Raw genomic sequence first — 113259 nt, 5'->3', positions numbered from 1 at the left:
ACGCCGCCGGCCACCTGGGCGCTGTGGCCCTGCTTCGCCAGCACCCGCTTGAGCTGCTCCGGGTAGCCGGCATAGGGCTGGTGCGCCGACAGCATGTCGTTGTAGGCGCTGACGATGGCGACGTTGGCGCTGGTCAGGTCGAGGATGCGCTGTTTCTGCTCCGGGCCGCAGGCGGCCACCGCGTGGGCCAGATTGCCGCAACTGAGGCTGGCCCTGTGTTTGCCCTGTTCGGCCTGGGCCTGCATCCGGGCCAGGTAGTCTTCGCGTACCGCCCGGCTGCGCTCGAGGATGCGGTTGGTGACCCGGCGGACGACGGAGTGGAGTTCAGTTGACATGGGCTTCTCCCTTGATGGCGGCGAGGGCGCGGTTGACCACGTCGTCGAAGTCGCCGTCGATGCTGATGAAGGTGACGTCGGGCTCGTCGGCGCCGGGGCGTTCCAGCACCTCGAACTGGTTCTGCAGCAGGGACTCGGGCATAAAGTGGCCGTTGCGCCGGCGCAGCCGGGCCAGGATCAGCGAAAAGTCGCCGTCGAGAAAGAGAAAGCGCACCCGATCGTTGCCGGCGCGGATGCTGTCGCGATAGTCGCGCTTGAGTGCGGAGCAGACGATGATCCCGGTTTCGCCTTTCTGGCGGATACTGAACACGGCGTCGCGGATCCGCTCCAGCCAGGGCGCCCTGTCCTCGTCGCCGAGCGGTATGCCCTCGGCCATCTTGAGGATATTGGCCCTGGGGTGCAGGTCGTCACCGTCGATAAACTTGGCGCCCAGCGCCCGGGCCAGGGCGGCCCCCACGCTCGACTTGCCGCAGGCGGTGACGCCCATCACTATGATGCTTTCTCCAGTCATGTTGACCTCTGTCCCTACTGATAATCTTGCCCTGGGGTGAATGAGATACACTCTATCAGGTTACGGGTAACATGTTACCAGTAACTTTTAAAAATGTGAGCTGACACACAATGACAACAACAGGTGAACCGGTCGACAATGCCGGTAAAACAAGAGAGATTTTAATGTAATTTGTTTTTAATCAGTATCTTGTGTTTTATTTTCGGCTGTCGGCACAGCGTTTATGATTTGCGTTTTTTTGAGCCCTGTCCCATTTTTTAACTTTATCGTCACCTGGGGGTTGGTGCTTTTTTGTGGTTACGCGTAACATGTTACTGGTAACTTCCCACTAGGCAATGGAATGGAGTAGAAGCCATGGCGGAGATGTCCCCTAAACCCGTGTCCCTGCTGCGCCGCGCGGCGGAGGCCATGCTGGCCGTCAGCATGTTCGGCATGGTGTGTGCCGTGTTCCTGAACGTGGTGCTGCGTTATCTGTTCAACACCGGCCTGGCCGGCTACGAGGAGTTGTCCCGCCTGCTGTTTGTCTGGCTGGTGTGCATCGGCGCCGTGCTGGCCACGGTCGACAACCAGCACCTGCGCTTCGATCTGGTGGTGGACCGGCTGCCGGCGCCGGCCAGGTTACTGTGCCGCTGGTTGAGCCGGCTCCTTATCGGATGGGCCCTCTACCACCTGCTGGTGGGCGCCTGGGCCCAGATCCTGGTGGGCATCGACAGCCGCAGCCCGGTGCTGGGCTACCCCCTGGGGCTGGCCGCCGCCGCCGTCTTCACCATGGCCGCCTGCATGGCGGTGCTGCTGCTGCGCGAGATGGCGCGGGAGCTGTTCTGCCGTCGCGCCGCCGGTTGCGAGCCGGCCTCAACCCAGTCCGCCAAGTAAGGAGTACCCCATGTCCATCGCAATCTTCCTGGCGGTTCTGTTCAGCTCCATGAGCATCGGCGTGCCCATCGCCTTCGCCCTGATGCTGACCGCCCTGGCGCTGATGATCCAGCTCGACTTCTTCGACGCCCAGCTGCTGGCGCAGAACGTGCAGGCGGGCTTCGACAACTTCCCCCTGCTGGCGGTGCCCTTCTTCGTGCTGGCCGGCGAGCTGATGACCGCCGGCGGCCTGTCGCGCCGCATCGTGGACCTGGCCCGGGTCTATTTCGGTCATGTGCGCGGCGGCCTGGGCTACGTGGCCATCGGCGCCTCGGTGCTGCTGGCCTCCATGAGCGGTTCGGCCATCGCCGACACCGCCGCCCTGGCCACCCTGCTGCTGCCGATGATGCGCCGCCAGGGCTACCCGCTCGGCAGCAGCGGCGGCCTGATCGCCTCCGGCGGCATCATCGGCCCCATCATTCCGCCGTCCATGCCCTTTATCATCTACGGGGTGACCACCAACACCTCCATCAGCCAGCTGTTCCTGGCGGGTATCGCGCCCGGCATCATGATGGCGGTGGCCATCGCCGTCGCCTGGGGCTGGATAGTGCGCGGCAAGGAGCTGCCGGTGGAGGAAAAGGCCAGCTGGAAGGAGCGCGGCCGGGTGATGCGCCGCAGCATCTGGGCCCTGTTGCTGCCGGTGATCATCGTCGGCGGCCTGCGCGGCGGCATCTTCACCCCCACCGAGGCGGCGGTGGTGGCGGCGGTCTACGCCCTGATCATCACCACCCTGGTGTACCGGGAGCTGGATCTGAAAGGGGTATACAAGGTGCTGATCGACGCCTCCAAGACCACGTCCGTGGTGATGTTCCTGGCCGGTGCCGCCATGGCGTCCTCCTACATGATCACCCTGGCGGATCTGCCGCGCCAGCTGATCGACCTGTTCGAGCCGGTACTGGGCAGCCCCATGCTGTTTATGGCGTTGGTGGTGCTGTTCCTGCTGGTGATCGGCATGGTGATGGATCTCACCCCCGCCATCCTGATCCTGGCGCCGGTGCTGGCGCCCATGGCCGCCGCCGCCGGGGTGCACCCGGTGTACTTCGGTCTCATCTTCATCATGTCCGGCTGTATCGGACTGATCACCCCGCCGGTGGGCACTGTGCTCAACGTGGTCTCCGGCGTGGGCAACATGAAAATGGAAGCGGTGGTACGGGGCGTCATGCCTTTCATCGTCGCCTATTTCACGCTGCTGGCACTGCTTATCCTGTTCCCGCAGCTGGTACTCTGGCCACTGAGCTGGCTGTCCTGACCTCACCAACCAATAGGGATTTGTGTTATGAAACTGAAAGCACTTGTACTGTCCGGCCTGATCGGCCTGGTGTCCGCCAACGCCATGGCGGCCGACATTCAGTCACGGATGATCCGTTTCGGCTATGGTCTGAACGAAGACTCCAACCAGGGTCGGGCGGTGCAGAAATTCGCCGCCGAGGTGGGCAAGCTGTCCGGTGACAAGATGAAGGTGCGCGCCTTCGGTGCCGCCACCCTGGGCTCGGATCTGCAGATGCAGCAGGCCCTGCTGGGCGGCGCCCAGGAGATGATGGTGGGCTCCACCGCCACCCTGGTCGGCATAGTGCCGGAAATGGCCATCTGGGATACCCCCTTCCTGTTCAACAATGCCGAGGAAGCCGACGCCGTGCTCGACGGCCCCGTGGGTGAGAAGGTGATGGCAAAACTGGAAGAGAAGGGGCTGGTCGGCCTGGTTTACTGGGAAAACGGCTTTCGCAACCTGACCAACAGCCGTCGTCCGGTGACCAGCCTGGAAGACATGGACGGCATCCGCCTGCGGGTGATGCAGAACAACGTCTTCCTCGACAGCTTCAAGGCGCTGGGCGCCAACGCCGTGCCCATGGCGTTTTCCGAGCTGTTTACCGCGCTCGAAACCCGCACCGTGGACGGCCAGGAAAACCCCTACAACACCATCCTCTCCAGCAAGTTCTACGAGGTGCAGAAGTACCTGACCGTGACCAACCACGTCTACAGCCCCTGGATAGTGCTGGTGAGCAAGAAGTTCTGGGACAAGCTGTCCGACGACGAGCGCCGGGTGCTCGAGCAGGCCGCCGCGGCCTCCCGCGATTTCGAGCGTCGCGATACCCGGGAAGAGGCCGCCTGGGCCCTGGCCGAGCTGAAGGAAAAGGGCATGGAAGTGAACGAACTGGACGCGGCCCAGGTGGATCGCATGCGCGAGCGCCTGACCGAGGTCAACCAGGGCATCGCCAAGGAAGTGGGCCAGCAGCTGTGGGACGACGTACAGGCCGAACTGCAGAAGATCCGCGGCTGATACTGCCTTGATCCTGTACCTTGAAGGCGCCCGCGGGCGCCTTTTTAAATAACTGATCCTAATAGTGCTACATCGACTGGGCCCCGCACGCAGACACGCCGTGAACCCATCCCTGGGGGCTCCGCCGCGCCATCCCTGGCGCGGAGGGTCTGCTTAGCGGAACCCAGTCGCCGCCGACAGTGATTTACTATTCGGAACAGCTATTTAAGTGCTTTATGCTCCTGATGGCGTCGGCCCAGTATCCTCCCCATAGTCCCTCTGCTGCTTGACGGCTCCATCCCCAGACGGCGTCGGGGCTTGAAAGAGACAACAGGGATGGCCTCCGCCGACCGTCACATGCCAAGGATGGCATGTGCGAGCGTACAGGGAGGTATTCACAGCGTGTCGTCGGAGGTCGCCCTGTTGTCTCTTTGCTACGGTTACCGCAAACAACAGCCAGATTAACCATTCATGGCCCGGCCCACCTTGGAGCCGTTTTCCCGCCCCAGTTGCTGGCTTATCCAGTGGCCCGTTTCCACCAGCCTGGCCAGATCCACCCCCGTTTTGAAGCCCAGCCCGTGCAGCAGGTAGACCAGGTCCTCACTGGCCAGGTTGCCGGAGGCGCCTTTGGCATAGGGGCAGCCGCCCAGGCCCGCCACCGAGCAGTCGACGATGCGTACCCCCTCTTCCAGCACGGCGTAGAGGTTGGCCAGGGCCTGGCCGTAGGTGTCGTGGAAGTGGGCGGCGAGGCGCTCTATCGGCACCTCCCGGCGCACCGCCGCCAGCATGGCCCTGGCCTTGCCCGGGGTACCGGTGCCGATGGTGTCGCCGAGGGAAATCTCGGCACAGCCCATTCGGTACAGGGCCCCCGCCACCCGGGCCACGGCATCGGGGCTGATGTCGCCCTCGTAGGGGCAACCGAGCACGGTGGACACATAGCCCCGCACCCGGACCCGCCGGGCCCAGGCCTCGGCCAGCACGGGCGTGAAGCGCGCCAGGCTCTGCTCGATGGAGCAGTTGATGTTCTTCTGGCAGAACGACTCGGAGGCGGCGGTGAACACCGCCACCTCGTCGGCGCCGGCGGCCAGGGCCGCCTCCAGCCCCCTGAGATTGGGGGTGAGCGCCGAGTAGACCACCCCGGCCTTGCGGCGGATCCCGGCCAGCACGGCGGCGCCGTCGGCCATTTGCGGCACCCACTTGGGCGAGACGAAACTGGCCGCCTCTATATGCCGCAGGCCGCAGTCGGCCAGCCGCTCGACCAGGGCTATCTTGATCTCGGTGGGGACCAGGACGGCCTCGTTCTGCAGCCCGTCCCGCGGGCCCACCTCCACCAGCTTGACCCTATCCATCCGCTCCCTCCAGCCGCAGCAGTTCGTCCCCTTCGCTTACCTGGTCGCCTTCCCGGCAGAAAATGTCCGCCACCCTTCCGGCGGCGGGGGCGCGCAGGGGGTGCTCCATCTTCATCGCCTCCAGCACCAGCAGGGTCTGGCCGGCGACGACGGTGTCGCCCACCGCCACCCGCAACTGGCCGATGATCCCGGGCATGGGCGCCCGGAGGCCGGCCTGATGCCCGGCCTGGTGCCGGGCGACCTCGAGCGGGGCCAGGCGCAGGTCGTGGCGCTCGCCCCGGTGGAACAGCCACAACTGGTCGGCGTGACGGGCGCAGTGGCAGGCCAGGGCCTCGCCATCCAGTTCCGCCTGCAGCCGGTCGCCGTCGAGGCGGGTACGGAGGCGGTGACAATGGGCACCGATCTCCACCCGCCAGCCATCGGCGTCGGCCTCCAGCGCCACCCGGTGCCGCTCCCCGCCGTATTCCAGCTCCAGTTGGCGCCTGGTTGGCAGGTTAAGCCACCAGCCTGAGTGGCCGGCGAAGGGAGCGCTCTCGTCGTTCGGCTCCAGCGCCAGCCAGCCGGCGGCGGCCAGGGCCAGCACCCGGGAGGGGGACAGGGCGGGCGGGGCAAAGAGCAGCGCCCGGTGCTGCTCGATAAAGCCGGTGTGCAGCTCGGCGGCGAGCAGCGGCGCCGAGCCTGCCAGGGCGTGCAGAAAGCGCAGGTTGGTCCTGACCCCGCCGATGCGGTACTGGGCCAGGGCCCGGGCCAGCCGGTGCAGGGCCAGCTCGCGGCTGTGATCCCAGACGATCAGCTTGGCGACCAGGGGATCGTAGTGGATGCCTACCTCGTCGCCCTCGCGCACCCCGGTATCCAGCCGCACCTGGGGACCGGTGGCCGGCTCGCGCAGGTAGTGCAGGGGACCGGCGGCGGGCAGGAAGCCCTGGTCGGCGTCTTCGGCGTAGACCCGCGCCTCGACGGCGTGGCCGCGGACGATCACCTGCTCCTGGGTCAGCGGCAGCGGCTCGCCCGCCGCCACCCGCAGCTGCCATTCCACCAGATCCAGGCCGGTGACCAGCTCGGTCACCGGGTGCTCCACCTGCAGCCGGGTGTTCATCTCCATAAAGTAGAAGCGGCCGTCCTCCTGGTAGAGGAACTCGACGGTGCCGGCGCCCTGGTAGTCGATGGCCTGGGCGGCGCGCACCGCCGCCTCGCCCATGGCCACCCGGGTGGCGGGGGCAAGGCCGGGGGCGGGGGCCTCCTCCAGCACCTTCTGGTGGCGGCGCTGCACCGAGCAGTCCCGCTCGGCCAGATAGAGGCCCTGGCCGAATTGGTCGCAGAACACCTGCACCTCCACGTGGCGGCTCCTTGGCAGGTAGCGTTCCAGCAGCATGGCGTCGTCGCCGAAGGCGGCCCTGGCCTCGCGCCGGGCGGCGGCCAGGGCCTCGTCGAATTCAGCGAGATGGTTGACTATCCGCATGCCCTTGCCGCCGCCGCCGGCCACCGCCTTCAGCAGCAGCGGAAAGCCACAGCGCCCGGCCTCCTGCCGCAGCCGTTCCGGGGATTGTTCGGGGCCGTGGTAGCCGGGTACCACCGGCACCCCGGCCGTTTCCATCAGCGCCTTGGCGGCGGACTTGGAGCCCATGGCGGCGATGGCCTCGGCGGGCGGGCCGACGAAGACCAGGCCGGCGGCGGCGCAGGCGCGGGCAAAGTCGGCGTTTTCCGACAGGAAGCCGTAGCCCGGGTGCACCGCCTGGGCGCCAGAAGCCCGGGCGATGGCCAGCAGCCGGTGCTGGTTCAGGTAGCTCTGGGTGGCCGGCGCCGGGCCCAGGTGCCAGGCTTCGTCGGCCAGGGCCAGATGGCGGGCGTTCCGGTCGGCGTCGGAGTAGACCGCCACGCAGGCGATGCCGAGCCGGTGGGCGGTGCGGATGATGCGGCAGGCGATTTCGCCCCGGTTGGCGACCAAGAGCTTAGTGAACATCCTCGTCCTCCCAGGCCGGCGGCCGCTTTTGCAGGAAGGCGCTGATGCCCTCTTGCGCCTCGGCGCCGGCCCGCAACTCGGCGATGCGGCGGGCGCTGTCTTCGATCAGCGGCCCGTTGATGGGGCGGTAGGCGAATTCCCGGATCAGCTGTTTGGCGGCGGCCAGCGCCACCGGGCCATTGCGCAGCAGCGCCCGGATCAGGGGCGCCGCCGCCTCGTCCAGGCTCTGGCCGGGCTCGGCCAGCAGGTGCACCAGGCCCAGCCGTTCGGCCTCCCGGGCGGGAATGAGCTCGGCGGTCAGCATATAGCGCCGGGCCTGGCGCGGCCCCAGGGCGCGCAGCACATAGGGGGCTATGGTGGCGGGGATCAGCCCCAGGCGCACCTCGCTCAGGCAGAAGCGGGCATCGGCGGCGGCGACCACCAGGTCACAGCAGGCCGCCAGGCCCAGGGCGCCGCCGTAGGCCGCCCCCTGCACCAGGGCTAGGGTGGGGCCGGGGAACTGATCCAGCCGCCGCAGCAACAGGGCCAGCTGTTCGGCGTCGGCCAGATTCTGCCGCCGGCTGTAGCCGGCCGCGCGCTGCATCCAGGCCAGATCCGCGCCGGCACTGAAGTGCCGGCCCATGCTGCGCAGCACCAGCAGCCGCAGATCGAGCAGATGGGCGGCGTTATCAAGCTGCTGGATCATGGCGGCAATCAGCGCGTCGTCGAAGGCGTTGTGGCAGCCGGGCCGGTTCAGCACCAGCTCCCAGACGCCGGGCGCCGCAGGCCGCAGCAACAGGGGCTCGCTCATGGCTTCTCCTTACATGCGGAACACCCCGAAGCGGGGTTCATCCATGGGCCGGTTCAGGGCCAGGGCCAGGCTCATGGCCAGCACGGCGCGGCTGTCCCTGGGGTCGATGACGCCGTCGTCCCACAGCCGGGCGCTGGCGTACCAGGGATGGCCCTGGCGCTCGTAGCGCTCGACGATGGGCGCCCGGAAGGCGGCCTCGTCCTCGGCGCTCCAGGGTTCGCCGGCCTTTTCCCTGGCGTCCCGCCGCACCGTGGCGAGCACGCCGGCGGCCTGCTCGCCCCCCATCACCGAGATGCGGGCGTTGGGCCAGATCCACAGAAAGTCGGGATCATAGGCCCGGCCGCACATGCCGTAGTTGCCGGCGCCGAAACTGCCGCCGATGATCAGGGTCACCTTGGGCACATTGGCGCAGGCCACCGCCATCACCAGCTTGGCGCCGTGCTTGGCGATGCCCTCGGCCTCGTATTTCCGGCCCACCATAAAGCCGGTGATGTTCTGCAGGAACAGCAGGGGCAGGCGGCGCTGGCAGCACAGCTCGATAAAGTGGGCGCCCTTCTGGGCCGATTCGCTGAACAGCACGCCGTTGTTGGCCAGTATGCCCACCGGGTAGCCGTGCAGCCGGGCGAAGCCGGTGACCAGGGTGGGGCCGAAGTCGCGCTTGAACTCGTCGAAGGCCGAGTCGTCCACCAGCCGGGCGATCACCTCGCGCACCTCGAAGGCCTTGCGCAGATCGGTGCCGACGATGCCGTACAGCTCCTCGGCCGGGTAGCGGGGCGGCAGTGGCGGCTGGGGCGGGGCCGGCAGCGGCGGCCGGTTGAGGTTGGCCACCAGCCGGCGGGCCAGGTACAGGGCGTGGGCGTCGTCCTCGGCGACATGATCCGCCACCCCGGAGACGCGGGTGTGCACCTCGGCGCCGCCCAGCTCCTCGGCGCTGACCACCTCGCCGGTGGCGGCCCGCACCAGGGGTGGGCCGCCGAGGAAGATGGTGCCCTGGCCGCGCACTATGATGGACTCGTCCGCCATGGCCGGCACATAGGCGCCGCCGGCGGTGCACAGCCCCATTACCACCGCCAACTGGGGGATGCCGGCGGCGGACATCCGCGCCTGGTTGAAGAAGATGCGGCCGAAGTGATCCCGGTCCGGGAACACCTCGTCCTGGCTGGGCAGGTGGGCGCCGCCGGAATCCACCAGGTAGAGGCAGGGCAGCCGGCAGCGTTCGGCGATGGCCTGGGCGCGCAGGTGCTTCTTGACCGTGAGCGGGTAGTAGGTGCCGCCCTTGACGGTGGCGTCGTTGGCCACCAGCATGCACTCCACCCCGCACACCCGGCCGATGCCGGCCACCAGCCCCGCCGCCGGTACCGCCTCGTCGTAAACCTGGTGGGCGGCGAGCTGGGACAGCTCGAGGAAGGGGGCGCCCGGATCCAGCAAGCGGCGGATGCGTTCCCGCGCCAGCAGCTTGCCCCGCTGTTGGTGGCGCTGGCGGCTGGCCTGGTCGCCGCCCGCTTCGATGCCGGCCACCAGCTCGCGCAGCGCCGCCACCTCGGCGGCCATGGCATTATGATTGGCCCTGAACTCCTCCGACTCGGGCCTGATCTGGCTGGTCAGTATGGTCATGGCTGGCTCCTGAGCAGACGATACGAAAGCTGGAGCTGCGAGTGCCATATCTTCAGAACCGGTTCACGATCTTGGCGAGGCTGCCTGTTACGGCCCAGCAAAGAAGCAACAGGGCTACCTCCACCGACACGCTGTGAATACATCCATGTACGCTCGCACATGCCATCCCTGGCATATGACGGTCGGTGGAGGCAATCCCTGTTGCTTCTTTCAAGCCTCGCTGTTGTCTGAGGGGCTCGCCAACAGGCGGCGCCGAGTACACCAGATTTCACGGTGAGTTGGCCCTTTTGCCGACCTGCACCCTTCCTGTTCAATGCGGTGATACCTGTCTGTCTGGTCTGCACTTTGTCACCTCACCGGTTCTGCACCAGTTCCCGGCCGATCAGCATGCGGCGGATCTCCGAGGTGCCGGCGCCGATTTCGTACAGTTTGGCGTCCCGCAGCAGGCGGCCGGCGGGAAACTCGTTGATATAGCCGTTGCCGCCCAACAGCTGGATGGCATCCAGCGCCAGCCGGGTGGCGGTTTCCGCCGCCAGCAGTATCACCCCGGCGGCGTCCTTGCGGCCGAGCGCCCCCCGGTCCGCGGCCATGGCCACCATATAGGTGTAGCTGCGGGCGGCGTTCATGCGGGTGTACATGTCGGCGAGCTTGCCCTGCACCAGCTGGAAGTCGCCGATGGCCTGGCCGAACTGTTTACGCTCCCGCACATAGGGCACCACCAGATCCATGGCCGCCTGCATGATGCCGAGCGGCCCGCCGGCCAGCACCAGCCGCTCGTAGTCGAGCCCGCTCATCAGCACCCCGACCCCGCCGTTCAGGGCGCCGAGCACATTGTCCGCCGGCACCCGGCAGTCCTGGAACACCAGCTCGCAGGTGTTGGAGCCGCGCATGCCGAGCTTGTCGAGCTTCTGGGCCTGGCCGAAGCCGGGGGTGTCGCGTTCGACGATAAAGGCGGTGATGCCCCGGGCGCCGGCGTCGGGCTCCGTCTTGGCGTACACCACGAACACCTGGGCGTCGGGGCCGTTGGTGATCCACATCTTGGTGCCGTTCAGCACGAAGTGGTCGCCGTCGGCCCGGGCGGACAGGCGCATGGACACCACGTCGGAACCGGCATTGGGCTCGGACATGGCCAGGGCGCCGATGTGTTCGCCACTGAGCAGTTTGGGCAGGTAGCGGGCTTTCTGCGCCTCGCTGCCGTGGCGGTGGATCTGGTTGACGCAGAGGTTGGCATGGGCGCCGTAGGACAGGCCCACCGCCGCCGAGGCCCGGCTGATTTCCTCCATCGCCAGCACCTGGGCCAGGTAGCCCATGTCCACGCCGCCGTGGCGTTCGGCCACGGTGATGCCGAACAGCCCCATGTCGCCGAGTTTGGGCCAGAGTTCGGCGGGAAAGCGGTTGTCCCGGTCGATGGCCTCGGCCAGGGGGGCGATCTCCCGGCTGGCGAAAGCGGCGACCTGGTCGCGCAGCAGGTCCAGGGTTTCGCCCAGGCCGAAGTCCAGTTGCGGATAGGGGGCCATGAGAACCTCCTTGCTGATGATGGGGTTGGGCTCGTTTGCTACCAATGTTGCTGAATTAACTATAGTTGTTATGGGACTGTTAGGGTTGGCTAAGCTTGAATAGATAAAGGATTTTTAGGTTGCCACTGATGATTGGGTGCAGGGCGATAAAAGGAACGACACGCCGACACGCCACAAGTACGTCCATGTAGGCTCGGACATGCCATCCATGGCATGTCACGGTCGGCTTAGTCGCTTCCTTTTATCGCCTTTGCCTCATCACTGGCCTGCGGCAGATGGAGCCACCATGGCAAAGAGCGAGATAGTGATAGTGGGTGCGGCCCGGACCCCCATGGGGGCCCTGCTGGGCGATTTCGGCGCCGTGCCGGCGCCCGGGCTGGGGGCCGTGGCCATCAAGGCCGCCCTGGGTCGGGCCGGGGTGGCGGCTGAGCGGGTGGATGAGGTGGTGATGGGGTGCGTGCTGGCCGCCGGCCAGGGCCAGGCACCGGCCCGGCAGGCGGCGCTGGGGGCCGGGTTGCCGGTGTCCGTCGGCTGCACCACGGTCAACAAGATGTGCGGCTCGGGCATGAAGGCGCTGATGCTGGCCCACGATCAACTGCTGGCGGGCTCTGCCCGGCTGATGGTGGCGGGCGGCATGGAGAGCATGAGCCTGGCGCCCTACCTGTTGCCCAAGGCGCGGGCGGGGCTGCGCATGGGCCATGGCCAGTTGCTGGATCACATGTTTTTCGACGGCCTGGAGGACGCCTACGAGGGCGGACTGATGGGCAGTTTCGCCCAGCGGACGGCGGACAAATTCGGCATCGGTCGGGAGGCGATGGACGACTTCGCGATCAGGTCCCTGACCCGGGCCCAACTGGCCATCGCCGAAGGGGACTTTGCCGAGGAAATCGTGCCGGTCGAGGTGGCGGAGCGCCAGGGCAGCCGGCGGGTGGATACCGACGAACAGCCGGGCAAGGCCAGGCCCGACAAAATCCGTACCCTCAAGCCCGCCTTCGCCCAGGACGGCACCATCACCGCCGCCAATTCCAGCTCCATCTCCGACGGCGCGGCCGCCCTGGTGGTGACCACCGCCGAGCAGGTGGCGGCGCTTGGTCTCAGGCCCCTGGCCCGGGTGCTGGGCCACGCCACCCATGCCCAGTTGCCCGCCGAGTTTACCCTGGCGCCCATCGGCGCCATCGACAAGCTGCTGGACCGGCTCGGCTGGCAGGCGAGCGAGGTGGATCTGTTTGAGATCAACGAGGCCTTCGCGGTGGTCGCCCTGCTGGCCATCCGCGAGCTGGGGCTGGATCCGGCGCGGGTCAACGTCAACGGCGGCGCCTGCGCCCTGGGCCACCCCATCGGTGCCAGCGGCGCCCGCATCGTGGTTACCCTGCTGCATGCCCTGCGCCGGCGCGGGCGCAGGCGGGGGGTGGCGGCCCTGTGCATCGGCGGCGGCGAGGCCACGGCGGTGGCGGTGGAATTGCTCTAGGAGGACAGGAAAATGACATACCAGGTACCACTGCTGATCGGCGGCAATATGGTGCAAAGCCGCACTCACGAGTGGCTGGAGGTGAACAACCCGGCCACCCAGGAGATCATTGCCCGCCTGCCCTGCGCCACGGCCGAGGAGGTGGAGGCGGCGGTGGCGGCGGCAAGCCGGGCCTTCGTCGAATGGCGGGAAGTGCCGGTGCCGGAGCGGGCCCGCTTGATGCTGCGCTACCAGGCGCTGCTGAAGGAATACCACGACGACATCGCCCGCCTGCTCTGCAAGGACACCGGCAAGACCTTCGAGGACGCCAGGGGCGACCTGTGGCGGGGCATAGAGGTAGTGGAGCAGGCCGCCAACATCGCCTCCCTCAGCATGGGCGAGACCCAGGAAAACGTGGCCCGGGGCGTGGACTGCTACAGCTTCACCCAGCCGCTGGGGGTCTGCGTCGGCATCACCCCGTTCAACTTTCCGGCCATGATCCCGCTGTGGATGTTTCCGCTCGCCATCGCCTGCGGCAATACCTTCGTGCTCAAGCCGTCGGAGCAGGATCCCCTGGCGTCGATGCGGCTGGCCGAGCTGTTCAAACAGGCCGGCGCCCCCGACGGCCTGCTGCAGGTGGTGCACGGCGGCAAGGAGGTGGTGGACCGGTTGCTGGTGCACCCTGAGGTGTGCGCCATCTCCTTCGTCGGCTCGGTGGCCGCCGGCCAGCATATCTACCAGACCGGCACCGCCCACCTGAAACGGGTGCAGGCCTTCGCCGGCGCCAAGAACCACATGGTGGTGCTGCCCGACGCCAACAAGCAGCAGGTGATCAACAACCTGGTGGGCTCCTCGGTGGGCGCCGCCGGCCAGCGCTGCATGGCGATATCGGTGGCGGTGCTGGTGGGCGAGGCCAGGGAATGGATCCCGGAGCTGAAAGACGCCATGGCCCGGGTGCGACCCGGTGCCTGGGATGACCCCGACGCCGGCTACGGCCCGCTGATCAGCAAAGCGGCCCGGGAGCGGGTGCTGCGGCTGATCGCCGGGGGCAGGGCCGAGGGCGCCGAGTGCCTGCTCGACGGCAGCCACTGCGCGGTGGACGGCTACCCCCACGGCAACTGGGTGGGGCCCACCCTGTTCCGCGGCGTGACTCCTGATATGGCCCTCTACCGGGAGGAGATCTTCGGCCCGGTGCTGTTGCTGATGGAAGCGGACAGCCTGGACCAGGCCATCAATCTGGTCAACGCCAACCCCTACGGCAACGGCACCTCCATCTTCACCGCCTCGGGCGCGGCGGCACGCAAATACCAGCACGAGATCAGGGTGGGGCAGGTGGGCATCAACGTGCCCATACCGGTGCCGCTGCCCTTTTTCTCCTTCACCGGCTGGCGCCGCTCCTTCTACGGCGACCTGCATGCCTACGGCAAGCAGGCGGTGCGCTTCTACACCGAAACCAAGACCATCACCGCCCGCTGGTTCGAGGACGAAGCGGTGGCCGGGCCCAATATGTCGATTCATCTGAAATAAAGGCTGTCAGCTATCAGCTATCAGCTATCAGGGCAGTGGGAGAACTGGTTGGTAAGTGAGGGGAAGTGGAGACTGAGCGAAAACCGTTAATCTCTGGCAGCTTCCAGCTTCCAGCTTCCAGCTTCCAGCTTCCAGCTTCCAGCTTTTAGCCGCGACCGGAGGGAGCTTGCATGAACTTTGAACTGAGCGACGAACAGCGGGCCTTTGCGGCCCTGGCCGACGACTTCGCCCGCAACGATCTGGAGCCCCATGCCGCCGACTGGGACCGGGACCACCACTTCCCGGTCGAGACACTGCACAAGGCGGGCGGGCTGGGCCTCTGCGCCCTCTATACCCCCGAGTCCGCCGGCGGCCTGGGGCTGAGCCGGCTCGACGCCAGCATCATCTTCGAGCGCCTGGCCATGGGCTGCACCTCCACCACCGCCTTCCTCACCATCCACAACATGGTGACCTGGATGGTGGCGAGCGCCGGCAGTGAAGAGACCTGGGCGCGCTGGGGCGAGGGGCTGGTCAGTGGCCGCCAGCTCGGCTCCTACTGCCTGACCGAGCCCAACGCCGGCTCCGACGCCGCCGCCCTCAGGACCAGCGCCCGCCGCGACGGCGACCAGTATGAGCTGAACGGTAGCAAGATGTTTATCTCCGGCGCCGGCAGCACCCAGGTGCTGGTGGTGATGGCCCGCACCGGCGGCGAGGGCGCGGGCGGCATCTCCGCCTTCGCCCTGGACGCCGACAGCCCCGGCATCGTCTACGGCCGGCCCGAGGACAAGATGGGCTGGAACAGCCAGCCCACCCGCACCGTCACCTTCGAGCGGGTGCGGGTACCCGCCGGCCAGCGGCTGGGGGCGGAGGGCGAGGGCTTCAAGCTGGCGATGAAGGGGCTGGACGGAGGCCGTATCAACATCGCCAGTTGCTCGGTGGGCACCGCCCAGCAGGCCCTCAACAAGGCGCGCCAGTACCTGCAGGAGCGCAGCCAGTTCGGCCGCAAACTGGCCGAGTTCCAGGCGCTGCAGTTCAGCATCGCCGACATGGCCACCGAACTGGTGGCGGCGCGCCAGCTGGTGCGGCTGGCGGCGAGCCGACTGGATGTGGGCCATCCGGACGCCACCACCTACTGCGCCATGGCCAAGCGCTTTGCCACCGATGCCGGCTTCAGGGTGTGCGATCAGGCGCTGCAGCTGTACGGCGGCTACGGCTATATCCGCGAATACCCGCTCGAGCGTTACCTGAGGGATACCCGGGTGCACCGCATCCTGGAGGGCACCAACGAGATCATGCGGCTGCTGATCGCCCGTCGGGTACTGGCGGAAGGCAGCGGGGAGCTGTGATGGGTTCGCAGAGGGCTCTTGAGTTGAGGTCAGTACCTGTGTGCCAGTTCGGTGATGCCGTCCGTGAGATGGGCGGAGGAGACCAAAGGGGGCCGCTCGCCGACACGCTACAAGCACGTCCATGTGGGCTCGGACATGCCATCCCTGGCATGTCACGGTCGGCTCCTCGGCCCCCTTTGGTCTCCTTTTGAGCATGAGCGGCGTCTGCGTCATAGCTGTTCCCGGCGTTCTATCGCCACTGGCCATAGTCATAGAGAGGTGCACCCATGACCACCGCTATTCGTTTTGAACAACAAGGCCATACCGCCATCCTGACCATGGACAACCCGCCCGCCAATACCTGGACGGCGGCAAGCCTCTCGGCCCTGGCCGAGCGGGTGGCGCAACTGAACGCCGACCGGGAGATCTGGAGCCTGGTGCTGACCGGGGCGGGGGACAGGTTTTTTTCCGCCGGGGCCGATCTCAAGCTGTTCGCCGACGGCGACCGGGCGGTGGCGCGGGAGATGGCGCGGCGCTTCGGCGAGGCCTTCGAGGCCCTGAGCCGGTTTCGCGGCCTGTCCATCGCCGCCATCGACGGCTATGCCATGGGCGGCGGCCTGGAGGCGGCCCTGGCCTGCGATCTGCGCGTGGCCGGCCGGCAGGCGGTGATGGCCCTGCCCGAGGCCAAGGTGGGGTTGCTGCCCTGCGCCGGCGGCACCCAGAACCTGACCTGGCTGGTGGGCGAGGGCTGGGCCAAGCGCCTTATCCTCTGCGGCGAGCGGCTGGATGCCGAGCGGGCCCTGGCCATCGGCCTGGTGGAGGAGGTGGTGCCACAGGGGCAGGCCCTCGATCGGGCCCTGGCGCTGGCCCGCCAGGCGGAGCAGCAGAGTCCTTCCTCGCTGGCCGCCTGCAAGCGGCTGATCCAGTCGGCCCGCAGCCGGCCCCTGGCGCAGGGCTATATCCGGGAGCGGGAGGAGTTTGTGGATTTGTTCGACACCGAGGATCAGCGGGAAGGGGTCAACGCCTTCCTGGAGAAACGCCCGCCCCAATGGCGCAACCGCTAAGGAGAGCCCATGAGCCTGATAGTCGAAGAGCATGCCACGGGCGGCGGCCGGCGTATCGGCCGGCTGGTGCTCGACAACGAGCGCAGCCTCAACGCCCTGAGCCTGGAGATGATCGAACGGATGCTGCCCCAACTGGCCGCCTGGCGGCAGGATGAGGGGCTGGTGGCGGTGCTGCTCGAAGGCGCCGGTGACCGGGCCTTCTGCGCCGGCGGCGACGTGGTGGGGCTGTACCGGGCCATCACCTCGGCCCGGGAGACTGGCCCCCTGGATGACCTGGGCCTGGGGCCCATCCCTGAGCCGGCGGTGTGCTTTTTCGAGCGGGAATACCGGCTGGATTACCTGCTGCACCGCTACCCCAAGCCGGTGATCTGCTGGGGCGGTGGCATCGTCATGGGTGGCGGCCTGGGGCTGTTCAGCGCCAGCCGGCAGCGCATCGTCACCGAGCACAGCCGGCTGGCGATGCCGGAGGTGACCATCGCCCTCTACCCGGACGTGGGCGGCAGCTGGTTCCTCAACCGCCTGCCGCCGGGACTGGGGGAGTTTATCGCCCTCACCGGCTGCCAGCTCAATGCCAGCGACAGCCTCTGGTTGGGGCTCGCCAACAGGGCCATCGCCGCAAGCCAGCGGGCCGAGTTGCTGCCCCGCCTGCAGGACGTGGCCGAGTGGCGGGATCCCGCCGTGGCGGTGGGGCTGGTGCTGCGGCAATTGGAAGCGGCGTCGCTTGATGTTTTCGCCGACCAGCCCTCGCCCCTGCGGGAGCACCAGGACGGCATCCGCCGGCTGATGGACCGGGATCGCCTGGCAGACCAGGTGGCGGCCATCCTCGGCGCCGACCTCGATTCCCCCTGGTTCGAGCGGGCCCGGCAGGGCCTGGCGGCGGGCAGCCCGCTGGCTATCCGGGTGATCGACGAACAACTGCGGCGCTGCCGGCACTGCTCCCTGGCCGAGGTGTTCCGCCGGGAGCTGGCGTTGTCGGTGCAGCTGTGCCGGTATCGGGAGTTCGCCGAAGGAGTGCGGGCCCGGCTTATCGACAAGGACAACCACCCCGACTGGAGCTTCGGGACCCTGGAGCAGGTGGACGAGGCGCTGCTGGCGGCCCTGTTCACCCCGCCCTGGCCCCGAAGCCCATTGCAGGATCTGTAACGGAGGCAAGCACCATGGCAACCATCGCATTTATCGGTTTAGGCAATATGGGCGGCCCCATGGCCGCCAACCTGGTCAAGGCCGGGCACAGGGTGCAGGTGTTCGATCTGCAGCCCGAGGCGGTCAGCCGGGCCGCCGGCACCGGCTGCATCCCGGAAACCAGCGCCACCGAGGTGGTCAAGCACGCCCAGGTGGTGATCTCCATGCTGCAGAGCGGCCGCCAGGTGGAGGGGCTCTATATGACGGGCCCGGATCCCCTGTTCGAGCGGATGGCGCCGGGTACCCTGGTGATCGACTGTTCCACCATAGATGCGGCCACCGCCAAGGCCACGGCCCAGCGGGCCACGGCCCATGGCCTGGACTTTATCGATGCTCCCGTGTCCGGCGGCGTGGCCGGGGCCCAGGCCGGCACCCTCACCTTTATCGTCGGCGGCAGCGAGGATCAGTTCGCCCGGGCCGAGCCGGTGCTGCACCAGATGGGCAAGAATGTGTTCCATGCCGGCTCCCACGGCGCCGGGCAGATGGCCAAGGCCTGCAACAACATGCTGCTGGCGGTGTTGATGGCGGGCACCTGCGAGGCGCTCAACATGGGCATCAACAGCGGCCTGGATCCCAAGGTGTTGTCGGAGATCATCAAGCAGAGTTCGGGCAACAACTGGGCGCTGCAGCTCTACAACCCGGTGCCGGGGGTGATGGAGCATGTGCCCGCCGCCCGGGGCTACCGGGGCGGCTTTCAGGTCAACCTGATGTGCAAGGATCTGAACATCGCCATGGAGCTCAGCCGGGACAGCGGCTCGCCGGTGCCCATGGGCGCCGCCGCCAAGGCCCTGTTCAACCTGCACCAGGTGGCGGGCCATGGCGAGTTCGACTTTTCCAGCCTGTTTAGGATGTTCCGGCAAGGAGGCGAATAGCCATGGAGATCAGGGGCAAGGTGGTGGTGATCACCGGTGCCGGCCGGGGCCTGGGACAGGCCATGGCCCGGCAACTGGCGCGCCAGGGTGCCAGTCTGGCGCTTGTCGACAACAACGAGCAGGATCTGGCCAAAAGCGGCGAGATGGTGGCCGCCACCGGGGCCCGGGTGGCGGTGCACCTGTGTGACATTGCCGACGAGCAGCAGGTGGCGGACAGCTTCGGCCACATAGTACGGGAGCTGGGCGGGCTGGACGTGTTGGTCAACAACGCCGGCCTGATGCGCGACGCCCTGCTGATCAAGCTGGAGGAGGGCAAGCCGGCCGGCAGGATGAGCCTGCAGCAGTGGCAGCAGGTGGTGGACGTCAACCTCACCGGCACCTTCCTGTGCGGCCGGGAGGCGGCGGCCATCATGGCCGAGCGGGGCCAGGGCGGCCTTATCGTCAACATCTCCTCGGTGGCCCGGGCCGGCAACCGGGGCCAGAGCAACTACTCGGCCACCAAGGCCGGGGTAGCGGCCCTGGTGGTGTGCTGGGCCGGCGAGCTCAGCCGCTACGGCATCCGGGTGGCGGGCATCGCCCCCGGGGTGATCGCCACCGCCATGACCGCCCAGATGAAGCCCGAGGCGATGGAGCGCATCACCCGCAACATTCCCCTGGGACGCCTGGCCACCGTGGAGGAGCTGGTGCACAGCCTGCAGTACATCATCGAGAACGACTACTTCCATGGCCGCATCCTGGAAATGGACGGCGGCCTGCGGCTGTAGGACTAAAGTCTAGCTTGTCTGAATGCCCGCCCGGGGGTAATGTTTTTTGCAACGCACAGCAACGGACGTGCCTCCCTGCGTTGACAGAGCTAACAATAAGACAATAACAACCACAGCCATATCCCTGAACGCAATGATTCCCTTCGGTCATGGAATCACTGCCTTCAGGGTTTTTTTATGGCTACATATTGGGGTAGTTGGGACCACTTCCCCCTTCCGGCGGCACCCAGCGGATATTCTGGGCCGGATCCTTGATGTCGCAGGTTTTGCAGTGCACACAATTGGCGGCGTTGATCTGGAAGCGGGGTTGTCCTTCCTGCTCCACCACCTCGTAGACCCCCGCCGGGCAATAGCGCTGGGCCGGTTCGTCATAGCGGGGCAGGTTGTCCCGCAGCGGGACCTCCGGATCCAGCAGCTGCAGGTGGCAGGGCTGGTCTTCGTCGTGGCCGGTGTTGGCCAGGTAGACCGACGACAGCCTGTCGAAGGCCAGCTGGCCGTCCGGCCTGGGATAGTCCGGCTTGCGGCTCTTCGCCGCCGGGGCCAGGGTGGCGTGATCCGGCGTTCTGTCGTGCAGGGTGAAAGGCAGCCAGCCCCCCAGCAAGTTGTGGCTGAGGGCATTGAGGGCGCCGCCCAGCCAGGGCCCCAGTTTGTGCAGGGCGGGCACGAAGTTGCGGCTTTGATGCAATTCCTGGTGCAGCCAGGACGAGCGCAGGGCGCTGGGGTAGGCGGCCAGGCTGTTGCCGCCGGTATCCCCCGCCGCCAGGGCCTGCACCACCGTCTCGGCGGCCAGCATGCCGGATTTCATGGCGGTGTGAATGCCCTTGACCTTGGCGCCGTTGAGGGTGCCGGCGTCGCAGCCCAGCAGCAGGGCGCCGGGCATTGTCATGCGCGGCAAGGAATTCAGGCCGCCCTTGGTGATGGCCCGGGCACCGTAGGCCAGCCGCTTGCCATCGTACAGATGGCGGGCCAGCAGCGGATGGTGCTTGAGGCGCTGGAACTCGTCGAAGGGGCTGAGGTGGGGGTTGCGGTAGTTGAGATCCACGATAAGCCCTACCGCCGCCTGGCCCTCGTCGCCGTGGTAGAGAAAGAAGCCGCCGCCGCTGTCTTCCTCGAGTGGCCAGCCGGCCCCGTGCAGCACCAGGCCCGGCCGGTGGCGCGCCGGATCGAGCTGCCACAGCTCCTTGATGCCGATGGCGTAATGCTGGGGATCCCGGCCCTGGTCCAGGCCGAAGCGGGCGATCAGCTCCTTGCCGATATGGCCGCGGCAGCCCTCGGCGAACAGGGTGTAGCGGGCGCGCAGTTCCAGGCCCGGCACGTGATTGGCCTTGGGGCTGCCGTCCGCCGCCAGGCCCATATCGCCGGTAAGCACCCCGGTCACCCGGCCCTGCTCGTCGTAGAGGGGCGCCTGGGCGGCGAAACCGGGAAAGACGGCCACCCCCAGTTGCTCGGCCTGAACGGCCAGCCAGCGGCACAGGTTGCCGAGGCTCACGATAAAGTTGCCCCTATTGTGCAGGGGGGAGGGCACCAGGGCGGAGGGCAGCTCCAGGCCGCCCCGTTCGCTGCTCAGCATATAGAAACGATCCTCGGTGACCGGGGTGTGCACCGGGGCGCCCCGTGCCCGCCAGTCGGGAAACAGCTCGTCCAGGGCCCGGGTCTCCAGCAGGGCGCCGGAGAGAATATGGGCGCCCACCTCGGCGCCCTTTTCCACCAGGCAAACGCTCAGGGCCAGATCCCGGGACGCCGCCTCCTGCATCAGCCGGCAGGCGGCGCTCAGGCCGGCCGGGCCGGCGCCCACTATGACCACGTCAAATTCCATCGACTCCCTTTCCATGTTCCGGCTCCGAACCTGGGCACATGGCTAAAGTATTGTATTGGTTGCGGTATTTAACAAACCCCCGGGCGGCAGGATCGGCGGGGATGGATTAGTATTAAGTCATTGTTCCCAATAGCGCAGCATCGACCGGGTACCGGACGCAGACACGCCGTAAACCCATCCCTGGGGGCTCCGCCGCGCCATCCCTGGCGCGGAGGGTCTGCTTACCGATACCCGGTCGCAGCCCGGAACAACCATTGGTTATCCAACTCATATCCCACAGAGCCGGGGGCAGGCATGAAGGTACTGGTCACGATAAAGCGGGTGATTGACTACCACGTCAAGGTCAGGGTCAAGGCGGATCAGAGCGACGTGGATCTGGCCAACGTCAAGATGGCGGCCAACCCCTTCTGCGATATCGCGGTGGAGGAGGCGGTGCGCATGAAGGAGAAGGGCTGGGTGTCGGAAATCGTCGCCGTTTCCGTCGGCCCCGCCGCGGCCCAGGAGCAACTGCGGGCGGCGCTGGCGCTGGGGGCGGACCGGGCGGTGCTGGTGCAGAGCGCCGAGGTCGCCGAGCCGCTCACCGTGGCCAGGCTGCTGGCCGCCTTGTGCGAGCGGGAGCAGCCCGGGCTGGTGCTGCTCGGCAAGCAGTCCATCGACACCGACAACAACCAGGTGGGACAGATGCTGGCGGCGCTCACCGGCTGGCCCCAGGGGACCTTCGCCTCGCGCATCGAGCTTGAAGGCGATGAACTCCTGGTCACCCGGGAGGTGGACGGCGGCCTGCAGACCCTGGCGCTGGCCCTGCCGGCGGTGGTGACCACGGATCTCCGGCTCAACGAGCCGCGCTATGCCTCCCTGCCCAATATCATGAAGGCCAAACAGAAACCCCTGGAGACCCTGACCCCGGATGAACTCGGCGTCAGGCCCAGGGCCCATTGCCGGGTGCTCAGGGTGACGCCGCCGCCGGTGCGCAAGGCCGGCATCAAGGTGGCCGACGTGGCCGAACTGGTGGACAAGCTCAAGCACGAGGCGAAGGTGATCTGATGACGACCCTGGTGATAGCGGAACACGACAATGAATCCCTGAAACCGGCTACCCTGCATGTGCTGGGGGCCGCCGCCCGGCTGGGGACGGACATCGAGCTGCTGGTGATGGGCCAGGGCTGCCGGGCAGTGGCCAAGGCCGCCGCCCGGCTCGGGGTGTGCAAGGTGTTGCTGGCGGATCACGACGGCCATAAGCACCAGCTGGCGGAAGCGGGCGCGGCCCAGGTGGCGGCCCTGGCGGGCGGCTACAGCCACCTGCTGGCGCCGGCCACCACCTTCGGCAAGAACCTGATGCCGAGGCTGGCGGCCCTGCTCGACCTGGGCATGGTGTCCGAGGTGATCGCCATCGAGGCGCCGGATACCTTCGTCCGTCCCATCTATGCGGGCAACGCCATCGCCACCGTGCAGTCCCTCGACGCCATCAAGGTGCTGACGGTGCGCGCCACCGCCTTCGAGGCGGTGGTGCCGGGGGAGCAGGCCGCCCCCATCGAGCCGCTGGCGCCCGTCGCCGGCCCGGCTGGCAGCCGGTTCGTGGGCGAGGAGCTGAGCCCGAATGAGCGGCCCGAACTCACCTCGGCGCGGGTGGTGATCTCCGGCGGCCGGGGCCTGGGCTCGAAGGACAACTTCGCCTTGCTGGAACGGCTGGCGGACCGGCTTGGCGCCGCCGTCGGCGCCAGCCGGGCGGCGGTGGACGCGGGCTTTGCCGCCAACGACATGCAGGTGGGCCAGACCGGCAAGATAGTGGCGCCCGAGCTCTATATCGCCGTGGGTCTGTCCGGTGCCATCCAGCACCTGGCGGGGATGAAGGACTCCAGGGTGATAGTGGCCATCAACAAGGATGCGGAGGCGCCCATCTTCCAGGTGGCGGATTACGGCCTGGTGGCGGACTTGTTCGATGTGCTGCCCGAGCTGGAAAGACAACTGGCGCCATAGAAACGCTGTTATCTGACCTGCATCAAGTTTTGGTTGTTACATTTTGTTGTAATAAAACTACAAATGGCGTTATAGTGCCGTCCAGTCTGCCGCTGGCAGCAGGTTCGAATGCGGATAGGGGACGGCCTTGCCCGGACATTGTTTCATTGTCGTTATCGGGCATCTTGCGTATACTATGACCCCGTCTTGAATTCCACATTTCATTCGTTCCCTAGCTTTCTTCAGGTTCAGCATGACGACTAAATATATATTTGTTACTGGCGGGGTGGTCTCCTCCCTGGGCAAAGGCATTGCAGCCGCCTCTCTGGCCGCCATCCTCGAAGCCCGTGGCCTCAACGTGACCATCATGAAGCTGGATCCCTATATCAACGTGGATCCGGGCACCATGAGCCCCACCCAGCACGGTGAAGTCTTCGTGACGGACGACGGTGCCGAAACCGATCTGGACCTGGGCCACTACGAGCGGTTCATCCGCACCAAGATGACCCGCCGCAACAACTTCACCACCGGTCGTATCTATGCGGACGTGCTGCGTAAGGAACGGCGCGGCGACTACCTGGGCGCGACCATCCAGGTGATCCCCCATATCACCAACGCCATCAAGGACAGGGTGATCGCCGGTGCCGAAGGGCATCAGGTGGCCATCGTGGAAGTCGGCGGCACAGTGGGCGACATCGAGTCCCTGCCTTTCCTCGAGGCGCTGCGCCAGCTGGCGGTGGAAGTGGGCCGGGAGCACACCCTGTTCATGCACCTGACCCTGGTGCCCTACATGGCGGCCGCCGGCGAGGTGAAGACCAAGCCGACCCAGCACTCGGTGAAGGAGCTGCTGTCCATCGGTATCCAGCCCGATATCCTTATTTGCCGCAGCGACCGGGCCATTCCGCCCAACGAGCGCGCCAAGATTGCCCTGTTCTGCAACGTGTCCGAAAAGGCCGTTATTTCCCTGAAGGACGTGGACTCCATCTACAAGATCCCGGCGCTGCTGCGCTCCCAGGGGCTGGACGAGCTGGTGGTGCGCCGCTTCGCTCTGGATTGCCCGCCCGCCGATCTGTCCGAGTGGGAACAGGTGATCTACGAAGAGGCCAACCCGGTGGGGGAAGTGACCATCGGCATGGTGGGCAAGTATGTCGAGCTGCCCGACGCCTACAAGTCGGTGAACGAGGCGCTCAAGCACGGCGGCCTGAAGAACCGGCTGACCGTCAACATCAAGTACATCGATTCCCAGGATCTGGAAAGCAAGGGCCTGGGCCTGCTCGAGGGCCTGGACGCCATCCTGGTGCCCGGCGGCTTCGGCGAGCGCGGGGTCGAGGGCAAGATCATGGCGGCCCGCTACGCCCGGGAGAACCGCGTGCCCTACCTCGGCATCTGTTTAGGCATGCAGGTGGCGCTGATTGAATACGCCCGCAACGTGGCCGGCCTGGAAGGCGCCCACTCCACCGAGTTCGACAAGAACAGCCCCTACCCGGTGGTGGGTCTGATCACCGAATGGGTGGACGAAGAAGGCAAGGTGGAAGTGCGCGACGAACAGTCGGATCTGGGCGGCACCATGCGCCTGGGTGCCCAGCTGTGCCACCTGGAGCCGGGCTCCAGGGTACATGCCCTGTACGGCTCCGATACCATCTACGAGCGTCACCGCCACCGTTATGAAGTGAACAACCGGCTGTTGCCCAGGATTGAAGCGGCGGGCCTGAAGGTGACCGGCCGCTCCGCCGACAAGAAGCTGGTGGAGATCATCGAGAACCCGGATCATCCCTGGTTCGTGGCGGCCCAGTTCCACCCGGAATTCACCTCCACTCCCCGCGACGGCCACGGCCTGTTCGCCGGCTTCGTGAAGGCAGCCGGCCAATACCAGCAGGGTGAACTGGAATAACCTGATCCTACGGCTGAGCCACCTGGCTTGGCCGTATTTTTTAGTGCTTTGTTTTTAACTCAAGAGGAAAGAGAGAATGGCAAAGATCGTTAAAGTGATCGGTCGCGAAATCATTGACTCCCGCGGCAACCCCACCGTTGAAGCCGACGTCTACCTGGAAGGCGGCTTCATGGGCCGCGCCGCGGCGCCGTCCGGTGCCTCCACCGGCTCCCGCGAAGCGCTGGAACTGCGTGACGGCGACAAGTCCCGCTTCTTGGGCAAGGGCGTACAGACCGCCGTGGCCAACATCAACGACAAGATCGCCGCCGCCCTCGCCGGCAAGGACGCCACCCAGCAGGCCGAGATCGACCAGATCATGATCGACCTGGACGGCACCGACAACAAGGCCAGCCTGGGCGCCAACGCCATCCTGGCCGTGTCCCTGGCCACCGCCAAGGCCGCCGCCGCCGCCAAGGGCCTGCCCCTGTACGCCTGGATCGCCGAGCTGAACGGCACTCCCGGCCAGTTCTCCATGCCGCTGCCGATGATGAACATCATCAACGGCGGTGAGCACGCCGACAACAACGTCGACATCCAGGAGTTCATGATCCAGCCGGTCGGCGCCAAGAACATCAAGGAAGCCCTGCGCATCGGCGCCGAGGTGTTCCACAACCTGGCCAAGGTGCTGAAGGCCAAGGGCCTGTCCACCGCCGTGGGTGACGAGGGTGGTTTCGCCCCGGACCTGGAGTCCAACGCCGCCGCCCTGGCCGCCATCAAGGAAGCCGTGGAGAAAGCCGGCTACGTGCTGGGCAAGGACGTGACCCTGGCCATGGACTGCGCCGCCTCCGAGTTCTTCGACAAGGAAAAGGGCAACTACAACCTGAAGGGCGAAGGCAAGGTCTTCTCCTCCCAGGAATTCACCCACTACCTGGAAGAGCTGACCAAGCAGTACCCGATCGTCTCCATCGAAGACGGCCTGGACGAGTCCGACTGGGACGGCTTCGCCTACCAGACCAAGGTGCTGGGCGACAAGATCCAGCTGGTGGGTGACGATCTGTTCGTGACCAACACCAAGATCCTGAAAGAAGGCATCGACAAGGGCATCGCCAACAGCATACTGATCAAGTTCAACCAGATCGGCTCCCTGACCGAGACCCTGAACGCCATCAAGATGGCCAAGGACGCCGGCTACACCGCCGTCATCTCCCACCGCTCCGGTGAGACCGAAGACGCCACCATCGCCGACCTGGCCGTGGGCACCTGTGCCGGCCAGATCAAGACCGGCTCCATGAGCCGTTCCGACCGTATCGCCAAGTACAACCAGCTGATCCGCATCGAGGAAGAGCTGGGTGCCAAGGCTCCCTACCGCGGTCTGGCCGAGGTGAAAGGCCAGGCCTGAGCCCTGCCTTCCCTTCCGTCCTGAACTCGAAGCCCCGCCCAGCGCGGGGTTTCTTTTGTTCGCCGCCCGAATATGGGAAACTAGCGCGCAACTTAGGAGGATGGATGCGCACCCTGACGCTGATACTGCTCGCCCTGCTGGGTGCTCTGCAGCACCACCTGTGGTGGGGAAAGAACGGCCTGGCCGAATACCACGAAGCCCGGGCCAATGTGTTCCGCCAGCAGGAGGACAACCAATTGCTGGTGGAACGCAACGCCCTGCTCTACCGGGAGATCGAGGATCTCAACAACGGCCTGGCCGCGGTGGAGGAACTGGCGCGCAACGATCTGGGGATGATCAAGCCCGGTGAAACCTTCTACCGGCTGTTACCCGCACAAGACAAACCGCAACCATGACAGTGACTTCGCCCTTTACCGCGGTCGTACCGGCGGCCGGGGTCGGCAAGCGCATGGGCGCGAGCCTGCCCAAGCAATACCTGACGCTGGATGGCCGTACCGTGCTCGAACACACCCTGGACCGGCTGCTGGGGCACCCTGCCATAGCGCGCATCATCGTCGCCACGGCGGAGCACGACTCCTGGTTCCCTGCCCTGGCCGTCGCCCGGCATCCCCGGGTGCTGCGGGTGGCGGGAGGCCGGGAACGGGCCGACTCGGTACACAACGCCCTGGCGCGGGTCGAGACCGAGTTCGTGCTGGTGCATGACGCCGCCCGTCCCTGTTTGCACCCGGCCGATCTGGACGCGGTGCTGGCGGCGGGGCGGCTGGGCGACGGCGCCATTCTCGCCTGCCGGGTGCGGGACAGCATGAAGCGCGGCGACGGCCGGGGCGCCATCCTGGAGAGCGTGTCGCGGGAGGAACTCTGGCATGCGCTCACGCCCCAGTGCTTCGCCACCGTTCTCCTGCGGCAGGCTCTCGCCGGCGCCCTGGCCGCCGGTTGCGAGATCACCGACGAGGCCTCGGCCATGGAGTGGGCCGGCCACCGTCCCCGTCTGGTGGAGGGGCGGGCCGACAATATCAAGATCACCCGTCCGGAAGATCTGGGCCTGGCGGGCTTTTTTCTGCAGCAGAGGATAGAGAGCGAACAATGATGCGAATCGGGCACGGTTTCGACGTGCATAAATTCGGTGGCGAAGGCCCCTGTATCCTGGCCGGGGTAGCGGTGCCCCATGAGCAGGGGCTGCTGGCCCACTCCGACGGTGATGTGGTGCTGCACGCCCTTTGCGATGCGCTGCTCGGCGCCATCGGCGCCGGCGACATCGGCCGCCACTTTCCGGACACGGACGCCGCCTTCGCCGGCATCGACAGCCGCGTCCTGTTGCGCGACGTGTTCAACCGGGTCAAACAGGCCGGCTTTGTGCTCGGCAACGCCGACGTCACCGTGCTGGCCCAGGCGCCCAAGCTGGCGCCCCATATCGACGCCATGGTGGCCAATATCGCCGCCGATCTGGAAACGGAGGTCGGCCGGGTCAACGTCAAGGCCACCACCACCGAACAACTCGGCTTTGTTGGCCGCAAAGAGGGCATGGCGGCGGAAGCCGTGGTGTTACTGGTAAAACAATGAGCAATAACTGGCATTATCTGCACGGCCAACCGGAAGTCAGCGGTTGCCTGAAGGCCGCGCCCGAAGACTTCGTGGTGCGGGAGGATCTGGGTTTTTCCCCCAGCGGCGAGGGCGAGCATATCCTGCTGCATGTGCGCAAGCGCGGCCAGAACACCCAGTGGGTGGCCCGGGAACTGGCCCGGCTGGCGGGCGTGGCCCAGCGCGACGTGACCTGGGCCGGGCTCAAGGACAGGCACGCGGTCACCGAGCAGTGGTTCGGGGTGCACCTGCCGGGCAAGGAGATGCCCGATTTCTCGCCCCTGGAAAACGAGGATGTGCAGATCCTGGCCATCGCCCGCCACCACAAGAAGCTGAAGACCGGCGCCCTCAGGGGCAACCGCTTCGAACTGGCCCTCACCGGGCTGGAGGGCGAAGGCGATCTGGATGCCCGTCTGGCCGCCATCGCCGCCCGGGGGGTGCCCAACTACTACGGCGACCAGCGTTTCGGCCGGGATTACGGCAACCTGGAGCAGGCGAAAGCCATGTTCGCCGGGCGGCGCATCAAGGATCGCAACAAGCGCTCCCTGTACCTGTCGGCGGCGCGCAGCTACCTGTTCAACCTGGCGGCGAGCCACCGGCTGGCGGCAGGGCTGGGCGAGCAGTTGCTGGCCGGTGACTGCGTGATGCTGGCCGGCAGCCAGTCCTTCTTTACCCTGGGCGAGGACAACCCCCTCGACGAGGCCATGGCGGCGCGCTTCGCCAGTGGCGATATCCGCCTGAGTGCGCCCCTGTGGGGGCGGGGCCGGCTGCCGAGCCAGGATGAGGCCGCCGCCCTGGAGCAGGCGGCCCTGGTGGGGCAGGAGGCGCTGTGCGCCGGGCTCGAGGCCAACGGCCTCAAGCAGGAGCGGCGGGCGCTGCTGCTCAGGCCCGAGGAACTGGCCTGGCAACGGGAGGGCGACCGCCTGCGGCTGTCGTTCTGGCTGCCGGCGGGCAGCTATGCCACCAGCCTGGTACGGGAACTGATCAAGGACAAGGAAAACCATGAAGATACTGGTGAGTAATGACGACGGGGTTAATGCCCTGGGGATCCGGACCCTGAGCCGGGTGCTGGCGGAATTTGCCGAGGTGGTGACGGTGGCGCCGGATCGCAACCGCAGCGGCGCCAGTCACTCCCTGACCCTGGAGGTACCGCTGCGGGCCGACCAGCTCGACGACACCGGCTTCTATTCGGTCAAGGGCACGCCCACCGACTGCGTGCACTGGGCGGTGAACAGCCTGCTGGATCCGGATCCGGACATGGTGGTGGCCGGCATCAACCACGGTGCCAACCTGGGCGACGACGTGCTCTACTCCGGCACCGTGGCGGCGGCCACCGAGGGCCGGCACCTGGGGCTGCCGGCGGTGGCCGTCTCCTTGTGCGGCGACCGCCATTTCGACACCGCGGCCCACTACGCCAGCCTGTTGGTGCAGGGGTTGCTGCGGGCGCCGCTGTCCTCCAACCAGATCCTCAACGTCAATGTGCCCGACTTGCCCCTGGCCGATATTCAGGGTATCAAGGTGACTCGTCTGGGTAACCGACACAGATCCGAGGCGGTACTGAAGGAGTTCGATCCCCGCGGCCGGCCCATCTACTGGATAGGACCTCCCGGGGCCAAGCAGGATGCGGGCGAGGGAACCGACTTCGACGCGGTGGAGCGGGGCTTTGTGTCCATCACTCCCCTGACCATCGACATGACGGCCTACAGCCAGATGGCGGCATTGACCAGTTGGATTCAAGACGTGGAGTAACGGCGTGCTGACGTTAGCGGGACAGCAGCTCTATCGCTTGCTGCAGCAGCAGGGTATCAGGGATGAACGGGTACTGCGGGCCTTGGCCGGCCTGCCCCGGGCCCAGTTCGTCGACGAGGCCATGGCCCACCAGGCCTGGGACAACAGCGCCCTGCCCATCGGTTTTGGCCAGACCATCTCCCAGCCCTATATAGTGGCGCGGATGACGGAAGTGTTGCTGGCCGGGCACCAGCCCCGGCGGGTGCTGGAAATCGGCACCGGCTCCGGTTTCCAGACCGCGGTGCTGGCGCAACTGGTGGAGCAGGTGTTCACCATAGAGCGGATCAAGGCGCTGCAGTACCAGGCCCGTCGCCGGTTGCAGCGGCTCGACCTGCACAATGTGTCCACCAAGCACGGGGACGGCTGGCAGGGCTGGACCAGCAAGGCGCCTTTCGATGCCATCCTGGTGACGGCGGCGGCCAGGGAAGTACCCCAGGCGCTGTTGTCCCAGCTGGCGGACGGCGGCCGCATGGTGATCCCGGTCGGGGAACACCGCCAATCCCTGTGGCGCTACGAGCGCCAGGGCGACAATTTTGTGCGTACCGAGCTGGAGCCGGTGCGCTTCGTACCTTTAGTGAAGGGTGAGCTTGAGTGAAGATATTTTCGCGGTTGTACCGGCAGGTGATGATGTGGGCGGTGCACCGCCATGCGCCTGTGTATTTGTCCATGACCAGCTTCGTCGAATCCATTTTCTGGCCGGTGCCGGTGGACGTGATGCTGGCCCCCATGGCCCTGGCCAAACCGGAGCGGGCCTGGCGCTATGCCGCCATGGCGACGGTGTTCTCGGTGCTGGGGGCGGCTTTCGGCTACCTGCTCGGCTATGCCCTGTGGGAACCCCTGGTCGAACCCTTTATCAATGCCATGGGCTATCAGGACAAGATGCAGGTGGCCCAGCAGTGGTTCAGTGAGTGGGGCGTCTGGGTGATCTTTATCGCCAGCTTCACCCCCATCCCCTACAAGGTGTTCACCGTGACCGCCGGCCTGCTGCAGATGGCTTTCCTGCCTTTCATCCTGATCTCCCTGATCGGGCGGGGGCTGCGCTTTTTCCTGGTGGCCGGACTGATGGTGTGGGGAGGGGTGCGCATGGAGCGCAAGCTTATCCAGTACATCGACCTGCTCGGCTGGCTGTGCGTGGCGGCGGCCGTGGTGGCCTACCTGTTGCTGAGGCACTGATGCGGGGGCGGGGCGCAAGCATCAGGCTGCTGGGTATGGTGCTGGCATCGCTCGCCCTGCTGACCGCCTGCGCCGCCCCCCGTCCCGCCCCCGTTACGGGGGTGGGAAGTCGCGCCCCGGCACCCATCGGTGGCCACAGCCACAGGGTGGAGCGGGGGGATACCCTCTACTCCATCGCCTGGCAGGCCGGAACCGATGTGCCTACCCTGGCCCGCCATAACAATATCCAGCCTCCCTACAACATCTACGTGGGGCAGGTACTGCGCCTGGATGTGCCCGGTGGACGGCGTACCTTCTACCGGGTAAAGCGGGGAGACACCCTGAACGCCATCTCCCGCCAGACCGGTCATTCGGTGGCGGATCTGGCCACCCTGAACAACCTCAAGCCACCTTATCGCATCTATGTGGGACAGCAGCTCACCCTGCGTTCCGAGCCGTCAGCATCGTCCAAACCGGTGCCCGCGGCGGCCGCTTCCCCGGCGCCGGCAGTCCGGCCGTCCACCGCCCAGAACGGCGCCAGGCCGGCTGGTACGAGCAGCCCCGCAAAAACGACGAAGCCTCTTGCACCGGCTCAAGGAAAAGCATACGCTGGTTCCAAAGTACAAAAAAACGCCGCTGTCAATACCGCTATCGTCTGGCAATGGCCGGCCCAGGGACCCATCATCTCCGGGTTTTCGCTGGCCGAAACCGGCAACAAGGGCATTGATATCAGGGGCAGCAGGGGCCAGGCCATCAAGGCGGCCGCTGCCGGTAAGGTAGTTTACGCAGGGAGTGCGCTACGTGGTTACGGCAATCTGATCATCATCAAGCATAACGATGATTACTTGTCCGCCTACGCCCACAACGAAGTGCTCCGGGTCAAGGAGCAGGAAGCGGTGAGCGCGGGACAGCACATAGCGGATATGGGTAGCAGTGATACCACTGATGTCCGGTTGCATTTCGAGATCCGGTATCAGGGGACATCGGTCGATCCGATGCGATATCTGCCAAAGCGATAGACACCGGGAGTCAGGTAGTACCCGGATTTAGGGAGAACTGCCATGAGCCATAGCAAAGACATCGTCCGCGACGACGACGTGGATTTTGATGCTGATGTTGAACTGGAGGCGATCGCGGCCGACAGCGATGAGCAGGAAAGTATTCAGGAAGAAGAAATCCTCAGCGCCCCCAGCCAACGCACCCTGGATGTCACCCAGTTGTACCTGGGTGAGATCGGTTTTTCTCCGCTGCTCACCGCGGAGGAAGAGGTCCATTACGCCCGCCGGGCCCTGCGCGGCGATCTCGCCGCCCGCAAGCGGATGATCGAATCCAACCTGCGGCTGGTGGTCAAAATTTCCCGCCGTTACAACAACCGGGGCCTGGCCCTGCTCGACCTGATTGAAGAGGGCAACCTCGGGCTTATCCGGGCGGTGGAGAAGTTCGACCCCGAGCGCGGTTTCCGTTTTTCCACCTACGCCACCTGGTGGATCCGCCAGACCATAGAGCGGGCCATCATGAACCAGACCCGCACCATCCGCCTGCCCATCCACGTGGTCAAGGAACTCAACGTTTACCTGCGCACCGCCCGGGAGCTGGCCCACCGGCTGGACCACGAGCCCACCGCCGAGGAAATCGCCGAGGCCCTCGACAAACCGGTGGAGGACGTGTCCCGCATGCTCAAGCTGAACGAGAAGATCAGTTCGGTGGACACCCCCATCGGGGGGGACGGCGACAAGGCCCTGCTCGATGTGATCACCGACGAACGAGACACGGATCCGGAAACCGAGACCCAGGAAGACGACATGCGCCTGAGCCTGGTGCACTGGCTGGAAGAGCTCAATCCCAAGCAGCGGGAAGTGCTGGCCCGGCGCTTCGGCCTGCTCGGCTACGAAGCCTCGACCCTGGAGGACGTGGGCCGGGAAATCGGCCTGACCCGGGAGCGGGTACGGCAGATCCAGGTGGAGGCCCTGCGCCGGCTGAAGGAAATCCTGACCCAGCAGGGGTTGTCCATCGATACCCTGTTCCATAGCGACTGATAAACCACCAAGGCATGACCTCAAAAAAACGGCGGCAGAAACCTGGTTTCCGCCGCCGTTTCTTTACGCTTTGGACGCCTCACGCCTCACGCCTCACGCCTCACGCCTCACGCCTCACGCCTCACGCCTCACGCCGCGCCTGCTTCAGCTGGTACAGCAGCTCCAGGGCCTGGCGCGGGCTCAGCTCGTCCGGCTGCACGTCGTCGAGCAGTGCCAGGGCCGGATCCGGCTCGGCATCGAACAGCGGCAGCGAGGGCTGGACTTCAGGCTTTTGCCTGCCCTTGGCGGCCGGTGGCTGATGGCCCTGCTCCAGCTCGGCCAGCTTCTGCCTGGCCAGGGTCAGCACCGGCCTGGGCACCCCCGCCAGGGCGGCCACCTGCAAGCCGTAGGAACGGCTGGCGGCGCCCTCCTGTACCGCGTGCATAAAGGCGATGCCGTCCTGGTGCTCGACCGCATCCAGGTGCACGTTGGCGACCCTGGGCCAGAGCCCGGCCAGTTCGGTCAGCTCGAAGTAGTGGGTGGCGAACAGGGTGTAGGCGTGCAGCCGGTTGGCCAGGGCGTCGGCGCAGGCCCAGGCCAGGGCCAGGCCGTCGTAGGTGCTGGTGCCACGGCCGATCTCGTCCATCAGCACCAGGCTGTGGCGGCTAGCGTTGTTGAGGATATTGGCGGTTTCGGTCATTTCCACCATAAAGGTGGAACGGCCCGAGGCCAGGTCGTCGGAAGCGCCGATGCGGGTGAAGATGCGGTCCACCCGGCCGATGCGGGCCTTTTGCGCCGGCACGAAGGAGCCGATGTAAGCCAGCAGCACGATCAGCGCCGTTTGTCGCATATAGGTGGATTTCCCCCCCATGTTCGGCCCCGTTATCACCAGCATCTTGCGGTTCTCCGAGAGGCTGAGGGGATTGGCGATAAAGGGCTCGCTCATCACCTGCTCCACCACCGGATGGCGTCCTTCCTCGATCTCGATGACCTCGTCGTCGGTCAGTTCGGGACGGCAGTAGTCCAGGCTTTCCGCCCGCTCCGCCAGGTTGGCGAACACGTCCAGCCGCGCCAGGGAGCCCGCACTCCGCTGCAGCGGGGCCAGCTGTTCCAGCAGGCGGTCGAGCAGGGCCTCGTAGAGTTTTTTCTCCAGGGCCAGGCCCTTGCTCTGGGCGTTGAGCACCTTGTCCTCGTACTCCTTGAGTTCGGGGATGATGTAGCGCTCGTTGTTCTTCAGGGTCTGGCGGCGCACATAGTGCACCGGCACCTGGTGGGCGCTGGCCCGGCTCACCTCTATGTAGAAGCCGTGCACCCTGTTGTAGGCCACCTTCAGGGTATGGATGCCGGTGGCGGCCTTTTCCCGCGCTTCCAGCTCTTCCAGGTAGCGGTGGGCGCCGGCGGCCAGCTCGCGCAGCTCGTCCAGCTCGGGGCTGAAGCCGTCGCGGATCACCCCGCCGTCGCGGACCACCACCGGCGGGTTGTCGATGATGGCCCGTTCCAGCAGATCCGCCAGCTCCGGAAACTGACCGATGCCTTCGGCCAGGGGATCCAGGCAACCGGGGGAGCATTCCGCCAGCAGCTCCTGCAACTCGGGCAGGGCCTGCAGGGCGGCGCGCAGCCGGCTCAGATCCCGGGGCCGGGCCGAGCGCAGCGCCAGCCGGGCCAGCACCCGCTCCAGGTCGCCCACCTGGCGCAGCAGGGGGCGCAGCCCCTCGTGGCGGCCCTGTTCCATCAGGGTGGCGATCATGTCCTGTCGCGCGGTCAATTCCTGCCGATCCCGGCTGGGCTGGTGGATCCAGCGCTTGAGCAGGCGGCTGCCCATGGGGGTGGCGGTGTTGTCCAGCACCTCCGCCAGGGTGTTGTCCTGGGTGCCGGACAGGTTGAGGGTCAGTTCCAGGTTGCGACGGGTGGCCGCATCCATGATCACCATGTCCTGGCTGCGCTCCAGGCGGATGCCGCTGATGTGGGGCAGGGCGGTGCGCTGGGTGTCCTTGACGTATTGCAGCAGGCAACCGGCGGCACAAAGGGCGGTGGCCGACTGCTCCACCCCGAAACCGACCAGGTCCCGGGTGCCGAACTGCTGGCACAGCAGGTGGCGGGCGGTACCCAGATCGAATTCCCATTCGGGTCGGCGGCGCAGGCCCTTGCGCTGCTCGAGAAGGTGGAACCAGCCGAAGCCTTCCGGATAGAGCAGCTCGGCGGGCTGGGTGCGCTGCAATTCGGCGATCAGGTCTTCTTCCTTGCCGAACTGGTTGACCACGAAGCGGCCGGTGCTGACGTCGATGATGCCGTAGCCGAATTGCTGGCCGTCGTGGTAGACGGCCGCCAGGCAGTTGTCCTGGCGTTCGTTCAGCAGGGCCTCGTCGGACAGGGTGCCGGGGGTGACGATGCGCACCACCTGCCGCTCCACCGGGCCCTTACTGGTGGCCGGATCGCCTATCTGCTCGCAGATGGCCACCGACTCGCCCAGTTGCACCAGCCGGGCCAGGTAGTTTTCCACCGCGTGGTAGGGCACGCCCGCCATGGGGATGGGGGTGCCGGCCGACTGGCCGCGCTTGGTGAGGGAGATGTCCAGCAGCCGGGACGCCTTCTTGGCATCGTCGTAGAACAGCTCATAAAAATCCCCCATGCGGTAGAACAGCAGTATGTCCGGATGCTGGGCTTTGAGGGCGAGATATTGCTGCATCATGGGCGTATGTTGGGTCTTGTCTTGATTCATAAGCTAAATCAATACCTTATATTTTTATGAGAAGTGCTCTGGTGCCAGGAGCGGGCGATAGGCATTGGCGCTGCCGGCCCGGGCCGGCATAATACCAGCATATTGGCGCAAGCACATGACCCGGGGAGGGGCCTTGGACAGCATGACTCTGGCACGGCGGCTGGGCGAGGCCCTGTTGCACCACAAGCTGATGATGGCGACCGCCGAGTCCTGTACCGGGGGCGGTATCGCCTGTGCCGTTACCGACATCGCCGGCAGCTCGTCCTGGTTCGACCGGGGGTTCGTCACCTATTCCAACGCCGCCAAGAGCGAGATGCTGGGGGTGGCGCCGACGCTGATCGAACACCACGGGGCCGTGAGCGAAGAAGTAGTGACGGCCATGGCCAGGGGCGCCTGCGCCCGTTCCGGCGCCGATCTGGCGGTGGCGGTCAGCGGCGTGGCCGGCCCCGGTGGCGGCACGCCGGACAAGCCGGTGGGCACCGTCTGGCTGGCCTGCTACCTGGCGCCGGCCGAGCGCCTGCATTGCCGTCTGCTCCGGCTGGATGGCGATCGCCTCGCCGTGCGCCGGCAGACGGTGCTCGCCGCCCTGGAAGACTGCCTGGCACTGCTGGCGGCATACCGCACTTGATACTGTACGAATAACCAGTATACTCTTTCTTATCATTTCGACGACGAATCAGCATTCATTCAGGGGAGCTCCTCATGGATCAGAACAAAGAAAAAGCCTTGGCCGCCGCCCTGGGCCAGATTGAAAAGCAGTTTGGCAAAGGCTCCATCATGCGGCTGGGCGACAACAAGGCGTTGAACGTCGAAGCCATCTCCACCGGCTCCCTGTCCCTGGACATCGCCCTGGGCATCGGTGGCCTGCCCACCGGCCGTATCGTCGAGATCTACGGTCCCGAGTCCTCCGGCAAGACCACCCTCACCCTGCAGGTGATCGCCGAGGCCCAGCGGATGGGCAAGGTCTGCGCCTTCGTCGACGCCGAACATGCGCTGGATCCGGTCTATGCCGGCAAGCTGGGCGTAAACGTGGACGATCTGCTGGTGTCCCAGCCGGATACCGGTGAGCAGGCCCTGGAGATCTGCGACATGCTGGTCCGCTCCGGTGCCGTCGATGTCATCATCGTCGACTCGGTGGCGGCGCTGACGCCCCGCGCCGAGATCGAGGGCGAGATGGGCGATTCCCACGTGGGCCTGCAGGCGCGACTGATGTCCCAGGCCCTGCGCAAGCTCACCGCCAATATCAAGAACGCCAACTGCCTGTGCATCTTCATCAACCAGATCCGCATGAAGATAGGCGTGATGTTCGGCAGCCCCGAAACCACCACCGGCGGTAACGCCCTCAAGTTCTATGCCTCGGTGCGCCTCGATATCCGCCGCATCGGCGCGATCAAGGAAGGCGACGAGGTGGTCGGCAACGAGACCCGGGTCAAGGTGGTCAAGAACAAGGTGGCGCCACCGTTCAAGCAGGCCGAATTCCAGATCATGTACGGCGCCGGTATTTCCAAGGAAGGAGAGCTGATCGAGCTGGGCGTCAAGCACAAGCTGATCGAGAAATCCGGTGCCTGGTACAGTTACAAGGGCGACAAGATAGGCCAGGGCAAGGCCAATTCCATCAAGTTCCTGCTGGAAAACAAGTCGGTTTCCGATGAAATCGAGCAGCAGCTGCGCCAGCTGCTGCTGACCCCGGCGGCCCGGGAGGAAAACGGCGAGCGCGACTTTGAAACGGTGGCCGAGCTGGATGGGCCGGACGGCAGCAGCGGTGATTTCTGAGCATCAGGCCGGGATAGTCCCGGCCTTTGTGTTTTAGTGGTGCAACATGGAACAGAACCTGACCCCGCAACAGCTATGGGATTGCGCCCTGCGGCTCCTGTCCCGCCGGGATCACGGCCGGCGGGAGCTGGCCCGGAAGCTGCGCCAGCGCGGCTTTGAGCCAGCGCTGATAGAACAGGCCCTGGAGCGGCTGGAGCAGCAGCACTGGCTGGAGGAAGAGCGTTTCGTGGCGGTACAGGTGCGCCAGCATGTCCTGAAGAAACACGGTCCCCTGCGTATCCGCGCCGAGCTGCAGCGCAAGGGCATCGCCTCGGCCGATATCGAACGGGCCCTGGAGGAAGCCGCCGCCGACTGGTTCGCCCTGGCCGAGCACTGCTATCGCGCCAGGTTCACCCCGGCCGGCCGGCTGGACGTCAAGGAAAGGGCCAGGCGCATGCGTTACCTGCAGGCGAGGGGATTCGGCCCCGAACATATCCGCCACGCCCTGGAATCCGACCCGGAATAACGCTTTCTCCGCCACCGCCGCAAGGCGCGTTTTACATTGGCCCGGATACCTTTTAAATTATCCGGGTCAACGCCTATGAACCCCAGCAATAAACAGGATTATCCATGCAGATGACCACATCCGAGTTACGCACCGCGTTTCTCGAGTATTTCCGCCAGCAGGGCCACCAGGTGGTGGCATCCAGCTCGCTGGTGCCCCACAATGATCCCACCCTGCTGTTCACCAACGCGGGCATGAACCAGTTCAAGGACCTGTTCCTGGGGCTCGAGCAGCGCGCCTACAACAGGGCGGTGAGTTCCCAGCGTTGCGTGCGGGCCGGTGGCAAGCACAACGACCTGGAAAACGTGGGCTATACCGCGCGTCACCACACCTTCTTCGAGATGCTGGGCAACTTCAGTTTCGGCGACTATTTCAAGCAGGACGCCATCCGCTTCGCCTGGGAATTCCTGACCGAGGTGGTCAAGCTGCCCAAGGACAAGCTCTGGGTCACCGTCTACGCCACCGACGACGAAGCTTTCGATATCTGGGCCAAGGAAATCGGCGTGCCCGTCGAACGCATCGTCCGCATCGGCGACAACAAGGGAGCCAAGTATGCTTCCGACAACTTCTGGACCATGGGGGACACCGGTCCCTGCGGTCCCTGCACCGAGATCTTCTACGATCACGGCCCCGAGATCTGGGGCGGCCCTCCCGGCAGCCCGGAAGAGGACGGCGACCGCTACATCGAGATCTGGAACCTGGTGTTCATGCAGTTCAACCGCCATGCGGACGGCACCATGGAGCCGCTGCCCAAGCCGTCGGTGGATACCGGCATGGGTCTGGAGCGGATTGCCACCATACTGCAGGGGGTGCACTCCAACTACGAGATCGACCTGTTCCAGGCCTTGATCAAGGCGGCCGCCAAGGCGGTGGGCACCCAGGATCTGGACAACAAATCCCTGCGGGTGATCGCCGATCATATCCGCTCCTGCTCCTTCCTGATCGCCGACGGCGTCATGCCGTCCAACGAAGGCCGGGGCTATGTGCTGCGCCGCATCATCCGCCGCGCCGTGCGCCACGGCCGCAAGCTGGGTGCCGAGCAGGCGTTTTTCTATACCCTGGTGGGGGCCCTGTGCGAGCAGATGTCCGACGCCTATCCGGAGCTGAACAGCCAGCGGGCCATCATCGAGAAGGTGTTACGCCTGGAAGAAGAGCAGTTCGCCCGTACCCTGGATCGGGGCCTGCAACTGCTGGAGGAGGCCCTCGACACCCTGGGCGACGGCAAGGTGCTGCCGGGTGAGGTGGTGTTCAAGCTGTACGACACCTACGGATTCCCCGCGGACCTGACCGCCGACGTGCTGCGGGACAGGGACATCAGCATCGACGAAGCCGGTTTCGAAACCCTGATGCAGCAGCAGCGGGAGCGGGCCAAGGAGGCCTCCAACTTCGGGGTGGACTACTCCAGGGTGATCAAGGTGGACGGCCAGACCGACTTTACCGGTTACCAGCACCTGGCCGAGCCGGCCAAGGTGACCGCCCTGTTCAAGGACGGCGAGCCGGTACCGGCCCTGATCGCCGGTGAGGAGGCCGCCGTGGTGCTGGACAAGACCCCCTTCTACGCCGAATCCGGCGGCCAGGTGGGGGATACCGGCGTCATCAAGATGGACGACGGCCTGTTCGTGGTCAAGGATACCCAAAAAGCCGGCAACGGCATACTGCACCTGGGCTACCTGGAGCTGGGCACCCTGGAAGTGGACGAAGCGGTGACCGCCGCCGTCGACAGCCAGCGTCGTCAGGCCACGGCGCTCAACCACTCGGTGACCCACCTGCTGCATGCCTGCCTGCGCAGGCTGCTGGGCGATCACGTCATCCAGAAAGGCTCCCTGGTGGGCCCGGATCGGCTGCGCTTCGACTTCTCCCACCTGGAGGCGATGAGCGCCCAGGAAATCCGGGAAGTCGAGGACATGGTCAACAGGGAAATCCGTGCCAACCACGCGGTATCCACCGAGCTGATGGATCTGGACGCCGCCAAGGAGGCTGGCGCCATGGCCCTGTTCGGCGAGAAATACGACGACGAGGTGCGGGTGGTGACCATGGGCGGGGTGTCCACCGAACTGTGCGGTGGTACCCATGTGCGGCGCACCGGCGATATCGGCCTGTTCAAGATCCTGTCCGAAAGCGGCATCGCCGCCGGTGTCCGTCGTATCGAGGCGGTGACCGGCGAGGCCGCCCAGGCCTACCTGCACCAGCTGGATCACGAACTGTCCCAGGCCGCCGGCCTGGTCAAGGGCGACCTGTTCTCGGTGTCGGCCAAGGTCCGCCAGGTGCTGGATCGCAGCCGGCAGCTCGAGAAGGAAATCGAACAGCTCAAGGCCAGGCTCACCGCCCATGCCGGCGCCTCCCTGCTGGAGCAGGTGATCGAGGTGAACGGCACCAAGGTGCTGGTGGCCAACCTGGAGGGCGTGGATGCCAAGTCCCTGCGCGGCTCCCTGGACGACCTCAAGGCCAAGCTGCAGTCCGGCGTGGTGGTGCTGGCTACCGTGGCCGACGGCAAGGTCAGCCTGATCGCCGGGGTGACCAAGGATCTGACCGGCAAGGTCAAGGCCGGCGAACTGGTCAATCTGGTGGCCCAGCAGGTGGGCGGCAAGGGCGGCGGCCGTCCCGACATGGCCCAGGCCGGCGGCACCGAGCCGGCGCAGCTGCCGGCGGCGCTGGCCTCGGTGACGCCCTGGTTGACAGAGCGGCTATAATTTTTATTCAGCAGAGATGCCCTGACTGAACGAAAAAGAGGCCTGTCTATGACAGGCCTCTTGATTTGGTAGCGGGGACACCCCATCTGTATGAAGGGGAAAGGCTAGGTTTTTTAGAGCCTTTATTGGATAATAAATAACATTTTTAACTATTACAGCGGATAGACAGGAGCAGCCAGATGCTGATTTTGACTCGTAGAGTAGGGGAAACCCTGATGATTGGTGACGAAGTCACCGTGACCGTGCTGGGCGTGAAAGGCAACCAGGTGCGTATCGGCGTCAACGCGCCGAAGGAAGTGTCCGTGCACCGTGAAGAGATTTACATGCGCATACAGGCCGAGAAAGGGACCGGCCAGGACAGCCAGTACTAAGGCTTCCGGGGCGTTTTTTGTTCGTATCGCCTGCTTTTAACTCATTGTGTTTAAAGAGTGTTCGAACAAAAATATGGGCGGGAAAAAGTGTTTGACTTATTTTGGCTGCACAGTAATATACGCCCCGCAAACACGGTGAGGTGGCCGAGAGGCTGAAGGCGCTCCCCTGCTAAGGGAGTATGCGGCTTATACCCGCATCGAGGGTTCGAATCCCTCCTTCACCGCCATCTACGCATCCGTAGCTCAGCTGGATAGAGTACTCGGCTACGAACCGAGCGGTCGGAGGTTCGAATCCTCCCGGATGCGCCATTTTTACAGCAAGTCAGTTTTTAGATAAGCATCCGTAGCTCAGCTGGATAGAGTACTCGGCTACGAACCGAGCGGTCGGAGGTTCGAATCCTCCCGGATGCGCCATCTAAAGCAAAGAATCAATCTGCATCCGTAGCTCAGCTGGATAGAGTACTCGGCTACGAACCGAGCGGTCGGAGGTTCGAATCCTCCCGGATGCGCCATCTTAAAAAAACCGGCTTCAGGCCGGTTTTTTTGTGTCTCCCATTTCCCCCTGTCTTGTATCCATAACGTGGTCATCGTGTTGTGTTTTTGTGTACAAATCACATAAAAAAGACCATTCATGAATATTTATTCTTAATTTTTGGCTTTAAATGTGCAAAAGGTGGCTTGACTCACACTTTTTTTGTAATATTTACAACATTTTTCAAGATGTAACATTGCCAAGGCATCCTCAAGCTGGGTATGCTCTTGGCCGGATAGTAAACAGCAAGGAGCATGCTGATGGATAATGTCTCTTCCCAACTGCTTGATGCCGCCAGCCTGATGGGCCTGGGGATGGCGTTCGTGTTCGCCTTTCTCTCGCTCACCATAGTGGCGGTTAAGCTCTTGTCGCTGGTGGCGGCCGAACCGGCCCCCAGGTCGGCCGCCGCTGCCGCCATGCCGGCCACCCCATCCCAGGGCCTGAGCCCGCAGAAACTGGCGGCGATCAGTGCCGCCATCAAGCAATACAAAAACAATAAGAAAGGCTGAGCCCTGCTCAGACATGGACTAACTGGAAACGGAACTTAACGGAGCTTCGTCATATGACCAAACCTCTTGCCATCACCGACGTGGTGCTGCGTGATGCCCACCAATCCATCCTGGCCACCCGCCTGCGCCTGGAAGACATGCTGCCGATCGCCGAGAAGCTGGACGACATCGGCTACTGGTCCCTGGAAACCTGGGGCGGCGCCACCTTCGACGCCTGTATCCGCTACCTGGGTGAGGATCCCTGGGAGCGCCTGCGCGCCCTGAAAAAGGCCATGCCCAAGACCAAACAGCAGATGCTGCTGCGTGGCCAGAACCTGCTGGGCTATCGCCACTATGCCGACGACTTGGTGTACAAGTTCGTCGAGCGTGCCCGTACCAACGGCATGGACGTGTTCCGCATCTTCGATGCCATGAACGACGTGCGCAACCTGGAAACCGCCATCAAGGCCACCATCGCCGTTGACGGCCACGCCCAGGGCACCATCTCCTACACCACGTCACCGGTGCACACCCTGGACATGTGGGTCGAGATGGCGAAGAAGCTGGAAGACATGGGCTGCCACTCCATCTGCATCAAGGACATGTCCGGCCTGCTCAAGCCCTATGAGGCCGAGAAACTGATCAAGAGCATCAAGGCGGCGGTCAAGCTGCCCCTGGCGCTGCACTGCCACGCCACCACCGGCCTGAGCCTGCCCACCCATATGAAGGCCATCGACGCCGGCATCGACATGCTGGATGCCGCCATCTCCTCCATGAGCATGACCTACGGCCATTCGCCCACCGAGACCCTGGTGGCCATGGTGGAAGGCACCGAGCGGGATACCGGCCTGGATCTGGTCAAGCTGGAAGAGATCGCCGCCTATTTCCGCGAAGTCCGCAAGAAGTACGCCAGGTTCGAAGGCAGCCTCAAGGGCGTGGACTCCCGCATCCTGCTGGCCCAGGTGCCCGGCGGCATGCTCACCAACATGGAGAGCCAGCTCAAGGAGCAGGGCGCGGCCGACAAGATGGACGAAGTGCTGAAGGAAATCCCGCGGGTGCGGGAAGACCTGGGCTTTATCCCCCTGGTGACGCCCACTTCCCAGATCGTGGGTACCCAGGCGGTGATCAACGTGCTCACCGGCGAGCGCTACAAGAGCATCACCAAGGAAACCGCCGGCGTGCTCAAGGGCGAATACGGCGCCGCCCCGGCGCCGGTCAACGCCGAGCTGCAGAAACGGGTGCTGGATGGCGCCGAGCCCATCACCTGCCGCCCGGCGGATCTGCTGAGCGACGAGCTGGACAAGCTGACCGGCGAGTTTACCGAGGTGGCCAAGGCCGAAGGTCTGCGTCTGGCCACCGAGGTGGTGGACGATGTGCTCACCTACGCCCTGTTCCCGCAGATCGGCCTCAAGTTTATCCGTAACCGCGACAATCCCGCCGCCTTCGAACCGGCCCCGGGCAGCGAGCCCGAGCCGGCCGCCGCCCCGTCCGCCGCCAAGGCCGCCAGTGGCGCGCCCGAAGTCTATGCGGTCAAGGTCGACGGTCAGGTGTTCGAGGTGGAAGTGGGCCCGGCGGGCAGCATCAGCGCCGTGCGTGAAAGCGGCGCGGCAGCGCCCGTTGCGGCAGCGGCCCCCGTCGCAGCGGCGGGCAGCGGTGAGCCGGTACCCGCCCCCCTGGCCGGCAATATCTTCAAGGTGGTGGCCAAGAAGGGCGCCCAGGTGGCCGAAGGCGAATTGCTGATGATCATGGAAGCCATGAAGATGGAAACCGAGGTGCGTGCCGCCCGGGCCGGTCAGATCGTGGATGTGCTGGTCAAGGAAGGGGACTCGGTGTCTGTCGGCGATCCCCTGGTCAGCCTGGCTTAAGGAGCGGACATGGAGTCTTTACTGACACTGTGGCAGGAAACCGGCCTGGCCAACTTCCACTGGAAACAGCTGGTGATGATAGCGGTCTGTCTGGGCCTTATCTATCTCGCCATCGCCAGGGGCTTCGAGCCCCTGCTGTTGCTGCCCATCGGCTTCGGCGGCGTGCTGGCCAACATCCCCAACGCGGGAATGGCCGAGCCGGGCGGCCTGCTGTACTACGTGTACGAGGTGGGCATCGGCAGCGGCATCTTCCCCCTGCTGATCTTCATGGGGGTGGGGGCCATGACCGACTTCGGCGCCCTGATCGCCAACCCCAAGACCCTGTTGCTGGGGGCGGCGGCCCAGTTCGGCATCTTCGCCACCCTGTTCGGCGCCATCGCCCTGAACTTCCTGCCCGGGTTCAACTTCACCCTGGCGGATGCCTCGGCCATCGCCATCATCGGGGGGGCGGACGGCCCGACCGCCATCTTCCTGGCGTCCAAACTGGCGCCGGATCTGCTGGGGGCCATCGCGGTGGCGGCTTACTCCTATATGGCGCTGGTGCCCATTATCCAGCCGCCGATCATGAAGCTGCTCACCACCAAGGAAGAGCGGGCGATCAAGATGGATCAGCTGCGCCACGTCAGCAAGCGGGAGAAGGTATTTTTCCCGTTGATGGTGCTGGCCCTGACCATCCTCTTCCTGCCGTCGGCGGCGCCGCTGATCGGGATGTTCTGCCTGGGCAACCTGATGAAGGAATCCGGGGTGGTGGATCGCTTGTCCAAGACCGCCCAGAACGAGCTGATCAACATCGTCACCATCTTCCTCGGGCTGGCGGTAGGCTCCAAGCTGTCGGCGGACAAGTTCCTGACCCTGGACACCCTGGGCATACTGGCGCTGGGCGCCGTGGCCTTTGGCATCGGCACCGCCGGCGGCGTGCTGATGGCCAAGCTGATGTGCAAGCTCTCCGGCGGCAAGGTCAACCCGCTGATCGGGGCGGCCGGGGTGTCGGCGGTGCCCATGGCGGCCCGGGTGGTCAACAAGGTCGGCCTGGAGGCCAATAACCAGAACTTCCTGCTGATGCACGCCATGGGGCCCAACGTGGCCGGCGTGCTGGGCTCGGCGGTGGCGGCCGGCGTGCTGCTGGCCCTGGTTGGCTGAGCCGACCGCTTATCCGGAATAGACAAGGCGCCTGCGGGCGCCTTTTGCATTATGGGCCTGGCGACGGGGCCGGCTGCCGGCGGTAGGGCCGGGGGCGGTATTGTTGCAGCCAGTGCTCGAACGCCCCGGCGGCCATGGGACGGGCGATGCCGAAGCCCTGGCCCCGGGCGCAGCCCAGGGCGAGCAGCATGTCGCCGTGCGCCACCGACTCCACGCCTTCCGCCACCACCTCGCGTTCGAAGGCCCGCGCCAGGCCGATGATGGCCTGCACTATGGCCCTGTCCTCGGGGTTGTCCAGCATGTCGATGACGAAGCTCTTGTCTATCTTCAGCACATCGGCCGGCAACTGCTTCAGGTAGGTGAGGGAGGAATAGCCGGTACCGAAGTCGTCCAGGGCGATGCGCAGCCCCAGCCGATGGCAGCGGTGGATGATGGCGGTGATCTGCTCCAGGTTGCTGATCGCCGCGGTTTCGAGAATTTCCAGCTCCAGCCGGGCCGCCACCGTTCCGCTGTCGCCCTCCAGCAGCCGCTCCAGGTAAGGCACGAAATCGGGATCCTGCAACTGGCAGGGGGAGATATTGACGCTGAGGCGGAAGTCGGCGCCCTGCCGTTGCCAGCGGCGGAGCTGGCCGACGGCTTCCGCCAGTACCCAGTTACCCAGCTGGATGTCGAGCGGGGTATTCTCAATCTGGGGCAGGAATTGCGGCGGGGTAAGCAGCCGGCCGTCCGGCTGCTGCCAGCGCAGCAAGGCTTCGGCCCCGATCACATGGCCGCTGTGCAGCTCGATTTTGGGCTGGTAGTGCAGCAGGAAGCGGCCTTCGGCCAGGGATTGCGCCACCTCTTGCTGCCGCTGCCGGCGCAGCCGGTCCTGGCGCTCGAGTTCGCCGTCGAAGCGACAATAGCGGTTGCGGCCGGCCTGCTTGGCCCGGTACATGGCCTGATCGGCCTGGCGGATCAGGCCGTCGGCATCCTCGCCGTCTTCCGGATACAGCACGACGCCGATGCTGGCGGACAACTGGGCCCGCTGCTCCGCCAGCGGGAAGGGGTCGCAGAGCAGTTGCAGCACCCGTTCGATGGCCGGCTGCCAGCCCCGGCACTCGTCCAGCTCGAGCAGCAGGATGAACTCGTCGCCGCCGAGCCGTGCCAGGCTGTCCCTGCCGAACAGTTGCTGTTTGAGCCGTTCGGCCACCATCACCAGCAGGCGATCGCCGGCGGCGTGGCCGAACCTGTCATTGATCGGTTTGAAGCCGTCCAGATCCAGGTAGCAGATGGCCAGCCATCGATGGCGCCGGCGCACGTCGGCCATGGCCTGGTCCATGAGCAGGCGCAACCGGGTACGATTGGGCAGGCCGGTCAGGCTGTCGTAGTGGGCCAGGTGCTCCAGTGCCTGCTGCTGCTCCCGCAACTGGGTCACGTCGGAAGAGATGGCGACATAATGGCTGGCGGTGCCGGCGGCCGACAGCACGGCGGAGACGGTGACCTGCTCGGTATAGCGGCTGCCGTCCCTGCGCCTGTTGTCGATTTCGCCTCGCCAGTAGCCGTTCCTCTTCAGCTGCGGCCAGAGAGCCGTATAAAGACTCTCCGCCGCCGGTTGCAGGCTGTCGGGGTGGCGGCCCAGCACTTCCTGCCTGGGATAGCCGGTCAGGCGGGTGAAAGCGTCGTTGGTGTCCAGGATGCGAAAATCGGCATCGGTGATCATGATGGCCTCCCGGGCATGGGCGAAGACGCTGGCAGAGAGCCGCAGGCGTTCTTCGTCCTGCTTGCGGGGGGTGATGTCGGCCAGCATGCCGGCCATGCGGGTCGGCTGCTGCCGGTTGTCCCGGTTGAACAGGCTGCCCTTGGCCATGATCCAGCGCCATTGCCGGAGCGGGCGGCGCAGGCGGAACTCGCAGTAGAAGGTGGGCTGGCCGGCGTCCAGGTGCTGCTCCAGGGCGCTCGTCAGCCGGCGCCGGTCATCCGGATGGACCAGCTGGTACAACTGGCCCAGGCTGAGGATCCGGCGCCGCTCCTGCCAGGGCAGGCGCAGCTGCAGGCGATCCTGCAGCAGATCCCACTCCCAGGTACCCTGATCGGCGCCGCTGACCGCCAGCTCCAGGTGCTGTCGGCTGGTGGTCAGCTCGTTGAGCAGCACGGTGATCACCATGGTGATCACCGACAGGGTTGCCATGTAGCTCCACAACATCAGCAGGTTCTGGTGGGGGCTGCCCAGGCTGAAGCCACCCAGGCCATCCAGGGTGCCGATGGCGGCGATGACCGAGACCAGGAGGGCCGCCAGGGAGGCGGGGCCCAGGCCGGCGCGAATGGCGATCCAGCTGAGCAGCAGGAAAGGGAGGAACAGCAGGGGGGAGGCGGTCAGGGGCAGGGCTATCCGGCGCTCGGAAAAGAACAGCAGGAAGGCCAGGGCCAGCAGCAGGGACAGCAGGACGCCGGTTTCCAGCAGGCGCCAGCCTTTCAGGGCCGGCAGGTCGCGGCGCCAGGAGAAGGTGAGCAGGGGCACGGCGACGATCAGGGTGCCGATGGCATCGCCCAGCCACCAGTACAGCCAGCCATTGAGCCAGCGCTCGGCGGGGAGCTTGCCGGCCAGCCAGAGATGGCCGGCCCCGTTCAGGGCGGTCAGCGAGCTGGTCGCCACCACGGCGATCGCCAGGAAGGCCAGCAGATCCTGGCGCCGGTCCAGGCGGCAGTGCATCCCGCAGCGGTGCAGCAGCCGGCTCCCCAGCCAGGGGAAGAAGGTGTTGCCGCAGGCGATGCCAACGGCCATGGGGGCGGACAGATCGGCCAGGAAGTTGACGGCGAAGGCGCCCAGCCAGAGCCCGGGGCACAGCCGTGGCCCCCAGCGCAACAGCGCGGCGAAGGCCAGCCCCGCCGGCGCCCAGATCAGGCTGATGTGGGTGCCGGCAAAGGGGTGGCTGAGGCACAGGAAGCCGAGGCCGGCATAGCCGCCGGCCAGCAGCAGGTTCTGAACGGCCGCCTGGCCGGTGGTGAGCGAAGAGCAGGATGCAGTCACGGAATAGCCACAACATGATGTTTACAGTCTGGCTACACAGTAATTTATTTTCACATAAAGATAAATGGCGATTTATTCGACGCCGACAGCATGGATCGAAAAGGGCCGCTTTTGGCGGCCCTTCGGGGGTGTTATCTGGTCACTCAGTCCTGGTCTTCCAGGCCCACGACCAGCCAGGGGGCGTTGGCCTGGGTGAGATCGCGCTCCAGGTGCCAGATTTCCTTGATGTCCTGCTCCACGCCTTCGTGGCTGTCCCGGTAGCGGCCGCTGAACTTGATGCTGACCTGGGCCTGGTAGGAGGTGTGGTCGGCGCGCACCAGCTCGGCGTCCACGAACATCACCTCGGTGTGCTGGTCGCCATCGAGCCTGGCGCGTTGCTGGCTCAGCTCGGCGAACAGCTCGGGGGAGACGTATTCGCGGATCTTCTCCAGATCGTTCTGGTTCCAGGCCTGTTGCAGGGTGCGGTAGTGCTCGCGGGCACCCTGCAGGAAGGCCTGCATGTCGAAGCCGGGAGGCAGGCTGAAGGGCACCTCGCTGGCGGCAAAACCGGAAGTGGCACCGGCGACGGGGGCCGGCTGTGGCGCCTCGAACCGCTGGGGACCGTTATAGGCCGGCTGGCGCGGCTGGGCCTTGCTGCCGCGCAGGGCACGGAACAGCATGACGGCGCCGAAGGCCAGGCCCGCGATCAGCAGGAAATCCATAAACTGGAAGCCTTCGAAGGCGCCGGAGCCGAGCAGCCAGGCGAACAGGCCGCCGGCCAGCAGGCCGCCGAGCAGGCCGCCCATCAGGCCGGATTTCTTGGGTTGTTGCTGCTGGCTCTGGTTGGTATTGGTGCGGTTGACGTTCTGCTGGGCCGGCTGGCTGGGGGCCGTCTGGTAGGACTTGCCGACGGAACGACTGCCGCCGCCGAGCTTGCGGGCTTCGGCGTCGAAGGCGGTGGCGGTAAGGCCGACCGCGAAGATCAGGGTAAACAGGGTAAGAAGTTTACGCATACAGGGTTTCCTTGGGTTACAGACAAGCAACATCCTAAAGCAGGGACATGTTATGTCAACTGGTGATTATGGCAGCAGACCGGCCTGGTCGGGCGGCACGCCGTGATATCCCCTGCCGCAGGGGGTACCACGGCCATCGAGCGCCTTGCCGCTTGCTTTCATGTCCGGCCCGATCACGGGTTCGCCCGAGACCGGCTTGGGGCGGGCTGGCCGCGGCTCGGTGCCAAGGGGCTTTCGGAGCCCGCCGAAAATCCCGATAATGGCCTTTTGGCAAACCGAGAGTACACCGATGACCGAAAAGACCGCCGCCAAGACCGACAAGGCCGTGGCCCAGCTCAAGATGCCGCCTCATTCCTTCGAAGCGGAGCAATCCGTGCTGGGCGGTCTGCTGCTGGACAACAACGCCTGGGACAGGGTGGCGGAGAAGGTGTCGGAGCCGGACTTCTACAGCCGGCCGCACCGGCTGATCTTCCAGGCCATGCAGCGGCTGAGTCAGGCCGGGCAGCCTATCGATCTGATCACGGTACAGGAAGAGCTGGAGCGGCACGAGGCGCTTGAGGCGGTGGGTGGCTTCTCCTACCTGGTGGAGATCGCCAAGAACACCCCCAGCGCCGCCAACATCGGCGCCTATGCGGACATAGTGCGCGAGCGGGCCGTGGTGCGGGAGATGATCTCGGTGGCCAACGAGATCGCCGAGGCCGGCTTCGATCCCCAGGGGCGCAGCTCCGCCGATCTGCTGGACCTGGCCGAGACCAAGGTGTTCAAGATCGCCGAGAGCCGCACCAGCGCCAACGACGGGCCCCAGCCGCTCAGGGTGCTGCTCGAAAAGACCATAGATCGCATAGAAGATCTGTTCAAGAATCCCCACCAGGGCATTACCGGGGTGTCCACCGGATACACGGATCTAGATAAAAAAACTGCCGGACTACAGTCTTCGGACCTGATTATAGTGGCGGCCCGACCCTCTATGGGTAAAACCACTTTTGCAATGAATCTTTGCGAGCATGCTGCACTAACAAACGACAAACCTGTGCTCATTTTCTCCTTGGAGATGCCTTCGGAGCAGATTATTATGCGGATGCTTGCCTCCCTGGGGCGTATCGATCAGACCCGCATACGCACCGGGCAGCTGGATGATGAAGACTGGGCCAGATTGTCCTCGACCATGGGCATGCTGCTGGAAAAAGGGCAGCTCTATATCGACGACTCTTCCGGCCTGACGCCGACCGAAGTCCGTTCCCGCGCCCGGCGCGTGGCGCGCGAGCACGGCGGCATCAGCATGATCATGGTGGACTACCTGCAATTGATGACGGTACCCAGCCTGTCCGACAACCGGACCCTCGAAATCGCCGAGATCTCCCGCTCGCTCAAGGCCCTGGCCAAGGAGCTGCAGGTGCCGGTGGTGGCCCTGTCCCAGCTCAACCGCAGCCTGGAGCAGCGCGCCGACAAGCGGCCGGTGAACTCGGATCTGCGGGAGTCGGGCTCCATCGAGCAGGACGCCGACCTTATCATGTTTATCTACCGGGACGAGGTCTACCACGACGACAGCCCGGACAAGGGCATCGCGGAAATCATCATCGGCAAGCAGCGTAACGGACCCATAGGCAAGGTGCGGCTGACGTTCCAGGGGCAGTTTTCCCGCTTCGACAACTACGCCGGACCGGATTTCGATGATGATTATTAAGGAGCAAAGATGGATGCAAGAGGGGCTGTGGCCCGCATCAATCTGGAGGCGGTCAGGCACAATCTGCGGGTAGCCAAACAGCTGGCCCCGGGTGCCAGGGCCATCGCCGTGGTCAAGGCCAATGCCTACGGCCATGGCGACCTGACGGTGGCCGCCGCCCTCAAGGACGAGGCCGAGCTGTTCGCGGTGGCCCGCTTCGAGGAAGCGCAAAAGCTGCGGGCCGGCGGTATCCGCCAGCCGATACTGCTGCTGGAAGGTTTTTTCAACGTCGCCCAGCTGGAATACGCGGCCCGGCACGACTTTCACATCTGCATTCACCAGTTTGCCCAGCTCGAGGCCCTGGAGCGCACGCCCCTGGCCAGGCCGGTCACCGTCTGGGTGAAGATCGACTCGGGCATGCACCGGGTGGGCTTCGCCCCCGAGCAGGCCGACGAGGTATTCGCCCGCCTGGCGCAGGTGGCCGCCGTGCTGCAGCCGGTCAACGCCATGACCCACTTCGCCCGGGCCGACGAGCCGGAGCAGCGTGCCGTGACCGAGGCCCAGATCGCCCGCTTCCAGCAGGTGACCAAGGGCCGGGTGAAGGCCACCGCCCTGTGCAACTCCGCCGGCGTCATCGCCTTTCCCGAGGCCCATGCCGACTATGTCCGCCCGGGCATCATGCTGTACGGCATTACCCCCTTCGGCGACCGGCAGGGCAGCGACTTCGGCCTGCGTCCGGCGATGGACTTCACCACCACCCTGATCGCGGTGCGCGAGCACAAGGCCGGCGAGCCGGTGGGCTATGCCGGCTCCTGGGTCAGCCCGCGGGATACCCGCATCGGGGTGATAGCCGTGGGCTACGGCGACGGCTACCCGCGCATGGCGCCTCCCGGCACCCCGGTGCTGGTGAACGGCCGGCGGGTGCCCCTGGCGGGCCGGGTGTCCATGGACATGGCCACCATCGATCTGGGGCCGGACGCCACCGACAAGGTAGGCGACGAGGTGCTGCTGTGGGGCCAGGGCCTGGCGGCGGAAGAGGTGGCCCGCCATGTGGGCACCATCGCCTACGAACTGGTCACCCGCATGACCGCCCGGCCGAGGCTGGAATATATCGGTTGATAATGGACGGCCAGGCCATGCCTGTGGCACAGACGACGTTGTCCTCAAGCTGAGACAAGGCCGGTCCCGCAAGGGACCGGCCTTGTCGTTTATCGTGCGCTCAGCACCGCCATCCGTCCCCGGCGGCGGAACCAGGCCAGCAGCGCCAGGGCGGGGATGTTCATCAGGATGCCGTAGAGCAGGGCCAGCATCGCCAGGGCGTCCGAGCCGAGCTGGGTGTAGGCCACCAGTATGGCGGTGGCGCCGTTCTGGATGCCCACCTCGAAGGCCAGGCTGCGGCAGCTCGCCTCCGGACACTGGGCCAGGCGGGCGACCAGGTAGCCGCAGGCCAGGGCCAGAGTGCACAGCAGCAGCATGGCCAGGGCCGCGGTGCTGAACAGGGAAGGCAGTTGCTTGAGGTTGCGCGCCACCAGCGCCAGCAGCACCAGCATAAATAAAAAGCTCACCCCCTGCTTCAGCCTCGGCTGGTGGCACTCGACCCAGCGCCGGTATCGTCCCCGAATGGCCATGCCGACCAGCACCGGCACTATGCAGATCAACGCCAACTGGGCCATGGTACTGCCCAGGGGCAGGGCCAGCTCACTGCCGCCCTGGCCCAGCCAGTGCAACTGGGTGGCCACCGCCAGCGGCATCCAGAAAGGCGCCAGCAGGCCGACGAAGGCGGTCAGACTGACCGACAGGGCGGTGTCGCCCTCGGCCAGGAAGCTGAACATGTTGGAGGTGGCCCCGCCGGGGGCGGCGGCCACCAGGATGACGGCGGCGGCGATCAGTGGCGGCAGCGCCAGGGCCCAGATCAGCAGCCAGGCCAGCAGCGGCAGCAATAGCCATTGCATCCCCAGGCCCAGCAGCAGCGGAGTCGGCATTCGCAACAGGCGGGTGAAGTGGCGGGGTTCCAGGGTCATGCCCATTACCAGCGTCATCAGCGCCAGCATCAGGGGCAGAAACAGGGTGGTCAGCAGCTCGGCCATGGTGGAGTACCGGAAATAAAGAATGGCGGAATACTACCATAGTAGTATTCCGCCATTCTGATCCCGATCAGCTTCCCGGGCCGCGGCGGTGGATAAATTCCTCCTTGGCCGGGTTCCACTTCAGGTAATACCAGGGAGCTTCGGCGCGCCAACTGGGAAAGGTGATTTCAACCTGGTTGTCTTCGTACTTGTATAGCGAGGTACTCAGCTTCACCTCGCTCAGCAGCAGCAAAACCAGCACCAGCAGCAACAACCCTTTGAGCAAGGCAGCCATGTTCCATCCCCTCGGCGGATCCGGATGCCTAAACTATATCAGCTGGCGGCGGTTTCCGCCCGGCATGAACGGCAGCGGCCGTGGGCCTCGATGGACTGGCTGGTGATGGCGAAGCCGTGCAGCTCGGCCTGCTGGCGGAAGGCCTGGTTGATGGCCTCGTCGTGCAGCTCGATGACCAGGCCGCACCGATCGCAGATCAGCAGCTGCATGGGATGGTGTTCGGCGAAGTGATCGCAGAACAGGAAGGCGTTGAGGGATTCCACCTTGTGCACGAAGCCCTGGGACAACAGAAAGTCCAGGGCCCGGTAGACGGTGGGGGGCTTGGCGCTGGGCTCCAGCTCCTTGAGCCGATCCAGCAGTTCATAGGCGCTGACCGCGCCCTTGTGTTCGGCCATCAGGGTAAACACATGGCGGCGGGTGGGGGTAAAGCGCACCCCGCGCTGCGCGCATAAACGTTCGGCTTGCTCCAACTGGCGTTGCACGGTCATAGAAAACGGATATCCTGAAGTTCTTTGCGGGCATCTTAGCACAGGCGCGGCCGCCTTGGCTGCGACCGGACGCAAAGTCAGCGAGGAGCCATATGACCGGGGATCTGTTCAAACGCCTCTACACCGCCCTGTCGCCGGAGCCCAATCCGGCGCTGAGCCCGGCCTTCCGGGCCCGCCAGACGCAGTTGCCCACCCTCTGGCTGCTGGGCAAGACGGGGGCGGGCAAGTCTTCCCTGATCCGGGCCCTGACCGGCGACAGCGCGGTCGAGATCGGCAACGGCTTTCGTCCCTGTACCCGTACCGCCGCCGGCTACGATTTCCCCGCCGCCCGGCCGGTGCTGCGTTTTCTCGACACCCGTGGCCTGGGCGAGGCGGGTTACGATCCGGCGGAGGACATCCGTGCCTGCCAGGGCCGCAGCCATGCGCTGCTGGCGCTGGTGCGGGCCGACGACCCCGAGCAAGGCGCCCTGCTCAAGGCCCTGGCGGACATCCGTCGCCAGGGTGGCATCGGCCAGTTGCTGGCGGTGCACACCGGCCTCGGGCTGGTGGGCGATCCCCGCCAGCGCGGGCAGGCGGTGGCCCGGCATCAGCAGTTGCTGGAGCAGGCCTGGGGACAGCCCCTGGCCCGGGTCGAGCTGGATCTGCCGGCCCAGGGCGAGGCGCTCGGCCTCGAGGCCTTGCTGGCGCAACTGGCCGACGTGCTGCCGATAGCACGGCAGCTGCTCGAGCACCGCCAGCACCGGGATCGGGAGCAGCACAACTTCGCCCTGTTGCGCCGAGAACTGCTCTGGTACGCGGGCGCCGCCGGCGCCTGCGACGCCCTGCCGGCGGTGGGCCTGGTGGCGGTGCCCGGCATCCAGGGCAAGCTGCTGCACAGCCTGGCGGCCCACTACGGCCTGGAGTGGGACCGGCGGCGCTTCGCCGAGTTCGCCGCCGCCCTGGGCGGCGGCTTCGCGCTCCACTACCTGTCCCGCCTGGGCGCACGCCAGCTGATCAAGTTCATTCCCGTTTATGGCCAGACCCTGGGGGCCACCACCGCCGCCGCCATGAGTTTTGCCACCACCTATGCCCTGGGGCGGGCCGCCTGCAAGTACCTGTATCACCTGAGCCGGGGCGAGGAGGTGGTGGCCGGCGACATCAGGGCCAGCTTCGATCAGGCGATGCAGGACATCAGGAGCACGGCCGAACATGAAACCCATCGTCACTAGTTTCCGGCTGCTGCGCAGGCAGTTGCCCGGCCTGCCCTGGTGGCTGCTGCTGGGCGGCGCCCTGCCGGTAGTAGTGCTCAGCCTGCTGGGCGCGCTCTACCTGTTCGAACGCGGCGCCTGGGGCTGGTTCTTGCTGTTGCTGCTGCTGGCCTGCCTGCCTCTGCTGCTGCTACGCCGGAAACCGCTGCCGGCCCTGGCGGACTGGCAGCCCGAGCCGGATGGCCAGTGGTCGGCCTTCGAGCGGGAAATCTGGCAGCGGGCCCTGGCTTTGGGGCGGGAGCGGCTGGCCCGGGAGCCGGAATGGGCGAGGCTGCGGGAACACGGCCTGGCCCTGTTCCGCCAGGTGGCGGCCGATTATCACCCCGCGGACAGGGAGGCCGAGCTGGCCTTCACCCTGCCCGAGCTGCTGCTGCTGACCGAGGAGGTGAGCCGGCGCTATCGCCGCTTCCTGCTGGAGCATGTGCCCTATGTGGAGCAGCTGCGGCTGGACCGGCTGCATGGCCTCTACCGGCAGCGGGACCGGCTGCGCGCCGCCAGGCGCTGGTACGACGCCTATCGCTGGTTGCGGCTGCTGACTCCCGAGGGCTGGGTGGCGGCAGGCCGGGATCGGATACTGGGCGAGCTGTTCGAGGGCATGAGCGAGCAATTGCAATTGCAGCTCAAGCAGGCCCTGCTGGCGGAGGTGGCGGCGGTGGCCATCGATCTCTATGGCGGCCGCTTCCGGCTTGCCGAGCGGGAGCTGCCGCCGGATCCCCGCCTGGCGGAAGACGAGCGGGATCTGGCCGACGGCCCGGCCCCGCTGCGGGTGCTGCTGGTGGGCCAGCCCAACGCGGGCAAGTCATCCCTGATCAACGCCCTGCTCGGGCGCACTGTGGCGGAGGTGAGCGCCCTGCCCAGCACCGCGCGCAAGCGGGTCTACCGTTATCAACTGGAGGGGATCCCGCTGCTGCACCTGGTCGACACCCCCGGCATCGCCACCCCGGAGGCGAGCGAGGACTGGCTGGTACGGCAGATGGCGGACAGCGATCTGGTGCTCTGGCTGCTGAAGGCCAACCAGCCGGCCCGGCAGGCGGATCTGGCCCTGAAGCAGGCGTTCGACGCCCATCTCGCCCGACCAGAGCAGCGTGGCCGCCGGGCGCCGGCCCTGCTGGCCCTGGTCAACCAGGTGGATCTGCTGCCCCCGGTCGCGGCCCCGCCCGGGGATCCGGCCAAGGCCGCGATCATCCGGGAGGCGCTGGACTACAACCGCGAGTTGCTGGGCGCGGACGCGGCCCTGGCCCTGAGCCTGGCGCCAGGACAACCGCCGCAAGGGCTGGAGGCCCTGCTGGAGCGGCTGATCGCCGCCCACGACGACGCCATCCAGACCCAGCTTGGCCGCCGCCGGCAGGGGGCTTCAAATCCAGCCTTCAACGAGCAGCTGGCCCGCTTGCGCCGCCTGGGCCGGCAGATGTGGGGCCTGTACCGGGACGGCTGAGGCCTCCCCATGGGCGCGGTTTTGCGCTATACTCCGCCGCTTAATTTTTGTACTGACGACCGGTGCCCATGACGCAAGACTCCCCGACCAGAACCTCCTCCTTTGCCAGCGGCCGCTTCTCCGTCGCCCCCATGCTCGATGGGGCAGATTTTTAACTAACCTATTGTTTTTATTGTGGTGATAAATTCCTTGGGATACTTATGGATCACCAAGGATCTGATTAAGCGTACTTTCTGGCCCCTGCCACCGCCGGACTCTCCGCCCGTTCCCGGGCCTCCTGCCGTAGGCCGAGCTGGGCTTGCGATATACTTCCCCACGACCAAAAGCATTCTACTCGGCACCTTTCGGCAAAGCTCGGTTTGGCAGGGCGCGATAACGCCTTGTATCGCCTGATGCATCAGTGATCGCGTAGCGGACTTGTCCCGGCCTGTAGCTTCGCAGGGTCTCCATGGGCTCCGCCCATACCCGCCAGAGCGGAGCCCTGGACCCTCATATTGAATCCAGGGCCTGGTAGCCGGCAATATCACGTCGAGCTGAAGGGGCCCTCGATGATCCAAGCGCATTAACTCTAGCCTGGCTCAGTCGCGGCCGGGGCTCTATGCTGCACACCGGGGCCCGTCTTCCATTCGGCGGCCTGTAGCGTCATAATGCAAAAGTTTCATATGATGCCAATCTACTGAAAGATAGCAACTTCACAGGGACGAGGAGAGGCAAGGTCGCCCACAAGACCCGGGCGGTAGCGTGCCTATTGCAGGAAATTATGCTGATCCTGGTTGTATAAAAAGCATCTTAAAATACTGGCTTTATATACAGTATATTTTGCGTTTCTCGGCTTGGATGCACAAATTGTCGCGGCCTGATGCGCGCATACAACCAACAAATTTGATGAAGCCATTAATTATCAATAAGTTGAAGTGCAACACAAAGTAGATACTGCGCATGGCGCATGCATCAATATGCGCATGCGCGTTTTTGCCGGTGTGGAATCCCGTCTCCAATAGAAAAATTAAGCTTAATCATTGCCTTAAGTTATATTTTAAGAGAGCGTGCATGAGTGTATATGTGCATGCACAGTATTAAAAATGTTATGCACTAGGAGCAAAGCTCGTGCCGTATGAACCAACACTTAAAGGCAACCCTCAGCAACTAACCGTTGAGCAACACTTTCATACGGCCCACGCCATCAGCAAGTTCTATAACGAAGCAGAAAAGGTTCAGGTTAAATTAATCGCCACCCAAGAAATAGTTGAGCGGCATAAACGGGCCAAAATTTTTTGCACAAAAAGAGCATGGGATGAAAGAGCTGAAAAAGGCTACATGGCAGCCATAGAAAAAGAATTTCATAATCAAATAGACAACATCAGTGACTACTCTTCGAGGAGTCACGAGTCGATTTCACGATACTTTTTATTGTGGCGCTTACGCTTCACTTACCACAACAACCCAAACCAAGACATTATACTGAACGGCATGGCCGGGTCTGGTCTAGCAAAAGAGCAAGAAGAGATCCTAGAAAGCAAATGGGCCATGTTCACCCGCGAAAATGGAGTAGTCCCATCCCGCTTCAGTGCATCCTTACAAATACAGATAGAGTTAGATCGCGCTTGGGAAGCATATAGTAATTTGAAATGGGGGCTGCTTGAGGCGAGTGATTTTGAGTTTTTAGTCGCTGATGGCTACGACGACCTTACGTTCATGCCCATAGCTCCTAATCTTGCATTTGCTGCTGGCGTTGTAGACCAAAAAATATCTAAAGAAAAGGTTTCCGAACTTAATAATTGCTCGCTAGCCAAAGCAACCGAATATGTCTTTGCTCGGGATTTTTCGGTGTGTCCTATTGCATAACAGCTGGTTCAATTCGCTTTTTAGCTTGGCGGTTGATTGACAGGTTACATTCACAGGGTGTGACGATACATGGATTGGGAAACTGTATTTAAATTCATAACGGCCTCTACTGCCTCTATTGGTATTGGAGGCGCAGTAATTTTTGGCCTGTCATCGTGGCTGGGCAAGGTCTGGGCAAATCGAATTCTTGTTGACCAGACACATGAATTAGCATCTGCTCTCGAAAAAACAAAACGAGACTTAGATCTAATTAAAGAAACTACCCTCCGATATCAGAATGATAAAATTATTACATATCGTGCAACTATTGATGTTATTTCTCGAATGCTCTCTTCTTTTGATGCCCATGAAATGGGGCGGCTTCAGCAGCATGAAGCAGGTAGTCGCTTTGATGAGTTTAACGAGCAAAGAATGAGGCTGTATGGCTACCTTGCGATGCTTGCGCCACAATCAGTAATGGATGCGCAGGATAAGCTCATAGATCATCTATTGAAAATATCTAATGGAACAGAAAGGTACGTATGGAGTGACGTTCGAGCGTTAGCACTTGATATGCTAAATGAAGTCCGGAAAGATATTGGCATAGATAAGAGTCCAATAGTATATAACGGTGATTTGTGAATATAGATAATCAATCAGCGAAAGCCCTTCTGGTGCGGTTCTTGAAAAGCCTTCGCTTTTTTGTCTGTCATTGAAAAGTTAACCTCACAAAGGAGTTTAGAGTGAGCAGAAAGATGGATTACATATATGATGTTTCAGAGGGATGGGTATATTCTGAAGCTGTATTTGAAGAGGTTCTAGGTCAAGGTTACTCATCGGACCATGCCGAAGCTATCAAAGCCGCTGGATATGCTGAGAATCAATTCGAGAAAGTGAACAAACCTGCGTTAATAATTGAACACTATAAGGGAAGTTTTGATTCAAAATTTCCGTATCTCCTGTCAGTATCTGATGAGGTTGATGTCAATCTTGTGCTAATTCCAAATTTTATTAGCTTGCAAAAGTGTATCTCTGAACTTTTCTATTCTAATAAAACTTACCTTGCCGCCACAAAAAGTTAACAAGTTGCAGCACTTCAGCCGTTACTCGGCTCGGGCTTATATAAGCTACGCTTATATCGTCCGGTGTGCAAAGCGTTGACGGTATCAAGGGGCAGGGGGGCGGGGCCACGTCATTACCGGCAGATGGAAGACTATAACCATTGTGATGACTGGTTACTGCTGGATGTGGATTTAACCGAATCTATGGGCAAGCCAAAGCGGATTAACGTCAGCCTGCCGGGTGGTATTATTCAGCTGATTGATACCCGGGTGAAGTCACCGGTGTTGGCATCATTCAGTGACTTCAGTTCCCAGGCTTACGCTTTGCTGCACTGCAGCCTGAGCGTGTGACATGTCACTTTGACCGCCTGACAATCCTGGGGAAGCTCGGTTCGGCTTCTATAACAGGCGGCAACTCTTTCTTCAGTCTCTCCACCAACTCTTCCCGTTCTGCCGGGGGCATGCTGCTGATCAGCCTGAACACCTCGCTATCCCGGATGGGTAGCTGAGAGGGTGCCAGGTCGTGCGAATACCCGACAGATTCAACCCAGCGGTGCCCGCACAAAACCTCGCTGCAGCTGATATAAAGCTCGGCGTAATCGGCGGAAATTCGGTGGTTTTTCGTGATGGTAGCCTTTGCCCCACAGGCGCGGCAGGTAAAGCGCATCTTTCCCCCCAATAATTTCAAAAGTGAAATTTTCCAGCCCGGCATAAAAATGGGCCAATCCCTTGCCCTGCCTGGCTTTATGCAATGTTTATTTCTGGCCAGATAAAACATTGGAATGTGAAATACACCCACGTAAACGGCCGGAGAGGCAGAGCCGGCACGGCTTTGGGATCCTTGCCGGATCCAGCGCGGCCCCGCCGTAATTTCATTTTTCTTCAAAAAAGATCATTCGTTGAAATTCCGCTTTCCCGGCCATGAGCCCAGTCATGGCACGGCTTGGCGGGCTGCATTGCACTCCCGCAGAATTTCATAATTTTTATGACGTAAAGCGCGAAGGCGGGCGCGGAGGAGCGCGGTTTCCGTGGCGCGTTCGTTTACGTCGTGGCTTCCTCCTGGCGATCCTCTGTGCCATCACTGCAGCCCGGCCGCCGCCAGTGGGTTCATCTTCACGGCGTCTTCGAGGTGGTCGGGGGCGAAGTGGGCATAGCGCATGGTCATGTTGATGGTGGAGTGACCCAGTATCTTCTGCAGCACCAGGATATTGACGCCGTTCATCATGAAGTGGCTGTGCAAAGGTATGGCGCAGAACGTGGGTGCACTGACCCTCGGGCAAGGTGATCTCCGCCTTGTCCAGGGCCACCTCGAACGCCCGGTAGCAGTCGCCGAACAGCCGGCCCCTTCGCCTGGGGAGCTGGGCGAACAGCTCCCGGCTGATTGGAATGGTGCGGTTTTTCTTGCCCTTGGTACGGGTGAAGGTGACCCGGTGCGGGGATACCTGGGACTGCTGCAGTTCCTCCACCTCTGACCAACGGGCACCGGTGGCCAGGCACAGCTTGACCACCAGCAGCAGATCCGGGTTGCTGCTCTCGGCGCAGGCGTTGAGCAGCAGCTTTAGCTCCTCCTCGTACAAAAACGCCAGCTCGCTGTCGGCCACCTTGAAGGCTCGCAGCCCGTCCAGCGGGTTCTCGCCCTGCCATTCGCCCAGGCGTTTCAGCTCGTTGAACACCGCCCGCAGGTAGGAATGCTCCCGGTTGATGGTGCTGGGGCTGACGCCCTTTCCTTCCTGCAGGGTAGAGCGGAGGTTGGGGGCCTGGCCGGAAAGCCGCGCCTCACGGTAGGCGGCAAAATCCCGGGTGGTGAAGGTGGTGGCTAGGGGATTGCCCAGGGCCTCGCACAGGTTGACCAGCTTGGTCCGGCGCCGCTCGCCATCGTTCAGGCTCTGCCCGTGCAGGTTAAACCAGGTATTCACCAGATCCAGCAGCCGGCGATCATCGGTTTCCGCCAGATATTCACCCATCCAGGGGCGGCCCTGTTCCGGCTCCAGGGCGAAACGCTTGAACGCCAGGGCCTGGCCCTTGGTGGCATCCGGGGCGGCCTCGATGTATTCATCGAGCGGCAGATCGCCAGCCAGCACGGCCAAGGCCTGGCGGTTCAGCCGGCGTTGCTGCAGCTGCTCCCGGTCCCGGTCTTCTACCCATGTGCTCCGGCCGGCCGGCGCCGGCGGCCGGTCAAACCGGGGGCGGTGAGCGCCCTCTTTGTTTCTTCCTGTTTTTGATTTTGTGTGTATTAGTGTGTATATTGATGGCACTTGATTAGGAGGTTCTAATGACGTCAGGCGACCTGATCAAGGAATTGAAGGCCGCCGGCTGCGAACTCAAACGGCAGGGCAAGGGGAGCCACGAGATCTGGTATTCGCCAATCACGGGCAAGACGTTTCCAGTCCCCCACCCGAAGAAATCGTTGCCGGTCGGAACCATCAAGTCCATTAAGAAAGCGGCGGGGATCTAATCCCCCCGCTCCTTGGGCCTGACACGGATTTAGCGGAGGTGCTTATGTTGTTTTCAGTCGGTGTTGAATATCCGTCGCATGACGGGGAGGCGCTCGGCCTGGTGGTGCCTGCGCTCTGCAATGATGATTATGCCTGCTTCAGCGCTGCCGACAGTGAAGAGCAGGTGAAGTCCATGGCCACCGAGGCGATTGCCATGGTGATCGAGGAAATGGTCAGTAATGGGGCTGGCATCGATAGCATCAAGGATCTGGGCCCGCGCCATTATCGACAGCTGGAGGACTACAACCACTGCGATGGTTGGTTGCTGCTGGACGTGGATCTGACCGAGTTTATGGGCAAGCCCAAGCGTATCAACGTCAGTTTGCCGGATGGCCTGATCCAGCTGATTGACTCCAGGGTAAAGGCTTCACAGGGGCAATATCGGGACCGTAGTCACTTCCTGGCCGTGGCCAGCCGACATGAACTGGAAGATCGCGGCACCTTGAGTTGATCAACACCCTCTTACCGGCATACGCTGTCCCCCCAGCGCTAACACCACCAACCAGCTGGCGCGCTTCTATCATCGGGGGCAAAAGAGAATTTTCTGAGGGGGCGCGGTAAGCGCCCCTGTTTATTGCTGCAGCTTCGATATATCGCTGCCGGCCAGCAGGTTGAGCACATACCCCTTGGTTCTACCTATCGTCTTGGCAATGTCTGGGTCTTGCTGATACATGGCGATCAGCTCCCGAATGGTCGGCACCTCCGGTGCCTGCCCAGGGATCCTCTGGGTCTCGATATGTGACATCATCGCCTTGCCCCAGGTGCGGGCATCGGTCGATTTCCCGAAGGTACGGGACTCCTGATACACTATCGCTTTATCTTTTTTGACGCGCACTATGCAGTGGTAGCGTATGACACCCGCCGCCGTTTTGCGCTTCTCCACTGTAAAACTGGCCATGCTCTTTCCATCAGGTATCCCATGTGTGTGGGATACTCAGTGGGATGCCATAGCCTGAAAAATACCAGAGAACAATGTGAAATGACCGAGATTGTAAGAGATTCAAATTCAAGGAAAAACCAGAGCGAAGCCGCTACGGCCGGCGGTTTCAGCTCTGGCAGGTTTTCTGTCGCCCCCATGCTGGACTGGACCGACCGCCACTGCCGCTATTTCCACCGGCTGATGAGCCGCCATGCCCAGCTCTATACCGAGATGGTCACCACCGGCGCCATACTGCACGGCAAGGGCGACTACCTGGCGTTCAGTCCCGAGGAGCATCCCCTGGTGCTGCAGCTGGGCGGCAGCGATCCGGCGGCCCTGGCCCGGTGCGCGGTGTTGGCCGAGCAGCGCGGCTACGACGAACTCAACCTCAACGTGGGCTGCCCCTCGGATCGGGTGCAAAACGGCATGTTCGGCGCCTGCCTGATGGCCGAGCCGGCCCTGGTGGCCGAGTGCGTGGCGGCGATGAAGGCCGAGGTGGCCATACCGGTCACGGTGAAGACCCGCATCGGCATCGACGAGCAGGACAGCTACGGTTTTCTTTGCACCCTGGTGGAGCGGCTGATCGAGGCGGGCACCGACAGCCTGATAGTGCACGCACGCAAGGCCTGGCTGAAGGGGCTGAGCCCGCGGGAAAACCGGGAGATCCCCCCCCTCGACTACGAGCGGGTCTACCGGCTCAAGCGGGACTACCCCGGCCTGACCATCGCCATCAACGGCGGCATCAAGAGCCTGGACGAGGCCAGGGTGCACCTCGAACACCTGGACGGCGTCATGCTCGGCCGCGAGGTGTACCAGAACCCCTACCTGCTGGCAGAGGTGGACGCGGCCCTGTTCAACGACGGCCGCGAGGTCCCCAGCCGCCACCAGGTGATCCGCAACCTGCTGCCCTACATCGAGCGGGAGCTGGGCCGGGGCACCTATCTCGGCAACATCACCCGCCATACCCTGGGCATTTTCCAGGGGCTGCCGGGGGCCCGGGCCTGGCGCCGCCACCTGAGCGAGAACGCCCACAGGCCCGGCGCCGGCACCGAGGTGGTGGAGGCGGCCCTGGCCAAGGTACCGGAGGCCGTGGTCGACTATAGTTAAGGCATCCTCAGCCAACAAAGGAGCCAAGCCCATGGGAAACCACGCCTTGACCATCGAATTTCCGGAGTACGTGGACAAGATAGACGAGTTGAAACAGCAGGATGCGGAGTTCGCCCGGATGGCAAACGAGTATCACAAGCTGGACCACCAGATAGCGGGGCTGGAGTCCCGGAACATGCCGGTGGCGGACGAACACTTCGAAGAGCTGAAGATGCAGCGACTGCGGCTGAAGGATCAAATCTACAAGCGGTTGCTCAACGGCCAGGGGTAAGCGAGCGCGGAAAGGTGTCGGTGTGGGCTCCTTTCCGCTTTTTAATGGTCCCTGCCTGTCAATTCCATTTTCTGGTCTCGACGGCAGCGACGAACTGGCAGAGCATTTAGCATAAGCTAATATAAGGGGCGCAAGCCCCTTTTCTCATCCAGCCCCATGGAGAGCCGCCATGAACGTGATCAAGACCCGGGTCGCCATCATCGGCGCCGGTACCGCCGGCCTCGCCGCCTGGCGTGCCGCCCGCGCCCACCGGCAGGAGGTGGTACTGATCGAGGGGGGCGCTTACGGCACCACCTGCGCCCGGGTCGGCTGCATGCCCTCCAAGCTGCTGATTGCCGCCGCCGACTGCGCCCACCAGCTGGAGCGGGCCCCGACCTTCGGCATCCACCCGGGGCAGGTGCAGATCCGCGGCCGGGAGGTGATGGCCAGGGTCAGGGGCGAACGGGATCGCTTCGTGGGGCTGGTGAATGCTTCGGTCGAGTCCATTCCCGTCGAACTCCGGCTGCGGGGGCGCGCCCGCTTGGTGGACGCACACAGCCTGATGGTGGACGATCACACCCGTATCGAGGCCGATGCCCTGGTGATCGCCACCGGCTCCCGGCCGTCCTTTCCCGCCGACTGGCGGCGGCTTGGCGACCGTCTGGTGGTCAGCGACGAAGTGTTCGAATGGCAACAACTGCCCGGCTCGGTGGCGGTGTTCGGTCCGGGCGTCATCGGTCTGGAGCTGGGCCAGGCCCTGCACCGGTTGGGGGTGAAAACCTGGATGTTCGGCATGGGCGGCCAGGTCGGCCCCCTGACCGATCCCGAGGTCATGGGCTACGCCGCCGGGTGCTTGCGGAAAGCGTTTTTTCTGGACGCGGATGCCCGGATCGGCCGCATGGAGCGGCAGGGGCAGGGGGTGGAAATCGACTTTCTCGATGCCGAGGGAGTGAACCAGCGGATCCGGGTGGATTATGTGCTCGCCGCCACCGGTCGCCGGCCCAATGTGGACGGCCTGGGGCTGGAGCGGCTCGGCATGGCGCTGGACGACAGGGGCGTGCCGCTGGCCGATCCCTATACCCTGCAGACCAGCCTGCCCCACATCTTCGTGGCCGGCGACGCCAGCAACCAGCTGCCGCTGCTGCACGAGGCCAACGACCAGGGGCGCATCGCCGGTGACAATGCGGGCCGCTTTCCCGAGGTGCGGGCCGGCCTGCGCCACAGCCGGCTGTCGGTGGTGTTTACCGATCCCCAACTGGCCATGGTGGGCGCCGATTACCGCGAGCTGGAACGGCGCTACGGCGGCTGCGACTGCTTCGCCATCGGCCGGGCCTCCTTCGAGGATCAGGGCCGCAGCCGGGTCATGCTGCGTCACCAGGGGCTGTTGCGCGTCTATGGCGAGCAGGGCAGCGGCCTCTTTCTCGGCGCCGAGATGATGGCCCCGGAAGCCGAGCACCTGGCACACCTGCTGGCCTGGGCGCACCAGAGCCGGATGACGGTGGCCCAGATGCTCGCCATGCCCTTCTATCACCCGGTGGTGGAGGAAGGGCTGAGAACCGCCCTGCGCGATCTCCATGCCAGGCTGCATCTGGGGCCTGCCCTCGGCGATCGCTGCATGGAGTGCGGGGTAGGGGACTGAGGCTGGACCTTCCTATTTGCCGCCGGATGGGTGACTATTGCTCCCCAAAAGTGACGAATAACGGTGAAAGCGTGAATTTAAGGGATCTCGAATACCTGGTGGCCCTGGCCGAGGAGCGTCATTTCCGCAAGGCGGCGGAAAAATGCTTCGTCAGCCAGCCCACCCTGAGCGGCCAGCTGCGCAAGCTGGAGGACGAACTGGGGGTGCTGCTGATGGAGCGCACTTCCCGCAAGGTGCTGTTCACCCCGGCGGGGGAGGCCATTACCGCCCAGGCCCGGCGGGTGCTGGCGGCCACCAAGGAGCTCAGGGATATCGCCCGCACCTTCACCGAACCCATGTCGGGGGAGCTGCATATCGGGCTGATCCCGACGGTGGGCCCCTATCTGCTGCCCCATATTATTCCCGCCCTCAAGCGGCACTTTCCCGAGCTGCATATCTACCTGTACGAGGCCCAGACCCAGACGCTGCTGAAACAGCTGGCGGACGGAGAACTGGACTGCCTGATCCTGGCCCAACTCGACAACATGGACAGCTTCGGTGCCCTGCCGCTGTACGAGGAGCCGATGATGCTGGCCCTGCCGGCGGAGCATCCCTGGGCCGGGCGGGCGCGGATCAGCCTGGGGGAGCTGAAAGGTGAAAAACTGCTGATGCTGGAAGACGGCCACTGCCTGCGGGATCAGGCCCTGGGCTTCTGCTTTGCGGCCGGCATCGGCGAGGATACCCACTTCCAGGCCACCAGCCTGGAAACCCTGCGCAACATGGTGGCGGCGGGCTCGGGGCTGACCCTGATCCCCCGGCTCGCCATCGGCTCCCATAACGGCGGCCTGGGCGTCAGCTACCTGCCGGTGACGGATCCCGAGCCCAGCCGTACCATCGCCCTGCTGTACCGCATCCATTCGGTGCGCCGGCCCTGCTTCAACGAGATGGCCAAGGTCATCGGCAAGCTGGTCAAGGAGCTGCTGTAGGCGGGCATCAAAAAGGGGCCGGAGTCATACTCCGGCCCCTTTGCTTTCTGGCCCGCGCTGCTCAGAACAGCTCGTCGGTAATGCTGGTGCCGCCGAATTGCTGGCTGTTGCCGGCCCGGCCGTAGCGCCTGGGCTCGGTGCCTTGCACGAAGTATTCCGCCAGGCCCTGGCCATCGGCCCGCAGGCCGCTGCCGCTGTCGATGGTCACGGTCACCAGGTTTTCCGGTACCCGCCGCTGTTGTTCCGGATGTTCCTGGAGCGCGACCTTCATATAGTCGATCCAGATGGGCAGGGCGGCGCTGCCGCCGAACTCGCCACCGGTCACCTGATCCGCGCCCAGGTTGGGGTTGTGGGCGGTTCGGCCCAGGGGACGGCCGAAGTCGTCGAAGCCGACCCAGGCGGTGGCCACCCGGGCGGGGGCATATCCGGAAAACCAGGCATCGCGGGAATCGTTGGTGGTGCCGGTCTTGCCGGCGATATCCTTGCGCTCCAGTGCCCGGCCGGCGCGCCAGCCGGTGCCGTTCCACCGCCGCCCGGCACTGTTGCCGCCCCAGATGGCGGAGCTCAGGGCCTCGGTGATCAGGAAGGCGTTCTCTTCGCTGATCACCCGCTGGCTGCCGGGCTGGGCCTGGTACAGCACCTGGCCCTGGGCGTCCTCGATACGCTGCACCACGAAGGGGGTGACCTTGAGACCACCGTTGGCGAAGGTGGCGTAACCGGTCACCATCTCCAGCGGGGTGGCGGAAGGCGAACCCAGCGCCAGGCTCTCGGTGGCCGGGATGCTGGCGGTATTGAAGCCGAAGTCGTTCAGCCTCTGCATGGTAGTCGGAATGCCGGTCTCGCGCAGCAGGCGGATGGAGACCACGTTCTTGGATCTGGCCAGGGCTTCACGCACCCGGATGGGGCCGTCGTAGACGTTGGGGGAGTTGCGCGGCCGCCAGGAGCTGCCGCTGCCGGCGTCCCAGTGGTTGATGGGGGCGTCGTTGACCATGCTGGCCAGGGTGAAGCCATTGTCCAGGGCGGCGGAGTAGATAAAGGGCTTGATGTTGGAGCCCATCTGCCGTGCCGCCTGCTCGGAGCGGTTGAACTTGTTGAGGGTGAAGTTGAAGCCGCCGACCAGGGCGGTGACGGCGCCGCTGGCGGGCTCCAGCGCCACCAGGGCGCCGTTGATCTCCGGCAACTGGGCCAGCATCCAGCCCTCGCCCTGGGGGCGTACCCAGACTTGTTCGCCGGCCTTGAGGATGTCGCCGGCGCGGCGCGGGGCATTGCCCTGGCGGCTGTCGGAGATGTAAGGGCGCGCCCACTTGAGGCCATTCCAGTCGAGCCGGATTTCGCCCTTGCCCTTGACGATGACGGTGGCCTCGCGCTCGGCCACGGCGGTGACCACGGCGGGCTCCAGCGGCCAGTAGGAGGGCTGCTCCTCGAGGTGCTGGCGGATTTGCTCTCCTTCCCAGGCATTGCCCTGCCACAGGGTGTCGGCCGGTCCGCGGTAACCGTGGCGCAGATCATAGGCCAGCAGGCCATTGACCAGCGCCTCGTTGGCGGCCCGTTGCTCGTCCGACTGCACAGTGGTGTAGACGTTCAGCCCCCGGGTGTAGGTTTCCTCGCCGAACATGGCCAGCGCGAACTGGTGCGCCATCTCCGCCAGATAGGGGGCATTGAGGGTGATTTCGGCACCGTGGTAGCGGGCCGCCACCGGCGCGGCCATGGCGTCTTCATACTGGGAGCGGCTGATCTTGCCGGTGTCCAGCATCCGTCCCAGCACCACGGCCCGGCGTTCGCCGGCGCGGCGGGGATTGCTGATCGGGTTGAGCACCGAGGGCGCCTGGGGCAGGCCGGCGATCATCGCCATTTCCGCCAGGGTCAGCTCATGCACGCTCTTGCCGTAGTAAACCTGGGCCGCGGCGGCGACCCCGTGGGAACGGTGGCCCAGGGGGATCTTGTTGAGGTAGAGCTCGAGGATCTCGTCCTTAGTCAGCAGGGTTTCGATATGCAGGGCGAGGAAGATCTCCTTTACCTTGCGGATCACGGTTTTTTCCCGGCTCAGGAAGAAGTTCCTGGCCACCTGCTGGGTGATGGTGCTGGCGCCCTGGCGTTTTTCACCGGTGCTCAGCCAGACCACCGCCGCCCGGCTGATGCCGATGGGATCGATGCCCGGATGCTCGTAGAAACGGGCGTCCTCGGTGGCGAGGAAGGCGTCGATCAGCAATGGCGGCATCTCGGCCACGGCGATGGGAGTGCGCCTTTGCTCCCCGTACTGGGAAATCAGCTCGCCGTCCTGGCTGAAGACACGCATGGGGGTTTCCAGGCGCACGTCCTTGAGGGTGGAAACATCCGGCAGTTCCGTTCTGATCTGTTGATACAGCACGAAGAGGGCGACCAGGGCGCTGATCGTCAGGAAAAGGCCGAATAAAAACAGGCGAGAGAGCCACTTGAGCATTGAATGAGGACCCGATAAATCATTTTTTAACCAACAGCGCTCAAGTATATCCTGTGTCGCCACCCTTGTTCGAGCGCTTTGTTTTTGTACCGCAATCATTTCATCGACTTGGCGCAGTCCGTCTATCCTTACAGGGACCTATAACAACAAGCGCACGGATGCCTATGTTGAGCCTGAGCAGAAGCAGGGACTTCCAGTGGATGGTGGGAATCGATTTCGGGGTGTGCAGCATCAAGGCCGTGGTGCTCAGGGGCAAGCCGGGCCATTACCAGCTGGAGGCCCTGGCCAGGGTGCCCACGCCCCGGGGCAGCATCGTCGATCACCAGTTGCAGGACGTGGCCCAGGTGGTGATGGCGCTGCGCCAGCTGCGGCGCCAGCTCAACTGCCGCTGTGACAACGCCGCCACCGCCGTCACCGGCAGCAGCGTCATCACCAAGGTGATACTGGTGCCGCGCAACCTGTCTGCGGAAGAGCTGGAAAACCAGGTACTGATAGAAGCCGAGCAGCACATTCCCTTTCCGCTGGACGAGATCAGCCTGGACTACGAAAGCCTGGGGGTGAGTGCCAACCATCCCGAGCGGGAAAACATCCTGCTCAGCGCCGCCCGCACCGAAACCATCAGCACCCGGCTGAGCGCCCTGCAGCAGGCGGGCTGGCATACCCGGGTGGTGGATATCGGCGTGCATGCCCTGGCCCGGGCGGTCAATGCCTGCCTGGCCGCTGACAATACCCATGCCAGAATGCTGGCGCTGGTGGATATCGGGGCCGAGTGCCTGACCTTTGCGGTCATTGAAGAGGGCGAGGTGATCCACAGTCGGTTGCAGAACTTCGGCGGCGCCCACTTCACCCGGGAACTCTGCAAGCTCACCGAGATGCCGGAAGAGAGCGTCGAACAGGCCAAGATAGCCAGCACCCTGCCCGAGGCGCTGCGTCACGACACCGAGCAGCAGCACATCACCACGGTGTTGCAGCATATTCGCCGCAACATCCAGCTGTTCTGCAGCAGTTCGGGCCACAAGCCGCCCTCCGCCCTCTTCCTCAGCGGTGGCGGCAGTTGCTTGCCGGAGCTGGCCAAGGTGCTGGAGCAGGAGCTGAGCATGCCGGTGTTGCGGCCGGACTTCGACCGCCTGTTCGAGGGGCACGCTGCCTCCTGCCCCGATGCGGCCAGCTACATGACGGCCCTGGGGCTGGCACTGAGGAGTTTCACCCCATGTCCAATATAAACCTGCTGCCCTGGCGGGACGCGGTCCGGGCCGGGCAGAAAAAACAGTTTCTGATCTGGCTGACCCTGGCTTGCGTGGTGACGGTGGCGGTGATGCTGGCGGTCAACAGCTGGGTGCACCAACAGATCGCACGGCAACAGGAGCGCAACCAGTTGCTGCAGACCGAAACGGCCAGGCTGGACCTGGTGCTGGGCGAGATCCGTCATATCAAGACCCAGCGGGCCCAGTTGCTGGAACGGATGCTGCTGATCGAGAGCTTTCAGCAAAGGCGCAACCTTTCTGTGCGGCTGTTCAACCAGTTGCCCGAGCTGGTGCCGCCCGGTGTTTACCTGAGTTCGGTCAATGTGGCCGGCAGCAGCATCGACGTGGTGGGCAAGACCGAAGCCTATACCCGGGTGGCCAGCATGATCCGCCAGATAGAAGACAGCGGCTGGCTGACGGAGCCCAGGGTCAGCTCCATTTTTGCCAGCGACACCCGGCCCATCGCCCTTAGCCAGTTCTCCATGCTGTTCAGGATCGCTGACGCCACGGCGGGGGGGACGCGATGAACTGGCAGCAGGTCAATGAACTGGACTTCGACAACATCGGCCAGTGGCCCAGGGCGGCCAAGGTTATCGCCATCCTTCTGGTGTGCGCCCTGCTGGCCGGGGCCGTCGGCTATTTCTTTATCAAGGACAGCCTGGCCCGGCTGGATCGGACCCGGGCCCAGGAGCAGCAGCTCAGGGCCGCCTTCGAGGAGAAGGCCCGCCAGGCGGCGGGGCTGCCGGCCTACCAGGAACAACTGGCGGCGTTGCAAAAACAGCTGGAGACCCAGCTGCGCAAGTTGCCCAACAGCCTGGAGATTGCCGGCCTGCTCGACGACATCAGCTTTATCGCCACCGATAACGGCCTTCACCTGGAGCGCATCAACTGGGAGCCGGAGAAGCGCGGCGAGTTTTCCACCGAGTTGCCGATGCGCATCGTGGTCAGCGGCGACTACCACCAGCTCGGCCACTTCGTGGCCGATGTGGCGGCGCTGCCCCGCATCGTCATCATCGACAGCTTCACCCTGTCCCGCAGCGGCGGCGGGCTGAACATGAGCATGCTGGCCAAGACCTACAAGTACAACAAGGCGGAGGCGCCATGAGGAGGTTTTGTCTGCTGGGGGTGCTGCTGCTGACGGCCTGCATCGACGACAGCGATCTGAACCGCTATGTGGCTGAGGTGAAGGCCCGGCCGGCCGTGCCGCCGGATCCCCTGCCCGAGATGAACGACTATGTGCCCGAAGCCTACCGCCCCGGATCCCAGCGCAGTCCTTTTGTCGAGCCGCAACCGGAACGGCCGGCGTCGCCCCAGGCCGCGGCAACGGCCTGCGCCCAGCCGCAACTGCCAGCTTCCAGGGGCGAACTGGAGCAGTATTCGCTCGACAACCTCTCGTTCAGGGGCACCCTCGGCGATGGCCAGGGACTATGGGCGCTGATCCGCACCCAGGACGGCATCACCCACAGGGTTGGCATGGGACAGCGCCTGGGCCTGAACCACGGCGAGGTGGTCGGCATCACCGGCAATGAACTGACCCTGAAGGAGTATATTTCCGACGGCAAGGGCTGTTGGGACAGCCGGGAAACCCGGCTGACATTATCCAGAACACAATAATAAGAGCGGCAGGAGTGCGTTATGGTGAGACAGGGAATGACGAAGCGGCTGGGCTGGCTGGTCCTGGGCCTGCTGCTGTGCGGACGGGGCTGGGCCGCCGTCAGCCTGGAGCAGATCAGGGTCAATCCCCTGACGGGGGACCAGCTGGTGCTGGAGCTGGAATTCGATGCGCCGCCGTCCGGGGTCACCGAGCTGATGCGCCACCAGCCGGACCGGCTGGTGCTGCAGATACCCGATGCCCGCTCCGCCCTGCGGGAGAACCCGATCCCCATAGAGCGGCAGGGGATCAATGTGGTGGACGTGCGCCGGGTGGGGCCCAACCTGGAGGTGGCGCTGGGCTTCGACCGGGTGCAGCCCCACCGGCTGCAGGCCGAGGGCAATCGCCTGCAACTGCTGCTGGGCGCCGGGGTCGGCGGCACCGGCAGCGACGGCGCCTCGTTGCCGCCGGGTGCCATCAACGCCATCACCGGCATCGATTTCCGCCGGGGACGGGAAGGCCAGGGCCAGGTACTGGTGAGTCTCGAGCGCTCCAGCGCCGCCGTGGACATGCAGGTCAGCGGCAACCAAGTGATCGCCAAGTTTCACAACACCCATGTGGCCGACGAACTGCTGCGGGTGCTGGACGTCAATGATTTCGCCACCCCGGCCGGCCGGATCAGGACCAGCCGCGACGGCGGCAGTGCCCTGGTGACGGTGGAAAACAACGGGGCCTTCGACTATCGCTACGATCAGTCCGAGCGGCTGTTCGTGCTGGAGGTGGCCAGGCCGGCGCCGGCGAGTTCCGGGGAGGAACGCCGTCGCTATACCGGCAAGCCCATTTCCATGAACTTCCAGGATATTCCGGTGCGCACCGTGCTGCAGCTGATCGCCGACTTCAACAACTTCAACCTGGTTACCACCGACTCGGTGCAGGGCAACATCACCCTGCGCCTGGACGGCGTGCCCTGGGAGCAGGCGCTGGACACCATATTGCAGGTGCGAGGTCTCGACAAGCGGCTGGACGGCAATATCCTGCTGGTGGCGCCGGCGGCGGAGCTGGCGGGCCAGGAGCGGCAGCAGCTGGAAAACCGCCAGGCCCAGGAGGTGCTGGCCCCCCTGGTCACCGAGTTCCTGCAGGTGAACTATGCCAAGGCGGCGGAGGTGGTGGCCCTGCTCACCAACGAAAGCACCCGGCTGCTGAGCGAACGGGGCGCCATCGCCGTGGACGAGCGGACCAACACCCTGGTGCTGAAAGACACCCGGGAAAGCATCGACAATATCCGGCGGATGCTGGCGTTGCTTGATATCCCCATCAAACAGGTGGTGATAGAGGCGCGGATGGTCACTATCGATGATGGTTTCGAAGAGGCCTTCGGGGTGCGCTGGGGTAGTCTCAAACCGGTTGATGGAATGGGGCCCGGCAACCCAGGAAACTTCAGCGGGCGCCTGGAGGGATTAACCAACAGGGATCCTGTGACCGGCTTTACCGCTAATAATCTCAACGTCAACCTGCCGGTGGCCGGGGCGGCGGGCAGTATCGCCTTTCAGATAGCCAAGCTCGACGGCGGCCGTATCCTGGATCTGGAACTGTCGGCCCTGGAGCGGGAAAACCGGGCCGAGATCATCGCCAGCCCCAGGGTGACCACCTCCAACCAGAAGCCGGCCCTGATCGAGCAGGGCACCCAGATCCCCTTTTCCTCCTCCAGCGACAGCGGCACCCAGGTGGAGTTCAAGGATGCCGTGCTCAGCCTCAAGGTGACGCCCCAGATCACCCCCGACAACAGGGTGGTACTGGATCTGACCGTCACCCAGGACTCCATCGGCGAGCGTATTCCCCAGGCGACGGGCGGGGAGGCGGTGGCCATCAACACCCAGTCGATCACCACCCAGGTGCTGGTCAACGACGGGGAAACCCTGGTGCTGGGGGGCATCTTCCAGCAGAACATCACCCGCAACGTGACCAAGGTACCGGTGCTGGGCGATATTCCGGTGGTGGGCAACCTGTTCAAGACCACCCGGGACAACAACAGCAAGCGCGAGTTGATTATCTTCGTCACCCCCCGTATCGTGCACGACAGTATCTGAGTGTCGGGCCGGGTCCGCTGGCTCGGCTCTGTTTGACCCCGAAAGCGGCGTTGCCCTTGCCAGCGTCCGGCGCAGTTGCGATAATCCGGCGTCCAATTTCAGAACGTTAAGGTTAGGTTCATCGTCGACCCTGCGGTGTTCGTGGGGCGCATTTGTTTGTGAGAATTTCGTGTAACATGGCTGAGAAACGCAATATCTTCCTAGTAGGGCCCATGGGTGCGGGCAAGAGCACCATCGGTAAATACCTGGCGCAACAACTGCATATGGACTTCTACGACTCCGATCAGGAGATTGAGCGTCGAACCGGTGCCGATATCAGCTGGGTGTTTGATGTAGAGGGTGAAGAAGGCTTCCGCCAGCGCGAAGAAAAGGTGATCAACGACCTGAGCGAATTGCAGGGCATCGTCCTGGCCACCGGAGGCGGCTCGGTCAAGAGCAAGGAAAGCCGCAACCGGCTGTCGGCCCGGGGCATAGTGGTCTACCTGGAAACGCCGGTGGAGAAACAGCTGGCCCGGGTGCAGAAAGACAAGCGCCGTCCGCTGCTGCAGACCGAGGAGCCGCCCCAGGACGTACTGGAGCGCCTCGCCGCCGAGCGCAACGAACTCTACCTGGAAATTGCCGACTATGTGGTGCGCACCGACGAGCAGAGTGCTAAATTGGTTGCCAATCAAATAGTTGAACTGATCGGCCTGTAACGGGCAGGAGATCCATGGAAAGGTTAACCGTCAATCTGGGGGAGCGCAGCTACCCCATCATCATCGCCGAGGGCTGCCTGGCCGAGACCTCGCTGCTGCGCGACGCGGTCAAGGGCAAGAAGGTGCTGGTGCTCACCAATGAGGTGGTCGCCCCGCTCTATCTGGATCTTCTGGTCAAGGCGCTGGCGCCGCTCGAGGTCGACAGCCTGGTGTTGCCCGACGGCGAGCAATACAAGACCCTGGACACCTTCAATCAGGTGATGGGCAAGCTGCTCGCGGGCAACCATGGTCGGGACACCACCCTGATCGCCCTGGGGGGCGGGGTGGTCGGCGATCTCACCGGTTTCGCCGCCGCCTGCTACCAGCGCGGCGTGCCCTTTATCCAGGTGCCCACCACCCTGCTGGCCCAGGTCGATTCCTCGGTGGGCGGCAAGACCGCGGTCAACCACCCGCTCGGCAAGAACATGATCGGTGCCTTCTACCAGCCGGAGCTGGTGCTTATCGACACCCTCTGCCTGCAGACCCTGCCCGAGCGCGAGTTCGCCGCCGGCCTGGCGGAAGTGATCAAGTACGGCATCATCTGGGATGCGGCCTTCTTCGCCTGGCTGGAGCAGAACCTGCAGCGCCTGCAGCGGCTGGAGGCCGACGCCCTGGCCTACGCCATCCGCCGCTGCTGCGAGATCAAGGCGGAGATGGTGGCCAGCGACGAGCGGGAGCACGGGGTACGGGCCCTGCTCAATCTGGGCCATACCTTCGGCCACGCCATCGAAGCGGAGATGGGCTACGGCAACTGGCTGCACGGAGAAGCGGTGGCGGCCGGCACCATGCAGGCCTGCCACACCGCCCGGCTGCGCGGCGACATGAGCGATGACGAGGTGGTGCGGGTCGAGGCCCTGCTGATCAAGGCCCACCTGCCGGTACAGGGGCCCGCCGAGATGGACATCGGACATTACCTGCCGCACATGCTGCGCGACAAGAAAGTGCTGGCCGGCAAGCTCAGGCTTGTGCTGCCGCTCGGTATCGGTCGTGCCCGGGTGGTGGACGACGTCACCGAGCAACAGCTGGCCTTGGTGGTGGTGCCGGAACGGCAAGCGTGACCGAGGCCGTCGACCTTTCCTTCTCCTCTCAGCAGCAGCTGCTGGCGCGGCTGCTGCACCTTTCCCGCCTCGATACCGATTTTATCCTGCTTTCCGGGCCCGAAGGCGCCGGCAAGTCCCACCTGGCGGCCAGGCTGGTCGATGGCAGCGAGCTGTTGCTGCCGGTACTGCTCGATGCCGAGGCCCTCGATGCCAATGCCCGTTTTCGAGATGCCCTGCTGACGGCCTGGTTTCCCGGCGGTATCTTCGATGCGGAGGATCCCCTGCCGGCCTCGATGGCCCGGTTGCTGTCGGCCAGTCCCGGCAAGCGTCTGCTGGTGGTGGACAACGCCGAATGGCTGCCGGAGGATATGTTGCTGGAGCTGGCCCGGCTGCACCGGGAGTTGCCCGCGGGAGCGCGTCCCTTTATGGTATTGCTGGGCGACGAGCAATGGGCGGGGGAGACCCGCCGGCTGCTCGATGAGGAGGCCGGCGGCCAGGTGCTGGAAGTGGAGGTGCCGCCCCTCACCGAGGAAGACAAGCAGGCGTTATGGCTGGCGCTGGGATATAAAGAGACACGCGAGGCACCGAGCGATATCCTTTATCCCGGTGACGCCACGGGCATGATGGAGCCGCAGATGAAAATACCCGGTTATCAGCAGCTGTTGGAACAGAAGACAATCAAGATATTGCTGACCTCCCTGATCCTGGTGGTGCTGCTGATCATTATCGTCAGCCTGCTGGGAGGAGGGCGGGACAGCGCCGTTCCCGAGCCGGCGCAGTTGCCGCAGGAGGAAACCCTGCCCGAGGCGCCGGCCGCGCCGCTGACGCTGTCTCCCGTCGAGGAACAGGCCGACACCGGGCCGACCCCGGCGGGCGAGGCACCGGTGCGTGACTGGCCGGCCGAACCCCTGCCCGCCACGCCCGACATCAGCACCAAGGTTGCCGAAACCCCGGACGACAGCGACAAGGAGCGGGTGGTGATCGAGGACGAGGTCGTTACCCGGCTGATGCAGCGGGGGCAGGGCCAGCCTCAGCCTGGCGCCGCTGCCGAGCCGCCCCGGCCCTCGGCGCCGGCGGCTGCCGCTCCAGTCCCGGCCTCTTCGGCGGGGCTGAGCCCGCTGTCGCTGCTGACGCAAAAGCCGACCTCGCGCTATACCCTGCAACTGATGGCGGGACGTGACCGGGCGGTGCTGGAGCGGCTGGCGACCCGCCATACCCTGGCCCCGGCCTGGATCTACCCGCGCACCATCAATGGGCAGCCCTGGTTTGTGCTGGTGTTCGGCGATTTCGAGACCCCCGAACAGGCGCGCCGGGCCATCGGCAGCCTGCCGGCCGAGCTGCGGGCGGCCAAACCCTGGCCCAAGCCCTTCGGGCAGGTGCAAAAAGAAGCCAACCCATAGTCATGACTTCGGCTTGCGGTTACAATGCGCGCCCTCTGAGCGGTGCGGCAACGATGACGACTATGACAAAAACTCGGGCATTCCTGAAGTGGGCCGGCGGCAAGTACGGGCTGGTGGAGGACATCAACCGCCGCCTGCCGGAAGGCCGGGTGCTGGTGGAGCCCTTCGTCGGCGCCGGCTCGGTATTTCTGAATTCCGATTACGACGCCTACCTGCTGGCCGACATCAACGCGGATCTGATCAACCTCTACCAGTTGCTCAAGACCCGGCCCGACGCCTTTATCCGTGATGCGGCCCGGCTGTTCATCGCCGCCAACAATGAACGCGGCGCTTATTACGGTTTTCGGGACGAGTTCAACCGGGAGCAGGACGGCTACCGGCGGGCCCTTTTGTTCCTCTACCTGAACCGGCACGGCTACAACGGCCTGTGCCGCTACAACCAGAAGGGCGGTTTCAACGTGCCCTTCGGCGCCTACAAGAAACCCTATTTCCCCGAGCGGGAGCTGTGGTTCTTCGCCGAGAAGGCGCAGAAGGCCACCTTCGTGTGCCAGAGCTATGTGGAGGTGTTCGCCGCCGCTTGCGAAGAGCAGGTGTTCTACTGCGACCCGCCCTATGCGCCCCTGTCCACCACCGCCAGCTTCACCACCTACGCCGCCAACGGCTTCACCCTGGACGATCAGGCGATACTGGCCCGGCTGGCGCGGGAAACCGCCGCCCGGGGGGTGCCGGTATTGATCAGCAACCACGACATCCCCCTCACCCGGGAGCTGTACCGGGAGGCGGAGCTGGACGTGGTGGCGGTCAAACGCACCATCAGCCGCCACGGCCACAACCGCAAGAAGGTGGACGAACTGCTGGCGCTGTTTGTGCCCGGCACAAGCGAGGCGTGAGGGGAAAGGCGCCTCACGCCAGCACCAGCCGCACCACCAGCATCAGCAGCAGCACGAACAGCAGTATGGCCATCGCTCCCAGCCCGATATAGGGCCAGGGGCTGCCCCTGAACTGCAACTGCCGGTTCTTCTCCGACTGAACCCCGAACAAGGCGGCCGCCACCGCCTGCAGCCAGTGTTTCCAGTTCATAGTCCACCTTTTCCGCCAACTTCTGCCAAGCATAGACGCCTCGCTAGAGAATCACCGGGCGCTGGGGTAGAATTGGTGCGTTTTTTGCGCTTAAGGGAACCCCGATGAAAGACTACCTGATTGCCCCCTCCATACTGTCCGCCGATTTCGCCCGCCTGGGCGAGGATGTGACCCGGGTACTGGAGGCGGGAGCCGACGTGGTGCACTTCGACGTGATGGACAATCACTATGTGCCCAACCTGACCATAGGCCCCATGGTCTGCAAGGCCCTGCGCGACTACGGCATTCAGGCTCCCATCGACGTGCATCTGATGGTCAAGCCGGTGGACAGCCTGGTGCCCGAGTTCGCCAAGGCCGGGGCCTCCATCATCACCTTCCACCCGGAAGCCTCCGAACACATCGACCGCACCCTGGGCCTGATCCGGGATCACGGCTGCCAGGCCGGCCTGGTGTTCAACCCCTCCACCCCGCTCAGCCACCTGGACTATGTGATGGACAAGGTGGACGTGATCCTGCTGATGTCGGTCAACCCCGGTTTCGGCGGCCAGTCCTTCATCGCCTCCACCCTCGATAAACTGCGCCAGGCCCGCCGCCGCATCGACGAAAGCGGCCGCCCTATCCGCCTGGAGATCGACGGCGGCGTCAAGGTCGACAATATCCGCGATATCGCCGAGGCCGGTGCCGACATGTTCGTGGCCGGCTCCGCCATCTTCAGCCAGCCCGACTACAAGGCGGTGATCGAGCAGATGCGCGGCGAACTGGCCAAGGCCCATGGGTAACTTCGACCTGGTCCAGTTCGATCTGGACGGCACCCTGATCGACAGCGTGCCCCAGCTGGCGCAGGCGGTGAACCGCATGCTGGTACAACTGGGTTTCGGGGAGGCCGGCGAGCAAGCGGTGCGCCACTGGGTGGGCAACGGCGCCGACATGCTGGTGCGCCGGGCGCTGACGGCGGCCCTCGGCACCGAACCCGGTGATGAGTTGCGCCAGGCGGCACGCGCCGCCTTCGATGCGGCCTACGACCAGGTGGCCGACCAGGGGCTGGTGTTCTACCCCGGGGTGCTCGATACCCTGGCGGCCCTGCGCCGGGCGGGCAAGCGGCTGGCCATCGTCACCAACAAGCCCTACCGCTTCGTGCCCGCCATCCTGGCGGCGGCCGGCCTGAGCGAGCAGTTCGAGCTGGTGCTGGGCGGCGACAGCCTGCCCGAGAAGAAGCCGAGCCCGGCGCCGCTGCTGCACGTCTGCCGCAGCCTGGACATGGATCCGGCCCGCACCCTGATGGTGGGCGACTCCGAGAACGACGTGCTGGCGGCCAGGGCGGCCGGCATGGCGGTGGTGGGCCTGACCTACGGTTACAACTACGGTCGGGATATCGCGGACAGCGGCCCCGACTGGGTGCTGAGTGACTTTGCCGCCCTCGCTGATATACTGCTAACCGATTGACAGAGAACAGACAACCATGGCTAAACCGATAGTACTCAGCGGCGCCCAGCCCTCGGGCCAGCTGACCATAGGCAACTACATGGGCGCCCTGCGCCAGTGGGTGAAGATGCAGCAGGACTACGACTGCCTGTACTGCATCGTGGACATGCACGCCATCACCGTCCGCCAGGATCCCAAGGCCCTGCGTTCCGCCTGCCTGGACGCGGCCGCCCTCTACCTGGCCATCGGCCTCACGCCTGAGCAGAGCACCATCTTCATCCAGTCCCACGTGCCGGAGCACGCCGAGCTGGCCTGGGTGCTCAACTGCTACACCCAGTTCGGCGAGCTGTCGCGCATGACCCAGTTCAAGGACAAGTCCAGCCGCTACGCCGAAAACATCAACGCCGGCCTGTTCACCTATCCGGTGCTGATGGCGGCCGACATCCTGCTGTACCGGGCCAACCAGGTGCCGGTGGGCCACGATCAGAAGCAGCACCTGGAGCTGACCCGGGACATCGCCTACCGCTTCAACCAGCTCTACGGCGAGGTGTTCACCGTGCCCGAGCCCTTCATTCCCGAAGAGGGCGCGCGCATCATGAGCCTGCAGGAGCCGACCAAGAAGATGTCCAAGTCGGACGACAACGCCAACAACTTCATCGGCCTGCTGGAAGATCCCAAGAGCATCGCCAAGAAGCTCAAGCGCGCCGTCACCGACTCCGAGGATCCGCCCGTGGTGCGCTTCGACCAGCAGCAAAAGCCCGGCGTGTCCAACCTGCTGACCCTGATGGCCGGCGCCAGCGGTAGCTCCATTCCCGAGCTGGAGCGGCATTTCGAAGGCAAGATGTACGGCCACCTCAAGACCGAGACCGCCGAGGCGGTGCTGGCCATGCTGGAGCCGATCCAGCGCCGTTTCCATGAGCTGCGGGAAGACGAGGTCGAGCTGCGCAAGGTGCTGACCCTGGGGGCGGACAAGGCCCGGGCCAAGGCTGTACAGACCCTGGAAAAGGTATATGATGTAATCGGCTTCGTGCCAAAGAGTCGTTGACTGACAAGGAGCCTTTCGGCTCCTTTTTCGATTTTGCCTGACTGGATTCAATCCCACCTATGACCGAGCAACAACCCCTTGATCGGGAACTGACCGACAAGCTGTACTGGCTGCGCAAGTTCCGCATGGCCAAGAACGAGAAGACCCTGGAGCTGATGGTGTCCAAGGCGGTGGACGATCATCACCAGCACGCCGCCGTGGTGGCCGCCATCTACCTGGCCGAATGCCAGCGTGAGCGGGAAATGGCCCAGGGGCGTTTTCTGCAGCAATGAGCACCGGCCCGGTGTGAGCGGTTACTCCGCATAATGCCCCCGTCACGAGCTGACGCAACGCCTTTCTTCCCGCTGTTGTTTTCATCCTTTCCGACCCATGATTAGGGTAGCTTCCTGTGCCCGGACGGCGGGCCATCGAGAGAGGAGGGGCGAAAATGAAAACCCTGTTCAGACGTGGCGCCCTGCTGCTGCCCCTGCTGGGGGTCTTTGCGCTGGGGGTGATGGTGCCCGAGGCCCAGGCCCGCTGGGACGACCGTCGCTATGAGCGGGATGCCAGGCACTGGCATCACCATCCCCACAAGCACCTGAAACAGCGCCACCACTACTACCGATCCGCGCCGAAAAAGGTGAGGGTGGTGGAGCACCATTACTATCACCGGCCGCCGGCCTACTATGCCGTGCCCGGCCCCGGCACCCATATTTCGGTGAGCCTGCCGCTGGGGACCATCGTCTCCTCCCTGCCCGGTGGCTTCATCAGCTTCAGCTACAGCGACGGGCCCTACTACTACCATGGCGGCAACTACTACCGTCCTTACGATAGGGGCTACCGGGTAGTGGCGCCGCCGCCCGGCCACCGCTGGTAACGGGCGAGGCGCGGGCAGGCCGGGAGCCGGGCTCCCGGCCGGTCAGCGGGCCAGCTCGGGCAGGTCGCGGAACAGCGCCAGCGCCTCCGGGTTGGCCAGGGCGCCGATGTTTTTCACCGGCTCCCCGTGCACCACGTTGCGCACCGCCAGCTCCACCGTCTTGCCCGACTTGGTCCTGGGAATGTCGGCCACCGCCAGGATCCGGGCCGGCACGTGGCGGGGCGTGCACTGGCGGCGGATCCGCTCGCGGATGGCGTCTTCCAGCTCCTCGGTCAGCGCTTCACCCGGGGCCATCTTCACGAACAGCACCACCCGCACGTCGTTCTGCCAGTGCTGGCCGATCACCACCGAGTCCTGGATTTGCTCGAACTGGTTGACCTGGCGGTAGATCTCGGCGGTGCCGATGCGCACCCCGCCCGGGTTGAGCACGGTGTCGGAGCGGCCGTAGAACAGCATGCCACCGTGCCCGGTCAGCTCGACGAAATCCCCGTGGTGCCAGACCCCGGGCCAGGTGGCCCAGTAGGCGGCGTGGTAGCGGCTGCCGTCCTCGTCGCCCCAGAACCCCAGCGGCCGGTTGGGAAAGCTGTTGCGGCACACCAACTCGCCCCGCTGGCCGACCAGGGGATGGCCCTGGTCGTCGAACACCCGCACGTCCAGCCCCAGGCCGGGGCCCTGGCACTCGCCCCGGTACACCGGGCTGATGGGGTTGCCGAGCACGAAGCAGCCGCAGATATCGGTGCCGCCGGAGATGGAAGCCAGCTGCAGATCCGCCTTGATATGGCGGTAGACGTAGTCGAACTGCTCCGGCGCCAGGGTGGAGCCGGTGGAGCAGAGGGTGCGCAGGGCGCCGAGATCGTGGCTGTCGGCCGGGTGGATATGCTGCTTCTCCAGCGCCTCCAGGTACTTGGCGGAGGTGCCGAACAGGGTGACCCCCTCCCGCTCGCTCCAGTCCCACAGCACCCGGCCGTCCGGGGCGAAGGGGGAGCCTTCGTACAGCAGCAGGGTGGCGCCGCTGGCCAGGGCGGACACCAGCCAGTTCCACATCATCCAGCCGCAGGTGGTGAAGTAGAGCACCCTATCGCCGGCGCGGACGTCCGAGTGCAGCTGGTGCTCCTTGAGGTGGTTGAGCAGCATGCCGCCGGCACCGTGGACGATGCACTTGGGCTTGCCGGTGGTGCCGGAAGAGTAGAGCACGTAGAGCGGCGCGTTGAAGGGCATGGGGGTATAGCGCGGTGGCTGGCCCCGGTGGCGTTCGAGCAGCTCGGGCCAGTGCAAGGCGCCGTCGTCCGGGCCCAGCCGGTGCCGGCCGATATAGGGGATCTGCACCCAGTGACGCACGCTGTCCAGCGCCGCCACTATGTCCCTGGCCTTGGCGCTGGTGTCGTGCAGCTTGCCGTTGTAGCGGTAGCCGTCGGCGCTGAACAGCACCTTGGGCCGGGTCTGGCCGAAGCGGTCGATCACGCTGTCGACCCCGAAGTCCGGCGAGGTGGAAGTCCAGATAGCGCCCAGGGCGGCGGTGGCCAGCATGGCGATCACCGTCTCCGGCAGGTTGGGCAAGTAGCCGGCCACCACGTCGCCGGGGCCGATGCCTTCGGCCTCGAGCCAGGCGCGCAGGGCCGCGACCTGGGCTTCCAGCTCGGCCCAGCTCAGCCGCAGGTGTCCCTGGCCCTCGGCCTGGAACAGCATGGCGTCCTCCCGGGCGAAGGCGTGGGCCTGGGCCAGCAGGTTTTCGGCGAAGTTGAGCCTGGCCTCGGGAAACCACAGATCCTGCTCGGGGCTTTGGCCCCGTTGCAGCAATACATCTCCCTTGTGGCCGATCACGCCGGCGAAGTCCCACAGCCGGCTCCAGAAGTTATCGCTGTTGCGCACCGACCAGGCGTGCAGGCCGGCGAAGTCGTCGATGGCCAGACCCTGCTCCCGGTTCAGCTCGTCGATAAAGCGCCAGAGCCGGCTCTGCTCGATGCGGGCCCGGTCGGGGCGCCAGAGGGGCGCATGATCGGTATTCATCTAGGCCTCCTGATGATGGTCGGGATGGGCGGCGGCGAAGGCCTCCAGCCGCAGGCAGGCTGCCTCTATGGCCACCAGCCGCGGGTAGGGGGCAAGATCCAGGCCGAAGCGGCGGGCGTTGTAGAGCTGGGGCACCAGGCAGATATCCGCCAGTCCCGGGGTGTCGCCGCAGCAGAAGGGAGAGTCTGTCTCCGTCAACTGCCGCTCCAGGGCGGCCAGGCCCTGCTGCAGCCAGTGGTGGTACCAGGCCAGCTTCTGCTGTTCATCGATGCCGAATTCGCCCACCAGGTATTGCAGCACCCGCAGGTTGTTGAGCGGGTGGATGTCGCAGGCCACCTGCAGGGCCAGGGCCCGGGCCCGGGCGCGGGCGAAGGCCCCGGCCGGCAGCAGGGGCGGGGCGGGGAAGCGTTCGTCCAGGTATTCGATGATGGCGAGGGACTGGCCGAGCAGGCCCTCGCCGGTGTCCAGGCTGGGCACCAGGCCGGTGGGGTTGAGGGCGCGGTAGTCCTCGCCGCGCTGGGCTCCCTCCAGCAGGTTGACGGGGACGGCCTCGAAGGTTTGCCCCTTCAGGTTGAGCGCGATCCGCACCCGGTAGGCGGCGGAGGAGCGGGGATAGTCATAGAGCTTCATGTTTTACCACCCGCTGATCGATGGCGCCGAAGATGGAGTGGCCGGCCTCGTCCAGCATCTCGATGCGCACCCGGTCGCCGAACTTCATAAAGGGGGTTTTGGCCTGGCCCTGGTCGAGGATCTCCAGCATGCGCCGCTCCGCCAGGCAGCAGGAGCCGGTGCTGCGATCCACGTTGGAGACGGTGCCCGAGCCGATGATGGAGCCGGCGCAGAGTGCCCGGTTGAAGCTGACGTGGGCTACCAGTTGGGCGAAGTCGAAGGTCATGTCGGTACCGGCGTCGGGCTCGCCGAACAGTTCGTCGTTGAGGTGCACCCGCAGCCGGCGGTGGACCTTGTGCTCCCGCCAGTGGTCGCCCAGCTCGTCCGGGGTCACCGCCACCGGCGAGAAGGAGGAGGCGGGCTTGGACTGGAAGAAGCCGAAGCCCTTGGCCAGCTCGTGGGGGATCAGGTTGCGCAGGGAGACGTCGTTGACCAGCATCAGCAGCTTGATGTGCTCGCCGGCCCGCTCCGCCGGGGTGCCCATGGGCACGTCGCCGGTGATCACCGCCACCTCGCCCTCGAAGTCGATGCCCCAGGCCTCGTCCGCCAGGCGGATGTCCTCGCGCGGGCCGATAAAACCGTCGGACATGCCCTGGTACATCAGCGGATCCGTCCAGAAGCTGGCCGGCATCTCGGCGCCGCGGGCCTTGCGCACCAGCTCCACGTGGTTGACGTAGGCGCTGCCGTCGGCCCACTGGTAGGCCCGGGGCAGGGGCGAGGCGCAGGCGGCCTGGTCGAAGGGGAAGCTGTCGGCGCAGGCGCCCTCGTTCAACTGCCGGTACAGGGCCTGCAGTCTGGGTTCGGCCTCGGCCCAGTTGTCCAGCGCCGCCTGCAGGCTGGGGGCGATGGTCCCGGCCTGCACCGCCCGGCTCAGATCCCGGGACACCACGATCAGCTGGCCGTCGCGGCCCTGTTTGAGAGAGGCTAGTTTCACAATAATCTCCTTAACTTCAATTTGTTGGCAAAGTTGTCTGAATACTTCGAAGAAGTCGGTCAAAGGGCCCGCTCCGCCGACACGCTGTAAATACCTCCCTGTACGCTCGCACATGCCATCCATGGCATGTGACGGTCGGCGGAGCGGCTCCCTTTGGCCTCCTTTCGGGCATTTGTGTTGCCTGCTCAAACCACTCTGCAAGTCTGTCAGTAGCTTGTGTAAGATGTCTTCCAGCTTCCAGCTTCCAGCTTCCAGCTATCAGCCCTTCACCTGCCAGGAATTCACATAATCCGGGTTTTCCACCCCCTCGGGCAGCTCGGCCACGTCCAGCGGCAGCCGGGTGTCGATCATCACCGCCACTTCGTCGGTCTCGGTGCGGGCGTGCCTGGCGCCGGCGGCGAAGGCCTTGGGATGGGGGCCATGGGTGAAGCCGCAGGGGTGCAGGGTGATCATGCCCGCCTCTATGTTGTCCCGGCTGAAGAAGTTGCCCTTGTGGTAGAAGATGACCTCGTCGTAGTCGTCGTTGTTGTGGTAGAAGGGCACCTTGAGCGCGCCCGGATCCGACTCTATGGGCCTGGGCACGAAGGTGCAGATCACGAAGCCGTTGGCGACGAAGGTGGTGTGGGCCGAGGGCGGCAGGTGGTAGCGGTGGCTCATCAGCGGGCGGATGTCGCGCCAGTTGAGCCGGAACACGGTGAGATCGCCCTTCCAGCCCCGGGCGTCCAGCGGGTTGAAGGGAAAGGTGATGCGGTTCATCTGCTCCCGGGCCTTGAGCCGCACCTGCCATTCGCCGGCCTGGGCGCTTTGGGCCCTGAAGGCGTCGTCGATGCGCGGGTATTCCAGCACCGCCGGGTCGAAGATGGCGTGGGCGCCGACCAGGCCGCGCTCGGCGTTCAGGTAGGAGCCGTTGCTGGCCTCGATCATCAGCAGGGTCACCGGCTCCTCGATCTCCAGCCGCCAGGTGGTGGAGCGGGGCAGGATCAGGTAGTCGCCATCGTGAAAGGCCAGCCGGCCGTAGTCGCAGTAGAGCCAGCCCTTGCCCTGGTGCACGAACAGGCACTCGTCGCCGTCGCCGTTGCGCACCAGGTGATCCATGGAGTGCTCGCTCTTCCAGAGCCGCACCTTGACGCTGGCGTTGTGCAGCAGGGGGGCGGCATCCCAGGGGCTTTGGCCCGGCGGTGTCAGCCGGTTGGTGTCGAAGGCGCGGGGGCGCAGGGGGCCTTCCCAGGCACTCCAGCCGGTGGGGGCGTGCTCATGGTACATATGGGTGGCCGGGCCGAAGAAACCCTCCTTGCCGATTTCCCGCTCGAAGGTGCCCGCCGGCATGTCGCAGTGGGCCTGGCGCGAGGTGTCGCCCTCGCGGATGGGGAATTGGAACCAGTGACGCATCTGCCTGCTCTCCCTCAGGATATTTGGTTGCATTTGTTACTAATATCCATGGCTGCGATGGATATTTCAAGTGCTATTGTTAAAATATAGTAAATTAAACGGGGTTTTTTCGGGGAGGTGCGCTTTTCGCTACGTGTTTCCGGCAGAAAATAGTTACACTGTTTTCCATTTCCGGCCCTAGACCGAAGGATGTGGCGTGGTACAGAAGAAAACCCATTTCGTACTGGACGATTTCGTCCCCTACAAGCTGGTGCTGACCGCCGAACGGGTCGGCAGCCGGCTGGCCGAACTGTATTCCAGGGAGTTCGGCGTCAGCCGGCCCGAGTGGCGGTTGCTGGCCGCCATCGGCTACCGGGAGCAGGTGATCGCCCGGGATCTGTCGGCCATCAGCAGCATGGACAAGGTCAAGGTATCCCGCGGCCTGCAGGGGCTGGAGGACAAGGGGCTGATACAGCGCACCCCCATGCCGGAGGATCAGCGCGCCGCCCTGGTCAGGCTGACGCCGGAAGGGCAGGAGCTGTACCAGCGCATGGTGCCCCGGGTGCTGGAATGGGAAGCAAACCTGATCGACTGCCTGTCGGCGTCCGAATACCGGGATCTGGTCAACGGCCTGGATCGGCTGCTCAGGCGGCTGGACGAGTTGTAGCCCCGCCTGCCTTATACTTGGGGGAGTGCCGTCACCGGAGGTCTCCCCATGTCCGTCACCGATCGTCCCGTCTTCGACCAGCGGCTGCTCGATGCCCTGGTGCATGGCCTGGCCGGCAGCTCGGGCCAGGCCTTTTTCGAGCAGCTGGTGCGGCAACTGGCGTTGATGCTCGGGGTCAAGGGCGCCTGGGTCACCGAGTGGCGGCCGGCCCGCCGCCGGCTGCGGGCGCTGGCGTTCTGGTTCGACGACCACTATATCGAGGGGTACGAATACGATATCGGCGGCACCCCCTGCGAGCCGGTGATCAACCGCTGCGAGCCGACCCTGGTGGCGGAGCGGGTGATCGAACTCTATCCCCGGGACCCGGATCTGCCGGCCCTGGGCGCGGTCAGTTACCTGGGCCAGCCCCTGCAGGACGCCAACGGGGTGGTGCTCGGCCACCTGGCGGTGCTGGACGACAAGCCCCTGGCGGCCAGTGCGGCCCTGCTCTCGGTGTTCCGGCTGTTCACCGCCCGGGCCTCGGCCGAGCTGGCCCGGCTGTGGCGGGATCAGGCCCTGGCCGAGCGGGAAACCCGGCTGCGCACCCTGGCCGAAGAGGCCCGCCAGCTGCGGGAGGACATAGCACGGCTGCAGGGCGAGGCGGAGATCCTGGGCGAAAGCCCGCCCATGCGGCGGATGCGGGAGGAGCTGCGGCGGGTGGCGGGGCTCGATACCACTGTGCTTATCTGCGGCGAAACCGGCACCGGCAAGGAGCTGGTGGCCAGTGCCCTCCATCGCCAGAGCGGGCGGGCCGCCATGCCCTTTGTCCGGGTCAACTGTGCCGCCATCGCCCCCGGACTGCAGGAGAGTGAATTCTTCGGCCACGAGAAGGGGGCCTTCACCGGCGCCCTGCAGCGCCGGGACGGCCGTTTCAAACAGGCCGACGGCGGCACCCTGTTCCTCGACGAGGTGGGGGAGATGCCGCCGGATCTGCAGGCCAAGCTGCTGCGGGTGCTGCAGGAGGGGGAGTTCGAGCGGGTGGGCGGCGGCCGCACCGAAAAGGTGGACGTGCGCCTGATCGCCGCCACCCACCGGGATCTGGCGGCCATGGTGGCGGAAGGCAGCTTTCGCGAGGATCTCTGGTATCGGCTCAACGTCTTCCCGCTGCGGGTTCCCCCCCTGCGGCAGCGGGGCGACGACATCCTGTTGCTGGCCCGGGCCCTGCTCGCGCGTTTCGCCCGCAGTCATGGCCTGCCCCTGCCGACCCTGACCGAACAGGACGAGCGTCGCCTGCGCGCCTACCCCTGGCCGGGCAATGTGCGCGAGCTGGAAAACGTGCTGGAGCGGGCGCTGATCATCAGCCCGGACGGTCGCCGGCTGGCCCTGGACCGGGCCCTGCCCGAAGCGTCGCCACCCCCTTTGCCCATGGAACCGGACGAAGCCGTCATCCTCACCGCGGCGGAGCTGGCGGCGCTGGAAAAGGCCAACCTGGAGCGGGCCCTGGCCCACTGCCGGGGCAGGATTGCCGGCCCCGATGGCGCCGCCGCCCTGCTTGGCCTGCATCCCAATACCCTGAGTTCCCGCCTCAAGGCCATCGGCTTGCGCTGATGTCTCCCCCGATCTCGTGCCGGCCGACCCGAATTATCGTGAAACACGACATATCGGGGCTTCCGTTGTACCAGGAGTAAATGACAACTAATTGATTATAAGGTGAATTTTTCTCCATCAACGGCTGGCACGGGGATTGCGACAGTGAAAGCGAGGCGAACGCCATCGCCCAACCTGTGTAACCGAGGAGAAATGCCATGAACACCCACAGCCAGATGATCAACGGTCTCGACAAGGACCAGATGATGACCACCATCGCCGCCATCCAGCAGCAGCCGGGCCTGGCCCGCTTCCAGTTCCGGGCCCGTAACCGCTGGGTCAGCGGCGGTGAGAACCGCTCCACCATCCAGGACTTTTACGGTGCCGGCCAGGAGGACGACTCCCGCGCCCAACCCTTCCACTTCACCAACGGCGAGCCGCCGGTGTTGCTGGGGGCCAACGAGGGCGCCAACCCGGTGGAATACCTGCTGCATGCCCTGGCCGGCTGTGTGACCACCACCCTGGTGCTGCACGCGGCCGCCCGCGGCATCCGTATTCGCGCCCTGTCCACCGAACTGGAAGGGGATATCGATCTGCATGGCCTGCTCGGCCTGGACGACGGCGTCCCCGCCGGCTACGAGCAGATCACCATCCGCATGAAGGTGGACGCCGACTGCAGCGATCAGGAGTTGGAGGATCTGATGGGCTATGCCCGCCAGCATTCGCCGGTGTGCAACACCGTCTGCCGGCCGGTGCCGGTCAGGCTGGAACGGGTCGTCTGACCCGGGCGGCCGGGCCCTGTCCGGCCCGGCCGCGACCCTCCTTGTGATATATCAAAGGTTTGTCATTACTATACTGCTAGAGTGGCTACAATGAATTGTGCACTGCAGCAAGAGGTAAGCGATGAGCCGAGGCTCCACGGAAAACATCCCCCCTTCTTCCCCCCGCTGGCATAGCCAGCCGGGCGAGGCGGTGGCGGCCGGGCTGGACAGTCCCGACGCGGGCCTGGGCCGGGACGAGGCCCGCGCCCGGCTGCATCGCTTCGGGCCCAACCAGTTGCCCGGGGTGGCACCCACACCCTGGTGGCGCCGGCTGCTGCGCCAGTTCCACAACCTGCTGATCTACGTCCTGCTGGGCGCCGCCGTGCTGGCGGCGCTGATGCAGCACTGGGTCGACACCGGCGTGATCCTGGCGGTGGTGCTGGTCAACGGGGTCATCGGCTATATCCAGGAAGGGCGGGCCGAGCAGGCGTTGCAGGCCATCCGCGCCATGCTGTCGGCCAAGGCCACGGTGATCCGCGATGGCGAGCGGCTGCGCATCGACGCGGCTGAACTGGTGCCGGGCGACCGGGTCTGGCTGGCCGCCGGCGACAAGGTGCCGGCGGATATCCGCCTGCTGAAGGCCAGCCGGTTGCAGGCCCAGGAAGCGGCCCTGACCGGCGAGTCGATGCCGGTGGACAAGGACGGGGAGCCGGTGGCGGAGGACGCCGACCTGGGGGACAGGCGCGGCATGCTCTATTCCGGCACCCTGATCACCCAGGGCCAGGGCATGGGGGTGGTGGTGGCCACCGGTGCGCGCACCGAACTCGGCAAGATCAACCGGCTGCTGGCGACGGTGGAGGAGCTGACCACCCCCCTGATCCGGCAGATGACCGGCTTCGCCAAGACCCTGACCCTGGTCATCCTGAGCCTGGCGGTGCTGGTCTTCGTGCTCGGCCTGCTGCGGGGCCAGGATCCCCAGATGCTGTTCATGGCGGTGGTCAGCCTGGCGGTGGCCGCCATCCCCGAAGGCCTGCCCGCCATCCTCACCGTGGCCCTGGCCATCGGCGTGACCCGCATGGCCCGCTGCCGGGCCATCATTCGCCGCTTGCCGGCGGTGGAAACCCTGGGGGCGGTGTCGGTGATCTGCTCCGACAAGACCGGCACCCTGACCCGCAACGAGATGATGGTGGCCAGCCTGGTGCTGGCCGATGCCCGCTACCGGGTGGAGGGCAGCGGCTATGCTCCCGAAGGAGCCCTGCACCGGCTGGACGGCGTCGATCATCCCTCCGGCGCCCTGGCGCCCCTGCTGCAGGCCTGCGTGTTGTGCAACGACAGCCAGCTGGTGCGGGGCGAGCAGGGCTGGCGGGTGGAGGGGGATCCCATGGAGGGTGCCCTGCTGACCCTGGCGCTCAAGGGGGGGCTGGATCCGGCCGAGCAGCAGCAGCGCTACCCCCGCAGCGGCGAGATCCCCTTCGACTCCCGCTACAAATACATGGCCAGCCGCCATCGGGGGCCCGATGGCAGCCATTTTCTGGTGGTCAAGGGGGCACCGGACGTGCTCCTGGGATTGTGCCGGGAAGAGCACGGCGGTCAGCCCCTGGAGCAGGGCCGCTGGCTGCGGGTCATGGAGGAGGTCGCCGCCGGCGGCCAGCGGGTGCTGGGGGTGGCCATCAAGCTGCTGGCGCCCGGCGACGACGAGGGTGAATTGCAGCACCGGCAGCTGGAGCAGGGGCTACGGCTGCTCGGCCTGGTGGGGCTGATGGATCCGCCCCGGGACGAGGCCATAGCGGCGGTAGCCGAGTGCCACCATGCGGGCATCCAGGTCAAGATGATCACCGGCGATCACGGCATCACCGCCGGGGCCATCGCCGCCCGGCTGGGGCTGCACAACAACGACGAGGTGCTGACCGGACGGGATCTGGAGCAGTTGAGCGACGCCGAACTGTGCGAACGGGTGGCGGAGGTGAACGTGTTCGCCCGTACCACGCCGGAGCACAAGCTGCGCCTGGTGCAGGCGCTGCAGGAACGGGGTGCCGTGGTGGCCATGACCGGCGACGGCGTCAACGACGCCCCGGCGCTCAAGCGGGCCGACGTGGGGGTGGCCATGGGCCAGGGCGGCACCGAGGCGGCGAAGGAGGCCAGCGAGATGGTGCTGACCGACGACAACTTCGCCACCATCACCCGGGCGGTGCATGAGGGGCGCACCGTGTACGACAACCTGAAGAAGGCCATCGTCTTCCTGCTGCCGGTCAACGGCGGCGAGTCCCTGTCCATCATACTGGCCCTGCTGCTGGCGCTGACCCTGCCGATAGAGCCGCTGCAGATCCTCTGGGTGAACATGGTCAGCTCCATCGGCCTGGCGATGGCCCTGGCCTTCGAAGCCAGCGAGCCCGGGGTGATGCGCCGTCCGCCCCGGGACCCTTGCGCCCCCATCCTGTCCCGCTTCCTGATATGGCGCATACTGCTGGTGTCTATCCTGTTCACCATCGGCATCTTCGGGGTCTTCCAGTGGTCCCTGGCCGCCGGTCACGAGGTCGGCTACGCCCGCACCCTGGCGGTGAACACCCTGGTGGCCATGGAGGTCTGGTACCTGTTCAGCGTACGCCACCTGTACAGCGAAAGCCCTGCCTGGGCGGGATGGCACAGCCTGAGGCCGGCCCTGCTGGCGGTGGCGGTGGTGCTGGCGTTGCAACTCTTCTTCACCTACACGCCCATCATGCAGACCTGGTTCGGTACCCATCCCTTGTCGGCGGACCATGTGCTGCTGACCATAGGGATCGGCCTGGCGGTCTTCCTGGTGCTGGCGCTGGAAAAGCGACTGGTCAGGATGGAGGGAAAATGAAACTGCTGACCCTGGTGCGTCATGCCAAGTCGAGCCGGGACGAGCCGGCCCTGGCCGACCTCGACCGACCCCTGGCCGAACGGGGCCGCAAGGATCTGCCGGTGATGGCGTCTTTCGCCGCGGCTCGGTTGCCACCGGTGGATTTGCTGCTGTGCAGTCCGGCCCGCCGCACCCGGGACACCGCCCTGGCGTTCGCCGCCGCCCTCGGTTATCCCGAGAGCGACATGGATTTTGCTGCCGGACTCTACGAGGCGTCCGGCGCCAGCCTGCTGAGGCTGCTGCAACGCCAGCCGGCGTCGGTCGGCCACCTGCTGCTGGTGGGCCACATGCCCGGCCTGGGCGAGCTGAGCCGGATGCTGTGCGATGGGCCGGACGACAAGTTCCCCACCTGCGCCGTGCTGCATATGGGGCTGGCGGTGGCCGGCTGGGACGAATTGCAGGCGGGCTGCGGCGAGCTGCTGTGGTACCAGACTCCGAAACGGCTGGTCTGATCTACACTTAGCCTCCGATCGGGCCAGGCCCGTACACGGAGTCATTGCCATGGGTTTTGAACTGGATCTGCGACAGTCCCTGGACCAGAGCCTGCGCGCCAATGCCGGCGGCCTGCTGGAGCAGGCCGCCGCGGGCTTGCTGGGAGAACTCGAGCCGGACGAGGCGGTGCACGAGGCGCGCAAGAGCATCAAGAAGCTGCGCGCCCTGCTGCGCCTGATCGAACTGCCCCTGGGGCGCCGGTTCCGCCCCTGCGACCGCTATTTCCGGGATATTGCCCGCAGCCTCTCGCCCCTGCGCGATGCGCTGGTGCAGCGTCAGCTCCTGGAGCAGCTGGCGCGGCAACAACCGGAGCTGGCCGAGCTGACCGGCCGGCTGTTGCCCCTGTTGCCGGCGGCCAGGGTGAAAAAGCCGGGCAAGCTCCTCCGGCAGGCGGCGGCGGCCCTGCTGGATGGCCGGTCGCGGCTGTCCCGCTGGCCGCCGTTCGAGCCGCGTTTTCGCACCCTGGGGGCCGGCTTTCGCACCGTCTACCAGCAGGCCCGGGAGCCGGCCTGGCAACTGCTCGGAGAGGAGCCGGCCGAGCCCTGGCACCAGTGGCGCAAGTGGGTGAAATACCATGGCTACCAGCTGCGGTTGCTGCAACCCCTGGCCCCGGACTGGCTGCAACCCAGGTCACAACGGCTCAAGGAGCTGGGGGAATGGCTGGGCGATGAGCACGATCTGGGGGTGCTGGCCGCCCTGCAGCAGCGCCATGTCCCGGAGCTGACGGGAGGAGCTGTGATGGCCGTTATCGGCGAGCGGCGTGCCCGGCTGCGCCGGCAGGCCCTGCAAGGGGGGCGGGCGTTGTTCGCCGACGAGCCCCGGGAGCTGAGCCAGCGCTTAAAGCAGTACTGGCGGCGGGACTAGGACTCAGTCCAGGGGCAGCACTATGGCGGTCAGCTTCCAGCCCAGGCCGCGGCGGCTCAGGATGAACTCGGCCTGCTTGCCGCTGTCGTCGGTCATGGTGACCACGAAGTGGTTGAGCGAGCGGTAGCCCATGCGGGCATCGGAAAAGGGCTTGCGTCGTTCGGGCTTGCCGGTGTCGCTGCCGCTGCCGGCGGGCGGCGGATCGCTGCGCGGAATGCCCGGGGCCGGCGTTTCGCCCCGCATCAGTTGCTCTATGCCGGCCGGGGTCACATAGGTATCCACCAGGCCGTCCACCACGGTATTGGCAAGGGCGGCGCCCAGGGCGGCCAGGGGATTCTGCCGGATGTCGTCGCCCAGCTCGCGCAGCATGCGCGCGTTCAACTGATCCTTCAGGCTCTGGCGCACGCTGTCGAATTCCACGTGTTCGGCCAGGGCCCGGCCGTCGCGGTTGTCGGCCGCCTCGCGGATCTGGTAGACGGTGAGCCAGGGGGCGGCCACGCCGTAGCCGAGGGCCAGCACGGCGGCCAGGACGAGAACAAGCTTCAGGGTGCGCATGGGGAAAGACTCCGATAAGGGCGAGACGCCAAGGCTGCCGCTAATTGCCGCCGCTGGCAAGAGCAAACGCTGACGGGGATCAAGCCCTGTCCCGCTTTCCGGCGCAACATAACCGGGGAGCGGGTCCATACTTAGGGCTGACCGCAATCACCGAAGGAGGACACATCATGTTGGAAGCACACGGCATGGCCGTCGAGATGCGCAAGCAGGACGAGCACACCCTGTATCTGACCATCAAGATCTACGGGGACATCGCCTACGACGATTTCAGGGAGATGGAGCAGCAACTGGAGCAGACCCTGGCGACCATGGACAACCCCAGGATCCGGGCACTGGTGGACATGATCGACTTCAACCACTGGGAAGCCAAGGCCTTCTGGGAGGATATCCAGTTCACCCGCAAGCACGGCGACGAGTTCGGCAAGCTGGCGATAGTGGGGGTGGATCTGCGGGAGAAGCTGCTGGCGACCCTGGCGGACTGGTTTATGCTGAGCAGCCAGGTGCAATACTTCGAGAACCTGGAAGAGGCCAGGGCCTGGCTGGAGCAGGAAGAGCCCTGAACGACTTCTTTCGTCGCGGCCGGGGCCAGCGGGTTCCGGCTGCCACCGCCGCCGTCATCGGAAGCGCTTGAGTTCTGGCAAAGAGCTGTCAGAATTCTTGCCCGTCGTTGTTCCTTTATATCGGGGTTCCCAAAAGATGCGCTTTTACAAATCCGGTCTGTCGCTGCTGGCCGCCATGGTGCTCACCGCCTGCTCTTCCAACACCGCCCAGCAGGGAACGCCGCCCGCCGGTATCGAACTGGTTCGCGGCCCCACCCAGATCGCCGGCGGCAACGCCCGTGGGCCCGAGGACATCACGGTGCGTACGCCCCACTTCACCTTCGCCATCTCTCCGGCCAGCCAGGGCGCCCTGGTGGATCTGGCGCTGGTGGAAAACGGCGTCTTCGGCAAGGATCGCATCGAATCCCTCGATTTCGTGCCCGGTGACGGGGAACTCAGCCTGGACGTGCTCACCATCACCGAGCACAGTCCCGAACGGCTGGTGATCGACCTGAAGCGCCAGTGGAACGGCCATACTCTGCTGAGCCGCTACGAGGTCAGCCGCGACTATCCCGGCATCAAGCTCAGCACCCGGCTGCAGAGCCCGGTCAAGGACACCCTGTTCGCCGGCTACCGCCTGCAGCGCAACGAGCCGGCCCAGCCGGGACCCAGCCACAACGAGGTGACGCGGATGGTGCAGAACCACTGGACCGCGGCCCAGCCCCAGAACCCGCTGGGCGAGCTGTATGAAACCGACGATCTGCGCCGCTCGCGCCAGCCGTCCCAGGCCGGCGAGTTCAGCGCCTGGCTGAGCGCCGGCTCCCTCGGCGGCCTGCTGTCCGACAAGGAGATGTACACCATCGCCAGCGACCAGGCCAGCCTGGGCCTGTTCGAACTGAACCCCGCGGCCAGCAACCTGGACTCCTACCTGTCGGTGATGCGCCAGCGCTGGGACAGGGGCGAGCGGGTCTACCTGAGCGCCAGCCCATTGCTGAAGGACGGCCGGCAGAAGAGTGCCAAGCTCTACGCCTATACCCCCAAGGGGCGGCTCAGCGCCGACTTCGCCACCGCCGCCGCCAAGGGCCACAGTTTTCTGAGCTTCGGCCCCGAGATTTATCCGGTGACCACCAACTTCGGCGGTGTGGCCGCCCCCTACAGCGAAACCCAGGTGGAGTTCCGCTCCGAGGTGGGCCTGGCCAAGGCCGAGGTCTGGCTGGACGGCAAGCAGGTGGCCGGCTGGAATATCAACGGCGCCAAGTGGTTCCGCACCGGTGTGCCCGTGCCCCCCAACCGCACCTGGATGCAGTGGATAGTGGAAGACAAGCAGGGCAACCGCGCCTACTCCAATCCGATTTGGGTCAAGTAGCGAGCCATACCGTTCAGAAGGGGCCTGTGGGCCCCTTTTCCATTGGTGGGGACAACGAAGCCAGGTTTTCGGGCTATGTTGAAAGGGTAGGGAGTAACAGGAGCCAGCGAGCCGGGAGCCGTTAGGATGGAAAGTTATTATGTCAGCCATACCCTGGCCACCACCGATGTCGAGGCGGTGGTGGCCGCCTTGCAAGGACGCAACGCCTTCGTGACCCCGGCCCACAAGGGATGCGTGGTGGTGCTGGACGAAGCGGCCGAGAGTCAGCAGCCGGAGGTGGTGCTGGCGCTGGGCTGCCGGCTGTCGAACGAGCTGGCGGTGCCGGTGCTGGTGGCGCAGAATCATGACGACGATATCCTGTTGCTGGCCCTGTGCGAACGGGGCTGGGTGGTGGATCAGTACAATTCGGCCCCCGAACTGTTTGAGCCGGACCCGGATGCGGAACCCATAGGTCCCCAGGGAGGCAACGCCGGGCGGCTGGCCGAGGCCTTCGGCAGCCCCCAGACGGAAGAAATCGAGCGCATACTGCGCCTTTCCTCGGGGGAGGAGGGCTATCTGTTCGCCTACGAACGGCATTTTGCCCTGGTGAAGGCCCTGGGCATCTCCGAATATGGGGTCAATACCGGCTACAAGTACCTGGCCGCCGGGGAATATCCCGCCGGGCTGGAGGCGGGGCAGTTGATCCGGATCCAGGCCGACGGTGGCCAATTCAATGAGAATGATTCGCTTTAATATGACCTTCTGATCCGGTAGGCTAGCGCCTTTCTTCGTTTCCTGCTCGGAGCCTGTTCATGTCCAGCTCGTCCAGCTTTCAGGCGTTGTGGCGCCTGTTGCGCTATGCCCGGGGCTATCGCGGCCGCATCGTTGCCGCCACCTCCTGCTCCATCCTCAATAAACTGTTCGATATCGCGCCCGAGATCCTGATCGGCATCGCCATCGACGTGGTGGTCAACCAGGAGCAGAGCTTCGTGGCCCGGCTCGGCTTCGTCACCCCCAAGGAGCAGATCCTGATGCTGGGCGTGCTCACCTTCTTTATCTGGGCCGGTGAGTCTCTGTTCGAGTACCTCTACCAGATCCTGTGGCGCAACCTGGCCCAGCGGTTGCAGTCGGATCTGCGCCAGGATGCCTACGAGCATGTGCAGCGGCTGGATATGGGTTATTTCGAGTCCAAAAGCTCGGGCCAGCTGGTGTCCATCATGAACGACGACGTCAACCAGCTGGAGCGCTTCCTCGACGGCGGCGCCAACAGCCTGATCCAGGTATTCGTCACCGTGGTGGCGGTGGGCGCCGTGTTTATGGTGCTGTCGCCGCAGATCGCCCTGCTGGCCTTCACCCCCATTCCCATCATCATCTGGGGCGCTTTTTACTTCCAGCGCAAGGCCGGCCCGGTGTACGCCGAGGTGCGCGAAAAGGTGGGTGATCTGGCCGGACGGCTGTCCAACAACCTGGGCGGCATCGCCACCATCAAGAGCTTCACCGCCGAAGCCCGCGAGGCCGAGCGGCTGCGCCTGAGCAGCGAAGCCTATGTGGAAGCCAACCGCAAGGCCATCCGCATCAGTTCGGCCTTTATCCCCATCATCCGCATGGCGATACTGGTGGGCTTCCTGGCCACCTTTATCCTCGGCGGCCTCAAGACCCTGGACGGCAGCCTCAACGTGGGCGCCTACGGGGTGCTGGTGTTCCTGACCCAGCGGCTGCTGTGGCCGCTGACCGGCCTGGCCCAGGTGATCGACCTGTTCGAGCGGGCCATGGCCAGCACCCGCCGCATCCTGGATCTGCTGACCACGCCGGTGCGGGTGCAGGACGGTGGCGAGCCCCTGGCCGGGCCGGTGAAGGGGGAAGTGCGCTTCGAGGGCCTGGGCTTTCATTATCCGTCCAGCCGGGTGGGGGTGAACGACATCGAGCTGACCGTGCCCGCCGGCACCACCCTGGCGCTGGTGGGGGCCACCGGCTCCGGCAAGTCCACCCTGGTCAAGCTGTTGCTGCGCTTCTACCAGCCGGACCGGGGCGCCATCTACCTGGACGGCCAACCGATAGAGCGGCTGGAGATGCAGGCCCTGCGCCGGAACATCGGCCTGGTCAGCCAGGACGTCTTCCTGTTCGAGGGCAGCATCCGCGACAACATCGCCTACGGCCGGCCCGAGGCGAGCGAGCAGGAGGTGATCGCCGCCGCCCGGGTGGCGGAAGCCTGGGAATTTATCGAGCAGCTGCCCCAGGGGCTGGATACCCCGGTGGGCGAGCGGGGCGTGCGGCTGTCCGGCGGCCAGCGCCAGCGGCTGTCCCTGGCCCGGGCCCTGCTCAAGGATCCGCCGGTGCTGATCCTGGACGAGGCCACCAGCGCGGTGGACAACGAGACCGAGGCCGCCATCCAGCGCTCGTTGCGCAAGATTGCCCACGGCCGCACCGTGATCATGATCGCCCACCGGCTGTCCACCATAGTCCACGCCGACAACATAGTGGTGGTCGACCAGGGCCGCATCGCCGAGCAGGGCCGCCATGCCGAGCTGCTGGCCAGGGACGGCCTCTACGCCGCCCAGTGGCGGGTGCAGACCGGCGAGGCGACGGAAGAGCAGGAAAGGGTGTTTGCCTGAGCCGGGCCGTTACCCGGTGGTTCGGCACCCGGTACGGCTACACTAAGGGGGTGTAACCCAGCCGGGAGGCGCCCTAATGAAACTTCTTTTCCTGCTGTTGGGCCTGCTGCTGGCCTTCGGGCCCGGGGCGGAGGAGGCGACGCCCGGGCCCGCCGCCATCCGCGAGTGGCCGGTGCCCTGGGCCGGCAGCCGGCCGCGGGATCCCTTCGTGGCGCCGGACGGACGGGTCTGGTTCTGCGGCCAGGCGGGCAACTACCTGGCGGTGTTCGACCCTGGCACCGGGCAGTTCCGGCGCATCGAGCTGGAGTCGGGCACCCATCCCCACAACCTGGTGGTGGACGAGGCGGGGCTGGTCTGGTACGCCGGCAACCGCAATGCCCGTATCGGCCGGCTGGATCCGGCGAGCGGGGAGATAGTCACCTTCCCCATGCCCGATCCGCAGGTGCGCGATCCCCACACCCTGGCGCTGGATGGCCGTGGCGGGCTCTGGTTTACCGCCCAGGGCGGCAACAGGGTGGGCCGGCTGGACATGGTCAGCGGCGACATCGTTCTGGTGGAGGTGCCGACCCCCAACGCTCGTCCCTACGGCATCAAGCTGGACGGCCAGGGCCGGCCCTGGGTGGCCTTGTTCGGCACCAACAAGCTGGCCTGGATAGACCCGCGGACGCTGGCGCTGACCGAAGTGACCCTGCCCCGGGAGCAGGCCCGGGTGCGCCGGCTGGAGATCGCCGCCAACGGCGAGGTCTGGTACCTGGACTTCGCAGGCGGCCTGATCGGCCGTTACCGGCCGGCAGCGGGCAGCTTCGATGAATGGCCCATCCCCACCTCGGGACGGGCCCAGCCCTACGGCTCCGGCATGGACCAACGCGGGCGGCTGTGGCTGGTGGACGTGGGTTCCCGCCCGGTGCGGCTGCTGGGTTTCGATACCGCCGAGGAGCGCTTCCTGCCGGCGGTGACCATCCCCAGCGAGGGCGGAGCGGTGCGCCACATGTACTACCACGCCGGGAGCGACAGCCTCTGGTTTGGCACCGATGCCAATACCCTGGGCCAGGCCCGGCTGGCGCCCTAGCACCCCTTGTCGTCATCGACAAACCGGGCCAGCACCAGGCCCGGTTTTTTGTGCCACTGAAGCCCGGTGGCCTGGTTTCCTGTCCCCCAGCTTATGGGCTCCTTATGGAACTCTTGCCGACAGGGCTACACTAAGAAGGCGTTTTCCGTGGGAGAGAGGTGCACATGAAGATCCTGTATCCATTGCTGGGATTGTGGCTGGTGCTGACCGCCGAGGCACAGGAGGCCCCCGTGTCATCCCCCCACATCCAGGAATGGCAGGTGCCCTGGGCCGGAACCCGTCCCCGGGATCCTTTCGTGGCGCCGGACGGACGGGTCTGGTTCAGCGGCCAGCTGGGTAACTACCTGGCGGTGTTTGATCCCGATACCGACACCTTCGCGCGGATTGAACTGGAATCGGGCACCTACCCCAATGGCGTGGCGGTGGACGGCGCCGGCAGGGTCTGGTACGCGGGCAACCGCAACGCCCGCCTCGGCCGGCTGGAGCCCGCGAGCGGGGAGATAGTCACCTTTCCCATCCGCAACCCCGCGGTGCGCGATCCCTACACCCTGGCACTGGATGGAGGAGGCAAGCTCTGGTTTACCGCACCCGAAAGCAACCGGGTAGGCCGGTTGGATACGGAGAGCGGCGCCCTGGAGCTGATACGGGTGCCTACCGTCAGCGCCCGGCCCTACGACATCAAGCTGGATGGCCAGGGAAGGCCCTGGGTGTCGCTGTTCGGCACCAACAAGCTGGCCTGGGTAGACCCCGAGACCCTGGCGTTGACCGAAGTGACCCTGCTCAGACCCAGGGCACGGGTGCGGCGGCTGGAAGTGGCCGGCAACGGTGACGTCTGGTACCTGGATTTCGCCAACGGCATCGTCGGCCGTTATCGGCCGTCGTCGGGGAGTTTCGACGAGTGGCCTATCCCCGGCGAAGGACGGGCCCGGCCCTACGGCTCGGCGCTGGACGGCGAGGGCCGGCTCTGGCTGGCGGATCAGGGGGGCAGGGCGATGCGGTTGCTGAGTTTCGATACTCAAGGCGAGCGTTTCCTGCACGAGCTGGCGTTGCCCAGCCCCAGTGGCGCCGTGCGCCACCTGCACTACCACGCGGCCAGCGACAGCCTCTGGTTCGCCACCGACGCCAATACCCTGGGCCAGGTCCGGCTGGCGCCCTAGTGCACCGCTCAGTTTAAAACCTGAGCAACGCGATAACTCACCTGTAGGCGCCCGTTTACGTGGCGTAAAGCCACCAACGGTGGAAATCGCGGAAATATGGCACCCATTCCCGCCGTGCTGGTTCATGCCGGCTAAAGCGGCACCTACAGCGGCGATGGCAGCACAATAAAGGGGGTCTGCGCACAAACTCCCCAGAAAAGTGAAACCGGTTTCTGTAACCGGTTTCATTTTGCTGTTAGGATGGTCCCATATCGGCCGTTGCGACAACGAAGCCGGCCGGCCCGGATCATTCCAAGCGAGGAGCCAAGCATGACAGCATTTCCCGAGCAGTTCCTGTGGGGCGCGGCCAGCGCCGCCTATCAGGTGGAGGGCGGCCACGACGCCGACGGCAAGGGGCCGTCCATCTGGGATCTCTACGCCCACCTGCCCGGCACCACCCATGAAGGCACCAACGGCGACCTGGCGGCGGATCACTACCACCGCTTCAAGGAAGACGTGGCGTTGATGGCGGAGCAGGGGCTCACCAGCTATCGCTTTTCCATCGCCTGGACCCGGCTGTTTCCCGCGGGCCGGGGCGCCGTCAACCCGGCGGGCGTGGCCTTCTATCATGCCTTGATCGACGAGCTGCTCAGGCACAATATCAAGCCGATGATCACCCTTTACCACTGGGATCTGCCCCAGGCGCTGCAGGACATCGGCGGCTGGGAATCCCGCGAGACGGTGGACGCCTTCGCCGACTACGCCGAGCTGTGCTACCGGGAATTCGGTGCCAAGGCCGAGCTGTGGGCCACCTTCAACGAGACCGTGGTCTTTATCGGCATGGGCTATATCACCGGTGCCCACCCGCCCGGGGTGCGCGACCCGGCCCGGGCGCTGCAGGCCTGCCACCATGTGTTCCTGGCCCACGCCCGGGCGGTACAGCGTTTTCGCGAGCTGAAACAGGATGGTCTGGTGCGGCATGATGCGGTCATCGGTTTCGTCAACGTACTGCAGCCCCATGCTTCGGCCAGCGACAGGCCCGAAGACATCGCCGCCCGGGCGCTGGCCGACGGCTGCTTCACCCACTGGTTCTACGATCCCGTGCTCAGGGGCGAGTATCCCGCCGAGTTGCTGCAATGGGCCCAGGAGGCGCTCGGCGCGCCGCTGTTCGCCCCGGGCGACACCGAACTGCTCAAGGCCAATCTCTGCGATTTTATCGGGGTGAATTACTACAAGCGGGAGCTGGTGGCCGCCAACCCGGACGTGGACAACACCCGCATCAATACCAGCGGCGAAAAGGGCTCGGGCCGGGAGTTCGGCTTTCGGGGGCTGTTCAAGCTCGTGCGCAACCCAAGCGGCGAATACACCGACTGGGACTGGGAAATCTACCCCCGGGGCCTGACCGAGGGCATACTGCAACTGAAAGCACGCTACGGCAACGTGCCGGTGTACATCACCGAAAACGGCCTGGGCGCCAAGGATCCCATCATCGACGGCGAAGTGGTAGACGACGCCCGCATCGACTACCTGGCCCGCCACCTCAAGGCCGCGGCGGACGCCATCGCCGCCGGCGCCGACGTGCGCGGCTACTATCCCTGGTCCTTCACCGATCTGCTGAGCTGGCTCAACGGCTACCAGAAGCAGTACGGCTTCGTCTATATCGACCGGGACAACCACCTGGCCCGGCAGCGCAAGAAGAGCTTCTTCTGGTACCAGGAGGTGATAAGATCCCATGGCGCCGGCCTGTAGCCTCTTTCTCTACACCGTTTTCACCTTTTCCGATAACAGCAATGGCCACCATAACCGATGTATGCAAACTGGCCGGGGTTTCCAAGGCCACGGTCTCAAGGGTGCTGAACGGCACCGCCCAGGTGAAGGAGTCCACCCGCCGCGCGGTATTCGACGCCATCGACCAGCTCGGCTACCGGCCCAACAGCCTGGCCCGGGCCCTGGCCAACAACAGCGGCAACAGCCTGGGGCTGGTGGTGTCCGACTTCGAGGGCGCCTACTTCGGCACCCTGCTCAAGCAGGCGGCCCTGAGCGCCGAGCAGCACGGCAAGCAACTGATCGTGACCGACGGCCACGACGACCCCGAGCGTGAGCGGGACGCGGTGCACCTGCTGGCCGACCGGCGCTGCGACGCCATCGTGCTGTACAGCCGCTTTATGTCCGAGGCTCAGCTCGCCGGGCTCAAGGCCGGGCTCGCCATTCCGCTGGTGGTGATCAACCGGGAGCTGCCGGCAGAACTGGGGCCCAGCGTCTGCTTCGAACAGGCCGGCGCCGCCCGGCTGATGATGGATCACCTTATCGGCCTGGGCCACCGGCGCATCGCCTGCATCACCACCCCCATCCAGGCTCCCACCGGCCAGACCCGGCTCGAGGGCTACCGGGCCGCGCTTGGAGCGAACGATATTGCGGTCGATCCGCAACTGATCGAACACGGCGACAGCCACCTGGAAGGGGGCTACCTGGCCTGCCGGCGGCTGCTCGAGCGGGGCATGGCCTTTACCGCCCTGTTCGCCTTCAACGACGACATGGCGGTGGGGGCGCTCAGGGCGTTGCACGAGGCCGGCATCCGGGTGCCGCAGCAGGTATCGGTGGCCGGTTTCGACAACGAGCCCATGTCGGCCTACAGCCAGCCGGCGCTCACCACGGTGGAGCTGCCGATCCAGGCCATGACCCGGCACGCCATGCAGCTGGCGCTGGAGCTGGCCGAGGGCCGTCCGGCACCGGCCCCCATGCGCTTTCGGGGGCGGCTGGTCCTGCGGGAATCGGTGACGGCGCCGAACACCAGTGATTAAACCAGCAACGAGGAGCACGGCATGATTGAAGCGGTTATTTTCGATATGGACGGGGTCATCGTCGACTCCGAGCCCCTGTGGTTGCAGGCCAAGAAGGAGGCGGGGGCGCGTTTCGGCTTTACCGTCACCGAGGAAGACGGCGCCCAGACCGTGGGCCTGCGCATCGACGAGATCAGCCAGCGCTGGGTGCGCACCAAGGGGCTGGATCCGGCCTGTGCCGATGCCCTGACCGAGGCCATGATCGAGCAGGTGATCGCCCAGGTGCGGCGGCTGGACGACCCCATGGCCGGGGTGCGCGATACCCTGGGCTGGCTGAAGCGTTCCCCGCTCAAGGTGGGCCTGGCCTCTTCCTCGCCGTTGCGGCTGATCGACGCCGTGCTCGAGCGCTTCGGGCTGGCCGAGCACTTCGAGGTGCGGGTGTCCGCCGAGCACCTGCCGCTCGGCAAGCCCCATCCCCAGGTTTACCTGGAAGCCGCCGCTACCCTGGGCGTGCTGCCCCAGCATTGCCTGGCCATCGAGGATTCGGTCAATGGCGTTATCGCCGCCAAGGCCGCCCAGATGACGGCGCTGTGCGTGCCCGAGCCGGCCCTGTACCGGGATCAGCGCTTCGGCATCGCCGATCTCCGGCTGTCCTCCCTGGCCGACTTCGACTGTCCCCAGGTGCGACGCCTGCTGGGGCTGTGAGGGAGGGCGCCGGGGCTGCCGGTGTTCTGCCCTGGGGGCGTTCGGTGTCGGGACGGGTGTCGGACGAACCGTGCTAAAAATAACACCTGTTCTTATTACCACTACGTTATTCAAGCTAAATCAATGGGTTAAGTCTCATTTGGATTTGCGGAGCGGACGACAAGCGTCTATCATTGCCAGCGGAATTCATGGGGAGAAGGGTTATGAAAGGCGATACAAAAGTCATCGAGTACCTGAACCAGGTGCTGAGCATCGAGCTCACCTCCATCAACCAGTATTTCCTGCACGCCCGCATGTTCAAGAACTGGGGCCTGCACGAGCTGGACGAGCGCGAGTACAAGAAATCCATCAAGGACATGAAGCAGGCCGACGCCCTTATCGAGCGCATCCTGTTCCTCGAGGGGCTGCCCAACCTGCAGCACCTCAACCGCCTGTACATCGGCGAGACCACCGAGGAGATGCTGCGGTGCGATCTGCGGCAGGTGGAGGAGCAACTGGTGGTGCTGAAGGACGCCATCGCCTACTGCGAGTCGGTACAGGACTATGTGTCCCGGGAACTGCTCACCGACATCGAGGAATACGAAGAGGGCCACCTGGACTGGATCGATACCCAGCTCGGCCTTGTCGCCAAGGTCGGCATCGAGAACTACCAACAGTCGCAACTGTAAGGGGAACCAGATGAAAGGCAATCCGAAGATTATCGCGGCCCTGAACGAGCTGCTGGCCGGCGAACTGAGCGCCATGGATCAGTACTTTATCCATTCCCGCATGTACGACGACTGGGGCCTGAAAAAGCTGTTCGAGCGCATCGACCACGAGTTCGAGGATGAGAAGGGCCACGCCGCCAAGTTGATCGAGCGTATCCTGTTCCTGGAAGGCACCCCCGACATGGTCACCCGGGTGCCGATCCAGGTCGGCAGGGATGTGCCCGCCATGCTGAAGAACGATCTCGCGCTGGAATACAAGGTGATCGAGGATCTGCGCAAGGCCATGGCCCTGTGCGAGCAGGAGCACGACTACCAGAGCCGCGACATGCTGCTGCAACTGCTGGAAGACACCGAGCACGACCATACCCACTGGCTGGAGCAGCAACTGGGCCTGATCGACAGGATAGGCCTGCCCAACTACCTCCAGTCCCAGATGGGCTGATCCCTCTTAATACTCCCGCATCTACCATAACATGGGGATTGGACAAAGGTTCCAATCCCCCCTCCCGTAGGTCTACTTTCAGTGGACCTACGCCGGATTTTTGGTCGGCTGACGTCGACCCTACACGTCATCGCAGCGGCTGAGAACCACGATATGTTGCACTGGACTCCGCGCTTTGCGGGAGTGACAACAGCGTCATTCGACGGTTTGTCGGCAGTCTGAAGTGCGGGTCTTGGGAGGCCGCCTGCGCTCCCGCCTCGGCTTTCCGCTCGGTGTGTGGGCCGGGCTATTTACCGCCCAGCAGGGATCCCAGCAGGCCCCGGGCGATGCGCCGGCCCAGTTGGCTGCCGATGCTGCGCAGGGTGCTCTTGGCCACGCTTTCCAGCAGTGAATCCCGGTTGCCGGCCCGGCGGGGCGCCCCGTCCTGGGGTTGCGGCGCCGGCGGTGCCGCCTGTTGCGCCAGGCGCCGCTCCAGCAGCTCGAATGCCGACTCCCGATCCAGCACCTGGTCGTAGCGCCCGGCCAGGGGCGACTGTGCGAGCCTGGCCTGGTGTTCTTCCTCCGTCAGGGGGCCTATACGGGACTCGGGCGGGCAGATCAGGGTGATCTCCACCGGGGTGGGCGCCCCCTTTTCGTCCAGCACCGACACCAGGGCCTCGCCCACGCCGAGGGTGGTGATGGCGGCCTGGGTATCGAAGGCCGGGTTGGCCCTAAAGGTGCGCGCGGCGGCCCTGACCGCCTGTTCGTCCCGTGGGGTGAAGGCGCGCAGGGCGTGCTGGACCCGGTTGCCGAGCTGGCCCAGCACGGTGTCGGGGATATCCAGCGGACTCTGGGTGATGAAATAGACACCCACCCCCTTGGAGCGGATCAAGCGCACCAGTTGCTCTATTTTTTCCAGCAATGGCCTGGGGGCCGAGTTGAACAGCAGGTGCGCCTCGTCGAAGAAAAACACCAGCACCGGCTGGGGCGGATCGCCCAGCTCCGGCAGCGTCTCGAACAGCTCGCTCAATAGCCAGAGCAGGAAGCTGGCGTAGAGCCGGGGGCTTTGCATCAGCCGGGTGGCGTCGAGGATGCTGACCACCCCCTGGCCGGAAAAATCCCGTTGCATCAGATCCCGCAGATTGAGCGAGGGCTCGCCGAAGAAGTGGCCGCTGCCGTCCTGCTCCAGCACCAGCAGCCGGCGCTGGATGGCCCCCAGGCTGTTGGCGGGCAGGTTGCCGTAGCGCCCGGCCAGGGCTTTGGCGTTGTCCGCCACCCAGCCGAGCAGGGCGCGCAGATCCTTGAGGTCGAGCAGCAGCAGGCCCTCGTCGTCGGCGATGCGGAAACAGGCATAGAGCAGGCCGCTCTGGGTATCGTTGAGTTCCAGTATATGGGCCAGCAGCAGGGGACCCAGTTCGGAGATGGTAGCCCGCACCGGGTGGCCCCGGGTGGCGAACATGTCCCAGAACAGGGTAGGACAGGGGCGGGGCTGGTAGTCCTCCACCCCCAGCCGGGCCAGCCGCTCGGCAACCTTGCCGCCGGGGTCGGCGGGAGCGGCCAGGCCGGACAGGTCGCCCTTGACGTCGGCCAGGAACACCGGGGTACCGGCGCGGGAGAAGCTTTCCGCCAGCCGTTGCAGGGTGACCGTCTTGCCGGTGCCGGTGGCGCCGGTAATGAGCCCGTGACGGTTGGCCATGGCCAACCGCAGCCGGACGGGAGCGTGTTCGTGGGTACTGCCGAGGTAAAGCGGTGCTGTGCTCATGGATGGGCCCGGTTGAGAACGGATAGCCACAAGCTTAGCCAATTTACGGGGTGTGGGAGGGGGGGGGGGGGAAGAAACAAAAGCCCGGCCGCTGCCGGGCTTGGGAGGGATGGCTGACCTGTGTTTTAGTCCAGGGTGTCGAGGCTCTTCTGGTAGTTGTCGAAGGTCTGGGTCACGCTGGCGGCGGGAGCGCCGGTCAGCTTGCTCACCGCGACGATGGCGACGGAGGCGAGGATAAAACCGGGGACGATTTCATAGATATCGAAGATACCGCCGTTAAGCTGCTTCCACACCACCACGGTAATGCCGCCCACCAGCACGCCGGCCAGGGCGCCGTTGCGGTTCATGTCGCGCCAGTACAGGCTGAACAGCAGGGCGGGGCCGAAGGCGGCGCCGAAGCCGGCCCAGGCGTAGGACACCAGGCCCAGCACGGTGCTGTCGGGGTTGAAGGCCAGCATCAGGGCGACCACCGACAGGGCGATCACCGCGAAACGGCCCACGTTGACGATGCTCTCGGAGCTGGCGCTGGGGTTGAACACCTGCTTGTAGAAGTCTTCCGCCAGGGCGGAGGAGGACACCAGCAGCTGGGAGTCGGCGGTACTCATGATGGCGGCCAGGATGGCAGCCAGCAGGATGCCGGCGATCACCGGATGGAAGATGGCGTTGACCAGCACCATAAAGATGGTTTCCGGATCGGCCAGCTCGCCGCCCGTGCTGTTCTGCACATACAGCAGGCCGACCATGCCCACCATCAGGGCGCCGGCCATGGACAGGAAGCTCCAGGTGACGGCGATGCGGCGGGCGGTGGTGATGTCCTTGTTGCTGCGGGTGGCATTGAAGCGCGCCAGGATATGGGGCTGGCCGAAGTAGCCCAGACCCCAGGCCGCCAGGGAGATGATGGCGATGGCGGACAGCGGCTCGCCCTTCACATCGTTCCACAGGGTCAGCAACTCGGGGTTGAGGTTGTGCAGATCGGTGTTCAACTGGCCGAAGCCCCCATCCATGGCGGCGATGGGCACGATCAGCAGGGCGGCGGCCATCAGCAGGCCCTGTACCAGGTCGGTCCAGGACACGGCCAGGAAGCCGCCGAACAGGGTATAGGACACGATGCAGAGGGTGCCGATGATCACCGCCACGCTGTAGTCCAGGCCGAACACGGTTTCGAACAGCTTGCCGCCGGCCACCAGGCCGGAGCTGGTGTAGAACAGGAAGAACAGCAGGATGAACAGGGCGGAAATGGTCTGCAACAGCTTGGACTTGTCTTCGAAGCGGCGGGCCAGGTATTCGGGAATGGTAATGGCGTTATTCACTTCCAGGGTGTAGGTGCGCAACCGCTTGGCGCAGAACAGCCAGTTGGCCCAGGTACCCAGCAGCAGGCCGCCGGCCAGCCAGAAGGATTCGATGCCGGCGGCATAGGCGTAGCCGGGCAGACCCAGCAGCAGCCAGCCGCTCATGTCCGAGGCGCCGGCGGAAATGGCGGAAGGCCAGGGACCCAGGGAGCGGCCACCGAGAAAGTAGTCGGCCGAGTTGGCGGTGCGCTTGTAGGCGTAATAGCCGATGGCCATCATGCCGATAAGATAAACGATAAAGGTGCCGGTGATGGCAAAGTTGGATTCAATCATTCCCTGTTCCTCCAGGATGGATTCCTGTTCTTTCTGTTACATCGCAGTGTGGGATTGGCCACGGGGCTGGGCCGCCATGGTTAAGCTTTTGTTACTTAACAAGGATAGTAGGGGGAACGACAGCCCGGGTCTTTTGCTTTTCTGCGTTATTTTTTAGGAAAACTCCGCCGCTGCGAGAAGGGTGATCAGCGGTGCAGCTTGCGGTAGCGGGAAGGCGAGAGGTCGAACCGGCTCGAGAACACCTGGGTGAACAGGCTCTGGCTGGAAAAGCCGCAGTGCTGGGCGATATAGGCCAGGCTGTGCTGGCTGTCCACCAGCAGGCGCCTGGCCTCGGCCAGGCGTTTTTCCAGCACGTACTGGTAGGGGGACAGCCCGGTCTGCTCCTTGAACAGCAGGTGGAACTGGCTTTCGCCCAGGAAAGCGCAGCCGGCTAGCTGGGCCACGGTGATCTTGCGGCCCAGGTGCTGGGCGATGTAGGCGTCGATCACCTCCAGGTTGAGGCGCTTGGTCCTGGGCTGCAGGCGGGGAAAGGCCATGTGCCGGTGCAGGGCGCACAGCAGGGTGTGGGCGCAGGCCTGGCCGAGCAGGTGATCGTCCGGGTTGGCACGCATCTCGTGGCTGAGCACCGACACCAGCTGCTGCGCCTGGGGCGCCAGCTGGAAGTAGCGGGGCTTGTCGAACAGGCAGGTCAGGCGCTCTTCCTGGCCGGGCACCACGGGCACCGGATTGAGGGACAGGTTGACCACCAGTATGGCGTTGCTGCCCCGGCCGCCGAAGGCGTGGTCCTGCTCCGACGACACCAGGCAACCCTGGCCCGGCCCCATCAGGCTGCCGTTGCCGCTGATATCGAACTCGGTCTGGCCGTTAAGGCCTATCACTATCTGGTTGTAGTGATGCTGGTGATGGGCCATTTCGGTGGGCAATGCCATGATTTCAAAGGGCTTAAAAGCAGGCATGGGACTTTCCTTCGCGTTGGAGGGCGGTCGGCGTTCATAAAGACGCCAATTGTACACCCTAAGCCGACCGGGCTCCATGGCACCGGCGGTATGGCGGCTGCGGCACCTGCCCGGCATTACCCCAGCCTTTCCACCAGAAAATCCACCAGCAGCCGCACCTTGGGAGAGAGGTGGCGGTTGTGGGGGTAGAGCACCCAGATGCCGTCGTCCGGCAACCGGTACTGGTCCAGCAGGCTGACCAGCTCACCCCGGCCCAGTTCTTCCTGCACATAGTAGTCGGGCAACTGCACTATGCCGAGCCCCTTCAAGGCGGCGTCCTTCAGCGCCAGGCCCGAGTTGCAGTGCCAGCCGCTGCCCAGGCGGAAGCTCCTGGGCTGGCCCTGCTCCACGAAGCGCCAGTGATCCACCGTGCCCGCCAGGCACCTGTGCCGGCTCAGGTCGGCCAGGGTGGCGGGGGTGCCGTGCCCGGCGAGATAAGCGGGGGAGGCGCACAGATACTGGGTGCGCCGGGCCAGCTTGCGGCACATCAGGGAGGAGGAGTCCAGGGTGCCGAGGCGGATGGCCAGGTCGAAACCTTCCTGCACCAGATCCACCGTCTGGTTGGTGAGCACCAGATCCAGCTCCAGCGCCGGATACAGCAGCAGGAAGTCGTTGACCAGGGGCGCCAGGAAGCGCTCGCCATAATAGACGGGGGCCGTGATGCGCAGCCTGCCCACCGGGTTGCCCTCCATGGCGCTGACCAGGCGCTCGGCCTCGGCCAGCTCGTCCAGCACCTTGCGGGTGTGGCGGTAGTAGAGCTGGCCCACCTCGGTGAGCCGCAGCTTGCGGGTGGTGCGATACAGCAGTTTGGCGCCCAGCCGGTCTTCCAGCTGACTGATGCGCCGGCTGACATGGGCGACCGACACCTCCAGCCGGCGGGCGGCGGCGGTGAAGCTTTCGGTTTCCACCACGCTGATGAATTCGTTGATACCGTCCCAGTTGGTCATTATTACCCAGCAGTAAAAATCATTTGTCTCAAGCGCCATTATCGCGGCTCGGCGGTGTAATACAATCAGGAAAGTTTCGGCGCGTTCTCGCGCTCCGTCGTCATTCCCTCGAAGGCGGGAAGCCATGATAACGGCATCGTGCCGTGGAATGGATCCCCAGCTTCGCGGGGGCGACGGTGAAACCCGGACCGACTTGTAGGGTCGACTTCAGTCGACCGGCAGTGATGGCCCATTGAAATGGGCCCTACGGGCAGTGCCCGTTTTATCCAACAGGAGCCAAGCATGGACATGATCAAAACCCGCGCCGCCGTGGCCTGGGAGCCGGGCAAGCCGCTCAGCATCGAGGAAGTGGATTTGATGCCGCCCCAGAAGGGCGAGGTACTGGTGCGCATCGTCGCCACCGGCGTCTGCCACACCGACGCCTACACCCTGTCCGGCGACGACGCCGAAGGGGTGTTTCCGGCCATCCTCGGCCACGAGGGCGCGGGCATAGTGGAAGCGGTGGGCGAAGGCGTGACCAGCCTGCAGGTGGGCGATCACGTGATCCCGCTGTACACCGCCGAGTGCGGCGAGTGCAAGTTCTGCAAATCCGGCAAGACCAACCTGTGCCAGGCGGTGCGCGCCACCCAGGGCAAGGGCCTGATGCCCGACGGTACCACCCGTTTCTTCAAGGACGGCCAGCCCATCTACCACTACATGGGCTGCTCCACCTTCTCCGAATATACCGTGGTGCCGGAGATCTCCCTGGCCAAGATAAGCCCGGAAGCGCCGCTGGAAAAGGTGTGCCTGCTGGGCTGCGGCGTGACCACCGGCATGGGCGCGGTGAAGAACACCGCCAAGGTACAGCCGGGTGACACCGTCGCCGTGTTCGGCCTGGGCGGCATCGGCCTGGCGGTGATCATCGGTGCGGTACAGGCCAAGGCCGGGCGCATCATCGCCATCGACATCAACGAGGACAAGTTCGAAATCGCCAAAAAGCTGGGCGCCACCGACTGTGTCAACCCCAGCAAGTTCGACAAGCCGATCCAGGACGTGATCGTGGAGATGACCGACGGCGGCGTGGACTTCTCCTTCGAGTGCATCGGCAACGTCAAGGTGATGCGTTCGGCCCTGGAGTGCTGCCACAAGGGCTGGGGCGAGTCGGTGATCATCGGCGTGGCCCCGGCGGGCGCCGAGATCTCCACCCGACCCTTCCAGCTGGTGACCGGCCGGGTCTGGCGCGGCAGCGCCTTCGGCGGCGTGAAGGGACGCTCCCAACTGCCCGGCATCGTCGAGCAGTACCTGAACGGCGAGTTCGAGCTGGACACCTTCATCACCCATACCATGGGCCTGGACGACATCAACCACGCCTTCGATTTGATGCACGAAGGCAAGTCCATCCGCTCGGTGATCCTGTACAACAAGTGATAGCTGTAGGCTATCAGCTTTAAGCTGTAAGACGAACATCATGGCTGCAGGCACCGCGCTGTGTCTGCAAGCCATGCCGGGGCTACTTACAGCTGACAGCTTATGGCTTATAGCTCTTCGATAGGAGGTGCAATGCAACTGCTACAAGAGCAAAAATGCTTCGGCGGCCGCCAGATCCGCTACCAGCATGAATCCCAAAGCCTCAACTGCAGCATGCAGTTTTCCGTGTTTCTGCCGCCCCAGGCAGAACTTGGACCGGTGCCGGCACTGTACTGGCTGTCGGGCCTCACCTGTACCGACGAGAATTTCTCCACCAAGGCCGGCGCCCAGCGGGTGGCCGCCGAGCTTGGGCTGGCGCTGATCATCCCCGACACCAGCCCGCGCGGCGAAGGGGTGCCGGACGACGACAACGGCGCCTATGATCTGGGCCTGGGCGCCGGCTTCTATGTGAACGCCACCGAAGCGCCCTGGAGCCGGCACTATCGCATGTATGACTATGTGCTGAACGAGCTGCCGGCGCTGGTGGAGGCCGAGCTGCCGCTCGATGGCCGGCGCGCTGTCAGTGGCCATTCCATGGGCGGCCACGGCGCCCTGGTGCTGGCCCTGCGCAACCCGGCACGCTTCGTCTCGGTGTCGGCCTTTGCGCCCATCTCCAACCCGAGCGACTGTCCCTGGGGGCAGAAGGCCTTCACCGCCTACCTGGGCGAGGACAAGGCCGCCTGGGCCCAGTACGACGCCAGCCTGTTGCTCAGGGAGAAAGGCTGCCCGCTGCCGATGCTGGTGGACCAGGGCGAGGCCGACAACTTCCTGGCCGAGCAGCTCAAACCGCAAGCGCTCAAGGCTGCCGCCGAACATGCCGGCGCCGCACTGACCCTGCGCCTGCAACCGGGCTACGACCACAGCTACTACTTTATTGCCAGCTTTATCGAAGACCACCTGCGCTTCCACGCCCGTCA

General features: G+C 65.0%; 105 protein-coding genes, 4 tRNA genes and 1 pseudogene (2 of these 110 running past the window's edge). 82 read left to right on the top strand and 28 right to left on the bottom strand.

All coding sequences use genetic code 11. From position 1 onward, the window contains the following. Window positions 1-335, bottom strand: partial view of a phosphogluconate dehydratase gene (gene edd / locus AN401_RS16040; RefSeq protein ID WP_096779910.1) — the beginning only. It extends 1477 nt beyond the left edge of the window; the window shows 335 of its 1812 coding nt (coding positions 1-335); it begins with the start codon at window positions 333-335; the stop codon falls past the left edge of the window. Then, on the bottom strand, window positions 325-846 hold the full coding sequence (locus AN401_RS16035) for a gluconokinase (protein WP_094040197.1): 522 nt from the start codon (window positions 844-846) through the stop codon (window positions 325-327). Before AN401_RS16035 ends, edd begins: the two co-directional genes overlap by 11 nt. Window positions 847-1209: 363 nt before the next feature. Between AN401_RS16035 and AN401_RS16030 the strand changes: the two genes are divergently transcribed. Genes AN401_RS16030 through AN401_RS16020 form a run of 3 tightly spaced genes read left to right on the top strand, consistent with a single transcriptional unit; the run spans window position 1210 to window position 4036 of the window. Then, complete coding sequence (locus AN401_RS16030) at window positions 1210-1719, top strand: TRAP transporter small permease (protein WP_198401750.1); 510 nt, start codon at window positions 1210-1212, stop codon at window positions 1717-1719. A gap of 10 nt (window positions 1720-1729) precedes the next feature. Continuing rightward, a complete protein-coding gene (locus AN401_RS16025; protein ID WP_094040195.1) occupies window positions 1730-3007 on the top strand; it encodes a TRAP transporter large permease in 1278 nt (425 codons plus the stop codon). 27 nt (window positions 3008-3034) lie between these two features. After that, window positions 3035-4036: a TRAP transporter substrate-binding protein gene (locus AN401_RS16020; RefSeq protein WP_094040194.1), complete on the top strand. Its 1002-nt coding sequence runs from the start codon at window positions 3035-3037 to the stop codon at window positions 4034-4036. A gap of 440 nt (window positions 4037-4476) precedes the next feature. Here AN401_RS16020 and AN401_RS16015 read toward each other — a convergent pair whose 3' ends face one another. The 5 genes from AN401_RS16015 to AN401_RS15995 form a co-directional block, all read right to left on the bottom strand. Further along, window positions 4477-5364, bottom strand: coding sequence for a hydroxymethylglutaryl-CoA lyase (locus tag AN401_RS16015; RefSeq protein ID WP_096779909.1), 888 nt, complete (start codon window positions 5362-5364; stop codon window positions 4477-4479). Beyond that, window positions 5357-7324 carry an ATP-binding protein gene (locus AN401_RS16010; RefSeq protein ID WP_096779908.1) on the bottom strand — a complete coding sequence of 656 codons (1968 nt, stop codon included), beginning with the start codon at window positions 7322-7324 and terminating at the stop codon, window positions 5357-5359. The genes AN401_RS16015 and AN401_RS16010 overlap by 8 nt, the downstream gene beginning before the upstream one ends. Then, window positions 7314-8114 carry an enoyl-CoA hydratase-related protein gene (locus AN401_RS16005; RefSeq protein ID WP_096779907.1) on the bottom strand — a complete coding sequence of 267 codons (801 nt, stop codon included), beginning with the start codon at window positions 8112-8114 and terminating at the stop codon, window positions 7314-7316. Before AN401_RS16005 ends, AN401_RS16010 begins: the two co-directional genes overlap by 11 nt. 9 nt (window positions 8115-8123) lie before the next feature. Beyond that, a complete protein-coding gene (locus AN401_RS16000; RefSeq protein ID WP_096779906.1) occupies window positions 8124-9728 on the bottom strand; it encodes a carboxyl transferase domain-containing protein in 1605 nt (534 codons plus the stop codon). A 353-nt stretch (window positions 9729-10081) separates the two neighbouring features. After that, the gene (locus AN401_RS15995; RefSeq protein WP_096779905.1) at window positions 10082-11245 is read right to left on the bottom strand and encodes an isovaleryl-CoA dehydrogenase; all 1164 of its coding nucleotides are present in this window, start codon (window positions 11243-11245) and stop codon (window positions 10082-10084) included. 286 nt (window positions 11246-11531) lie between these two features. Between AN401_RS15995 and AN401_RS15990 the strand changes: the two genes are divergently transcribed. The 7 genes from AN401_RS15990 to AN401_RS15960 all read left to right on the top strand — a co-directional run bounded on the left by AN401_RS15990 (window position 11532) and on the right by AN401_RS15960 (window position 19405). After that, window positions 11532-12713: an acetyl-CoA C-acyltransferase gene (locus AN401_RS15990; protein WP_096779904.1), complete on the top strand. Its 1182-nt coding sequence runs from the start codon at window positions 11532-11534 to the stop codon at window positions 12711-12713. A 12-nt stretch (window positions 12714-12725) separates the two neighbouring features. Beyond that, on the top strand, window positions 12726-14219 hold the full coding sequence (locus AN401_RS15985; protein WP_096779903.1) for a CoA-acylating methylmalonate-semialdehyde dehydrogenase: 1494 nt from the start codon (window positions 12726-12728) through the stop codon (window positions 14217-14219). A 170-nt stretch (window positions 14220-14389) separates the two neighbouring features. Then, window positions 14390-15544 carry an acyl-CoA dehydrogenase family protein gene (locus tag AN401_RS15980; RefSeq protein WP_096779902.1) on the top strand — a complete coding sequence of 385 codons (1155 nt, stop codon included), beginning with the start codon at window positions 14390-14392 and terminating at the stop codon, window positions 15542-15544. 266 nt (window positions 15545-15810) lie between these two features. Next, complete coding sequence (locus AN401_RS15975; RefSeq protein ID WP_096779901.1) at window positions 15811-16587, top strand: enoyl-CoA hydratase; 777 nt, start codon at window positions 15811-15813, stop codon at window positions 16585-16587. A 9-nt stretch (window positions 16588-16596) separates the two neighbouring features. Beyond that, window positions 16597-17730 (top strand): enoyl-CoA hydratase/isomerase family protein, encoded by a 1134-nt coding sequence (locus tag AN401_RS15970; protein ID WP_096779900.1) that lies wholly within the window; start codon window positions 16597-16599, stop codon window positions 17728-17730. A gap of 14 nt (window positions 17731-17744) precedes the next feature. Next, window positions 17745-18641: a 3-hydroxyisobutyrate dehydrogenase gene (gene mmsB / locus AN401_RS15965; protein ID WP_094041076.1), complete on the top strand. Its 897-nt coding sequence runs from the start codon at window positions 17745-17747 to the stop codon at window positions 18639-18641. A 2-nt stretch (window positions 18642-18643) separates the two neighbouring features. Beyond that, window positions 18644-19405, top strand: coding sequence for an SDR family NAD(P)-dependent oxidoreductase (locus AN401_RS15960; RefSeq protein WP_094041077.1), 762 nt, complete (start codon window positions 18644-18646; stop codon window positions 19403-19405). A gap of 181 nt (window positions 19406-19586) precedes the next feature. On the opposite strand, the gene AN401_RS15955 is transcribed toward AN401_RS15960, so the two are convergent. Continuing rightward, window positions 19587-21236, bottom strand: coding sequence for an electron transfer flavoprotein-ubiquinone oxidoreductase (locus AN401_RS15955; protein WP_096779899.1), 1650 nt, complete (start codon window positions 21234-21236; stop codon window positions 19587-19589). A gap of 279 nt (window positions 21237-21515) precedes the next feature. Here AN401_RS15955 and AN401_RS15950 point away from each other — a divergent pair, with 279 nt between their 5' ends. From AN401_RS15950 to rpoS, 13 genes are all read left to right on the top strand, one after another. Further along, the gene (locus AN401_RS15950) at window positions 21516-22265 is read left to right on the top strand and encodes an electron transfer flavoprotein subunit beta/FixA family protein (protein ID WP_096779898.1); all 750 of its coding nucleotides are present in this window, start codon (window positions 21516-21518) and stop codon (window positions 22263-22265) included. Further along, complete coding sequence (locus tag AN401_RS15945; protein WP_096779897.1) at window positions 22265-23197, top strand: electron transfer flavoprotein subunit alpha/FixB family protein; 933 nt, start codon at window positions 22265-22267, stop codon at window positions 23195-23197. The genes AN401_RS15950 and AN401_RS15945 overlap by 1 nt, the downstream gene beginning before the upstream one ends. Before the next feature lie 232 nt (window positions 23198-23429). Beyond that, window positions 23430-25067 (top strand): glutamine hydrolyzing CTP synthase, encoded by a 1638-nt coding sequence (pyrG, locus tag AN401_RS15940; protein WP_094040398.1) that lies wholly within the window; start codon window positions 23430-23432, stop codon window positions 25065-25067. 76 nt (window positions 25068-25143) lie between these two features. Beyond that, on the top strand, window positions 25144-26445 hold the full coding sequence (eno, locus tag AN401_RS15935) for a phosphopyruvate hydratase (RefSeq protein WP_094040399.1): 1302 nt from the start codon (window positions 25144-25146) through the stop codon (window positions 26443-26445). A gap of 104 nt (window positions 26446-26549) precedes the next feature. Next, a complete protein-coding gene (gene ftsB, locus AN401_RS15930) occupies window positions 26550-26840 on the top strand; it encodes a cell division protein FtsB (protein ID WP_094040400.1) in 291 nt (96 codons plus the stop codon). Next, window positions 26837-27532, top strand: a complete 696-nt coding sequence (gene ispD / locus AN401_RS15925; RefSeq protein WP_096779896.1) for a 2-C-methyl-D-erythritol 4-phosphate cytidylyltransferase — start codon at window positions 26837-26839, stop codon at window positions 27530-27532. Before ftsB ends, ispD begins: the two co-directional genes overlap by 4 nt. Further along, window positions 27529-28005 carry a 2-C-methyl-D-erythritol 2,4-cyclodiphosphate synthase gene (gene ispF, locus AN401_RS15920; protein WP_096779895.1) on the top strand — a complete coding sequence of 159 codons (477 nt, stop codon included), beginning with the start codon at window positions 27529-27531 and terminating at the stop codon, window positions 28003-28005. Before ispD ends, ispF begins: the two co-directional genes overlap by 4 nt. Continuing rightward, window positions 28002-29045 carry a tRNA pseudouridine(13) synthase TruD gene (gene truD, locus AN401_RS15915; protein ID WP_094040403.1) on the top strand — a complete coding sequence of 348 codons (1044 nt, stop codon included), beginning with the start codon at window positions 28002-28004 and terminating at the stop codon, window positions 29043-29045. The genes ispF and truD overlap by 4 nt, the downstream gene beginning before the upstream one ends. Further along, entirely contained in the window at window positions 29026-29772 is a 747-nt protein-coding gene (gene surE / locus AN401_RS15910) for a 5'/3'-nucleotidase SurE (protein ID WP_094040404.1), read from the top strand. The genes truD and surE overlap by 20 nt, the downstream gene beginning before the upstream one ends. 4 nt (window positions 29773-29776) lie before the next feature. Then, on the top strand, window positions 29777-30406 hold the full coding sequence (locus AN401_RS15905; protein WP_094040405.1) for a protein-L-isoaspartate(D-aspartate) O-methyltransferase: 630 nt from the start codon (window positions 29777-29779) through the stop codon (window positions 30404-30406). After that, window positions 30403-30984, top strand: coding sequence for a YqaA family protein (locus AN401_RS15900; protein WP_096779894.1), 582 nt, complete (start codon window positions 30403-30405; stop codon window positions 30982-30984). Before AN401_RS15905 ends, AN401_RS15900 begins: the two co-directional genes overlap by 4 nt. Window positions 30985-31181: 197 nt before the next feature. Then, complete coding sequence (locus AN401_RS15895; protein WP_438273038.1) at window positions 31182-31982, top strand: peptidoglycan DD-metalloendopeptidase family protein; 801 nt, start codon at window positions 31182-31184, stop codon at window positions 31980-31982. A gap of 42 nt (window positions 31983-32024) precedes the next feature. Next, window positions 32025-32999: an RNA polymerase sigma factor RpoS gene (gene rpoS, locus AN401_RS15890; protein ID WP_094040408.1), complete on the top strand. Its 975-nt coding sequence runs from the start codon at window positions 32025-32027 to the stop codon at window positions 32997-32999. 121 nt (window positions 33000-33120) lie between these two features. Here rpoS and mutS read toward each other — a convergent pair whose 3' ends face one another. Further along, window positions 33121-35697 (bottom strand): DNA mismatch repair protein MutS, encoded by a 2577-nt coding sequence (gene mutS, locus AN401_RS15885; RefSeq protein WP_232513336.1) that lies wholly within the window; start codon window positions 35695-35697, stop codon window positions 33121-33123. 142 nt (window positions 35698-35839) lie between these two features. Between mutS and AN401_RS15880 the strand changes: the two genes are divergently transcribed. The 12 genes from AN401_RS15880 (at window position 35840) to AN401_RS15825 (ending at window position 45100) form a co-directional block, all read left to right on the top strand. Beyond that, on the top strand, window positions 35840-36325 hold the full coding sequence (locus AN401_RS15880) for a CinA family protein (RefSeq protein ID WP_094040504.1): 486 nt from the start codon (window positions 35840-35842) through the stop codon (window positions 36323-36325). Window positions 36326-36399: 74 nt separating this feature from the next. Continuing rightward, window positions 36400-37470 (top strand): recombinase RecA, encoded by a 1071-nt coding sequence (gene recA, locus AN401_RS15875; RefSeq protein WP_094040496.1) that lies wholly within the window; start codon window positions 36400-36402, stop codon window positions 37468-37470. Window positions 37471-37516: 46 nt separating this feature from the next. After that, a complete protein-coding gene (locus tag AN401_RS15870; RefSeq protein ID WP_096779893.1) occupies window positions 37517-37975 on the top strand; it encodes a regulatory protein RecX in 459 nt (152 codons plus the stop codon). 104 nt (window positions 37976-38079) lie between these two features. After that, window positions 38080-40704 (top strand): alanine--tRNA ligase, encoded by a 2625-nt coding sequence (alaS, locus tag AN401_RS15865; protein ID WP_094040498.1) that lies wholly within the window; start codon window positions 38080-38082, stop codon window positions 40702-40704. 179 nt (window positions 40705-40883) lie between these two features. Further along, the gene (gene csrA / locus AN401_RS15860) at window positions 40884-41075 is read left to right on the top strand and encodes a carbon storage regulator CsrA (RefSeq protein WP_094040499.1); all 192 of its coding nucleotides are present in this window, start codon (window positions 40884-40886) and stop codon (window positions 41073-41075) included. Between the two features lie 134 nt (window positions 41076-41209). Then, window positions 41210-41302, top strand: a tRNA-Ser gene (locus AN401_RS15855). Window positions 41303-41307: 5 nt separating this feature from the next. Further along, window positions 41308-41384, top strand: a tRNA-Arg gene (locus AN401_RS15850). A 28-nt stretch (window positions 41385-41412) separates the two neighbouring features. Further along, window positions 41413-41489 (top strand) — tRNA-Arg (locus AN401_RS15845). Between the two features lie 21 nt (window positions 41490-41510). Continuing rightward, window positions 41511-41587 (top strand) — tRNA-Arg (locus AN401_RS15840). 280 nt (window positions 41588-41867) lie between these two features. Beyond that, window positions 41868-42116 (top strand): OadG family transporter subunit, encoded by a 249-nt coding sequence (locus AN401_RS15835; RefSeq protein WP_096780390.1) that lies wholly within the window; start codon window positions 41868-41870, stop codon window positions 42114-42116. Between the two features lie 53 nt (window positions 42117-42169). Next, window positions 42170-43960, top strand: coding sequence for a sodium-extruding oxaloacetate decarboxylase subunit alpha (gene oadA, locus AN401_RS15830; RefSeq protein ID WP_096779892.1), 1791 nt, complete (start codon window positions 42170-42172; stop codon window positions 43958-43960). A 9-nt stretch (window positions 43961-43969) separates the two neighbouring features. Continuing rightward, window positions 43970-45100 carry a sodium ion-translocating decarboxylase subunit beta gene (locus tag AN401_RS15825; RefSeq protein ID WP_094040123.1) on the top strand — a complete coding sequence of 377 codons (1131 nt, stop codon included), beginning with the start codon at window positions 43970-43972 and terminating at the stop codon, window positions 45098-45100. A 49-nt stretch (window positions 45101-45149) separates the two neighbouring features. On the opposite strand, the gene AN401_RS15820 is transcribed toward AN401_RS15825, so the two are convergent. Then, a complete protein-coding gene (locus AN401_RS15820) occupies window positions 45150-48107 on the bottom strand; it encodes a bifunctional diguanylate cyclase/phosphodiesterase (RefSeq protein ID WP_096779891.1) in 2958 nt (985 codons plus the stop codon). Between the two features lie 143 nt (window positions 48108-48250). Beyond that, window positions 48251-49099 (bottom strand): Tim44 domain-containing protein, encoded by an 849-nt coding sequence (locus tag AN401_RS15815; RefSeq protein ID WP_096779890.1) that lies wholly within the window; start codon window positions 49097-49099, stop codon window positions 48251-48253. Between the two features lie 289 nt (window positions 49100-49388). On the opposite strand from AN401_RS15815, the gene dnaB reads away from it, so the two are divergent. Further along, entirely contained in the window at window positions 49389-50783 is a 1395-nt protein-coding gene (gene dnaB / locus AN401_RS15810) for a replicative DNA helicase (RefSeq protein ID WP_094040120.1), read from the top strand. A 9-nt stretch (window positions 50784-50792) separates the two neighbouring features. Further along, the gene (alr, locus tag AN401_RS15805; protein ID WP_096779889.1) at window positions 50793-51881 is read left to right on the top strand and encodes an alanine racemase; all 1089 of its coding nucleotides are present in this window, start codon (window positions 50793-50795) and stop codon (window positions 51879-51881) included. An 89-nt stretch (window positions 51882-51970) separates the two neighbouring features. Here alr and AN401_RS15800 read toward each other — a convergent pair whose 3' ends face one another. The 3 genes from AN401_RS15800 to zur form a co-directional block, all read right to left on the bottom strand. Further along, entirely contained in the window at window positions 51971-52849 is an 879-nt protein-coding gene (locus AN401_RS15800) for a bile acid:sodium symporter family protein (RefSeq protein WP_096779888.1), read from the bottom strand. 67 nt (window positions 52850-52916) lie between these two features. Continuing rightward, entirely contained in the window at window positions 52917-53123 is a 207-nt protein-coding gene (locus AN401_RS15795) for a hypothetical protein (protein WP_142995621.1), read from the bottom strand. A gap of 38 nt (window positions 53124-53161) precedes the next feature. Beyond that, window positions 53162-53611 carry a zinc uptake transcriptional repressor Zur gene (zur, locus tag AN401_RS15790; RefSeq protein ID WP_094040116.1) on the bottom strand — a complete coding sequence of 150 codons (450 nt, stop codon included), beginning with the start codon at window positions 53609-53611 and terminating at the stop codon, window positions 53162-53164. Between the two features lie 92 nt (window positions 53612-53703). Here zur and AN401_RS15785 point away from each other — a divergent pair, with 92 nt between their 5' ends. From AN401_RS15785 to AN401_RS15770, 6 genes are all read left to right on the top strand, one after another. Then, window positions 53704-54819 (top strand): YcjF family protein, encoded by a 1116-nt coding sequence (locus AN401_RS15785; RefSeq protein ID WP_096779887.1) that lies wholly within the window; start codon window positions 53704-53706, stop codon window positions 54817-54819. Next, window positions 54800-56293 carry a GTPase family protein gene (locus tag AN401_RS20335; protein WP_096779886.1) on the top strand — a complete coding sequence of 498 codons (1494 nt, stop codon included), beginning with the start codon at window positions 54800-54802 and terminating at the stop codon, window positions 56291-56293. The genes AN401_RS15785 and AN401_RS20335 overlap by 20 nt, the downstream gene beginning before the upstream one ends. A 1107-nt stretch (window positions 56294-57400) precedes the next feature. Then, a complete protein-coding gene (locus AN401_RS19860; protein ID WP_157772294.1) occupies window positions 57401-58138 on the top strand; it encodes a hypothetical protein in 738 nt (245 codons plus the stop codon). Window positions 58139-58207: 69 nt separating this feature from the next. Beyond that, window positions 58208-58759: a hypothetical protein gene (locus tag AN401_RS15775; protein WP_096779885.1), complete on the top strand. Its 552-nt coding sequence runs from the start codon at window positions 58208-58210 to the stop codon at window positions 58757-58759. A 101-nt stretch (window positions 58760-58860) separates the two neighbouring features. After that, the gene (locus AN401_RS19855; RefSeq protein ID WP_157772292.1) at window positions 58861-59199 is read left to right on the top strand and encodes a hypothetical protein; all 339 of its coding nucleotides are present in this window, start codon (window positions 58861-58863) and stop codon (window positions 59197-59199) included. Window positions 59200-59322: 123 nt separating this feature from the next. Continuing rightward, window positions 59323-59529, top strand: coding sequence for a type II toxin-antitoxin system HicB family antitoxin (locus tag AN401_RS15770; protein WP_232513335.1), 207 nt, complete (start codon window positions 59323-59325; stop codon window positions 59527-59529). A gap of 4 nt (window positions 59530-59533) precedes the next feature. Here the strand turns inward: AN401_RS15770 and AN401_RS15765 are convergent, their stop codons facing one another. Then, window positions 59534-60064, bottom strand: coding sequence for an ogr/Delta-like zinc finger family protein (locus AN401_RS15765; RefSeq protein ID WP_096779884.1), 531 nt, complete (start codon window positions 60062-60064; stop codon window positions 59534-59536). Between the two features lie 192 nt (window positions 60065-60256). Beyond that, window positions 60257-61208: pseudogene (locus tag AN401_RS15760) on the bottom strand (phage integrase); the annotation flags it as partial. A 242-nt stretch (window positions 61209-61450) separates the two neighbouring features. On the opposite strand from AN401_RS15760, the gene AN401_RS15755 reads away from it, so the two are divergent. Beyond that, entirely contained in the window at window positions 61451-61633 is a 183-nt protein-coding gene (locus AN401_RS15755; RefSeq protein WP_096779883.1) for a type II toxin-antitoxin system HicA family toxin, read from the top strand. A gap of 44 nt (window positions 61634-61677) precedes the next feature. Further along, entirely contained in the window at window positions 61678-62124 is a 447-nt protein-coding gene (locus AN401_RS15750; protein ID WP_096779882.1) for a type II toxin-antitoxin system HicB family antitoxin, read from the top strand. Between the two features lie 120 nt (window positions 62125-62244). On the opposite strand, the gene AN401_RS15745 is transcribed toward AN401_RS15750, so the two are convergent. Further along, complete coding sequence (locus AN401_RS15745) at window positions 62245-62571, bottom strand: hypothetical protein (RefSeq protein ID WP_096779881.1); 327 nt, start codon at window positions 62569-62571, stop codon at window positions 62245-62247. 81 nt (window positions 62572-62652) lie between these two features. Here AN401_RS15745 and dusA point away from each other — a divergent pair, with 81 nt between their 5' ends. From dusA to oxyR, 4 genes are all read left to right on the top strand, one after another. Beyond that, window positions 62653-63699 (top strand): tRNA dihydrouridine(20/20a) synthase DusA, encoded by a 1047-nt coding sequence (gene dusA, locus AN401_RS15740; protein ID WP_096779880.1) that lies wholly within the window; start codon window positions 62653-62655, stop codon window positions 63697-63699. A gap of 31 nt (window positions 63700-63730) precedes the next feature. After that, window positions 63731-63970: a YdcH family protein gene (locus AN401_RS15735; RefSeq protein WP_094040112.1), complete on the top strand. Its 240-nt coding sequence runs from the start codon at window positions 63731-63733 to the stop codon at window positions 63968-63970. 169 nt (window positions 63971-64139) lie between these two features. Continuing rightward, a complete protein-coding gene (locus AN401_RS15730; protein ID WP_096779879.1) occupies window positions 64140-65588 on the top strand; it encodes a dihydrolipoyl dehydrogenase in 1449 nt (482 codons plus the stop codon). A gap of 71 nt (window positions 65589-65659) precedes the next feature. After that, the gene (oxyR, locus tag AN401_RS15725) at window positions 65660-66553 is read left to right on the top strand and encodes a DNA-binding transcriptional regulator OxyR (protein WP_094040110.1); all 894 of its coding nucleotides are present in this window, start codon (window positions 65660-65662) and stop codon (window positions 66551-66553) included. Window positions 66554-66614: 61 nt separating this feature from the next. On the opposite strand, the gene AN401_RS15720 is transcribed toward oxyR, so the two are convergent. After that, window positions 66615-68993 carry a penicillin-binding protein 1A gene (locus AN401_RS15720; RefSeq protein WP_096779878.1) on the bottom strand — a complete coding sequence of 793 codons (2379 nt, stop codon included), beginning with the start codon at window positions 68991-68993 and terminating at the stop codon, window positions 66615-66617. A 200-nt stretch (window positions 68994-69193) separates the two neighbouring features. On the opposite strand from AN401_RS15720, the gene pilM reads away from it, so the two are divergent. The 9 genes from pilM (at window position 69194) to AN401_RS15675 (ending at window position 77979) form a co-directional block, all read left to right on the top strand. Continuing rightward, complete coding sequence (gene pilM / locus AN401_RS15715) at window positions 69194-70216, top strand: type IV pilus assembly protein PilM (RefSeq protein WP_096780389.1); 1023 nt, start codon at window positions 69194-69196, stop codon at window positions 70214-70216. After that, the gene (locus AN401_RS15710) at window positions 70204-70764 is read left to right on the top strand and encodes a PilN domain-containing protein (RefSeq protein ID WP_096779877.1); all 561 of its coding nucleotides are present in this window, start codon (window positions 70204-70206) and stop codon (window positions 70762-70764) included. Before pilM ends, AN401_RS15710 begins: the two co-directional genes overlap by 13 nt. Next, entirely contained in the window at window positions 70761-71342 is a 582-nt protein-coding gene (locus AN401_RS15705) for a type IV pilus inner membrane component PilO (protein ID WP_094040107.1), read from the top strand. The genes AN401_RS15710 and AN401_RS15705 overlap by 4 nt, the downstream gene beginning before the upstream one ends. Continuing rightward, complete coding sequence (locus AN401_RS15700) at window positions 71339-71851, top strand: pilus assembly protein PilP (RefSeq protein ID WP_094040106.1); 513 nt, start codon at window positions 71339-71341, stop codon at window positions 71849-71851. The genes AN401_RS15705 and AN401_RS15700 overlap by 4 nt, the downstream gene beginning before the upstream one ends. A 36-nt stretch (window positions 71852-71887) precedes the next feature. Beyond that, the gene (locus AN401_RS15695) at window positions 71888-73915 is read left to right on the top strand and encodes a type IV pilus secretin PilQ (RefSeq protein WP_232513333.1); all 2028 of its coding nucleotides are present in this window, start codon (window positions 71888-71890) and stop codon (window positions 73913-73915) included. 176 nt (window positions 73916-74091) lie between these two features. Beyond that, complete coding sequence (gene aroK, locus AN401_RS15690; RefSeq protein WP_094040104.1) at window positions 74092-74610, top strand: shikimate kinase AroK; 519 nt, start codon at window positions 74092-74094, stop codon at window positions 74608-74610. Between the two features lie 14 nt (window positions 74611-74624). Beyond that, the gene (gene aroB / locus AN401_RS15685; RefSeq protein ID WP_096779875.1) at window positions 74625-75707 is read left to right on the top strand and encodes a 3-dehydroquinate synthase; all 1083 of its coding nucleotides are present in this window, start codon (window positions 74625-74627) and stop codon (window positions 75705-75707) included. After that, window positions 75704-77089, top strand: coding sequence for an SPOR domain-containing protein (locus AN401_RS15680; RefSeq protein WP_096779874.1), 1386 nt, complete (start codon window positions 75704-75706; stop codon window positions 77087-77089). Before aroB ends, AN401_RS15680 begins: the two co-directional genes overlap by 4 nt. A 62-nt stretch (window positions 77090-77151) precedes the next feature. Then, window positions 77152-77979, top strand: coding sequence for a Dam family site-specific DNA-(adenine-N6)-methyltransferase (locus tag AN401_RS15675; protein WP_096779873.1), 828 nt, complete (start codon window positions 77152-77154; stop codon window positions 77977-77979). A gap of 13 nt (window positions 77980-77992) precedes the next feature. Here the strand turns inward: AN401_RS15675 and AN401_RS15670 are convergent, their stop codons facing one another. Beyond that, window positions 77993-78169, bottom strand: a complete 177-nt coding sequence (locus tag AN401_RS15670) for a DUF2970 domain-containing protein (protein ID WP_094041393.1) — start codon at window positions 78167-78169, stop codon at window positions 77993-77995. Between the two features lie 104 nt (window positions 78170-78273). Between AN401_RS15670 and rpe the strand changes: the two genes are divergently transcribed. From rpe to AN401_RS15645, 5 genes are all read left to right on the top strand, one after another. After that, window positions 78274-78948, top strand: a complete 675-nt coding sequence (rpe, locus tag AN401_RS15665; RefSeq protein ID WP_094041392.1) for a ribulose-phosphate 3-epimerase — start codon at window positions 78274-78276, stop codon at window positions 78946-78948. Beyond that, complete coding sequence (locus tag AN401_RS15660) at window positions 78941-79612, top strand: phosphoglycolate phosphatase (protein WP_094041391.1); 672 nt, start codon at window positions 78941-78943, stop codon at window positions 79610-79612. Before rpe ends, AN401_RS15660 begins: the two co-directional genes overlap by 8 nt. 16 nt (window positions 79613-79628) lie before the next feature. Further along, the gene (gene trpS, locus AN401_RS15655; protein WP_094041390.1) at window positions 79629-80636 is read left to right on the top strand and encodes a tryptophan--tRNA ligase; all 1008 of its coding nucleotides are present in this window, start codon (window positions 79629-79631) and stop codon (window positions 80634-80636) included. Window positions 80637-80695: 59 nt separating this feature from the next. Then, entirely contained in the window at window positions 80696-80908 is a 213-nt protein-coding gene (locus tag AN401_RS15650) for a hypothetical protein (protein WP_094041389.1), read from the top strand. Between the two features lie 155 nt (window positions 80909-81063). After that, on the top strand, window positions 81064-81492 hold the full coding sequence (locus AN401_RS15645; RefSeq protein ID WP_094041388.1) for a DUF6515 family protein: 429 nt from the start codon (window positions 81064-81066) through the stop codon (window positions 81490-81492). A gap of 42 nt (window positions 81493-81534) precedes the next feature. Here the strand turns inward: AN401_RS15645 and AN401_RS15640 are convergent, their stop codons facing one another. The 4 genes from AN401_RS15640 to AN401_RS15625 form a co-directional block, all read right to left on the bottom strand. Then, a complete protein-coding gene (locus AN401_RS15640; RefSeq protein WP_096779872.1) occupies window positions 81535-83499 on the bottom strand; it encodes an acetoacetate--CoA ligase in 1965 nt (654 codons plus the stop codon). Beyond that, window positions 83500-84129 carry a maleylacetoacetate isomerase gene (gene maiA / locus AN401_RS15635; RefSeq protein ID WP_096779871.1) on the bottom strand — a complete coding sequence of 210 codons (630 nt, stop codon included), beginning with the start codon at window positions 84127-84129 and terminating at the stop codon, window positions 83500-83502. It abuts the gene before it with no gap. Continuing rightward, complete coding sequence (locus AN401_RS15630) at window positions 84116-85102, bottom strand: fumarylacetoacetate hydrolase family protein (RefSeq protein WP_094038302.1); 987 nt, start codon at window positions 85100-85102, stop codon at window positions 84116-84118. Before AN401_RS15630 ends, maiA begins: the two co-directional genes overlap by 14 nt. Window positions 85103-85360: 258 nt before the next feature. Next, window positions 85361-86491 (bottom strand): homogentisate 1,2-dioxygenase, encoded by a 1131-nt coding sequence (locus tag AN401_RS15625; RefSeq protein WP_096779870.1) that lies wholly within the window; start codon window positions 86489-86491, stop codon window positions 85361-85363. Between the two features lie 196 nt (window positions 86492-86687). Between AN401_RS15625 and AN401_RS15620 the strand changes: the two genes are divergently transcribed. The 6 genes from AN401_RS15620 (at window position 86688) to AN401_RS15595 (ending at window position 93701) form a co-directional block, all read left to right on the top strand. Further along, the gene (locus AN401_RS15620; protein WP_094038300.1) at window positions 86688-87137 is read left to right on the top strand and encodes a MarR family winged helix-turn-helix transcriptional regulator; all 450 of its coding nucleotides are present in this window, start codon (window positions 86688-86690) and stop codon (window positions 87135-87137) included. A gap of 48 nt (window positions 87138-87185) precedes the next feature. Then, window positions 87186-88724, top strand: a complete 1539-nt coding sequence (locus AN401_RS15615; protein ID WP_096779869.1) for a sigma-54 interaction domain-containing protein — start codon at window positions 87186-87188, stop codon at window positions 88722-88724. Window positions 88725-88921: 197 nt separating this feature from the next. Then, window positions 88922-89485, top strand: coding sequence for an OsmC family protein (locus AN401_RS15610; RefSeq protein WP_096779868.1), 564 nt, complete (start codon window positions 88922-88924; stop codon window positions 89483-89485). A 121-nt stretch (window positions 89486-89606) separates the two neighbouring features. Next, a complete protein-coding gene (locus AN401_RS15605; RefSeq protein WP_094038297.1) occupies window positions 89607-92306 on the top strand; it encodes a cation-translocating P-type ATPase in 2700 nt (899 codons plus the stop codon). Beyond that, entirely contained in the window at window positions 92303-92797 is a 495-nt protein-coding gene (locus tag AN401_RS15600; protein WP_096779867.1) for a SixA phosphatase family protein, read from the top strand. The genes AN401_RS15605 and AN401_RS15600 overlap by 4 nt, the downstream gene beginning before the upstream one ends. 49 nt (window positions 92798-92846) lie before the next feature. Beyond that, window positions 92847-93701, top strand: a complete 855-nt coding sequence (locus AN401_RS15595) for a CHAD domain-containing protein (RefSeq protein WP_157772290.1) — start codon at window positions 92847-92849, stop codon at window positions 93699-93701. Window positions 93702-93704: 3 nt separating this feature from the next. Here the strand turns inward: AN401_RS15595 and AN401_RS15590 are convergent, their stop codons facing one another. Beyond that, on the bottom strand, window positions 93705-94256 hold the full coding sequence (locus AN401_RS15590; protein ID WP_094038294.1) for a DUF2939 domain-containing protein: 552 nt from the start codon (window positions 94254-94256) through the stop codon (window positions 93705-93707). Window positions 94257-94423: 167 nt separating this feature from the next. Here AN401_RS15590 and AN401_RS15585 point away from each other — a divergent pair, with 167 nt between their 5' ends. The 11 genes from AN401_RS15585 to bfr (AN401_RS15535) all read left to right on the top strand — a co-directional run bounded on the left by AN401_RS15585 (window position 94424) and on the right by bfr (AN401_RS15535) (window position 105591). Then, window positions 94424-94816, top strand: coding sequence for a SpoIIAA family protein (locus AN401_RS15585; protein WP_094038293.1), 393 nt, complete (start codon window positions 94424-94426; stop codon window positions 94814-94816). A 136-nt stretch (window positions 94817-94952) separates the two neighbouring features. Next, window positions 94953-96161 (top strand): CehA/McbA family metallohydrolase domain-containing protein, encoded by a 1209-nt coding sequence (locus AN401_RS15580; protein ID WP_096779865.1) that lies wholly within the window; start codon window positions 94953-94955, stop codon window positions 96159-96161. Window positions 96162-96287: 126 nt separating this feature from the next. Next, window positions 96288-96893, top strand: a complete 606-nt coding sequence (locus AN401_RS15575) for a hypothetical protein (RefSeq protein ID WP_096779864.1) — start codon at window positions 96288-96290, stop codon at window positions 96891-96893. Between the two features lie 59 nt (window positions 96894-96952). After that, window positions 96953-98752: an ABC transporter ATP-binding protein gene (locus tag AN401_RS15570; protein WP_096779863.1), complete on the top strand. Its 1800-nt coding sequence runs from the start codon at window positions 96953-96955 to the stop codon at window positions 98750-98752. Window positions 98753-98828: 76 nt separating this feature from the next. Next, window positions 98829-99821, top strand: a complete 993-nt coding sequence (locus AN401_RS15565; RefSeq protein WP_096779862.1) for a Vgb family protein — start codon at window positions 98829-98831, stop codon at window positions 99819-99821. Window positions 99822-99985: 164 nt separating this feature from the next. Beyond that, a complete protein-coding gene (locus AN401_RS15560) occupies window positions 99986-100978 on the top strand; it encodes a Vgb family protein (protein ID WP_096779861.1) in 993 nt (330 codons plus the stop codon). A 309-nt stretch (window positions 100979-101287) separates the two neighbouring features. Beyond that, window positions 101288-102706, top strand: a complete 1419-nt coding sequence (locus AN401_RS15555) for a GH1 family beta-glucosidase (protein ID WP_096779860.1) — start codon at window positions 101288-101290, stop codon at window positions 102704-102706. Window positions 102707-102747: 41 nt separating this feature from the next. Further along, window positions 102748-103758, top strand: a complete 1011-nt coding sequence (locus AN401_RS15550) for a LacI family DNA-binding transcriptional regulator (RefSeq protein ID WP_094038286.1) — start codon at window positions 102748-102750, stop codon at window positions 103756-103758. Between the two features lie 21 nt (window positions 103759-103779). Next, window positions 103780-104442 carry a hexitol phosphatase HxpB gene (gene hxpB, locus AN401_RS15545; RefSeq protein WP_096779859.1) on the top strand — a complete coding sequence of 221 codons (663 nt, stop codon included), beginning with the start codon at window positions 103780-103782 and terminating at the stop codon, window positions 104440-104442. A 203-nt stretch (window positions 104443-104645) separates the two neighbouring features. Next, window positions 104646-105110, top strand: a complete 465-nt coding sequence (bfr, locus tag AN401_RS15540; protein ID WP_094038284.1) for a bacterioferritin — start codon at window positions 104646-104648, stop codon at window positions 105108-105110. A gap of 10 nt (window positions 105111-105120) precedes the next feature. After that, window positions 105121-105591, top strand: coding sequence for a bacterioferritin (gene bfr / locus AN401_RS15535; protein ID WP_094038283.1), 471 nt, complete (start codon window positions 105121-105123; stop codon window positions 105589-105591). A gap of 286 nt (window positions 105592-105877) precedes the next feature. Here the strand turns inward: bfr (AN401_RS15535) and AN401_RS15530 are convergent, their stop codons facing one another. The 4 genes from AN401_RS15530 to AN401_RS15515 all read right to left on the bottom strand — a co-directional run bounded on the left by AN401_RS15530 (window position 105878) and on the right by AN401_RS15515 (window position 110896). After that, complete coding sequence (locus tag AN401_RS15530) at window positions 105878-107332, bottom strand: helicase HerA-like domain-containing protein (protein ID WP_096779858.1); 1455 nt, start codon at window positions 107330-107332, stop codon at window positions 105878-105880. Between the two features lie 125 nt (window positions 107333-107457). Next, window positions 107458-108954: a sodium/proline symporter PutP gene (gene putP, locus AN401_RS15525; protein ID WP_094038281.1), complete on the bottom strand. Its 1497-nt coding sequence runs from the start codon at window positions 108952-108954 to the stop codon at window positions 107458-107460. A gap of 185 nt (window positions 108955-109139) precedes the next feature. Further along, window positions 109140-109910: a helix-turn-helix domain-containing protein gene (locus AN401_RS15520; RefSeq protein ID WP_096779857.1), complete on the bottom strand. Its 771-nt coding sequence runs from the start codon at window positions 109908-109910 to the stop codon at window positions 109140-109142. A 116-nt stretch (window positions 109911-110026) separates the two neighbouring features. Continuing rightward, a complete protein-coding gene (locus tag AN401_RS15515; RefSeq protein ID WP_094038279.1) occupies window positions 110027-110896 on the bottom strand; it encodes a LysR family transcriptional regulator in 870 nt (289 codons plus the stop codon). A gap of 282 nt (window positions 110897-111178) precedes the next feature. Between AN401_RS15515 and AN401_RS15510 the strand changes: the two genes are divergently transcribed. Together AN401_RS15510 and fghA are read left to right on the top strand one after the other, a co-directional pair. Then, complete coding sequence (locus AN401_RS15510; RefSeq protein WP_096779856.1) at window positions 111179-112303, top strand: S-(hydroxymethyl)glutathione dehydrogenase/class III alcohol dehydrogenase; 1125 nt, start codon at window positions 111179-111181, stop codon at window positions 112301-112303. A 132-nt stretch (window positions 112304-112435) separates the two neighbouring features. Continuing rightward, on the top strand, window positions 112436-113259 hold the 5' portion of the coding sequence (fghA, locus tag AN401_RS15505) for an S-formylglutathione hydrolase (protein ID WP_198401748.1). Its footprint extends 16 nt past the window's final position; the window shows 824 of its 840 coding nt (coding positions 1-824); the start codon lies at window positions 112436-112438; its stop codon lies beyond the right edge, outside the window.

Source organism: Zobellella denitrificans, assembly GCF_002407485.1.
GTDB lineage: Bacteria > Pseudomonadota > Gammaproteobacteria > Enterobacterales > Aeromonadaceae > Oceanimonas > Oceanimonas denitrificans.
This window is presented reverse-complemented; position numbering and strand designations above follow the sequence as displayed.

Excerpts from the sequence above, each read along its gene's own strand:
- AN401_RS16035 (WP_094040197.1), bottom strand. The coding sequence starts at position 846 with ATGACTGGAGAAAGCATCATAGTGATGGGCGTCACCGCCTGCGGCAAG.
- AN401_RS16030 (WP_198401750.1), top strand. The coding sequence starts at position 1,210 with ATGTCCCCTAAACCCGTGTCCCTGCTGCGCCGCGCGGCGGAGGCCATG.
- AN401_RS16025 (WP_094040195.1), top strand. The coding sequence starts at position 1,730 with ATGTCCATCGCAATCTTCCTGGCGGTTCTGTTCAGCTCCATGAGCATC.
- AN401_RS16020 (WP_094040194.1), top strand. The coding sequence starts at position 3,035 with ATGAAACTGAAAGCACTTGTACTGTCCGGCCTGATCGGCCTGGTGTCC.
- AN401_RS16015 (WP_096779909.1), bottom strand. The coding sequence starts at position 5,364 with ATGGATAGGGTCAAGCTGGTGGAGGTGGGCCCGCGGGACGGGCTGCAG.
- AN401_RS16010 (WP_096779908.1), bottom strand. The coding sequence starts at position 7,324 with ATGTTCACTAAGCTCTTGGTCGCCAACCGGGGCGAAATCGCCTGCCGC.
- AN401_RS16005 (WP_096779907.1), bottom strand. The coding sequence starts at position 8,114 with ATGAGCGAGCCCCTGTTGCTGCGGCCTGCGGCGCCCGGCGTCTGGGAG.
- AN401_RS16000 (WP_096779906.1), bottom strand. The coding sequence starts at position 9,728 with ATGACCATACTGACCAGCCAGATCAGGCCCGAGTCGGAGGAGTTCAGG.
- AN401_RS15995 (WP_096779905.1), bottom strand. The coding sequence starts at position 11,245 with ATGGCCCCCTATCCGCAACTGGACTTCGGCCTGGGCGAAACCCTGGAC.
- AN401_RS15990 (WP_096779904.1), top strand. The coding sequence starts at position 11,532 with ATGGCAAAGAGCGAGATAGTGATAGTGGGTGCGGCCCGGACCCCCATG.
- AN401_RS15985 (WP_096779903.1), top strand. The coding sequence starts at position 12,726 with ATGACATACCAGGTACCACTGCTGATCGGCGGCAATATGGTGCAAAGC.
- AN401_RS15980 (WP_096779902.1), top strand. The coding sequence starts at position 14,390 with ATGAACTTTGAACTGAGCGACGAACAGCGGGCCTTTGCGGCCCTGGCC.
- AN401_RS15975 (WP_096779901.1), top strand. The coding sequence starts at position 15,811 with ATGACCACCGCTATTCGTTTTGAACAACAAGGCCATACCGCCATCCTG.
- AN401_RS15970 (WP_096779900.1), top strand. The coding sequence starts at position 16,597 with ATGAGCCTGATAGTCGAAGAGCATGCCACGGGCGGCGGCCGGCGTATC.
- mmsB (WP_094041076.1), top strand. The coding sequence starts at position 17,745 with ATGGCAACCATCGCATTTATCGGTTTAGGCAATATGGGCGGCCCCATG.
- AN401_RS15960 (WP_094041077.1), top strand. The coding sequence starts at position 18,644 with ATGGAGATCAGGGGCAAGGTGGTGGTGATCACCGGTGCCGGCCGGGGC.
- AN401_RS15955 (WP_096779899.1), bottom strand. The coding sequence starts at position 21,236 with ATGGAAAGGGAGTCGATGGAATTTGACGTGGTCATAGTGGGCGCCGGC.
- AN401_RS15950 (WP_096779898.1), top strand. The coding sequence starts at position 21,516 with ATGAAGGTACTGGTCACGATAAAGCGGGTGATTGACTACCACGTCAAG.
- AN401_RS15945 (WP_096779897.1), top strand. The coding sequence starts at position 22,265 with ATGACGACCCTGGTGATAGCGGAACACGACAATGAATCCCTGAAACCG.
- pyrG (WP_094040398.1), top strand. The coding sequence starts at position 23,430 with ATGACGACTAAATATATATTTGTTACTGGCGGGGTGGTCTCCTCCCTG.
- eno (WP_094040399.1), top strand. The coding sequence starts at position 25,144 with ATGGCAAAGATCGTTAAAGTGATCGGTCGCGAAATCATTGACTCCCGC.
- ftsB (WP_094040400.1), top strand. The coding sequence starts at position 26,550 with ATGCGCACCCTGACGCTGATACTGCTCGCCCTGCTGGGTGCTCTGCAG.
- ispD (WP_096779896.1), top strand. The coding sequence starts at position 26,837 with ATGACAGTGACTTCGCCCTTTACCGCGGTCGTACCGGCGGCCGGGGTC.
- ispF (WP_096779895.1), top strand. The coding sequence starts at position 27,529 with ATGATGCGAATCGGGCACGGTTTCGACGTGCATAAATTCGGTGGCGAA.
- truD (WP_094040403.1), top strand. The coding sequence starts at position 28,002 with ATGAGCAATAACTGGCATTATCTGCACGGCCAACCGGAAGTCAGCGGT.
- surE (WP_094040404.1), top strand. The coding sequence starts at position 29,026 with ATGAAGATACTGGTGAGTAATGACGACGGGGTTAATGCCCTGGGGATC.
- rpoS (WP_094040408.1), top strand. The coding sequence starts at position 32,025 with ATGAGCCATAGCAAAGACATCGTCCGCGACGACGACGTGGATTTTGAT.
- mutS (WP_232513336.1), bottom strand. The coding sequence starts at position 35,697 with ATGAATCAAGACAAGACCCAACATACGCCCATGATGCAGCAATATCTC.
- AN401_RS15880 (WP_094040504.1), top strand. The coding sequence starts at position 35,840 with ATGACTCTGGCACGGCGGCTGGGCGAGGCCCTGTTGCACCACAAGCTG.
- recA (WP_094040496.1), top strand. The coding sequence starts at position 36,400 with ATGGATCAGAACAAAGAAAAAGCCTTGGCCGCCGCCCTGGGCCAGATT.
- AN401_RS15870 (WP_096779893.1), top strand. The coding sequence starts at position 37,517 with ATGGAACAGAACCTGACCCCGCAACAGCTATGGGATTGCGCCCTGCGG.
- alaS (WP_094040498.1), top strand. The coding sequence starts at position 38,080 with ATGCAGATGACCACATCCGAGTTACGCACCGCGTTTCTCGAGTATTTC.
- csrA (WP_094040499.1), top strand. The coding sequence starts at position 40,884 with ATGCTGATTTTGACTCGTAGAGTAGGGGAAACCCTGATGATTGGTGAC.
- AN401_RS15835 (WP_096780390.1), top strand. The coding sequence starts at position 41,868 with ATGGATAATGTCTCTTCCCAACTGCTTGATGCCGCCAGCCTGATGGGC.
- oadA (WP_096779892.1), top strand. The coding sequence starts at position 42,170 with ATGACCAAACCTCTTGCCATCACCGACGTGGTGCTGCGTGATGCCCAC.
- AN401_RS15825 (WP_094040123.1), top strand. The coding sequence starts at position 43,970 with ATGGAGTCTTTACTGACACTGTGGCAGGAAACCGGCCTGGCCAACTTC.
- AN401_RS15815 (WP_096779890.1), bottom strand. The coding sequence starts at position 49,099 with ATGCGTAAACTTCTTACCCTGTTTACCCTGATCTTCGCGGTCGGCCTT.
- dnaB (WP_094040120.1), top strand. The coding sequence starts at position 49,389 with ATGACCGAAAAGACCGCCGCCAAGACCGACAAGGCCGTGGCCCAGCTC.
- alr (WP_096779889.1), top strand. The coding sequence starts at position 50,793 with ATGGATGCAAGAGGGGCTGTGGCCCGCATCAATCTGGAGGCGGTCAGG.
- AN401_RS15800 (WP_096779888.1), bottom strand. The coding sequence starts at position 52,849 with ATGGCCGAGCTGCTGACCACCCTGTTTCTGCCCCTGATGCTGGCGCTG.
- AN401_RS15795 (WP_142995621.1), bottom strand. The coding sequence starts at position 53,123 with ATGGCTGCCTTGCTCAAAGGGTTGTTGCTGCTGGTGCTGGTTTTGCTG.
- zur (WP_094040116.1), bottom strand. The coding sequence starts at position 53,611 with ATGACCGTGCAACGCCAGTTGGAGCAAGCCGAACGTTTATGCGCGCAG.
- AN401_RS15785 (WP_096779887.1), top strand. The coding sequence starts at position 53,704 with ATGACCGGGGATCTGTTCAAACGCCTCTACACCGCCCTGTCGCCGGAG.
- AN401_RS20335 (WP_096779886.1), top strand. The coding sequence starts at position 54,800 with ATGAAACCCATCGTCACTAGTTTCCGGCTGCTGCGCAGGCAGTTGCCC.
- AN401_RS15775 (WP_096779885.1), top strand. The coding sequence starts at position 58,208 with ATGGATTGGGAAACTGTATTTAAATTCATAACGGCCTCTACTGCCTCT.
- AN401_RS15770 (WP_232513335.1), top strand. The coding sequence starts at position 59,323 with ATGGAAGACTATAACCATTGTGATGACTGGTTACTGCTGGATGTGGAT.
- AN401_RS15755 (WP_096779883.1), top strand. The coding sequence starts at position 61,451 with ATGACGTCAGGCGACCTGATCAAGGAATTGAAGGCCGCCGGCTGCGAA.
- AN401_RS15750 (WP_096779882.1), top strand. The coding sequence starts at position 61,678 with ATGTTGTTTTCAGTCGGTGTTGAATATCCGTCGCATGACGGGGAGGCG.
- AN401_RS15745 (WP_096779881.1), bottom strand. The coding sequence starts at position 62,571 with ATGGCCAGTTTTACAGTGGAGAAGCGCAAAACGGCGGCGGGTGTCATA.
- dusA (WP_096779880.1), top strand. The coding sequence starts at position 62,653 with ATGACCGAGATTGTAAGAGATTCAAATTCAAGGAAAAACCAGAGCGAA.
- AN401_RS15735 (WP_094040112.1), top strand. The coding sequence starts at position 63,731 with ATGGGAAACCACGCCTTGACCATCGAATTTCCGGAGTACGTGGACAAG.
- AN401_RS15730 (WP_096779879.1), top strand. The coding sequence starts at position 64,140 with ATGAACGTGATCAAGACCCGGGTCGCCATCATCGGCGCCGGTACCGCC.
- AN401_RS15720 (WP_096779878.1), bottom strand. The coding sequence starts at position 68,993 with ATGCTCAAGTGGCTCTCTCGCCTGTTTTTATTCGGCCTTTTCCTGACG.
- pilM (WP_096780389.1), top strand. The coding sequence starts at position 69,194 with ATGGTGGGAATCGATTTCGGGGTGTGCAGCATCAAGGCCGTGGTGCTC.
- AN401_RS15710 (WP_096779877.1), top strand. The coding sequence starts at position 70,204 with ATGTCCAATATAAACCTGCTGCCCTGGCGGGACGCGGTCCGGGCCGGG.
- AN401_RS15705 (WP_094040107.1), top strand. The coding sequence starts at position 70,761 with ATGAACTGGCAGCAGGTCAATGAACTGGACTTCGACAACATCGGCCAG.
- AN401_RS15700 (WP_094040106.1), top strand. The coding sequence starts at position 71,339 with ATGAGGAGGTTTTGTCTGCTGGGGGTGCTGCTGCTGACGGCCTGCATC.
- AN401_RS15695 (WP_232513333.1), top strand. The coding sequence starts at position 71,888 with ATGACGAAGCGGCTGGGCTGGCTGGTCCTGGGCCTGCTGCTGTGCGGA.
- aroK (WP_094040104.1), top strand. The coding sequence starts at position 74,092 with ATGGCTGAGAAACGCAATATCTTCCTAGTAGGGCCCATGGGTGCGGGC.
- aroB (WP_096779875.1), top strand. The coding sequence starts at position 74,625 with ATGGAAAGGTTAACCGTCAATCTGGGGGAGCGCAGCTACCCCATCATC.
- AN401_RS15675 (WP_096779873.1), top strand. The coding sequence starts at position 77,152 with ATGACAAAAACTCGGGCATTCCTGAAGTGGGCCGGCGGCAAGTACGGG.
- AN401_RS15670 (WP_094041393.1), bottom strand. The coding sequence starts at position 78,169 with ATGAACTGGAAACACTGGCTGCAGGCGGTGGCGGCCGCCTTGTTCGGG.
- rpe (WP_094041392.1), top strand. The coding sequence starts at position 78,274 with ATGAAAGACTACCTGATTGCCCCCTCCATACTGTCCGCCGATTTCGCC.
- AN401_RS15660 (WP_094041391.1), top strand. The coding sequence starts at position 78,941 with ATGGGTAACTTCGACCTGGTCCAGTTCGATCTGGACGGCACCCTGATC.
- trpS (WP_094041390.1), top strand. The coding sequence starts at position 79,629 with ATGGCTAAACCGATAGTACTCAGCGGCGCCCAGCCCTCGGGCCAGCTG.
- AN401_RS15650 (WP_094041389.1), top strand. The coding sequence starts at position 80,696 with ATGACCGAGCAACAACCCCTTGATCGGGAACTGACCGACAAGCTGTAC.
- AN401_RS15645 (WP_094041388.1), top strand. The coding sequence starts at position 81,064 with ATGAAAACCCTGTTCAGACGTGGCGCCCTGCTGCTGCCCCTGCTGGGG.
- AN401_RS15640 (WP_096779872.1), bottom strand. The coding sequence starts at position 83,499 with ATGAATACCGATCATGCGCCCCTCTGGCGCCCCGACCGGGCCCGCATC.
- maiA (WP_096779871.1), bottom strand. The coding sequence starts at position 84,129 with ATGAAGCTCTATGACTATCCCCGCTCCTCCGCCGCCTACCGGGTGCGG.
- AN401_RS15625 (WP_096779870.1), bottom strand. The coding sequence starts at position 86,491 with ATGCGTCACTGGTTCCAATTCCCCATCCGCGAGGGCGACACCTCGCGC.
- AN401_RS15615 (WP_096779869.1), top strand. The coding sequence starts at position 87,186 with ATGTCCGTCACCGATCGTCCCGTCTTCGACCAGCGGCTGCTCGATGCC.
- AN401_RS15610 (WP_096779868.1), top strand. The coding sequence starts at position 88,922 with ATGAACACCCACAGCCAGATGATCAACGGTCTCGACAAGGACCAGATG.
- AN401_RS15605 (WP_094038297.1), top strand. The coding sequence starts at position 89,607 with ATGAGCCGAGGCTCCACGGAAAACATCCCCCCTTCTTCCCCCCGCTGG.
- AN401_RS15600 (WP_096779867.1), top strand. The coding sequence starts at position 92,303 with ATGAAACTGCTGACCCTGGTGCGTCATGCCAAGTCGAGCCGGGACGAG.
- AN401_RS15595 (WP_157772290.1), top strand. The coding sequence starts at position 92,847 with ATGGGTTTTGAACTGGATCTGCGACAGTCCCTGGACCAGAGCCTGCGC.
- AN401_RS15590 (WP_094038294.1), bottom strand. The coding sequence starts at position 94,256 with ATGCGCACCCTGAAGCTTGTTCTCGTCCTGGCCGCCGTGCTGGCCCTC.
- AN401_RS15585 (WP_094038293.1), top strand. The coding sequence starts at position 94,424 with ATGTTGGAAGCACACGGCATGGCCGTCGAGATGCGCAAGCAGGACGAG.
- AN401_RS15580 (WP_096779865.1), top strand. The coding sequence starts at position 94,953 with ATGCGCTTTTACAAATCCGGTCTGTCGCTGCTGGCCGCCATGGTGCTC.
- AN401_RS15575 (WP_096779864.1), top strand. The coding sequence starts at position 96,288 with ATGGAAAGTTATTATGTCAGCCATACCCTGGCCACCACCGATGTCGAG.
- AN401_RS15570 (WP_096779863.1), top strand. The coding sequence starts at position 96,953 with ATGTCCAGCTCGTCCAGCTTTCAGGCGTTGTGGCGCCTGTTGCGCTAT.
- AN401_RS15565 (WP_096779862.1), top strand. The coding sequence starts at position 98,829 with ATGAAACTTCTTTTCCTGCTGTTGGGCCTGCTGCTGGCCTTCGGGCCC.
- AN401_RS15560 (WP_096779861.1), top strand. The coding sequence starts at position 99,986 with ATGAAGATCCTGTATCCATTGCTGGGATTGTGGCTGGTGCTGACCGCC.
- AN401_RS15555 (WP_096779860.1), top strand. The coding sequence starts at position 101,288 with ATGACAGCATTTCCCGAGCAGTTCCTGTGGGGCGCGGCCAGCGCCGCC.
- AN401_RS15550 (WP_094038286.1), top strand. The coding sequence starts at position 102,748 with ATGGCCACCATAACCGATGTATGCAAACTGGCCGGGGTTTCCAAGGCC.
- hxpB (WP_096779859.1), top strand. The coding sequence starts at position 103,780 with ATGATTGAAGCGGTTATTTTCGATATGGACGGGGTCATCGTCGACTCC.
- bfr (WP_094038284.1), top strand. The coding sequence starts at position 104,646 with ATGAAAGGCGATACAAAAGTCATCGAGTACCTGAACCAGGTGCTGAGC.
- bfr (WP_094038283.1), top strand. The coding sequence starts at position 105,121 with ATGAAAGGCAATCCGAAGATTATCGCGGCCCTGAACGAGCTGCTGGCC.
- AN401_RS15530 (WP_096779858.1), bottom strand. The coding sequence starts at position 107,332 with ATGAGCACAGCACCGCTTTACCTCGGCAGTACCCACGAACACGCTCCC.
- putP (WP_094038281.1), bottom strand. The coding sequence starts at position 108,954 with ATGATTGAATCCAACTTTGCCATCACCGGCACCTTTATCGTTTATCTT.
- AN401_RS15520 (WP_096779857.1), bottom strand. The coding sequence starts at position 109,910 with ATGCCTGCTTTTAAGCCCTTTGAAATCATGGCATTGCCCACCGAAATG.
- AN401_RS15515 (WP_094038279.1), bottom strand. The coding sequence starts at position 110,896 with ATGACCAACTGGGACGGTATCAACGAATTCATCAGCGTGGTGGAAACC.
- AN401_RS15510 (WP_096779856.1), top strand. The coding sequence starts at position 111,179 with ATGGACATGATCAAAACCCGCGCCGCCGTGGCCTGGGAGCCGGGCAAG.